Raw genomic sequence first — 109,326 nt, 5'->3', positions numbered from 1 at the left:
AGATGTGTATAAGAGACAGATGCTCGACTGGCTGTGGAGCAGTCGAGCATGGCTCGACTCTACAACGCAACCGCCCGTTGCGGCATGGCTCCGTCACCGTGATGGCGCGACAATACCCCCATGACCGACCGTATCCCCCTGTTGCTGCTGCCCGGCCTGCTCAACGACGCCGAGTTGTGGCGCTCACAGTTGGCTGACCTGGCCGACATCGCCGATTGCACGGTGGGCGACCAGACTCGCGGCGAAACCCTGCAGGGCGTAGCCGAGGACGTGCTGGCTCAGGCGCCGGAGCGCTTTGCGCTGGCAGGTTTCTCGCTCGGCGGCTTCGTCGCTCAGCAGATCCTGCGCATCGCGCCCGAGCGTGTGCTGCAGCTGGCGTTGATCGATACCTCGATCCATGCCGATTCGCCGGAACGTGCCGAGCAGCGCCGTAGCCAACGTGCCAGCGTGCGCCTGCCGGGAAAATTCCACGGCTTCGGTGACGCGCTGATGCGAAGCTACATCGATGCCTCGCGGCTGGATGACTACGTGCTGGTGCAGCGTGTGCGCGACATGACCGCTCGCCTGGGGGCGGAAGTGTTCCTGCGCCAGAGCGCGCTGGAACGCCGTGATGGCCATGATGTGCTGGCTGGCTACCGCGATCCATTGCTGATCGTGTGCGGTGCGAACGACCGCATCACGCCGCTGGCGGTGAGCGAGGAGGTGCACGCCCTGGTGCCGCATTCGCAGCTGGTGGTGGTGCCCGATTGCGGACACCTGGCACCGATGGAAAAGCCGGACGAGGTCAGTGCGGCGATGCGCGAGTGGTTGCTGCAAGGCGAGGGATAGCTCTGCCTTTGGTAGGTGCCGACCCTGGTCGGCACGATGTGTCATCGACTGACCAGAGGTAGGTGCCGACCAAGGTCGGCACCTACCGATTCCGATCCGTAACCGCGGTTGGGATCAATCCCAGGCCGGGGCAATACCTTCCGGGTTCGCCAAACGATGGCCGCGATCCAGCTTGGCGATCTGCGCCATGTCTTCGTCGGTCAGGCGTACGGCCGCTGCTTCAAGGTTGGCTGCCAGGTTTTCGCGCTTGGTCGACGACGGAATGACCGAGAAGCCCTGCTGCAGCGCCCAGGCCAGCGCAACCTGCGCCGGGGTGGCCTGGTGACGGCCGGCAATGGCCTGGATCACCGGGTCCTTCAGCACTTCGCCATAAGCCAGACTCATGTAGGCGGTGATGTGGATGCCGTTGTCCTGCAGGAACTTCACCAGCAGGCGGTTCTGCAGGTACGGGTGGATCTCGATCTGGTTGGTGGCGATGGCTTCGGCACCGAGGATCTCGATCGCCTTGCGGGTCTGCGCGATGGTGAAATTGGAGATGCCGATCTCGCGGGTCAGCCCCTGCGCCTTGGCTTCGGCCAGTGCTGGCAGGTATTCCTCCATCGGCACATCGATCTTGTCATTCGGTGACGGCCAGTGGATCAGCGCCAGGTCGACGCGGTCGGTGCGCAGCTTCTCGAGGCTGGTACGCAGGCTGGCCAGCAGCGCATCGCGCTTGAACTCGGTGATCCACACCTTGGTGGTCAGGTACAGATCATCACGCGGCACGCCGGACTCGGCGATGGCCTGGCCGACTTCGGCTTCGTTGCCGTAGATCTGCGCGGTATCAATGGCGCGGTAACCGACCTCCAGCGCATTGCGCACCGAGTCGATCACGGTCTGGTCTTTGAGGCGGAAGGTGCCGAGACCGAAAGCGGGGACAGTCATGGGAAGCTCCAACGGGGGGAAGGGAGTAGCAGAGGGAAGAGGTTAGGACAGGCACCGTATGCATGCCGGCAACGGTGCATTGCATGGATCAATGCGCGGTGGCGGCAATGCCGTCGGCGCGGTGGTCGACGCCATCGCGGCGGTCGAGGCGGCCACTGAGCACGGTCAGCGCGTAGGCCAGCACGACCACCAGCGCGCCCAGCCATGGGGTATGCATCAGGCCGATGTGCTCCACCACCAGGCCGCCCAGCGAGGCGCCCATGGCGATGCCGACGTTGAACGCGGCAATGTTCAGGCCTGAGGCCACGTCGGTGGCCTGCGGTGCATAGCGCTGCGCCTGCTTGACCACGTAGACCTGCAGGCCGGGCACGTTGCCGAACGCTACCGCACCCAGCGCCAGCACCGTCAGCAGCATCAACCAGGTGTTGTAGGCAGTGAACGTGAGCACGAACAGCACCAATGCCAGCAGTCCGAAGATGCGCTTCAGCGCGGGCACCGGGCCCATGCGGTCGGCCATGCGCCCGCCCCACAGGTTGCCGATCGCCACCGACACGCCGTACACCAGCAGCACCAGGCTCACGGCATTGGCCGGCAGGCCGGTGACGTCCTGCAGGATCGGCGCCAGATAGGTGAAGGCCAGGAAGGTGCCACCATAGCCCAGCGCGGTCATCGCATAGACCAGCAGCAGGCGTGGCTGGCCGAGCACGGCCAGCTGTTGGCGGAGGCTGGCCGGCGCACTCTGTGGCAGGTTGCGCGGAACGAACAACAGCGCGCCGATCAGGGCGACCACGCCGAGGCCGGCCACCGCCAGGAAGGTCGCGCGCCAGCCCAGATGCTGGCCGATGAAGGTGCCCAGCGGCACGCCGGTCACCAGCGCCACGGTCAGGCCGGTGAACATGATGGCGATCGCGCTGGCCGCCTTCTCCTTCGGCACCACGGCGGTGGCGATGATCGCGCCGATCGAGAAGAACACGCCGTGCGCCAGGCCGGTGAGGATGCGGGCGATGATCAGCGAGGTATACCCGGGTGCCATCCAGGCGACGACATTGCCGAGCGTGAACAACACCATCAGCGCCACCAGCAGTTGCTTGCGCGGTACGCGTCCGGTCAGCGCGGTCAGCACCGGCGCACCGATGGCCACGCCCAGCGCGTACAGCGAGACCAGAAGGCCGGCCGAGGGCAGGCTGACCTGCAGGTCGCCGGCGATGGTCGGGATCAGGCCGACGATGACGAATTCGGTGGTGCCGATGGCGAAGGCGCCGAGGGTCAACGCCAGCAGGGCGAGGGGAATGCCACGGGTCATGACAGGGTCCAGCAGGAGGAAGAGGCTGCGCAGTCTGCGCCGCCGACCTTTGCCGAAAAACCGGCCTTCACGCCAATCACTATTGCCGTGCAGTCAATAATAGGGACATGAAGACCACTCTCGATGAAATGCAGGCGTTCCTTTCGGTGATCGACAGCGGCTCGATCAGTGCCGCCGCCGAGCAGCTGGGGCAGACGCCCTCGGGCGTGAGCCGCGCCCTGGGGCGGCTGGAGGACAAGTTGGGGATCACCCTGCTGACCCGTACCACCCGCCGCCTGCACCTGACCGCCGAGGGCGAGGCGTTCCTGCGCCATGCGCGCGCGATCATCGATGCGGTGGAATCGGCCGAGGAACAGATGGCGGCGCGCCGCGAGCGCCCGGCGGGGCGCCTGCGCGTGGATGCGGCGATGCCGTTCGTGCTGCACGTGATCGCGCCGCTGGTGGCCGGCTATCGCGCGCGTTACCCGGAAGTGCAGCTGGAGTTGAACAGTTCCGACCGCTACATCGACCTGCTCGAACGGCGCACCGATCTGGCGATCCGGATCGGCCCGCTGGCCGACTCCACCCTGCATGCGCGGCTGCTGGGCCGCTGCCAGCTGCGGCTGGTGGCCAGCCCGGCCTACCTGGCCAGGCACGGCGAACCGGCCAGCGTCGCCGCACTGGGCCAGCACACGCTGCTCAGCTTCAACGAGCCGGAATCACTCAACCGTTGGCCGCTGCCCGGAGAGTCGGATGGGCTGCTGCTGGTGCGCCCGGATATTGCCGTATCCAGTGGCGAGACGTTGCGCCGGCTGGCGGTGGAAGGTGTGGGCATCACCTGCCTGTCTGACTTCGTCACCGATCGCGACCGCAGCGCCGGCACCCTGGTGCAGGTGCTGGCGGCGCAGACGCTGGATGTGTACCAGCCGATCCATGCGGTGTACTACCGCAACACCGCCGTATCGTCGCGGATCAGCTCGTTCGTGGATTACCTGGCCGACGCGATGGCGCAGAGCGACTACGTGCGCTGAGGTTGCCGGCCAGCGGCCGGCACTACCGCACGCGCCGGTGGGCGCGGCTGCGCTGGTGGGTGCGGACCGTTGGTCCGCACTGATCCTGCCGTCGCCCGACCAATGGTCGGGCGCTACCCATGCTGGGGCGGAGGTTGCCGGCCAGCGGCCGGCACTACCGCACGCGCCGGTGGGTGCGGCCGCTCTGGTGGGTGCGGACCGTTGGTCCGCACTGATCCCGCCGTCGCCCGACCAATGGTCGGGCGCTACCCATGTGGCGGCGGACGCTGCCGGCCAGCGGCCGGCACATCGCACGGGTAGTGCCGGCCGCTGGCCGGCAACCGGATCACTCAGGCTGCGCGCGCCAACGCGTCCTTCGCTGCCGCCGTGGTCGACAGATCGAACACATCCACCGCATCGATCAACCGGTTCGCCTGTTGTTCCAGGCTGCGTGCGGCGGCACTGGCTTCCTCCACCAGCGCGGCGTTCTGCTGGGTGGTGCCATCCATCTGGATCACGGTCTGGCTGACCTGCTCGATACCCGCGCTCTGCTCCTGCGAGGCCGCGGAAATCTCCGCCATGATGTCGGTCACGCGTTGCACCGATGCCACAATCTCGGCCATGGTGTCACCGGCCTCGCGCACGCGCTGCGCACCGTGCCCGACCTGCTCAACCGAGGCTTCGATCAACGCCTTGATCTCCTTCGCGGCCGCCGCCGAGCGCTGCGCCAGCGTGCGTACTTCACTGGCGACCACCGCGAAGCCGCGGCCCTGCTCGCCGGCACGCGCGGCTTCCACTGCCGCGTTCAGCGCCAGGATGTTGGTCTGGAACGCGATGCCATCGATCACGCTGATGATCTCGGCGATCTGCCGCGACGAGGTTTCGATCGCGCTCATCGTCGTCACCACCTGGCCGACCACGTTGCCGCCCTGCGAGGCGACCGTGTGCGCGCCGATCGCCAGCTGGTTGGCCTGGCGTGCGTGCTCGGCGTTCTGGCGCACGGTGGAGGTCAGTTCTTCCATCGACGCGGCGGTTTCTTCCAGATTGGCCGCCTGCTGCTCGGTACGGCGCGACAGATCATTGTTGCCGGCGGCGATCTCTGCAGCCGCAGTGTGGATGTTGCCGGAGGCGTGCTTGATGTCGGTGACGATGGTCGCCAGCTGCGCGGCAGTGGTGTTGGCATCGCCGGCGATGCGCGCGAACACGCCCTGGAAATCGCCGTGCATGCGCGCGCCGAGGCGACCATCGGCGATCGCACGCAGCATGCTGGAGACCTCGCCGAGGTTCTGCTCGGTGGTCTGCATCAACCGGTTCAAGCCATCGACCATCGCGCGGAAGTCATGCTCGAAGCGCGCGCTGTCGCCACGCTGGCTGAAGTCACCGGCGGCAGCGGCTTCGGCCAGGCGGCGGATCTCGCCATTGATCATGCCTAGATTGACCTTGGCGGTATCCAGTGCGTCGGTGATCACTGCCTTCTCGCCGGGCAGGCGTTCCATGTCCTGGCTGAGGTCACCGATGGCGTAACGACCCATGATCGCAATCGCACGCAGCTTTACCTGGATGTGCGCATCGACCAGTGCGTTGCTGTCGGCGACCATTTCGCCGAATGCGCCGGAGAAGGCACTGGCGTCCATGCGGTGGCTGATGGTGCCGGCTTCATGCGCCTGTGCCATCGTGGCCTGTGCATCGAGCACACCGCGCAGCGTAGACTGCACGGCCTGCATGGCCTGCGCGAGGCGACCGATCTCATCGCGGCTGCGCACCTGCACAACATGCTGCAGATCACCGGCGGCCACTGCACGCGCAGCGGCTTCCACCGCCAGCACCGGCTGCACCACCGCACGCCGCAGCCACCAGCCCAGGCCCATCAGCAGCAGCACGGCGGCCAGCACGGTCAGCGCCGCGCACAGCAGCAGCGTCTGCCGCGCCTGCTGCGAACGGGCCGCTACCGCCGCTTCGGCCACCTGCGTGGCGTGCGTACTCAACGCATCCAGCGCGGTTGTCACCGGGCGGTCCTTGCCGCGCACGAGGTTGTCGCCGGCGGCGGGATCGTAGCTGGCCTCGGCGAACGCCTGCAGCGCCGCGTGATAGTCCTGCTGCAGCTGCGCATGCAGGCCGATGAACGCCTGCGCCAGTTCGCGCGTGCGTGCATCCGGGCTGCTGACCAGGCCCTTGGCCAGCTGCTCGACCAGACGACCCTCGCTGTCGAAGGCGTCCAGGTGGCGTTGGCGCAACGCGTCGTCGTGGCCGCGCAGCAGCACGTTCTTCCATTCCTGCACCTGGCCGCGGAACTCGCGCTGCAGGCGTTCGGCATCGCGGCTGTGCGCGACTTCGGGTGGAACCTCGGTGGACAACTTCAACCAGGCGGAGGCCAGGCCGGCCAGAGCGCACAGCAGGACCACGGCCAGACCAACGGAAACCGCGCCGAGCAGCTTGGACTGCAGGCGCGGAGCACGGACAGACGCATTCATGGGGAAGAACTCTCGGGAAGGGGCACTGCGGTATCGACCCGCTGCGCACGCCCTGAAGTGGGATGTTGATCACATTCGCGTTTCGTTTAGTGATGTGAAGGAGATGTTTCATAGGACAGATGTGTCCATATGGAACGAAAGCAGACCCTCGACAGAGGAATTAAATGTAACTAATGTTGTTACATGAAATCCGCGAACCCCCTCTCCGACGCCCTGCACGTGATGGCGCATCTGGTCGGCCATGCCGCCCCGCGCACGTCCGAACAGCTGGCGTCGTGCCTGCCGACCCATCCGGTGGTGATCCGTCGTCTGCTGGCACAGCTGCACAAGGCCGGCCTGGTGCGCAGCACCCGTGGTCACGGCGGCGGCAGCCTGCTGGCACGCGATGCCGCGGCGATCACCCTGCATGACATCTATCTGGCGGTGGGAGCACCGCCGCTGGTCCAGGTCGGCGCTCGCGATTCCGGCGGTGGCTGCCCGATCCAGCAGCTGGTCAACAGCGCCCTGCTCGAAGGCGCGCGCGAGGCGCAGCGGCTGCTTGAGCAGCGCCTGCAGGCGACCACGCTGGACCAGCTCGGCGCCGACTTCGCCCGCCATCTTGCCCATCACCGTTCCCTGGAAGGTCACCATGAATCCTGATGTGCTCATCGTCGGCGGCAGCTATGCCGGCATTGCCGCCGGCCTGATCCTGGCCCGTGCCCGTCGCCCGGTCACCGTCATCGACGCCGGTTCACCGCGCAATCGTTTTGCCAGTCATTCGCACGGGGTGCTGGGGCTGGATGGCATCAGCGGCGCCGAGCTGCTGAAAACCGCGCGTCAGCAGCTGCTGGACTACCCCACGGTGCGTTGGGTGCATGCCGAAGTGGAGCACGCCCGCACCACCGCCGAAGGTGTGGAAGTGCGTACCGCCGATGGCCAGGTGCTGGCCGCGCGCAAGCTGCTGCTGGCCAGCGGCATCGCCGACCAGCTGCCGGAACTGCCCGGACTGGCCGAGCGCTGGGGCAGCACTGTGCTGCACTGCCCCTACTGCCACGGCTATGAAGTCGGTGGTGGTGCCATCGGCCTGCTCGGCGGCCATCCGATGTCCGCCAGCAAGGCGCCGCTGTTCGCCGACTGGGGCAATGTCACGTTCTTCAGCATGGGTCTGGAGATCACCGATGAGGAACGCGCCGCCATGCAGCAGCGTGGCGTGCACATCGAGACGTCACCCGTGCTGGGTGTGCAGGGCGACCAGCCGACCTGGCTGGAAGTGGAGCTGGCCGACGGCCGCCGCATCGCACAGCGTGCGCTGTTCGTGCCGGCCACCCAGGCGATGGCCACGCCGCTGGTGCAGCAGCTTGGTTGCACATTGGTCGAGAGCCCGCTGGGTGTGCTGATCGAGGTCGACATGATGAAGCAGACCTCGGTGCCGAACGTATACGCCGCAGGCGATGCGACCACGGTCGGCAACATCACCCTGGCCACCGCCGAGGGCGTGCGCGCGGGGATCGGCGTGCATCATGCGCTGGTGGCCGAGGACAGCGTGCCGCGCTGACACCCGACGCGACGTGCTGCTCTGGTAGATGCCGACCTTGGTCGGCGCCGTTTCATCCACGCATGGCGTGGATCTACTGCAGGGTGGTCGGGCACCATTGAGGCACGGTGGGTGCCGGCCGAGGCCGGCACCGTTCCATCATCCCTTCACGCACAGCACCTGGCGCAGCGTGTGCACCACGTCGACCAGGTCGAGCTGCGCCGCCATCACGTCGTCGATCGACTTGTACGCGGCCGGCGATTCATCCAGCACGCCGTTGTCCTTGCGGCATTCCACATGCGCGGTGGCCTCGCGGTGCTGGGCCAGCGTGATCTGCTGCCGCGCAGTACCACGGCTCATCACCCGGCCGGCACCGTGGCTGCAGCTGTGGAAGCTGTCCGCGTTGCCCTTGCCACGCACGATGTAGCTGCGCGTGCCCATGCTGCCGGGAATGATGCCCAGCTCGCCTTCGCGGGCACTCACTGCACCCTTGCGCGTAACGAGCAGTTCCTGGCCGAGGTGCGTCTCCTTCTGCACGTAGTTGTGGTGGCAGTTCACCGCCATCGCCGCCAGCTGGAACTTCGGCAGCCGGTGGCGCATCTCGGCCAGCACCCGCGACATCATTGCCTCGCGGTTCTGCCGGGCGTAGTCCTGCGCCCACGACACTGCTTCGACGTAGTCATCGAACAGCGGCTCGCCTTCCATGAAGAACGCCAGGTCCTTGTCCGGCAGGTGGAAGCCGAGCACGCGCCGGGCCAGTTCCTCGCGCGCCTTCTCGATGAAGTAGGTGCCGATCAGGTTGCCGGTGCCGCGTGATCCGCTGTGCAGCATCACCCACACCGTGTCCGTCTCGTCCAGGCACAGTTCGATGAAGTGGTTGCCGCCGCCCAGCGTACCCAGCTGGCGGTCCAGCTTGTCGGTGCGGATTCTGCGGTGCTTGTCCTTGATGTTCTCCAGACCGGCGGCCAGCCCGGACTGCACCAGCCGCGTGTGGATGCTGTCGGGCATGCGGTGGTGCTCGCCGCCGCGTCCGTTGCCGACCGGGATGCTGCGCTCGATGCTGTTGCGCAGCTGCCGCAGGTCATCGGGCAGGTCGTTGGCACGCAGCGTGGTGCGCACGGCGGCCATGCCGCAGCCGATGTCGACGCCGACCGCCGCCGGGATGATCGCACCGCGGGTCGGGATCACCGAGCCCACGGTCGCGCCCTTGCCCAGGTGCACGTCCGGCATCACGGCCACCCATGGCCCGACGAACGGGATCGCGGCGATGTTGCGCAGCTGCTCATGCGCCTGCGCTTCCAGCGGTACACCGTTGACCCAGCCCTTGATCGGCGTGGTGCCCTCGGCGTGCAGCCATTGATAGTTGTGTTGAGTGTCCATGTTTTCGTGTTTGTCCTTGATGGGCCGGCGGCGCGTCCCTGCGCCGCCGCGACCCCCTACCTGATCGTCACCAGCTGCTTCAGCACGCCATCCAGGCCGCCGAACACGGTGAGCTTGTCGATCTTCTCGGTGACCTTCTCCAGCGCCTCCAGCTCCTTCAAGCGCATCAGCACCGGGTTGTCCTCGATCAGCTTTGCGGTGTTGAGCTGCGAACGCGTGGCATTGGCCTCCTCGCGGCGACGGATCACGCTGGCCTGGGCCTGCTTCTCGGCCAGCACCACGCCGTTGAGGATCTCCTTCATCTCACCCGGCAGGATCACGTCCTTGATGCCCACGCCGAGCAACCGCACGCCGTGGCCCTCGATCGCCGCCTGCACATGGGCGGCGATCTCGCCGTCCAGTGCCGCCTTGTCACCCAGCAGCTCGTCCAGGCTGCGCGCGGCAATCGCCTGGCGCAGGCCGAACTGCAGCTGCCGGTAGACGAACTCGTCGGCATTGCTGAGCGTGCGGTGTGCACGCACCGGGTCGACCACCTGCACGGTCGCGGCCAGGTTCACCCGCAAGGTCACCTTGTCGCGGCTGAGCAGTTCCTGGCCGGACACGTCCAGCGAACGCGCACGCAGCTCCACACGCTCCACCGACACGTTGCCGTTGAAGTTCCAGAACGCGTGCAGGCCGGCGTCCAGCGTCTGTCGCAGCGTGCCAGCGATGAACAGCAGGCCGACCGACTCGCTCGGCACGGTGCTGATCACTGCCACACGCGGCAGCACGCCCAACTGGCCCAGGCGCTGCTGCACGTCCGCCGGAATGCGCGGCTCGTCACCCAGCGCCATCACGCGCACCTGGGTGTCGACCGAACCCCGCCAGTACAGACGGCGGCTGCCCGGCGGCAGCACTTCATCGATGCGGCCGTTGCGCAGCAACAGGCCGACCTCGCTGGCGCCGACGTTGGCCAGCACGAAGTGCGTGTCCAGCTCGGTGCCCAGCGCTTCGATCAGGCTGTCCTGGTCGCTGCCGGTATAGGCCGCGCCCTTCGATGCGGTGTGGATGTCCACGTGCGGGCGGCCGCCGAACGGCGACAGGCGGTGCACGCCCGGCAGCAGGATCTGCTGGAAACGACGGTTGCGATACACCAGGCCGCGCTCGCCGTCGCCGATCACGACCTTGATGGTCCAGAACATGGGAGTCTCTCCTTGTATGGCTCTGGTGGTTCGACCCGATGGGAATGAATCGCCATGACCCGGGTCGATCAGGTCGTGGCGAGGCCGCCTGCACACCACGTGCAGGCAGCGGAAGAGGGCGGCCATCGGCGGACGGTCCGCGCGCGGAGCCTTCGGTGCACCGGCACGGCTGCCATCGTCGTTCCCGGCAGGCAGCACCGGTGCGGAACGTGGCTGGCAGTGGCGGCGGGCCGGGGCCCGGCGTGCGGTCCGTTGCCTTCCACGTTCCTGCCCGAAGGCGTTGTCCGTGGACGGCGACGATGGCCGCTGGGGCTTGCGCCCCGGGTGTTGCTTCAAGTCATGACGTGACAGGTCATGTGGTTTGGAGTGGGAATCGAACCCACGACAGACGGATTACGGATCCGTTGCTCTGACCAAGCTGAGCTATCCAGTTGGGGACCGCGCGGAATCGAACCGCGTACCGGCGAACCGATGCCTGCTTCCAGCAGGCGATCCAGGCGATGGCATGTCCGAGACCTCCGGCATACGCCACGGCAATGCCGCGCGCACCAGCCCGTGGTGGAAACGGGACCGTTGGAGAATCGAGGGTGCAGGCCATCGACATTATCGCGAGCGATAATGTTTTGATGCGATGCAGATAATGTCCAGGCGCTGCCACTCGCGCGAAGTAAATCCTTCGGCGGGGCGGAAAAACCTGGGTCAGTGAGCGGCGGGTTGCCGCGCGGGGTGCAGTTCTGGCATCGCGGGTCCTTGTGCCGACGCAAACGAAAACGCCCCCGGGACTTGCGTTCCGAGGGCGTCGTCAGGCCTCGGAGATCGGGGTGGCCGATCTCCGCAGGGCGGGTATCAGGCCGTTGTCAGCTGGTTTTCCTTGCCGAACGCGCGCGCCAGCACGTCCATGCGCAGGCATGGCAGCAGTTTGGCGATGGCGACGGAATGCGCGTTCAAGGGAAGTTTCCAGTGGTTGTTGAAACGAGGTGCGCACGATAAACCACGATTTACTCGCACGCAACCATTTTGTTCAATTATTTTCTTCTTTACCGCGCAATGCCGGCCAGCGGCCGGCACTACCGGACTGTGCAATGCCGGCCAGCGGCCGGCACTACCGGGTCTCAGGCTTCCGCGCTGGCGGCATCCAGCTGCGCGACATCCTGCACGCTCAGCGACACGTTGGCTGCGGCCAGCAGGTCGTGCAGCTGCTCGACGCTGGTGGCGCTGACGATCGGCGCGGTGATTGACGGCCGTGCGATCTGCCATGCCAGTGCGATCTGCGCGGCACTGGCGTTGTGCTTGCTGGCCACGTCATCCAGTGCCTGCAGGATGCGCAGGCCACGCGGATTCAGATAGCGCTTCACCACGTTCTCGCCACGCGCCGGGCTCTTGGCCGCATCGGCCGGCGTGCGGTATTTTCCGCTGAGGAAGCCACTGGCCAGCGCGTAGTAGCCGATCACGCCGATCTGTTCGCGCTGCACCAGCGGTTCCAGCTCCTTCTCGTAGCCGGCGCGGTCGTACAGGTTGTACTCGGGCTGCAGGGTTTCGTAACGCGGCAGCTTGTAGTCGGTGGATACCTTCAGCGCATCGGCCAGGCGCGTGGCGCTGTAGTTGGACGCACCGATCGCACGCACCTTGCCGGCTTCGATCAGGCGCCCGAACGCGGCCAGCGTCGCTTCCAGCGGCGTGGATTCATCGTCTTCATGGGCCTGGTACAGATCGATCACGTCGGTCTGCAGGCGGCGCAGCGAATCTTCCACCGCGGCATTGATGTTGTCCGGGGTCAGGCCAGGGCGTTCGGCCCACTTGGCCACCTTGGTTGCCAGCACCACCTTGTCGCGCTTGCCGCTGCGGGCGAACCACTTGCCGATCAGCGTTTCCGATTCGCCGCCGGCATTGCCCGGCACCCAGGCCGAATACACATCGGCGGTGTCGACCAGGTTGAAGCCGGCATCGACGAAGGCATCGAGCAGGGCGAAGCTGGCCTTCTCATCGGCGCTCCAGCCGAACACGTTGCCACCGAAGGCGAGCGGACGTACATGCAGGCCGGAACGGCCCAGTTCGCGGGTTGCCGTCATGGGCACGGACTCCTTGGGGGAAGTACTCCAGAATAAAACGCGTTGTGTGACCGTGCTGCGGCGGTGACCACAAAACAGTGTTCCGCGATACGCACGCAGCTAACGTTTTGTGAACACCTGGGACGCCGCGGCTGCTAGTCTCGCCGCATCTTCCGCTGGAGTCGCTCCGATGATGCCTGCTTCGTCCTTGCGTGGTTGCCGCCTGCTGCTTGCTTCGGCCCTGCTTGCCGCTGTTCCCGCGTTCGCCGCACCGGCCACGGTGGCACCGGCGAAGATCCAGGTGTCACCGGCCATCGATGCGGCGGTGAAGGCGTCGACCCGTGATGCCAACAACGTCAAGCGCGATGGCTTCCGTCATCCGGCGCAGACGCTGTCGTTCTTCAAGGTGACGCCGGAAAAGACCGTCATCGAGATCACCCCCGGCAACGGCTGGTACTCGGAGATCCTGGCGCCGCTGCTGCAGGACAAGGGCCACTATGTTGCCGCCGTGGTCGACCCGATGGCGGTGCCCGAGGGCCGCGGCCGTGACTACCAGCAGCGCAGCCGCGACAGCCTGGAAAAGAAGTACGCCGGTGCACCGGCACAGTTCGGCAAGACCGCCGTGGTCGCCTACGATCCGGCCAAGCCGGTGTTCGGCCCGGCCAGTTCAGCCGACGTGGTGCTGACCTTCCGCAACGTGCACAACTGGCGCAAGGCCGGCCAGGCGCAGGGCATGTTCCAGGGCTTCTTCAACGTGCTCAAGCCGGGCGGCGTGCTGGGCGTGGTCGAGCATCGCGCCAAGGCCGACGTGGCCGACGACGATGACACCGGCTATGTCGGCCAGCAGCAGATGATTGCGATGGCCGAAGCCGCCGGCTTCAAGTTGGACGCGCGCAGCGAGGTCAATGCCAACCCGCGTGACACCAAGGACCACCCGAACGGCGTGTGGACGCTGCCACCGACCAACCAGCACGACAAGGCCGATGATGCGAAGTACCAGGCGATCGGCGAAAGTGACCGCATGACCCTGCGCTTCATCAAGCCGTAAGGGGTGGTGCCGGGCTGGCGCATGTTGTCTCTGTAGAGCCGAAGGCAGCGGCAGGAGCCGCTGCCAACGTCGCGTGCGACGGCCCGAAGGGTGCCGGTCAGGACGGCCGGCATCGTCCCTGCTCGGCTCATCCCGCGTAGCGCGGCGAATGGCTGGTCCCAAGACCGGCCGTGCGCCGGAATTCGATCGTATGCAAGGACATGAATTGTTGAAGAAGGTCTTTTACATCGCTGTCGCGGTGCTGGTGCTGGGGCGGTTGATCGATTTTGTGTTCTACGGTGGTCATGCCCACGATCTGATGGCGACGGTAGGGTTTGCCGTGCTGTTCGCGGGTGCCCTTCTGGAGGAACGTTCGCGCAAGGCCGACCCGCCGGCTGCAGGCCTGCGGCGCCGGGCCAATGTCATCGCCGCGTGCGGCATCGCACTGGTGCTGGGCTCGTTCCTGCTGGAATGGAAGGTTTTCGGCTGAGCCGGCCGAGATTGGGGCGGCAGGAAAGCGCAGCCGCAACCACGCTCACCGCGCGCAGCGCAACGTATGGCTGGCCCCAGGTCCGGCCATGCGCCGGAGTCCAATCGAATTCAAGGACATGGACCGTTGAAGAAGGTGCTGTATATCGTCATCGCGGTGCTGGTGCTGCCGAGGCTGTATGACTTTGTGTACCACGGTGGGCATGCTTACGACCTGCTGGGAGCGACGGGTTTTGCAGTGCTGTTCTTTGGCGGGGTGCTGGACGAACGCGCCCGCATGACCTGTCCGCCACCCGCGGCGCTGCGTCGCCGGGCCAATGTCGTCACGGCATGCGGTTTCGTGTTGGTGCTGGGGTCGTTCCTGCTGCAGTGGAAGGTATTCGGCTGAGCCCTTCGTGTTCGTGGTCGCAGGAAAGCGCAGCCGGGCATGGGCTATGCCAGCCGACTTGACCGGCACCTTTCGAGCCGCCGCACGCGGCATGGGACAATGCCCCACCCGCCGCCTGCCGTGCCCGCAATGCTGATCGCCTTCAACAAGCCCTTCAACGTGCTCTGCCAGTTCACCGACCGCAGCGTGCCGCCGCGGCCGACCCTGGCCGGGTTCGGCCTGCCGCCGCGCGTGTATGCCGCCGGTCGCCTGGACCATGACAGCGAAGGCCTGCTGCTGCTGACCGACAACGGTACGCTGGCGCACAAGCTGACCGACCCGAAGCACAAGGCTGACAAGACCTACTGGGTGCAGGTGGAAGGCATGCCCAGCGACGAACAGCTGCAACAGCTGCGCGACGGCGTGGTGCTCAATGACGGGCCGACCCTGCCGGCGAAGATCGAGCGCCTCGATCCGGCGCCGCCGCTGTGGACACGCGATCCGCCGGTGCGCTTCCGCAAGACCGTGCCTGACAGCTGGTTGGCGATCACGATCCGGGAAGGCCGCAACCGGCAGGTGCGGCGGATGACCGCGGCGGTGAACCTGCCGACGCTGCGGCTGGTCCGCGTGTCGATGGGGCCTTACCGGCTGGACGACCTGCAGCCGGGGCAGTGGCTGCAGATCGGTTGATGCAGAAAGGGCCGGATACCTTCCGGTGTCCGGCCCTCATGTAGTGCCTTGGGGTCAGCGCCCTTCCTGTGGAAGGGATCCGACCCCGGCAGGCTCAGGCGTCGCTGCCGATATCGCTGTGCTCGTCCACCACGGTGTCGTTGCGGCGGTCACGCGCGTTGATGCGCTGCGCCTGGCCATTCACCACGTGGCCATTGGCGGCCTTCTTCTTCTGCTGCTTGCGGTACAGCGCGTAGCCGAGCAGGCCTACACCGACCGCAGCGGCGGCCACGGCCACTGCCGGATTGCGGCGCACGAACTTGGTTGCGGCCTTGCCGCCGGTCTTCACTGCGCCGATGGCGGCGCCGGTCTTGATCCAGTCCGCATTGCGCAGGCTGCCACCGGCGCTCTTCAGGCCATCGCCGGCGGTGTGGGCCAGCTCCAGGGCGCGCTCCAGAGCGCGGTCGGTGATTACGGTCAGCTTGCTCATGCGGGGGTCCTTTGCCTCGGGTCGAAGTCCAGTGTCGCGTGTTGCCCGTAAACGGTATGTCAGTCGAGGTCACACGTGGCGTGACTTTACCGCAGCCATTCAGGATCAGGCAGGGTCCACAGCCGGCCCCACTGGTCAGGTCCCGCGCGGCTTGGCTCGATGGGTGGCCGTCGCCGTCCACGGGTCATCCGGCCACGGATGGCGCGGGTAGCGGCCCTTCATTTCTTTTTTCACTTCCGCGTAAGTGTTTTCCCAGAAATTGCGCAGGTCCTGGGTGACCTGCAGTGGGCGGCCACCGGGCGAGAGCAGGTGCAGGGTCAGGGGCACGCGGCCGTCGGCGATGCGCGGGGTGTCAGCCAGGCCGAACAGTTCCTGCAGCTTCACCGCCAGCACCGGCGGCAGCGGTTCGCCGCTCTCGCTGTCCAGCGCGTAGGTGATCGGCCGCTCGAGCCCGGAGGGCACGGTGATGCGGGTGGGTGCATGGCGTTCGACGAGCTGCCGTTGTGACCACTCCAGGGGCGACTTCAGCGCTTCGCCGAAGCTGGACTCGTCCAGCGCATCCAGGCGGCTCTTGCCGGCGAACGCGGGCTGCAGCCATTGCGCACGCGTGGCCAGCAGGGCGTCGTCGCTGCAGTCGGGCAGGCCGAGTTCGGGCATCCAGCGCCGCAGCGATTCCACCCGTGCCTGCCATTGGCGCAGGCCTTCGGTCCACGGCAGCGCCTGCAGGCCGAGTTCGGCCACCGCGTCGGTCAGCGCCTGTGCGGCGTGCTGCGGATCAACCCGGCCGGCCGAGCGGCTGTCCAGCACGATGCGGTCGAAACGGGTCTCGCGCAGTGCCACCAGGGCGCGGCGCTCGCTGTCCCAGCGCACCACGTCTTCTGTGACGAAGCGCTCCGGCCAGGCCTTGCGCAGCTGGCCTTCATCCACCGGTGCGGCACGCAGCAGCAGCGCATCGCGTGCCTCAAAGCGAAGCTCGCTGGCCACCAGCCACGGTTCGCCGCGCAGGTCACTCAATTCGTGCAGGCGCGTGCTGCGGCCATTGGCCAGCAGGTAGCGCAGTGGGTCGCTGGGGTGCTGGACACCGATGCGGTCGGGGAAGGCGTGCGCGAGCAGGTCACCGAGTTCATGGGCTTCGATGCTGGCCGGCGGTGCGGCATCGCAGCGCAGGCGGCGACGCCACTGCTTGGCGGCGGCATCGATCGCGGCCAGGCCGCTGCGGTTGGCGTCGCCCGGTGCGCGGCCATTGCGGAACGCCGCCAGCGCACGCCAACGCGCGGCCAGCGCATCACCGCCCTGGCGCAACGGATCGCGCGCCTCCAGCAGGGCGGCCAGATCGGCGGCCAGCGCCTGTGCGCGGGCATCGGGCGCGGCCAGCAGCATCGCCGCCATCCGCGGATGCGTGCCCAGCGCCAGCACACGGCGGCCAAGTGCGGTGATCGCACCGCTGCTGGACAGCGCGCCGAGCCGCTGCAGCAGTTCGCGGGCGGCACCCATCGGGCCGGCCGGTGGCGGATCGAGGAAGCGCAGGTCGCTGCTGCCCCAGGCGGCCAGTTCCAGCGCCAGTCCGGCCAGCTCGACCTGATCGATTTCGGCGCGGCGCTGCGGCTCCAGCCGCTGCGACTGCGGCCACAGCCGCCACGCCACGCCCTCGGCGACACGGCCGGCGCGGCCCGCGCGCTGGTCGGCCGATGCCTGCGCGATGGCCACTACGTCCAGCCGGGTGAAGCCGCTGTTGGGGTCGTAGCGCGGCTCGCGTGCCTGGCCGCTGTCGATCACCACGCGCACGCCCGGCAGCGTCACCGAGGACTCGGCCACGTTGGTGGCCAGCACCACACGCCGACGACCATCACTGGCCGCCTGCAGGACCCGCGCCTGCTGCTCCACCGGAAGTTCACCGTGCAGGGCCAGCACTTCGACGCCGGCATCCAGCGATTCCCGCAGCCCGGCCTGCACCCGCGCGATCTCGCGTTGGCCGGGCAGGAACACCAGCAGGTCACCAGGATATTCAGCCAGGGCCTGCTGCACCGCGCGGCGCACCTGCAGTTCCAGCGCCTCATCGCGGCGCGCCGGGAAATGGCTGATCGCCACCGGGTAGCTGCGGCCTTCGCTGCTCAGCCGCGGTGCATCGAGGAAGCGGGCCAGGCGCTCACCATCCAGCGTCGCCGACATCACCACCAGGCGCAGGTCATCGCGCAGCTGTGCCTGCACGTCCAACGCCAGCGCCAGGCCCAGATCGCCACTGAGGTGGCGTTCGTGGAATTCGTCGAACAGGATCGCGCCGACCTCTTCCAGCATCGGGTCGTCCTGCAGCATGCGGGTCAGGATGCCTTCGGTGACCACCTCGATGCGGGTGCGCGCGGAGACCTTGTTCTCGAAGCGGATGCGGTAGCCGACCGTGCCGCCGACCTCCTCACCCAGCTGCCGTGCCATGAACAGCGCCGCGCTGCGCGCGGCGACGCGGCGCGGTTCCAGCAGGATGATCTTCCGCCCCTGCAGCCACGGTGCATCGAGCAGCGTCAGCGGCACCTGGGTGGTCTTGCCGGCGCCGGGCGGTGCCTCCAGCACCAGTCGTGGCTGCGTGGCGAGGTGCTGCTGGATCTGCGGCAGCAGCGGGGAAATCGGGAAGAGCGGGGCGTTCATGTGCAAAGGATAAAGGGCCATGGCAGCCGCAGGTACAATGCGCGGGCACTTTTCCCCCGCGATGACCATGCACCTGATCGATATCGGCGCCAACCTGACCCACGACTCCTTCGACCGCGACCGCGATGCCGTGCTGGACCGCGCGCGCCAGGCCGGCGTGGTGCAGATGGTCATTACCGGCGCCAGCCGCGAGCACTCGCCGCTGGCCGTGCAGCTGGCGCAGCAGCATCCTGGTTTCCTGTATGCGACCGCCGGCGTGCACCCGCACCATGCGGTGGAATACACCGAGGAATGCGACGCCGAGATGCGCGCGCTGCATGCCCACCCGGAAGTGGTGGCGGTGGGCGAGTGCGGGCTGGACTACTTCCGTGACTTCTCGCCGCGCCCGGCCCAGCACCGCGCGTTCGAGCGCCAGCTGCAGCTGGCCGCAGACAATGGCAAGCCGCTGTTCCTGCACCAGCGCGACGCGCATGCCGATTTCATGGCACAGATGAAGAACTTCGAAGGCCGTGTCGGCCCGGCGGTGGTGCATTGCTTCACCGGTGAGCGTGACGAGCTGTTCGATTACCTGGACCAGGACTGGTACATCGGCATCACCGGCTGGCTGTGCGACGAGCGCCGTGGCGCGCACCTGCGCGAACTGGTGAAGAACATCCCGGCCAACCGCTTGATGATCGAGACCGACGCGCCGTACCTGCTGCCGCGCACGCTGAAGCCGATGCCGAAGGACCGCCGCAACGAACCGATGTTCCTCTCGCACATCGTGGAAGAACTGGCGCGTGACCGTGGCGAAGACGTGGCGGTGACCGCCGCGAATGCAACTGCCGCGACGCGTGCGTTCTTCCGTCTGCCGGACGCGGGTTGATCAGGTAGTGCCGGCCGCTGGCCGGCAGCAGCATGAACGCCGCAAACATCGCGCGGTTGCCGGCCAGCGGCCGGCACTACCGGAGCAGGTCGCGCAGGCCCTCACGGTAGCTGGGGAAGCGCGGCTCCCAGCCCAGCGCCTCGCGCGTACCGATGCTGTCGATGCGCTTGCTGCTCTCGTAGAAGCGCCGCAGTGTCGGGCTCAGCGCCGGATCGTCCCAGGGCATGGCAGGTGGCATCGCAAACCCGCCCAGCTGCGCGGCGAAGGCCAGTACCTGCTGCGGCGGTGCCGGCTCGTCGTCGGCCGGCAGATACAGCCCATCCACACACGGCCGCTGCATCGATGCGGTAACGACCGTTGCCAGGTCATCCACGTGCAGTCGGTTGAACACCAGCCCAGGACGCACTACGTGGCGTGCGCGGCCCTGTGACAACTGCAGCAGCGCATTGCGTCCCGGCCCGTACAGGCCGGGCAGGCGGAACACCGCCGAGGCGATACCGCGCTGCTCCGCCAGCGCACGCCACTGGTCCTCGGCGCGTCTGCGTTGCATGCCGGTCGTTTCAGTAGCATCGGCCACGCTGGTTTCGTTGATACAGCCGCCGGTCCGATCGGCATAGACCGACGTGGATGACAGATAGCCCACCCAGTGAAGTGCTGGACTTTCCTGCAGTGCCGGCAGCAGCAGACGCAGTGCCGGGTCACCCTCGGCATCGGGCGGCACGCTGCACAGCACGGCCTCGGCCTGCGCGATCTCATCGAGCAGGGCGGGGGAAGGTGGCGTGTCAGCTCGCAGCTGATGGCGCGGCAGGCCATCGTGCGGTGCCGACGCCGGGTCGCGCACCGTGCCGGCCACGTGTACGCCCAACGCCCGCAGATACGTGGCCAGCACGCACCCGCTCCAGCCCATGCCGAGGATCAACACCCGCGCGGGCAGGGCGTTGGCCTGCGTCGTATCGCTCACGCGCTGCGCAGCGCCTGGTAGGCCTGCAGGCTGCTGTAGGCGACCTGCAGCAGCAAAGCTTCCTGGTCGGCCTTCCGAGCGCGCGCCAGCATGTCGCCGACGATCTGCTCGGCCTCCACCTGCTGGCCGGCTTCCAGGTCTCGCAGCATCGATGCCTTCAACGCAGAGCCCGCCTGGGTGAGGGTGCCGCGTGTTGTGTCCTGCGCGGCATCAGGAATCGGTTCACCGGCAGCCTCGGCCACGGCCAGGCACTCGTCGTACAGGCCACGCACGATCGCCTCGCCATCATCGGTGGCGACGATGCTGCCGATATCCGCGCGCAGCAGGCAGGTCGCGGCGGCCAGCGCGGTCAGGAAGGTGTACTTGATCCACTGTTCCTGGCCGATGTGCTCGCTGGCCAAGTGATCGAGGTTGGCCTGCGCGCAGGCGGCGGCGAAGGCACGCACGCGCGTGGAGATCGCACCGCCATCGCGTTCGCCGAAGGTGAGCTTGGCCGGCTTGCCCAGGTGCAGCACGGCGCCGTCGGGGGCCTTGGTGGCGCTGATGAAGCATAGGCCACCGAGCACAGCGTCGCGGCCGAAGCGCAGGTCCAGCGCGTTGTAGTGATGCAGGCCGTTGAGGATCGGCAGCACGGTGGTGTTTGCGCCCACGGCCGGAGCGATGGCATCGATTGAGCTGTCCAGGTCGTAGGCCTTGCAGCTGAGGATGACCAGGTCGAACGGCTTCTGCGCGGCCAATGCCGGGAGCGCATCGGCGGTGACGTGCTGCACCGGGAAGCTGGCGTCGCCGAGCGGGCTGCGGATGACCAGGCCATCACGGTCCAGCTGGGCGGCGCGTGCGGGGCGCACCAGGAAGGTCACGTCCACGCCGGCCTGGGCCAGGCGACCGCCGAAGTAACCGCCGGTACCGCCGGCGCCGAGGATCAGGATGCGCATTGCACGTTTACCGTTTTCTGGGGAATCAGGAGTGCGATTGTGCCGGAGATTGCGGCCAGCGGCGGAGCCCCTCGTGGTGGTTCGCGGAATGCACTGTTCATTGGGGTTGGCCGGGCGGGTAGGCCGCGCAGGGGACGCTGCAAGTACGTCCCTGTAAGCTCGGTCGCCGCATCCATGCGGCTCACGCCCCTGCGCAACCTACCCGCCCGGCCACGGACATGTTCCGGGCGCGGCCACCACGGAAAGCAGATCAGAAGCGAAGGCGGAAGCGGGTCGCTCGCTGCGCGAGCTCGTGTAGAGCGGTGCTCAGGGTAGTTGTTCGCTGAAGTCTTCGGTGTAGCCCAATAGCAGTGTGGTGCGGGTGGCCAGCGTTGCAGCCAGTTGTGACCAGGTGTCGTGCGTTCCGGCCGCGTAGATGCGCTGCAGGTCCGCGGCCAACGCGCTCGCCTCTGCAGGCGACGGTGCGCGGTCGCGCTGGAAACCGAGCCACGATGCGCCGAGTCCGAACAGACGGTAGTCGTAGCGCTCCTGCAGATGCCGGATCAGGGCGTGGTTCTGGAAGAGGTCCCAGTCCGCGCTGAAGTAGCCGTTGGGCAGGGCGGCAATCAGCAGGTCATCACGGGTCACGGGCACCTGCTGCACGCAGACTACGTCGTCGACGATGAGATCCGGTGTCGCATTGGCAGCGACCAGCGCCTCGATGTCCTCGTCGCTGCACATCAACGTGCCCGCCAGAGCGGTCCACTCCAGCCGATGCGAGGAATGCTCGAGCTGCGCGACCACATGCGCCAGCAACCGCCCGCGTGCCGCCAACGCATCTTCAGGCGTCGCCGGGTCTTCGTCCTCGTACAGCGCGATGCGCTCGTCGTCGGACGCGTGCATGCTGGTGTAGCGGCACTGGCCGACATCGTCGAGCGTGCATAGATAACGATGAAGGGGATCAGCCGCCTGCAGCGAGGCCAGGCAACCGAGCACCTCATCCAGCGTAGGCGAATCGCTCAGCAGGACGTGGCTGAACGCATCGATCGGACCATCCGACACGGCCTTGTCCAACGGAATGGAAGTGATCTTCATCGCCACAGCCTAGCCGTAATCCGAAACGAAAATAGCCAAGCATCGGCTTGGCTCTACAGGGAACGCTTCATCCACGCATGGCATGTATCCATCGTGTCGACCAAGGTCGACACCTACCAACAGCGACCGGAAACTGTCAGGGGTGGGGCGGTGTGGGGGTGCAGGACCGTTGGCGCCATGGATGGCGCCATCGAGCCCCCACGGACGGGTTTACGGCGTGTCCTGCACCCTCACACCGCCCCGCCCAACTCGTGATGCTTCCGCCTTGGCTGTTGCTGTTGCCGGCCAGCGGCCGGCACTACCACTGCAGGTGCAGGTGCAGGGCCGCAGGCCCTGCAGGCACCCCTCAGCTGCGCATGCCCACGCCACGGCGCAGCAGCCACAGCGCCAGCGCCGTCAGCACCACCACGAATCCGATCATCAGCCCGTAGGCCACCGGCAGCGGCACATCGCTGCTGCCCAGCAGGCCATAGCGGAATGCATTGACCATGTAGAAGATCGGGTTCGCGTGCGTGGCGGCCTCGGCCCAGCCCGGCAGCAGCTTCACCGAATAGAACACGCCACCCAGGTAGGTCAGCGGGGTCAGGATGAAGGTCGGCACGATCGCCACGTCATCGAATTTCTTCGCATACACCGCATTGATGAAACCGGCCAGCGAGAAGATCGTCGCACCCAGGATCACCGTGGTCAGCATCACCAGCGGGTGCGGGATGCGCACCGGGGTGAAGAACATCGCGATGATCAGCACGATCACGCCCACCATCAGGCCGCGCAGCACGGCACCGGCCACGTAGCCCCACAGGATCACCCAGTTCGGCATCGGGCTGACCAGCAGCTCTTCCACGTGGCGGCCGAACTTGGCGCCGAAGAACGAGGAGCTGATGTTGCCGTAGCTGTTCTGGATCACGCTCATCATCACCAGGCCCGGCACGATGAACTGCATGTAGGTGTAGCCGCCCATGTCCCCCACGCGCGACCCGATCAGGTTGCCGAAGATCAGGAAGTACAGGGTCATGGTGATCGCCGGCGGCACCAGGGTCTGGCCCCAGATGCGCATGATGCGGGCGACTTCGCGGCGCACGATGGTCATCAGTGCGACGCGGTTGCGCTGGCCGTCGGTCAGCTCGGTGGTGCTCATGCAGGCTTCTCCAGGTTGCCGGTGAGGCGCACGAACAGCTCCTCCAGGCGGTTGCTCTTGGTACGCATCGAACGCACACGGATACCGGACTCGTTGAGCGTGGCAAACACGCGGTTGAGGTCCATTGCGCGCGGCATGTCGATGTCCAGCGTGTGCGGGTCCGGTGCGGTCAGCGTCGCGCCTTCGATCACCGGCAGCTGCGCCGGCAGGTCACCGTCGATGTCCAGCAGGAAGCCTTCCACGTCCAGCTTGGCCAGCAGGGTGCGCATCGGCCCCTGCTCGACGATCTGGCCATGATTGATGATCGCCAGGTGGCGGCACAGGTACTCGGCTTCTTCCAGGTAGTGCGTGGTGAGGATGATCGTGGTGCCGGCGGCGTTGATCTCCTTCAGCACGCGCCACATGTCGCGGCGGATCTCGATGTCCACGCCCGCGGTCGGCTCGTCCAGGATCAGCAGGCGCGGGCGGGTCATCATCGCGCGGGCGATCATCAGTCGGCGCTTCATGCCGCCGGACAGCGTACGGCTCATCACCTGTGCCTTTTCCCACAGGTGCGCCCGCTTCAGTTCCTCTTCGGCACGCTGCTCGGCTTCCTTGCGCGGCACGCCGTAGAAACCGGCGTAGTTCACCAGGATGTCGAAGGGCTTTTCGAACAGGTTGAAGTTGATCTCCTGCGGCACCAGCCCGATCAGGCGCATGGTGGCGCTGCGGTTGCGCACCAGGTCGCTGCCGAACACTTCCACCTGGCCCTCGCTGAGGTTGACCAGGGAGCTGATGATGCCGATCAGGGTGGACTTGCCGGCACCGTTGGGGCCGAGCAGGGCGAAGAAGTCGCCCGGGGCCACTTCCAGGGAAACGCCCTTCAGGGCCTGGGTGCCGTTGTCATAGGTCTTGCGCAGGTCGCGCACGCGCAGGGCGGGCGCCGTATCGTTCTGGGATGCCAAGCTCGAAGCCTTCGCGCCCATGGGCTGGCGCTGGAGAGGGGCGGGGAGGGGCTATTATAGAAGACCCCGAGGGCTTGCCCCGGCTACACACTGTCCCGAAAAGTCGTGCCTGTTCAATTCCCCCTCAAGCTGGTCGGCTGCCGCATGCTGGCCCCGACCGTCGGCCACTACCAGTTCGTGCGTGACGATGGGCAGCCGCTGGATTTCCAGCCCGGCCAGTTCATCCAGGTCCATTTCAGCTACGCCGACGGCACCGAAACCAAGCGCAGCTACTCGCTGGCGACCATCCACGACCACGCGCTGGGCCCGGGCGAGGCGGTGGATATCGCGGTCAGTTTCGTCCCCGGTGGCGCCGCCACGGCCCTGTTCGAGGCGCTGGAGCAGGGCGGCCAGATCAGTGCGTCCGGCCCCTATGGCCGGTTCTGCCTGAACCCCGGTGATCACAACGCCCGCTACCTGCTGATCGCCACCGGCACCGGCGTTACCCCGTACCGCTCGATGCTGCCGCTGCTGGAAACGGCCATGACCGAGCGCGGCGTGCAGATCGTGCTGCTGCAGGGCGCGCGCAGCCCGGGCGAGCTGCTGTATAGCGAAGATTTCTACAGCTTCGCCGAAAAACACCCGAACTTCCGCTATGTTCCATGCCTGTCGCGCGAACTGCCGGCTGATCCGCACCCGGACGTGCAGCACGGCTACGTCCAGCAGGCGCTGGCCGGCTTCACCCCGGACCCGGCCACCGACATCGCCTACCTGTGCGGCAACCCGGACATGGTCGATGCCTGTGCCGAACTGCTGAAGGCCGCTGGCCTGGGCAACCCGCAGATCCGCCGCGAGAAGTACGTCAGCAGCAAGTAAGCCTGCGTAGTGCCGGCCGTTGGCCGGCAACCGCGTGGACCCTGGTAGTGCCGGCCGCTGGCCGGCAACCCCATGAAACGGAGGCGGCATCACGCCGCCCCCGGTGTCCTGCCTCAGTACGCGATCCAGGCGTCGCGCCAGGCAAAGCCGGTACCCGGGCGGTAGGCATCGGCGTTGATGTTGCACCATGCACCTTCCGGGAACGGGCGGCAGGCATACAGCTTGCCATCAGTGCCCTTCACCACGGTCTCGCCCGGCTTGTAGCTGCCGAGGCCGGCCGGGTACACGAAGTCGAAGTCGCCGCCCGGCGGATCGACCGGATCGATCGGGCCCGGCCCCGGCACCTGGGTTTCCAGCTGGAAGCGGTTGCCCGGCTTCAGGTACACGCGGTTGTCGGTGGCCGAGGCGACCGGCGTGATCACGCCGTTCTTCATCACGCCCACGCGCGCGTGCTGTGCGCTGGCGTTGACCTTGCGGGCCAGGGCCAGCGGCCACTGCGTCGGGCTGGTCTGGCCAGCGGCCAGTTTGGTTTCCACGCGCTCCAGGTCGTTGCCGTTGGCATTGAACACACGCAGGGTCACGGTGCTGTCCACGTCCAGTGCGCCATTGGCGGTCACCGCGCCGGCATCCTGCCACTGCGGCGGCGGAACCACGCCACCGCCACCTTCGAAGCGCACGTCCATGCAGGTGTAGAAGGCTTCCTGCGAATCCGAGCGCTGCCAGGTGTTGTAGATGATGTGCTGGCCAGTGCGCTTGGGCAGCGGGCAGTCCAGCTTGTAGACACCGCCTTCGGACAGCGGCACGTTGCCCAGGGTGCAGAATTCCTGCAGGTCGGCCCAGCGCAGCGGGCTGCCCGGCTGCCAACCGTCACGGGTGACGTAGAACTTCCACTCGCGGGTGGCGTGCGGCGCCGGCGCCAGGAATTCGAAGGTGTAGCGGCCACGCGAATCGGCGCGCACCGGCGTGGTCGGCCAGTCGCTGCGATTCAGATCGAGGCCGCGGTACTTGGGGATGCTGGCGCTGCACAGCTCGCCATCGCGCACCAGGTCGCGGTGGTTGCCATTGGCGTTGCCGTGGGCGATCGCGCTCCAGTCATAGAACGGCTGCGCGCCGCCGATGGCCTTGGCCGCGGCACAGGCCGGGTTGGTCGGGTTTTCCGGATTGCCTTCGTGGCACTGCTTCACGCGGCTGAGCGGCTTGGACATGGTGCCGTGGGCGAGGGCGCTGCCGGACAGGGCCAGGCCGGCAACGACGGACAGAGCGAGGACTGCCCGGTGGGACAGGTGCATGCAGGAACTCCTTTGCGAAGTATGGGAAACCTCGCGCAGTCTTCACATGCAGGGCCGTCGGCAACATCGGACAAGTTTGAAATCGATGGCGGCTGTGTTCGATCTGCAACACGGTGCTCACTGTGCCGCCATCCGGGCGAAAGGCGGTGCACTGTGCACCGCCTCCCGCATCACTGCCTCAGTAGGCGATCCACGCATCACGCCAAGCCGCGCCTGCACCCGGCCGATAGGCTTCGGCGTTGACGTTGCACCATGCACCTTCCGGGAACGGGCGGCAGGCATAAAGCTTGCCGTCGCCGCCCTTCACCACGGTCTGGCCCGGCACGTAGCTGCCGATACCGGCGGGATACACGTGGTCAAAATCACCGCCCGGTGATGGCGTGCCGGGGTCGGGCACCTGGGTATCGAGCTGGAAGCGGTTGCCATCCTTCAGGTACACGCGGTTGGCGGTGGCCGAGGCCGTCGGTGTGATCACGCCATTGCTGAGCACGCCCACGCGTGCGTGCTGGGCGCTGGTATTGACCTTGCGGGCCAGCGCCAACGGCCACTGCGCGGCCGCAGTCTGGCCACTGGCCAGGGTCGCTTCCACGCGTTCGACATCATTGCCGTTGGCGTTGAACACGCGCAACGCCAGGGTGGTGCCGACCGGCAGCTCGCCGCGCGCGGTGACCGGGCCGGCATCCTGCCACTGCGCTGCGGGCGGGGTGATGCCACCGCCTCCTTCAAAGCGCACGTCCATGCAGGTGTAGAACGCTTCGGTCGAATCCGAGCGCTGCCAGGTGTTGTAGATCACATGCTGGCCGCTGCGCTGTGGCAGCGTGCACTGCAGCTTGTAGGTGCCATCGGCCGACAGCGGCGTGTTGCCCAGCGTGCAGAACTCCTGCAGATCGGCCCAGCGCAGCGGGCTGCCCGGTTGCCAGCCGTCGCGGGTGACGAAGAAGCGCCAGTCACGCGTGGCGTGCGGCGCGGTCGCCTTGAACACGAAGGTGAACTTGCCGTTGGCATCTGGCTGGATCGGCGTGGTCTGCCAGTCGCTGCGGTTTACATCCAGCCCGCGGAAGGTCGGGTTGTTGCCGCTGCACAGCTTGCCGTCGGGCACCACGGCCTGGTGGTTGCCGTTGGCATTGGCCTGGTTGATGCCATTCCAGTCGTAGAACGCCTGCGAACCGCCCACCGCTTTCGCGGCGGCGCAGGCCGGGTTGGTCGGGTTCTCCGGATTGCCCTGGAAACAGGCATAGACGCGGCTGACCGGCGTGGTCATGGTGCCGTGGGCGAACGCGTTGCCGGCCAGGCACAGGCCCGCAGCGGCGAACGAGGTGGCCAGCAACAGCGGTGTGGATCGGAATGACATGGCGCTTCCTTGTGGTCGTCGAAAGAGAAAGGTGACCGCACGAGCTGCGCTGCACGGCGGACTTTCGGCGGCACCACGGCGAGTATCGAGTCGCGATGCAGGGTGCGGAACCACCGAAGCGCCGATCCGTGACTGGGGGTGTGAAGCCCTTCCCGCAGGCTTCACGCGGGGCTGAACGGATGCGTTGGCGATCACGTCTTCGGCGTGGCATCGATCACGTCGTGGAGATCCTGCTACGTCGCCGGCATACCCATCCGATCTGCCTGGCACGAGAAGCAGCCGTGGGCCGCGTTGTGCAGCTGCACGAAGGCCACGGCAGGGTCGGCAAACAGCGCGTCCAGCCGGGCGGCAACATCAGTGCCCGCGCTGATCTCTGCGGCCAGCATCAATGCAGCCTGGTCATAGGCGCGCAACGAGATCGTACGGCGCTGTACATAGGCGGGTACCTCGCCCGGCGGCAGCACGCAGCGCGTTACGCCACGCTGCACGAAGATCGGGCCCGAGGCGTGATAGGGCGAGTGCAGCGGCAGGTGCACATGGGACAACAGCAGCAGCTCGCTGCCACTGGGCGGATCGCTCAGGCCGATCCGGCAGGGGTGTCCTCCTGTTTCGCCGGCCCAGCGACGCTGGATGCCCAGCGCAGCCAGCGCGGTGTCACTCTTCTCGAACAGGTGCTGGAAGGGGCGGTGGTCGAGGCCACCGAGGTACCACGCATGCATGGGCGTCTCCTTGGTTTTCCCCGGATTCTGCGCACGCACCGGCCGTCATGCTCGCCGTTTTCAGACCCGGCATCGCCATCGGGCCAGGCAGTGCCACGGGGATCGCACCGCAAGGCGCTAAGATGCGCGCGCCGCCCCGGCCGATGAGCGCCGCATGTCCCTGGATTTCCCCACCATCACCGTGCTTGGCTTCCTGCTCTGCATCGGCATTGCGGTGGGGTTCTCATTGCTGCTGGTGGTGCTGCGCGGGCAACCGGTGCTGCGCCTGTGGACCGCCAGCCTGTGGCTGCTGACCCTGGGCGTGACCCTGCTGGCGCTGCGCCCCTACCTACCGTTGGCGCCGGCCATACTGGCCGGGAATGCGGCGATGGCCGGTTGCGCGGTGCTGATGCTGCGCGGCGTGGCGCTGCATCTGGAACAGCCGCTGCCGCTGTGGCGGCCGTTGTTGATGGCAGCCGCGTTCATGGCCTGCATCTTCGCCTTCCTGGTGCTCTGGCCGGACCTGGGCGTGCGCCTGCAGGTGTTCAGTGTGTTCACGCTGCTGGTTGATGGCTGGATCGCATGGCTGCTGCTGCGGCATGCACCCGTGCAGCAGCGCACCAGCTGCCGTCTGGCGGCGGCGGTGTTCCTGGCCGAGGCAGCACTGTACGCGGTGCGCCTGTTCCTGCCGGTGGCGCCCGATGCCGGTGAGGACATCATGCGCACCGGCACGCCGATGTTCGTCACCTACATTGCCGGGGTGATGCTGGAGCTGGCGCGATGTTTCGCGATGGTGCTGCTGCTGGTCGAGCGCATGCTGGTCGATCTGCGGCGTGCGGCACGCACCGATGGCCTGACCGGGCTGCTCAACCGCAGCGCGGTGCTGGCCGATGGCCAGGCGCAGTTGCAGCGGCTGCGTCGGCAGGGCCGGCCGCTGGCCCTGTTGCTGGTCGACGTCGATCACTTCAAGCAGATCAACGACCGCTGGGGCCACCTGGCCGGTGACCAGGTACTGCGTCACTTCGCTGCGCTGCTGCAGCATGGTTTGCAGGGCCACGACACGCTGCTGGGCCGCTACGGTGGCGAGGAGTTCGTGCTGGTGCTGGCCGGCAGCACACAGGGTGAAGCGATGGCGTGGGCCGCCGCGATCCGTACCGCTCTGCAGCAGAAGCCGGCGCGGCTGGGCACCGGGCCGGTGACGGTCACCGCCAGCATCGGCCTGGCCATGGACGACGGCCATGGCGACCTGTCCACGCTGCTGGCAGCGGCGGATGCGGCGCTGTACCGGGCCAAGGCCGCAGGCCGCGACCGCCTGGCCTGCGCCACGCCGGCGGAGATTTCGCGTCTGCCCATCGCCGACGACGCCGTGCCCGTGTAAGTTGAGTCACATCTTCCGCGGCAGCCCGTCGTGGTTGCCAGGAACGTCCTCCAGGGGAAACGAGCACGATGCAAAGACACCACCTCGCGTTGGCCGCAGCGTTGGCCAGCCTGATGCTTGCCGGTTGCAGCCAGTCACCATCACCCGGCGCCGAAAGCGCCAGCGATGCACCCAGCCGCCGTTTCGGCACGATCGACTTCCAGCCCTGCACGTTGTCCACCGAAGGCGCCAGCGCCAACGTGGAAGCGCAGTGCGCCACCCTGCAGGTGCCGGAGGACCGGGCCCAGCCCGATGGCCGACGCATTGGCCTGCGCATCGCCTGGCTGGAATCGGGCAGCAGCGGCTCCAGCCAGCCCGACCCGGTGTTCTTCCTGGCCGGTGGCCCCGGCCAGGCGGCCAGCGAAGTGGCGGTCATCGTCGATACCGCGCTGCGCCAAGTGCGCAAGCAGCGCGACATCTTCCTTGTCGACCAGCGGGGTACCGGCGGCTCCAACCCGCTCAGCTGCCTCGGCGCGGACGGCAAGGACCTGCAGATGGACGAGGACGCCGCTCCCACCGAGGCGTCGCTGCGCGACTACGCGCAGCGCTGCGCGGCCTCGCTGCAGGGGCGTGCCGATGCCCGCTTCTACACGACCACCGAAGCCATCGCCGACCTGGATGCGGTACGCCAGGCCTTGGGCGTGGACCGGATCAACCTGGTCGGCGGCTCCTACGGTACCCGCGTGGCCCAGCGCTATGCCGGTGCCTATCCGCAGCACACCCGCAGCATCGTCATCGATGGCGTAGTGCCCAATGAACTGGTGGTGGGCGGCGACTTCGCCACGACGTTCGAGGATGCGATCGCCCTGCAGTCGGCGCAGTGCCGCAAGGATGCCGCCTGCAGCAAACGCTTCCCGACCGATACCCGCGCGCAGCTGCGCAGCGTGGTCGAGACCCTGCGCCGTGCGCCGGTCTCGGTGGAGTATCGCGACCCCGGCACCAACCAGACCCGGCAGGATGTGCTGAGTCCGGACAGCGTGATCGGCCTGGCGTTCGCCTTCTCCTATGTGCCGCAGTATTCCTCGCTGCTGCCGCTGGTGCTCGATGAAGCCGCGCATGGCCGCTATGCACCGCTGGCGTCGCTGGCACGCGGTGCGAGCCGCAGCATGGATTTCCAGATCAACCGAGGCATGCAGTGGTCGGTGATCTGCAGCGAGGATGCGCCGCGTTACAAGGCGCCGGCCGAGGACCCGGAGCGACTGTTCGGCAACGACGTGGCCAGTGCCTTCTTCGCGGCCTGCCCGGTATGGCCGCACCAGCCGGCGCCAGCGGCCAATGCCGTGCCGCTGCGCAGTGACGTACCGGCGCTGCTGCTGTCCGGTGAACTCGACCCGGTGACACCCCCGCGCTATGCCGAGCAGGTCCTCAAGGGCCTGCCCAATGGCCGCGCGCTGGTCGCCCGCGGCCAGGGCCACGGCACGCTGAGTGCCGGCTGCATGCCGCGCCTGCTCGGCCAGTTCATCGACAAGACCGATGCCAAGGCGCTGGATGCCGGCTGCCTGGACACGCTGAGCTACGTGCCGGCGTTCACCTCGTTCAACGGATGGGAACCATGATCGTCGCCGACAACCTGCACAAGGCTTTCGACACCCGCACCGGCCGCATCCAGGCGGTCTCCAACGTCGGCTTCCGCGCCGAGGACGGCCGCATCACCGGCCTGCTGGGCCCCAATGGTGCCGGCAAGACCACCACCATGCGCATGCTGTACACGCTGATGACCCCGGACCAGGGCAGCATCAGCGTCGATGGTGTCGATGCCGCACGCAATCCGGTGGAAGTACGCCGCCACCTTGGCGTGCTGCCCGATGCGCGTGGCGTCTACAAGCGCCTGACCGCGCGCGAGAACATCGCCTACTTCGGCGAGCTGCATGGCCTGTCGGCCGAGCGCATCCGCGAACGCATCGAAGTGCTGTCGCATGCCCTGGACATGGGTGACATCCTCGACCGCCAGACCGATGGCTTCTCGCAGGGCCAGCGCACCAAGACCGCGATCGCCCGCGCGCTGGTGCACGACCCGCGCAACGTCATTCTGGATGAGCCGACCAACGGCCTGGACGTGATGACCACGCGCGCACTGCGCCGCTTCCTGCTGGGCCTGCGCGAAGAGGGCCGCTGCGTGATCCTGTCCAGCCACATCATGCAGGAGGTGGCCGCGCTGTGCGATCACATCGTGATCATCGCCAAGGGCACGGTGATGGCTGCCGGCAGCGCCGATGAACTGCGTGCGCAAGCCAGCGAATCCAACCTGGAAGACGCGTTCGTGAAATTGATCGGCAGCGAAGAGGGCCTGCACGCATGAGCATGATGTCGACCCTGATGACGGTGATGCGCAAGGAACTGCGCGACCTTTCCCGTGATCGCCGCACGCTGCTGCTGACCCTGCTGTTCGGGCCGCTGCTGTACCCGGTGCTGCTGCTGGGCATGGGCAAGCTGGCCGAGAGCCGGGTACGCACCCAGATCGAGCAGCCGCTGCAGATTCCGACCATAGGTGCGGAGAACGCCCCCAACCTGGTGCGTTTCCTCGCCGCGCAGGGGCTGAACACCGCACCTGCACCGAAGGACCTGGCCGAGGCCATCCGCAGCCAGGAGATCGACGTGGCGCTGCGCATCAGCGATGACTTCGGCAAGGACTGGGCCGATGGCAAGCCGGCGCTGGTGGAGGTGATCAAGGACAGTACCCGTCGTGCCGCCGAAGTGCCCAGCGCACGTCTGGAGGCGGCACTGGCCACCTACAACGGCCAGGTGGGGGCACTGCGATTGATGGCGCGCGGCATCGACGCACAGGTGGCGCGGCCGCTGGATGTGGCGCGCCAGGACCTGGCCAGTGCCGAGGCCAAGCGCGGCATGATCCTGTCGATGCTGCTGCCGGTGCTGCTCACGCTGACCTCGTTCATCGGCGGCGCCTATCTGGTGATGGATGCCACCGCCGGCGAGCGTGAGCGGCAGTCGCTGGAGCCGCTGCTGGCCACGCCGGGCTCGCGCAGCGCCATTGTCAGCGGCAAGATCGCCGCCGCCTGCGTGGTCGGGTTCGTATCGCTGCTGCTGACCCTGGTGGCGTTCAAGGTGAGCGCACAGATCGCGCCCGGCAACATCGGCCGCCAGTTCAACATGAATGTCGGTTCGATGCTGCAGATGCTGCTGGTGATGTTGCCGATGCTGATGATCGGCACCTCGCTGCTGACTTTCCTGTCGGCCGCAGCCAAGAGCATGAAGGAAGCGCAGAGCCACATGACCTGGCTGATGCTGCTGCCGATGATGCCCGGTTACGCGCTGGTGGCCTATCCGCTGAAGAGCGAGCTGTGGCAGTACGCCGTGCCGTTCCTGTCGCAGAACCAGATGCTGTTGAAGGTGATCCGCCACGAGACCATCACGCCGTCGGTCTGGGCCATCTATCTCGGTGCCAGCCTCGGCCTGGCCGCACTGCTGTGGTTCGCCGCCGTGCGCCGTTACCACAACGAGCGCCTGGCGATCTCGGGCTGACTGCAAAAAGGGGACGGAGGGGATTAAGTCGTTTTTAACCCTCCGCCCCCTTCTTCTGAGGGCGCCCCCGCTTGCGCAGCACCACGGGGCGGCCCAGTGTCTGTTCCACCATCCGCAGGTAAGCTGCATTTCCCAACGGATGCTGCCCGGCACTGTGCGCGCGTATTGCCGGCAGGTCGGCGGACGCGTTCACGTCCCGCAGGAACTGCGCATAGAGCGTCGTCCGCTGTCGCTTGGTCGAGGCCAGTGCCTGAAAGGCGGGGTGTTCTGTCAGCATCGGATCATCGCGGCGTTGCAGGTTTCCATGCACGCTCGACCATGGGTGATCTTCCGGGGCGCCTGTCATGCCTGCGCGAACCGGATTGAGTTCGATGTAGCGACAAACGCTGAGCAGATAGGCGTCGCTGTCCACCATCGAAGAATGGAAGCGGCCCTGCCAGAGTGGTCCGCTGCGCTCATGCCGCTGATTGAACGCCTGGACATAGTTGTTACCCTGCATCCGCATCGCGTTGGCCAAGCCGGCCTGAGTGGAGGGTGTGGCCAATAGATGGACGTGATTGCCCATCAATACGTAGGCATGCAGCGCGACCTGATGCTTCAGGAAGGCGCTGTGCAAAAGGTGCAGAAACAGCTGGCGGTCGATATCGTCAACGAAGATCGCCCCCTTGTTCACACCGCGCTGGGTTACGTGATACGGCTGTTCGGCCAACATCAGGCGTGCTTGTCGAGGCATGGCAGTTCAGGGGGTTCAAGGAATCATCAGCCTGCCGCCTCCGTGACCGCGAAGGGCATCAGGCGATGCCGCGAGTTGATGTGGGGGAGGGCAGAAGCGACTTAATCCCCTCCGTCCCCTTTTCCATACCGCGCAGGCGTCACCCCCATCTCGCGCTTGAACACGGCGATGAAGGCACTGGGTGTGTCGTAGCCCATCGACAGCGCGACGCTGATCACCGGCTCGCCGGACAGCAGGCGTGGCAGTGCCAGCAGCACCCGCAGGCGTTGCCGCCACTGGCTTGGCGACAGGCCGGTCTCGGCCAGCCAATGGCGGGCGAGGCTGCGGCTGGACAGACCGCTGCTGGCGGCCCAGTCCTCGATGCTGCGGTTGTCGTGCGGTGCGCGCGCCAGTGCGGCGGCAAGCTTCTGCAGTCGCCGGTCACGCGGTTGTGGCAGGGCAAGCGGCAGAGGCTTGCTGGCGGCAATCTCATCGGCGATCACACCGGCCAGTCGTGCCTGTGTGGCATCCAGTGGAACATGCGGCCACTGCAGCGCCCGAATCACCGCGGCCTGCAGCAGCGGCCCCGGCTGGAAGATGCGAGGGGCTGCAGGCAGGTCGGTGCAGGCCTGCGCGCTGAAGTACAGGCTCCAGCCGTCGAACGCACTGGTACTGGCCAGTGCGTGGGGCAGCGAAGGTGGTATCCAGGCGACATGACCCGCCGGCAGCAGCCAGTGCAGGTCGCCCACCTCGATCCGCAGCAGGCCCTGATGTGCACCCAGCAGCTGCCCGCGGGCGTGCTGGTGGCGTGCCGTGCGGCGCGGACCCGGCAGGCGCAGCTGCGCCCCCAGCAACGCAGGCCCGTCAGCGGCATTGGCCAGTGCCGGGTCAATCAATGCGGTGGTTGTCTGATCTGCCATATCGATTGGCAGTTATACGGCAGAAACGTCGCGTCCGGGCCCCGACACTGGAGCCCACTTCAACGGAGCGCTTCCCCATGCAGCCACAGGACATTCTTCCGGACCATCAGAACGAGGTGCAGGTAAATGGCCTCACCGTGCGCAAGGGCAGCGTCGGTGCCTTCCTGGCCAGCGTCCGTGCCTGGCAGGATCCCACCAGCGATGATGCCACCCGCGCCACTGCCGAAGCCGACCTGCGTGCGTTGCTGCCCGGCCTGCATGCGCTGGGCCTGTTCCAGGTGCTGGCCGCGCGCGATCCGGCCCTGCAGCGCCTGATTGATGGCGCGGCCTGAAACGGACAAGGCCCGGACGGACCGGGCCTTGGCGTCATGGAGGTGGCAGAAACGACTTAATCCCCTCCGTCCCCTTTTTTGCGGTCAGCCGCCCGGTGCGAACACCAGGGTACGGCGGGTGGTGACCGGCGCGTTGACCGGCTCGAAGCGCCAGCGCTTGACCGCGTTCAGGGCTTCGCGGTCGAAGGTCCGTCCCGACGTCGCGCGCAGCACGCGGGCGCTGACCACTGAGCCGTCGGTACCGACGGTGATCTCCACCAGCACTTCGCCCGACGTTCCCGAACGCAGTGCCTCGGCCGGATAGCGCGGCGCCGGCGTGCTGACCGGGCGGAGGGTGGGAGCTGCCGCGGCGGCTGCCTGGCGTGCGGCGCTGGCCTGTTGGGCGGCGGCCTGCTGCTGTTTCTGTTCGGCATCGCGACGGGCCTCGGCCTGGCGCTCCGCCTCCTGGCGCTCGTTGTCGCGGCGTGCGGCATCCTGCTGCGCGGCAATCTGCTTGGCCGCATCGGCTTCCTTGGCGCGCTGCTCGGTCAGGCGCTGCTGTTCGGCCTGCTGCTTGGTCCGGTCTTCGGCGTCCTTCTTGGCCTTCTCGGCTTCGGTCTCGCTGCGCTTGGCCGCATTTTCCACGCCCTTGGCCAGGCCTTCCTTCAGGCGCGGCAGGGCGGGAGCGGAGGCGTCCACCTTCTCGATCAGTGCCACCAGGCGCTGCGCCTCGGTGTAGTCCTCTCGGCCCAGGTGCTGCTCGGCGGCGATCAGGGTGTAGGGCAGCAGGTCGGTCAGCGCGCTCTTCACCGACGCGTCGTCCGGTGTCTTGTCGCGCAGGGCGAGGTAGTACTCGATGGCGTTGTCGCCGGCCGGCGCGTACATGCGGTTCTCGCGTAGTGCCTGGCTGGCCGATTCACGCAGCTGTTCGGTGCCCATGGACTGCACCTTGGCGGCGACCACCGGTGCGGCCGGTGCAGCGGTGGCGGGTGCGGTGGCCGGGGCCGGTGCTGCAGATTCTTCCTTTCCCGAGCAGGCGGCCAGCGCCAGTGCCAAAGCAACCGGCAGCCACCGGCGCGCGGCGGTGATCGTTGAGACGTGCGACATCCTGCTCCCCTCTAGAAGACGACGTGACGTAAATCATTGATACGCATGGCCGGGACCTGTGGTCCGGGCGCGGAACGATGACGTTTCCCGACGCCACCGCCGGCAACGGCGAGGGTGCAATCTAGCATCCCGGCCACCGCCGCGTACAAGGGGCAGGGGCCGGGATGGGGCAGCGGCGAAGGACCGCTGCCGGTTGCCGCATCAGTGGTCGTGCGACTTGCTGTGGCTGTTGGACATCAGCTTGTCGGTCCAGGCAATACCGATCGCCGACAGGATGAACACGCAGTGGATGATGGTCTGCCACAGCACGCCGTCCTGGGTCAGCATCGAGCAGCGGGCGACACCGATGTTGGCGGCGGCCACGCTCATCTGCTCCGGCGTGCACAGTGGGATGCCACCCAGCGCGCCACTGGCGATGAAGGTCTTCAGCAGGTGGATCGAGGAGATGCCGATGATCGCCATTGCCAGCTTCACTTTCAGCACGCTGGCATTGACGTGGCTCAGCCATTCCGGCTGGTCCGGATGGCCTTCCAGGCGCAGGCGCGAGACGAAGGTCTCGTAGCCACCGACGATCACCATCACCAGCAGGTTGGAGATCATCACCACGTCGATCAGGCCCAGCACGATCAGCATGATCTGCTGTTCGCCCATCGAGGCCGAATGCGAGATCAGGTGCCACAGTTCCTTGCCGAACAGGAACACATAGACGCACTGCGCCACGATCAGGCCCAGGTACAGCGGCAGCTGCAGCCAGCGCGAGGCGAAGATCAGCGTGGACAGCGGGGAGAGCGGCGGGCGGTTTGCACTCATGCGGAGGATGCTGCGTTGCGGGGGAGAGGCGAGGTTACCGGCCCGTCGTGACGGTGCCAACCCAACTCTCGCACTAGACTTCAGGTTCCTTTCCGCACCCCGAGCCGCCGCCATGATCGACCTGTATTACTGGCCCACCCCGAACGGCCACAAAGTGACCCTGCTGCTGGAAGAAGCCGGCCTGGAGTACCGCATCCATCCGGTCAACATCGGCTCGGGCGACCAGTTCAAGCCGGAATTCCTTGCGATCTCGCCCAACAACAAGATGCCTGCGATTGTCGACCACGCCCCGGCCGATGGCGGCGCCCCGCAGAGCGTGTTCGAGTCCGGCGCGATCCTGCTGTATCTGGCCGAGAAAACCGGCCAGTTCCTGCCCAGCGACCCGCGCGGCCGCGTCACCACCCTGGAGTGGCTGTTCTGGCAGATGGCCGGCCTGGGTCCGATGAGCGGCCAGATGGGCCACTTCAATGTGTATGCGCCGGAGAAGATCCCGTATGCGATCGAGCGCTATGACAACGAAGTGCGCCGCCTGCACGGGGTGATGGACAAGCGCCTGGCCCAGCACGCCTTCCTGGCCGGGGACGAGTACACCATCGCCGACATGGCCAGCTACCCGTGGATCGGTGCCTACGACAAGCTGCCGGTGGATTTCGCCGCGTTCCCGAACCTCAAGCGCTGGCACGAAGCGATTGCTGCACGCCCGGCCACCCAGCGCGCCTATGCCCTGCGCCAGCAGGTGAACCCCAACGCCGGCAAGCCGCTCAGCGACGAAGAGCGCAAGCACCTGTTCGGCCAGCGTTGACCCGGAACGGTGGGTGCCGACCGTTGATCGGCACGCCTCATGGGCAGAAGGTCATGCTGCCTTCCCGCACCGGCTTGGTTAGGATGGAGGCTGACCGCCCCGCGTCCATCGCGGTGGCGGACCTGCCGTTTGCCGGGATCCTCCATGCGCCACCTGTTCGCTTCGCTCGCCCTCATGCTCGCCACCAGTACCGCCGCCCACGCTGAAAAGCTGACCCTGGAAGCCATCACCGGCCCGCTGCCGCTTTCCGGCCCGACCCTGATGAAGCCGAAGGTCGCCCCCGATGGTTCGCAGGTCAGCTTCCTGCGCGGCAAGGACAGCGACCGCAACCAGCTGGACCTGTGGACCTATGACATCGGCAGCGGCCAGACCCGCCTGCTGGTGGATTCCAAGGTGGTGCTGCCCGGCACCGAGACCCTCAGCGATGAGGAAAAGGCCCGCCGCGAGCGCCAGCGCATCGCCGCGATGACCGGTATCGTCGATTACCAGTGGTCGCCGGACGCGCAGCGCCTGCTGTTCCCGTTGGGCGGCGAACTCTACCTGTACGACCTCAAGCAGCAGGGGGCGGCGGCCGTGCGCCAGCTGACCCACGGTGAAGGATTCGCCACCGACGCCAAGCTGTCGCCCAAGGGCGGTTTCGTCAGCTTCATCCGCGGCCGCAACCTGTGGGTGATCGACCTGGCCAGCGGCAAGCAGCTGCAGCTCACCCGCGACGGCAGCACCACCATCGGCAACGGCGTGGCCGAGTTCGTCGCCGACGAGGAAATGGACCGCCACACCGGCTACTGGTGGGCGCCGGATGATTCGGCCATCGCCTTCGCGCGCATCGATGAAGCACCGGTGCCGGTGCAGAAGCGCTACGAGGTCTACGCCGACCGCACTGACGTGATCGAGCAGCGTTACCCGGCCGCGGGCGACGCCAACGTGCGCGTGCAGCTGGGCGTGATCGCACCGGCCGCCGATGCGCAGCCGCGCTGGGTCGACCTCGGCAAGGAACAGGACATCTATCTGGCCCGCGTCGATTGGCGCGATGCGCAGCACCTGAGCTTCCAGCGCCAGTCGCGCGACCAGAAGCAGCTGGACCTGGTGGAAGTGGCGCTCGATTCCAATCGCCAGCGCGTGCTCGCCCACGAGACCAGCCCGACCTGGGTGCCGCTGCACAACAGCCTGCGTTTCCTGGATGACGGGAGCGTGCTGTGGTCGTCCGAGCGCACCGGTTTCCAGCACCTGTACCGCATCGACAGCAAGGGCAAGGCCACCGCGCTGACCCACGGCAACTGGCCGGTGGACGAACTGCTGGCGGTCGACGAGAAGGCCGGCAAGGCCTACTTCCGCGCCGGTATCGAGACCTCGCGCGAAAGCCAGATCTATGCGGTATCGCTGCAGGGCGGTGAGCCGCAGCGCCTGTCCAAGGCACCGGGCATGCACAGCGCCAGCTTCGCCCGCAATGCCAGCGTCTATGTCGACAGCTGGTCCAACAGCACCACGCCGCCGCAGATCGAGCTGTTCCGCGCCAACGGCGAGAAGATCGCCACCCTGCTCGAGAACGACCTGGCCGATCCCAAGCATCCGTATGCGCGTTACCGCGATGCGCAGCGCCCGATCGAGTTCGGCACGTTGATGGCTGCCGACGGCAAGACCCCGCTCAACTACAGCCTGATCAAGCCGGCCGGCTTCGATCCGTCCAAGCGCTACCCGGTGGCCGTGTACGTCTACGGCGGCCCGGCCAGCCAGACCGTCACCGACAGCTGGCCCGGCCGCGGTGATCACCTGTTCAACCAGTACCTGGCCCAGCAGGGCTATGTGGTGTTCTCGCTGGACAACCGCGGTACCCCGCGCCGTGGCCGTGACTTCGGTGGCGCGCTGTATGGCAAGCAGGGCACGGTGGAAGTGACCGACCAGCTGCGTGGCGTGACCTGGCTCAAGCAGCAGCCGTGGGTGGACCCGGCGCGCATCGGCGTGCAGGGCTGGTCCAACGGCGGCTACATGACCCTGATGCTGCTGGCCAAGGCCTCGAACCAGTACGCCTGTGGCGTGGCCGGTGCGCCGGTGACCGACTGGGGCCTGTACGACAGCCACTACACCGAACGCTACATGGACCTGCCGGCGCGCAACGAAGCGGGCTACCGCGAAGCGCGCGTGCTGACCCATATCGACGGCCTGCGCTCGCCGCTGCTGCTGATCCACGGCATGGCAGACGACAACGTCTTGTTCACCAATTCGACCAGCCTGATGAGCGCGTTGCAGAAGCGTGCACAGCCGTTCGAGCTGATGACCTACCCGGGTGCCAAGCATGGCCTGTCCGGCGCCGATGCCCTGCATCGCTACCGCGTGGCCGAAGCCTTCCTGGGACGCTGCCTGAAACCCTGATCCACAGCCGGGAAGGAGCCCGCCGATGACCCTGCCACCACCGATCCCTGCCCATCGACAGACGTCCGCCGGTTGGTGGTGCCGTCATTGGCGCTGGGCGATGCCGTTGACGGTGGTGCTGGTGCTGGGCGGCGCCGGTGGCGTGGTGACCTGGAGCGTGCTGCGCTGGAGCGAGGCGGCACGCGAGAGCCCGCCGATGCGCGAAGCGTTGCGCCGCGCGGGCTGCAGCATCGAACTGGTGGAAGCCTTTGGCGAGCCGCTGCATATCGAATCGATGCCGCTGGGCAGCATGCAGACCGCGATGAACGGCCAGCGCGACGTCGGCCTGACCGTTGCGCTGGAAGGACCGCATGCGCACGGCCGGCTGTTCGTGCAGGGCAGCCGTCGCGATGAAGTCTGGGATTACCCGGTGATGTATGTACTGGCCGAAGACAAGCAGACCTTCGACCTGACTGCACTGGATGACGACGAGGCTGCGGGGGAGTGCGAGCTGCAGGCCTGCCGTGAGCGTGGCGAATGCCCGCTGACCGCCGCGCTGTGACCGCAGGTCGCGCGGCCGGGTAAGGGCGGCCATGTAGAGTCGACTGCTCTCCACAAGACGCCTGAAAACCCCGCGCTGCGCGCGATAGTCGACTGACAGTCGACTCTACCCATCAGCCGCGCCGTGACCTCCAGCCGATTGTCGCCATCGCCGTGAGCGCGTAAGTTGCGGGCAACCCTTTGCTGGAGTGTCCCATGAAGCCGATTGCGCTCGCTGTTGCCCTGGCCCTGACTGCCGCCCCGTTGCTGTCCGCACCGCCGGCGCTGGCTGCACCCGCCGCCAAGGCCGCCACTCCTGCCAGCCCTGCCTGGGTCGCCCGCAGCAATGCGCTGGCGCAGATCCTGCTTGATGCGCAGGGACCGTTCCAGCCGGAGGAAACCGGCTTCTTCGGCGTGCCCGGCTACGACGACAAGGTGGCCGACCTCGGCCCGGACAACGGCAAGCGCTACCGCGCCGCGATGGCCAAGGCCCGCGACGAACTGAAGGCGAAGCTGGCCACCGAGAAGGATCCCAATGTCCGCCAGGACCTGGAGATCATGATCCACGCCGCCAGCCAGAACATCGAAGGCAGCGAGCTCAACGAGAAGTACCTGCTGCCCTGGAGCGATGCGCCGCAGACGGTGTTCAGCGGCCTCAACCTGCTGCTGTCCGACCAGGTGCCGGCGGAGCGTCGGGCCAAGGCGCTCGACCGCCTCAAGGCCTACGCCGGCCTGCAGCCGGGCGGCACCGCTTTCACCACGCTGGCGCGCCAGCGCTATGAAGAGCGCTTGAAGGACAGCAGCCTGCTGCAGCCGACGAAGATCGAAGTGCAGCAGTCGCTGGACAACGTCGAGACCTACATCACCGGTATCGAGTCGCTGCTGAAGAAGTACCAGATCGCCGGTGCCGATGAAGCAATGAAGGCGCTGGCCGGGCAGATGAAGGACTACGCCAGCTGGACGCGCACCACCGTGCTGCCGAAGGCTCGCACCGACGCACGCCTGCCGGCACCGTTGTACGCGTACCAGCTCAAGCAGGTCGGCATCGACATCGACCCGAAGCTGTTGATGCAGCGCGCGCAGCTGGAGTTCATGGAAACCCGATCGGCGATGCAGCAGCTGGCGCCGCTGGTGGCGAAGGACAAGGGCCTGAAGGTGGCCGACCCGAGCGACCCGGTGGCGGTGATCCGCGCGCTGAAGGCCGACAAGATCGCCGACGATCATCTGGAAGGCCACTACCGCAAGGTGATCGACGCGATCGATCCGCTGATCCGCGAGCACGCCATCGTCGACGTGCCCAAGCGTGCCATGCAGATGCGACTGGGTTCGGCCGCCGAGAGCGCCGCCAGCCCGGCGCCGCACTTCCTGCCGGCGCCGCTGGTCAACAACACCGGGCAGCAGGGCACCTTCGTGCTGCCGCTGGGCAATCCGGCCGCCGGTCCGGGTGCGCAGTACGACGACTTCAACTTCGGCGCGGCGGCGTGGACGCTGAGCGCGCATGAAGGCCGCCCCGGCCACGAGCTGCAGTTCACCGCCATGGTCGAGCGCGGCGTCTCGCTGGCACGCACGATGTTCGCGTTCAATTCGGTGAACGTGGAGGGCTGGGCGTTGTATGCCGAGGCCGAGATGGTGCCGTACGAGCCGCTGGACGGGCAGATGATCGCCCTGCAGTTCCGCCTGCTGCGGGCTGCGCGCGCGATGCTGGACCCGATGCTCAACCTTGGCCTGACCGATCGCGCCAACGGCGAGCGTGTGCTGATCGAGCAGGTCGGCCTGTCCAAGGCGATGGCCACCCAGGAACTGGATCGCTACATGGTGCGCATGCCGGGCCAGGCCGGCAGCTACTTCTACGGCTACACCCGCATTCTGGAACTGCGCATGCAGACCGAGCTGGCACTGGGCGCGAAGTTCGACCGCCTGGCGTTCAACAATTTCCTGCTCGACCAGGGCCTGCTGCCGCCGGACCAGCTGGCCGATGCGGTGAACAAGGTGTTCGTGCCGAAGTACAAGCGCTGAGCATCACCGGTAGTGTCGGCCACTGGCCGGCAAGCGCCGTTGGTAGATGCCGACCTTGGTCGGCGCTGTGGGTTTCGTGCCAACCAAGGTTGGCACCTACCAGAGCGATGCGTCGGTTATTGCAGGGGTAGTGCCGGCCGCTGGCCGGCATTTCCCTTGGGCGAAGAGGATTTCTGAGGTTGCCGGCCAGCGGCCGGCACTACCGGCGGTGACGCTGCCGCGTCACCGCTGCGGCTGCGGTGTGATCACCTGTGTCGGCAACCGCGCGGGCGGTGCCGGATTCGGCACCCAGATCGCGACGCCGGCGGCGCGCTTCTGCGTGGTCGGAATACCGATGCCGACGCCGCCACCGACGTGCGAGCCGAACGTGCCGGCGCCGACCGACATGCCCACCGGCGAGCCACTGCTGCCCACGCCCATCAACACCACGCCATTGGCGCCGAGCGCGGCGGCCTCACGCTTCAGGCGTGCCACGGCGGCATCGGTCTGGCCCTGGGTGCCGAAGCCGACGGCGGACGCCGATTCCAGCTGGGCGATTTCCTGTGAACCGGCCGGTGGCGTCGAATAGATCTGCACCAGCGCCGGATCGATCGGTGCGCGGGCGCGGCCCAGCATCACCTTGGAGGTACTGGCACAGCCAGCGGCGACCAGCAGGATGGCCGCCAACGCGGCCCAACGGATGTTCATGGCACGACCCCTGTAGGACTGGTTGCGATCATCGGCGGGCCACTCTGAATCGGCGCCAACACCCGGGCCAGGGCACGCACGGCAGCACGCTAGCACGGCGGGGGTGACAGCCCCGCCAATGGCAGTAGGCGGCGGCAGCGGGAACGTCTATGGTTGGGGCAGGAACCAACTGCGGGAGAGCGGCATGGGTGTGATCAGTCTGTTGTGGGGCGTACTGGCGCTGTTGTGGATGATCCTGGCGCTGATTCCACTGCTGGGCTGGGGCAACTGGTTCCTGATCCCGTTCGCTGCGGTGGGCGCGGTCATCGCAGCGCTCGGCATCCTGTTCACCCACCCGAGCAAGCGTGGCCGGGCCTGGGCCGGGCTGGTCCTGAACGGCATCGTGGTGGTGGTGGGCATCCTCCGCCTCGGCCTGGGGGGCGGCGTGATCTGAGCCCGCAGCCGGGTGCGACAGGGCGTCGCAGGCGCACGGTCCATGGCCGGGCAGGGGCGTACAATGAATGCCTGCGCGAGCCCCCCGCGTGCCTGTGAATCCGCGCCCGGCGCGGCTGCCCCATGATCATCCGACCCCGTCCCCACGGCTGGCAACTGCTTTACATCCTGCGCGGTTCGATCGTCAAAGCGATCGCGCCCAAGGTGCTGGCCATCCTGATCCTGTCCATTGCCGTGGCTGCGGTGGTGGAACTGGCGCCGCCCACCGGCATCGAGCGCGTTTCCGTCACGCCGTTCACCCTGCTCGGCCTGGTGCTGTCGATCTTCCTCAGCTTCCGCAACAGCGCCTGCTACGAGCGCTGGTGGGAAGGCCGCAAGCTGTGGGGCCAGCTGGTCTACGAATCGCGCTCGCTGGCCCGCCAGGTGAACCTGCTGCTGGCCGATGACACCGGCCGCCGCCGCCGCATCGCCTACCTCACCACCGCCTTCGCTCATGCACTGGCCGGTCGCCTGCGCGGGCGCATCGTGGCGCTGATGGCCCTGCCGTGGCTGGACAAGCGCCAGCGCGAACAACTCGGGCAGCGCGAGAACGTGCCCGACGCGCTGCTCTCGATGATCGCTGCGGAACTGGCGCAGGCCCTGCGCGCCGGTGACCTCGACCCGATCCTCTACACCCAGCTGGAAGAGCGCCTGCATGCGATGTCGTCGATCCAGGCCGGCTGCGAGCGCATCCTCACCACACCGCTGCCGTTCGCCTACACCCTGCTGCTGCACCGCTGCGCGTGGATGTTCTGCGTGCTGCTGCCGTTCGGCCTGGCCAGTTCGCTGGGCTGGGGCACGCCGGTGCTGTCGGCGGTGCTGGCCTATGCCTTCTTCGGCCTGGACCAGCTGGGCGAAGAAATGGAAGACCCGTTCGGCCTGGAGCCGAATGACCTGCCGCTGGACGCGCTGGTGCGCACGATCGAGATCGACCAGCTCGACGCGCTCGGCGAACGCCCCTTGCCCGAACCCCTGCTGCCGCAGGGTTACCTGTTGCAATAGCCACTCCTCGGAGCCTGCCATGTCCCACCCGCTTTACCGCCCGCGCCGCATGCGCCATGACGAGTTCTCGCGCCGCCTGATGCGCGAGGCCACGCTGACCACCGACGACCTGATCTACCCGGTGTTCGTGCACGAACTGGCCGGCCGCACCGCAGTACCGTCGATGCCGGGCGTGGAGCGGCTGTCGATCGAAGAACTGCTGAAGGTGGCCGAAGAAGCGCTGGAGCTGGGTATTCCGGTGATCGACCTGTTCCCGGTGATCGACCCCTCGCTGAAGTCGCTGGACGCGTCGGCGGCGTGGGCCGAAGACGGCCTGGCGCAGCGTGCGATCCGCGCGCTGAAGTCGCGATTCCCGGAACTGGGGGTGATGACCGACGTGGCGCTGGACCCGTACACCACGCACGGCCAGGACGGCATCATCGACGACAAGGGCTATGTGCTGAACGACATCACCGTCGAGGCGCTGGTCAAGCAGTCGGTATCGCACGCCGAGGCCGGTGTGGACATCGTCTCGCCGTCGGACATGATGGACGGCCGCATCGGCGCGATCCGTCGTGCGCTGGATGCCGACAACCACATCAACGTGCGCATCATGGCCTACTCGGCCAAGTACGCCTCGGCGTTCTACGGTCCGTTCCGCGATGCGGTGGGCAGCGCCGCCAGCCTCGGCAAGGCCGACAAGAAGACCTACCAGATGGACCCTGCCAACGGCGACGAGGCCCTGCGCGAGATCGCGCTGGACCTGGAAGAGGGCGCCGACATGGTGATGGTCAAGCCGGGCATGCCGTACCTGGACCTGGTGCGCCGGGTGAAGGAAAAATTCGGCGTGCCGACCTTCGCCTACCAGGTGAGTGGCGAGTACGCGATGATGAAGGCCGCCTTCGCCAACGGCTGGCTGGACGAGCGCGCCTGCGTGCTGGAGTCGCTGCTGGGCTTCAAGCGGGCCGGCGCCGATGGCGTGCTGACCTATTTCGCGCCGCAGGTGGCGCGATGGCTGCGCGAGCGCTGACAATAGCGCCACGATAGACGGAGGATTACGCGATGGGACCCGAACTGGGATGGATGCAATGGCTGATCTGGGGCATCGGTACGCTGGTGTTCGGCGCCATCATCGTCGGTGTCTTCATCGCTGCCTGGCGGGCCGGCAAGCGCCCGCCGGAGCAGCTCTCCGCCGCCCGCCATGTCGCCCGTGAGCAGGCCCTGCCGGACAGCGTGCAGGCCGAACTGGCCGCGTTGAACCAGCGCAAGGACAATGGCCAGCTGAGCGAAGTGGAGTACGAGCAGTTGCGCGCCAAGGTGTTGTCGCGCTGACGGGTGGGTGCCAACCTTGGTTGGCACTTTCCCGCATGCCAACCAAGGTTGGCATCTACCAAGCGGCCATCCACGCACGGCGTGGATCTACCGCACGCACCTGGCGCCTCCATCGCCCGGGTAGCCGCCAACCTTGGTTGGCGTTTGCCGTCACCGTGCGCCCGGCACGCACCCCGCAACCGCCGCCACCTTCGGCACGGCCAACCGGTACACATCCAGGCCACCGGCACGCGGTGCCTTCGCCGCACTGCTGGCGACCATCATCTCGCCGGGCTTGGCGTTGTCGATCACCGGCGCGCCGGTCCAGCCGCTGGCCTGGTTGAACGACAGCCCCAATGGCTGCAGCGCCGCACCGGTCCACGCACAGCCGCTGCTCCACACCTGCGTGGTCGTGCCGTTGCCGCGGCTGAACACCACGGCGCCGTCATGCCCCAGCCAGTCGCCGTCGGTCTCGTCGTCGGCACTGTTCAACGCGCTCAGTGCGCTGGCCGGGCCACGCAGTCCCTGCGCATCCAGCGTCGCCACGAACAGGTCCCAGCCGGCGCCACGGCCCTGCTGGCGGGCAAACAACAGCTGCCTGCCATCCGCGCTCAGGGCCGGCCCGCGCTCTTCCCGGCGGCCCGCGTCGCCCGCCAGCAGCTGCGCGGTACCCAGTTGGCCATCGGTGGCGAGAGCGGCCCGATACAGCGCCAGCTTGCCCTCGCGGCCGGCCGCGAACAGCAGCCAGCGGCCGTCGCGGCTGAAGTAGGGATCATGGGCCTCACCGGCCACGCCTACCGGCAAGGCCTGCGCCTGCTGCCAGCGGCCGTCCACCACGCGCGCCTCCCACAGGCCCCAACCGGCCTCGCCACGGCGGGCGAAAACGATGCGCTGGCCATCGGCGCTGATCGTGGCGCGGCCCTCGTCGGCACGGGTCGAGACCACGCCCATGCCTTCGATGCCGTACTCGTTCAACGCCATCGCCACGGGGGCAGAGAGTAGACTGGCGGCAAGCACCAGCAGGGGCGGGGTGATGCGCATCATCCGGGTCCGTGCACGAAAGAGCATCAGTCTAGCCAGCTTGAGGATTCCATGACCGACCGTTACGCCGTCTTCGGACACCCCGTTGCCCACTCGAAGTCGCCGCAGATCCACGCGACGTTCGGTCTCCAGGAAGGCATCGCGGTGGATTACCGCGCGATCGACCTGGCCCCGGATGCGTTCCTGGCCGGCCTGGAAGCCTTCGCCGCCGACGGCGGTGTCGGTGCCAACGTCACCTCGCCGCACAAGGAAGCCGCGTTCTCGGTGTGCACCACGCTGACTGCGCGTGCGCGCCGCGCCGGCTCGGTCAACACGCTGCTGCGCAAGGGCGACCGCTGGCATGGCGACACCACCGACGGCATCGGCCTGGTGCGTGATCTGACCGACCGCCATGGCCTGGACCTGCGTGGCCGCCGCATGCTGCTGATCGGTGCCGGCGGCTCCGCGCGCAGCGTCGCTCCGGCCTTCCTCGATGCCGGCATCACCGAGCTGGTGGTGGTCAACCGCACGCCGGAACGCGCCGATGAACTGATCGACGCGATGGGCGAACCGGGCCGCGCGATCAGCCGCTACTGGGAAGACCTGCGCGAGCTGGGCGACTTCGAATTGATCGTCAATGCCACCTCGGCCGGCCGCGACCGCGACGTTGAGTTCAAGCTGCCGCTGTCGCTGGTCAACTCGATGACCACCGCCGTCGACCTGAACTACGGCGAGGCCGCCATCGCCTTCCTGGCCTGGGCGCGCGCAGCGAACTGCCGCAATACCGTGGATGGCCTGGGCATGCTGGTCGAGCAGGCCGCCGAGAGCTTCCTGCAGTGGCACGGTGTGCGTCCGCAGACCGACGAGGTCTACCAGACGCTGCGGCAGGGGTCGGCCGTGCTGGCCGGCGAGGACTGATCGATGGACAACACGACCCTGATGGTGACGGTGCTGAGCATCGTGGGCGTGCGCCTGCCGGTGCTGATCGCACTGTGCGTGGGCCTGGTCTGGGTGGTCGGCGCACCGCGCGATGCCACCCGCACCGGCGCCCTGGTCAGCCTGGTGCTGTTGCTGCTGTCCAGCCTCGGCGGCATGGCCGCCGGCATCCTGCCGATGTGGTTGATCAACAGCGGCAACTTCGACGCCATCTCGGGCATGAGTGCCATCCTTGGCGTGCTGCACTTCGCGCTGGCGATGGTCGAGGCCATCGGCGTGGTGCTGCTGGTGTGGGCGCTGGTGCGCCTGCTGCGTACCCGCACGATCCCGGCATCCTGACCGGTAGCGCCGGGCCATGCCCGGCGTATCTGGCCCTTGAGCGGTCCGCCCATCGGACCGTGACCGCCGCCGGGCGTCGTCGCTGGCCCGTTCAGGGTGCCAGCGACGGTGAACGCGGCCGGCCATGCGACAATGACCGGCCTGATCCAGCCACGGTACTTCCCGGCGTGACCGAAACCGTCGCCGCTCCGCGCACGCTCGATGACACCTTGAAGGACGCGATCCGCAAGGCGTACACGACGCTGCAGGCCAATACCCCCGGCTTCTCCACCCGTCGCTCGCAGAGCCAGATGATCGGCGTGGTGTCGCGTGCGCTGTCGAAAAGCGGTGGCGTCGGCGTGGTCGAAGCGCCCACCGGCGTCGGCAAGAGCCTGGGCTACCTCACTGCAGGCGTGCCGATTGCGCTGGCCAGCAAGAAGAAGCTGGTGATCAGCACCGGCACCGTGGCGCTGCAGTCGCAGCTGGTCGAGCGCGATATCCCGAACTTCCTCAAGGCCACCGGCCTGGAAGCAACCGTGGCGCTGGCCAAGGGCCGTACCCGTTACCTCTGCACGCGCAATGCCGCCGAGGCGCAGGGCGAGGGCTCGCAGGGCGGCATGTTCGAGGATGACGCGCCGCTGTTCGACCGGCCGCTGGCGCCGATCGAGATGGACATCGCCAAGCGCCTGACCGATGCCTTCACCGGCGGCAGCTGGGATGGCGATATCGACAACGCGCCGGAGACCATCAGCCCCGGCCTGCGCAGCCGCATCACCACACCGGCTTCGGGCTGCGCGGGGCGTCGTTGTGCCTATTCGGCGCAGTGTGCGGTGCTGCGTTCGCGCAATACGGTGCGCGATGCGCAGATCGTGGTGACCAACCACGCGCTGCTGCTGTCGGCGCTGTCGATCGGTGACAGCGACAACGGCCAGCCGTTGATCGCGCCGCCGTCGGACATGCTGCTGGTGCTGGACGAAGGCCATCACATCGGCAACGTGGCGATCGACCAGGGCGCGGCCAGCCTGGCGCTGGACGAGATGGCCAAGCGTACCGGCCGCCTGCAGATCCTGATCGCCGGCGCCTACCGCGCGGTCGACAAGGACCGCCTCGGCAACCTGCTGCCCAACGAAGCGATCGACGTCGCCAGCAACGTGGCCAAGCAGCTGCGTGCGTTCCGCGACCACATCGAACGGGTATGGATGCCGGCACCGGCCGACGAAGAGCCGATGTGGCGCGCGGCCAACGGGCGCCTGCCCGAGGCCTGGCGCGAGCCGATCGAGGCCCTGGCCGACGATACCCGCAGCCTCTACAACTGGGCGCATGCCGCCACCGCGCAGGTGGCCAAGGGCAAACAGGACGATGCCGCGCGCGAGCGCCTGCAGCGCAACCTGGGCATGGCGCTGGAAATGATCGAGCAGCAGTACAACCTGTGGCAGGCGTGGCGCCGCGAAGACAAGGACGGCGCACCGCCGATGGCACGCTGGGTCACCGCCACCCGCGACGGCGATCTGGTGCTGCATGGCTCGCCGGTATCGGCCGCGCACGTGCTGCGCAAGCTGCTGTGGGATGAAGTGGATTCGGTGGTGATGACCTCGGCGACGTTGACCGGCGGTGGCGATTTCCAGTCGCTGGCGATCGACAACGGCATTCCCGAAGAGGCCGAGATGGTCTCGCTGTCATCGCCGTTCGACCTGCCCAACCAGGCCGAGCTGATCGTGCCGAAGTTCCCGGTCACGCCGGACGACCGCGAAGGCCATCCGCGCGAAGTGGCGCGCTACCTCGACACCGAGCTCGACTGGGCCAAGGGCTCGATGGTGCTGTTCACCTCGCGCTGGAAGATGGAGAAGGTGGCCGGGCTGATGTCGGCCGCGCGCCGCAAGCAGGTGCTGGTGCAGGGCGAGATGTCCAAGACCCGGCTGATCGACGAGCATCTGCGGCGCGTGGCCGCAGGCGAAGGCTCGGTGCTGTTCGGGCTGAATTCGTTCGGCGAAGGCCTCGACCTGCCGGGTGAAGCCTGCACCACGGTGGTGATCACCCAGGTGCCGTTCGCGGTGCCGACCGATCCGCAGACCGCCACGCTCAGTGAGTGGTTCGAGGGGCGTGGCCTCAATGCCTTCAACCTGATCGCCATTCCGCACGCGCTGCGCACGCTGACCCAGTTCGCCGGCCGCCTGATCCGCACCTCCACCGACACCGGCCGCGTGGTCATTCTTGATTCGCGACTGCTGACCCGCCGCTACGGCAAGCGCATCATCGACGCGCTGCCACCGTTCAAGCGCGTGATCGGCTGACCGGTAGCAAAAAGGGGACGGAGGGAATTAAGTCGTTTATGGCAAAAACGACTTAATTCCCTCCGTCCCCTTTTTTGCGAGCACTGTACAGATGCCGGCCAGCAGCCGGCACTACCGCACGGGCTGACGATCGGACAGCGGCGCTTGGTGGTTACCGGGTGCCTGTTTCAGGCGTCCGGCAGCCTGGCCCATAGGCCTCCATGTAGGGTTTGCCGAAGCAGCGCAGTAGCCCATCAAGCACATCCAGGTTGGGCGGCCACGGCATCTGCACCTGCTGCCCGCCTTCGGTGGTGAACTGGTAGCGACCGTCCTTGATGTTCTCCGCCATCGCGGTGGGCGTCGGTATCGCGACCAGCCTCGCACGAGCCTTCTCCAGGGCGCTGCGGTCCTGGCGCAGGAACGCGACCATGCCGTCCACGTAGGCATTCCAGTAACCCGGGTCGCCCGCGTTCACGGGTTTGTGGCTGCGTTCCATCAGCGTGATCGCCTGCGCGGTCTGCCCCAGCTCCGCGCGCAGCTGGCCCTCGTGCCAGGTGATGATGACGTTGCCTTCTGCCTTGGGCAGAGCGCCGTAGGCGGACAGCAGGTCGGCCGCTTCGCGGGTACAGCCACGGTCGGCCAGCGGGCGCCAGCCACCTGCCAGGTCCTGATCGAATCGACCAGGTTCCATCGCCAGCATCGCTGCACGGTCGTAGCTGCAGTCGGGGGCTTTGGGCGGCTCCGCAGACGCGCCCATGGCAGCGGCCAGCGCAAAGGAAAGCAACATCATCTCAACCTCCGTGTTGGTGACTCCCTGGACCACCATAACGGATCAGGAGGGGTAGCGCCGGCCGCTGGCCGGCAACCTCATTGATGTGGGGCGTCGCAGTACAGATGCCGGCCAGCGGCCGGCACTACCGTATGGCGGTCAATCGCCCAGAAGCGCGGTGTTGCGTACGGCGCCCTTGTCGGCGCTGGTGGCCAGCAGGGCGTAGGCCTTCAGCGCGCTGGTGACCTTGCGTGGGCGCGGTGCGCGCGGCTTCCAACCACGCGCATCGACGTCGCTGCGGCGCTGGGCCAGCGTGGTCTCATCCAGCAGCAGGTCGATGCGGCGGGCCGGAATGTCGATGCGGATGCGGTCGCCATCTTCCACCAGGCCGATGACACCGCCGCTGGCGGCTTCCGGCGAGACGTGGCCGATCGACAGGCCCGAAGTGCCGCCGGAGAAGCGGCCGTCCGTGAGCAGTGCGCACTGCTTGCCCAGGCCCTTCGACTTCAGATAGCTGGTCGGGTACAGCATTTCCTGCATGCCGGGGCCGCCCTTCGGGCCTTCGTAGCGGATGACCACCACCTCGCCCGGCTGCACCTCGTCAGCGAGGATGCCGGCGACGGCGGCGTCCTGGCTTTCGTAGACGCGCGCGGGGCCTTCGAACACATGGATAGACTCGTCGACGCCGGCGGTCTTCACCACGCAGCCATCGATGGCCAGGTTGCCGCGCAGCACGGCCAGCCCGCCTTCCAGCGAATACGCGTGCTGCAGCGAACGGATGCAGCCCTCGGCGCGGTCCACATCCAGCGTCGGCCAGCGCGTGGCCTGGCTGAAGGCTTCCTGGGTGGGGATGCCGGCCGGGCCAGCCTTGAAGAAGGTATGCAGGGTGTCGTTGTCACTGCGCACCACGTCCCAGCGTTCCAGTGCTTCGGCCAGGCTGGCGCTGTGCACGGTCGGCACCGTGGTTTCGAGCAGGCCGGCGCGGTCCAGTTCACCGAGGATGCCGAACACGCCGCCGGCGCGGTGCACGTCCTCGATGTGGTACTTCGGCGTGTTCGGCGCCACCTTGCACAGCTGCGGTACGCGCCGCGACAGCGCGTCGATGTGGGTCAGGTCGAAGTCGACCTCCGCTTCCTGCGCCGCGGCCAGCAGATGCAGGATGGTGTTGGTGGAACCGCCCATGGCGATGTCCAGGGTCATCGCGTTGGCGAACGCGGCCTGGGTGGCGATGCCGCGCGGCAGCGCGCTCGGGTCTTCGCCGCCATACCAGCGGTGGCAGAGTTCGACGATCAGGCGGCCGGCGCGGCGGAACAGCGCCTCGCGGTCGGCATGGGTGGCCAGCGTGGTGCCATTGCCCGGCAGCGACAGGCCCAGCGCTTCGGTCAGGCAGTTCATCGAGTTGGCGGTGAACATGCCCGAGCAGGAGCCGCAGGTGGGGCAGGCGCTGCGCTCGAACGCGGCGACCTTCTCGTCGGAGGCGCTGTCATCGGCGGCCACCACCATCGCATCGACCAGGTCCAGCTTGTGCTCGGACAGCTTGGTCTTGCCCGCTTCCATCGGCCCGCCGGAGACGAACACCACCGGGATGTTGAGGCGCAGCGCGGCCATCAGCATGCCGGGGGTGATCTTGTCGCAGTTGCTGATGCACACCAGCGCGTCGGCGCAGTGCGCGTTGACCATGTACTCCACGGCATCGGCGATGATCTCGCGGCTGGGCAGCGAATACAGCATGCCGTCGTGGCCCATCGCGATGCCGTCGTCCACGGCGATGGTGTTGAATTCCTTGGCGACGCCGCCGACCTGTTCGATCTCGCGCGCGACCAGCTGGCCGAGGTCCTTCAGGTGCACGTGGCCGGGCACGAACTGGGTGAAGGAGTTGGCGATGGCGATGATCGGCTTGTGGAAGTCGCCGTCCTTCATGCCGGTGGCACGCCACAGGGCGCGGGCGCCGGCCATGTTGCGGCCGGCGGTGGAGGTACGGGAGCGGTATTCAGGCATGGCTGGCGGAACGGGCGGGCCGTACAACGTGGGGGTCAGCCGATCATGGCCAATTTTTTCGGTTGCTGCTGCAACCACCCGTTTTCGGTAGATGCCGACCTTGGTCGGCGCCGTGCCGTGTGTGCCAGCCAAGGATGGCACCTGCCAGAGTGGTGCGCCGCGCGGGGTCGGATCCCATCGCGGCGCGATGGGCTCTGACCCCAATGCCCGACGAAAATGAAAGTCCGTTCATCTTTCGGACTTTGCCGATTCCGGTTGCTGGTCCGGATTTGGCATCATTGGGGCATTGATCCGTCGACAGGGCATGAGGCCATGAAACGTTCCCGCACCACCGCGCTGCTGCTGATGAGCGCTGCGCCGCTGCTGTTCACCGCCTGCCAGAAGGAGCCGGAGGTGAAGGTGCAGGAAGGCCTGTACACCTCGGTGGAGGCCTGCACCGAGGCCACCGGCGATCCCTCGTCGTGCCGCAATGCCTTCGCCGAAGCGCAGAAGCAGGCCGCCGATGCGGCGCCGAAGTACGCCAGCAAGGAAGCCTGCGAGAAGGACTACAAGCCGGAACAGTGCGTGCAGCAGCACACCTCGGCCGGTACCTCGTTCATCGGCCCGATGATGATGGGCTTCTTCATGTCGCAGATGCTGAGCAACCGCGGCGGCCTCGCGCCGCAGGCGCCGGCGGCGGCGCCGGCCTACCAGGACAAGAGCGCTGGATGGGCGCGTCCGGCACCGGGCGGTACCGGTGGCCTGAACACCGCCAGCGGCATCGGCGCGGGCAAGGCCGGCCTGGCCCCGGTCACCAGCGAGCCGAACCGTGCGGTCACCGCCAGCCGTGGTGGCTTCGGCAACACCAGCGCACGCCGCAGCACCAGCGGCAGCTACGGCGGCTGATCGACCCATGCAGCGCATCCGGATTGCCGAGCGTGCCCAGTGGCGGGCACGTGCGGATGAAGCGGGTTTCCGCTTCCACACCATCGACGGCCAGCCGTATTGGGATGAAAGCGCGTACTACGCCTTCACCCTGCGCCAGATCGAACAGGACATCGAAGACCCCAGCGCCGAGCTGCACCAGATGGCGCTGGACCTGGTCGGTGATGTCATCGGCAGCGAACGCCTGATGGACCAGCTGGCGATTCCGTCGCATTACCGCGACTGGATCGCCGACAGCTGGCGCCAGCGCCAGCCGCATCTGTACGGTCGCCTGGACCTGGCCTACGACGGTACCGGCCCGGCCAAGCTGTACGAGTTGAACTACGACACGCCGACCTCGCTGTTCGAGGCCAGCTTCTTCCAGTGGCAGTGGCTGGAGGACCAGCGCAACGCCGGTCGCCTGCCGCAGCATGCCGACCAGTTCAACGCGATCCATGAGGCGCTGGTCGAACGCTTCGGCGAACTGGCCACGCAGCTGCCGCCGCCGCTGTATTTCAGCGCCGTGGGCAGTTCGGAAGAAGACCGCGGCACCGTCGACTACCTGCGCGACTGTGCGTCGCAGGCCGGCCTGCACGGCCAGGCCATCGCCATCGAGGATATCGGCCTGTCCGAGGACGGACGCTTCACCGCGCTGGACGATTCGGTGATCGGCACGCTGTTCAAGCTGTACCCACTGGAAGACCTGATGGCCGAGGAGTTCGGCCGCGCGCTGCCCGGCTCGGGCGTGCAGCTGCTGGAGCCGGCGTGGAAGGCGGTGCTGAGCAACAAGGGCATCCTGCCGCTGCTGTGGCAGCGCAACGTGGGCCATCCGAACCTGCTGGAAGCGCATTTCGATGACGGCAGCACGCTGGCCTCGGGCTGGGTGCGCAAGCCGCTGTTCTCGCGCGAAGGCGCGAACATCGAGATGCACCTGGCCGATGGCAGCACCCAACGCAGCGACGGTCCCTACGACGGCCCGGCGATCATCCAGCGTGCGCATCCGCTGACCCGCTTCGAAGGCGGCTACCCGCTGATCGGCAGCTGGGTGGTGGGTGACCACGCCTGCGGCATCGGCATCCGCGAGGACGACAGCGCGATCACCCGCGACAGCGCGCGCTTCGTGCCGCACGCGATCGTTGACGAGGCGCCGACGCGGATCTACGTCTGATGACAGTGCGGCGCCCACGGGCCGGCGTGGGCAACCATAGCCCGTCGTAGAACAACCGCTGTGGGTAGAGGCCGACCCTGGTCGGCGCTGTGGGTTCGTGCCAACCAAGGTTGGCACCTACCAGAGCGATACGTTGGTTGTTGCAGGGGTAGTGCCGGCCGCTGGCCGGCAACCGTTGTTGGTAGATGCCGACCCTGGTCGGCGCTGTGGGTTTCGTGCCAACCAAGGTTGGCACCTACCAGAGCGGTGCGTCGGTTGTTGCAGGGGTAGTGCCGGCCGCTGGCCGGCAACCGGTGTTGGTAGAGGCCGACCCTGGTCGGCGCTGTGGGTTCGTGCCAACCAAGGTTGGCACCTACCAGAGCGGTGCGTTGGTTGTTGCAGGGGTAGTGCCGGCCGCTGGCCGGCAACCGTTGTTGGCCCCCACCAGAGCGATCGCTGGTATCAGAGCAGCCCTTCGCGCTTCACCGCCAGGTAGCGTTCCACCAGCGCACCGGGCAGGGCATCGGCGGTGACGTCCAGCACCATCACCTTCTCGCTGCGCAGCGCCTCATGCGCCTTCGCGCGCTGCTGCAGGTACAGCGCCGCTGCACCGGCCTGGGTGGCGTCTTCCAGTGTCTGCACTTCGCTGTCCAGCACACCGTCCAGCTCACGCTCGCGCAGGCTGGCCACGCATACCAGATGGCGCTGCTGCAGCAGGCGCACCGCCGCCAGCAGGTCTTCGATGTCTTCGTCGCGCACGTTGCTGACCAGCATCACCAGCGCGCGCCGGCGCTGGCGCAGCGACACCTCGGTGGCGGCGGCCAGGTAGTCGGTGGCGACCGCGCGCGGCTGCAGGTCGTAGCTGGCGCGCAGCAGGTGCTCGACCGTGCCCATGCCACGCTGCGGCGCCACCCAACGGCGCTCGCCACCGGTGGCGAACAGGCCGGCGGCGTCGCCCTGGCGCAACGCCAGGTAAGCCACCACCAGCGAGGCGTTCAAGGCATGGTCGAAGTGCGAGAGCCCGCCTTCGCTGGCCAGCATGCGCCGACCGCTGTCGAGCATCAGCAGCAGCTGCTGGTTCTTCTCGTCCTGGTATTCGCGCGAGATCAGCTTGCGCGCACGCGCGGTGGCCTTCCAGTCGAGCTGGCGCAGGCTGTCGCCGATGCGGTACTCGCGCATCTGGTGGAAGTCGGTGCCTTCGCCGCGGCGGCGCTTCACGTGTGCACCGACCAGCCGCGAGGCCTGGTCGGCACTGAACAGGGCAAAGCGGGTGAGCGGCACGAAGTTCGGATAGACCCGCACGTCCAGTGCGGGCGGCAGCGTGCGTTGCTGCCACCACAGCCGCCACGGTGAACGCATGCGCAGGTGCACGCCTTCGAAGCGGAAATGCCCACGCTGCAGCGGCTGCAGGTGGTAGTGGAGGGTGGAAGCACTGCCCGCCTGCAGGCGCACGCGCTGCGGCAGTGATTCCAGCGGCCAGCCGCCGGGGACCAGGTCGAACACCTGCACCGTCATCGGTGCGTCCGCCTGCAGCCGCAGTGCAGCCTCGCGGCGCACGCCCAGTGCCAGCGCTTCGGGCAGTTCGCGCTGCACCTGCGGCGACGGACGCCGCCACTGGCGCCACAGATCCATCAGCGCCGGCACGGCAATCGCCAGCGCCGCCAGCGCCCAGCTCCAGCGCGGCAGCAGACCGCCCAGCACCAGACCGCCCTGGGCAGCCCAGGCCAGCAGTAGTGCCAGCAGCAGCGGGGCCGGCCTCATCGGCGCGGCGCTTCCACCTTGGCCAGCAGCGCGCCCAGCACGTCGTCGGCGTCCTGGCCTTCGATCTGCAGTTCCGGGGCCAGCGCGATGCGGTGGCGCAGCGCCGGGCGTGCGATGTCGCGCACATCATCCGGAGTGACGAAATCACGACCGGCCAGCACCGCCTGCGCGCGCGAGGCACGCACCAGCGCGATGCTGCCACGCGGGCCAGCGCCGACCGCGATACCCAGCCACTGCCTCGTCGCCGCCACGATCCGCACCGCGTAGTCGACCACTTCGTCGTCAACCGTGATCGCGGCGGTGGCACGCTGCAGTTCCAGCAGCTCACCAGCATCGAGCACGCGCGGCACCTGGCTCAGGTCGAAATCGCTGGCGGCACGGCCACTGGTGATCGCAGTCACCATGCGCTTCTCGTCCTCCAGCTGCGGATAGTCGATCAGCACCTTCAGCAGGAAGCGGTCCAGCTGTGCTTCCGGCAGCGGGTAGGTGCCTTCCTGCTCCAGCGGATTCTGCGTGGCCAGTGCCATGAACGGCGGCGCCAGGGTGAAGGCCTTGCCTTCGATGGTCACCTGGCCTTCCTGCATCACTTCCAGCAGCGCCGACTGGGTCTTGGCCGGTGCACGGTTGATCTCGTCGGCCAGCAGCAGGTTGGTGAACACCGGACCGCGACGGATCTTGAAGCTCTCGCTCTTCGGGTCGTACACCGCGTGGCCGCTGACGTCGCTGGGCATCAGGTCGGGGGTGAACTGCACGCGGCCGTAGTCCAGTTCCAGGGCCTGTGCCAGTGCGCGCACCAGCAGGGTCTTGCCCAGCCCGGGTACGCCCTCGATCAGCACGTGACCACCGGCAAGCAGGGCCACCAGGATCTGGTCCAGCACCTCGGCCTGGCCGATGAAAGCGTGGCCGATGGCGTCGCGGATGGCATCGACGCGTTCGATCAGGCGGGCGTTGGCGGCCGCCGGCAGCTCGGGGACTTCGGTCATAGCAGGGATCTCATCTGGAGCAGCAAGCGGATGCGCTCGCGCAGGGCGGAGGAATCGTGCGGCGGTGGGGGCGTGAGCGCGCTGGCGACGCGGCCCTGCGGCCACTTCAGCAGCTCGGCGATGGCCTGATCGCGCGGCGCACCATCCAGTGCGGCGGCAATCGGTGCGCGCAGGCGCAGGCGGTGCAGGAACAGGGCGAGCACGGCCTCGTACAGGCGTATGCCGTGACCGAAGCGCAGCAGCAGTTCACCACTGGCACGCACGTGCTCCAGCAGTGAACGACGTTCCAGCACCGGCGACGGCAGCAGGCTGCCGAAGCGCTGTGAACGGCCCCACAGCCAGCCCAGCAAGGCCAGCAGCAACGGCACCCACAACGGCCAGCCCTGATAGAACATGCGCGACCACAGCGACGGCGGGCGGCTGGCATAGACCAGCCAGACCGCACCCTTGCCATAGTTCGGATCGAGCAGGTAGCGGGTCAGGTCGCGATGCGACGCGTCGTGCAGGCCGTCGCTGGCCCCGCCACCTGCCGACGCCAGGCGCGCTGCCGGTGAGTCCACTTCGCTGCGCATGAACTCCATGTCGGCCAGCACGCTCACTCTGCCCTGGCCGTGGCGCAGGCGCGCGAACACCAGGTCGCGATCAGTGCCCCAGCGGCGTTCGGCCTGCGCACTGGCCGCAAACCCCAGGGTGAAGCGGCGGCCACCACAGAATTCGACGTGGCCAGGATCGTCGTCGACATGGAAGGCCTGGCAGTCGCTGCGCTGGAACAGGCTGTCCACGCCCAGCCGGTCCAGCAGGGGGCCCTGTGTGCTGCCGGCATCGTCCTCGGCCGGCGGCGGTGTACGTACCAGCAGGTGACCGCCACCGTCGACCCAGTCCAGAAGTGCGCTGGCGACGGGCGGCGGCAGTTCGCTGCTGTCCTGCAGCAGCACCACCGTGTCGTGGCGCCCCAGCGTCATCTGCTGCAACTCCAGCCGCGGTCGCGAATGCACGTCGATGCCATCGGCGCGCAGGGCCTGGCCGAGCACGTACAGCGGGTTGTAGGCGGCCTCGCCCTGTGGCGGCAGCCGGATCGTCTCGGTCACCCGCTCGTGCGTGCGCAGGTAGAGGATGGTCAGCGGTACGCCGAACAGCACCAGCGCACCGAGCAGCAGCGACCAGAACAGGCGCGGACTCATGCCTGCCACCCGTACTGCTGGCGCAGGGTATCGGCCAATGCATCGAAATCGGCGCGGCTGGGCAGGCGGCCACCGTAGGCGGCGTACTGCCACATGCGCACGATGCGCGCGAACAGGTCACGGTCGCTGGCCTGGGGCATGCGTCGCGATGCGCGCAGGCATTGCGCTTCGGTGGCACCGGGTGGAAGCGCGATACCGCTGCGCTCGCCCACCGTGCGCACGCTGGCGCGGTACAGCAGGGCCAGCGCCTGCCGCGGCCGGCCCTGGTCCCAGAGCAGGCCGGCCTGGGTGGCCACGTCCGGCGGCAGCACCACCGGCAACTCCACCTGCTCCTCCAGCACCTTCGGTGCAGCGTCGGCCTTGCGCCGGCCACTGCCACGCAGCCACGGCAGCCACAGCCGCGCGGTCAGCAGCAGCACCAGCAGCAGGATGCCGAGCAGGCCCCACAGGCCCCATTCGGCCAGCCGTGCCAGCCAGGCGATGCCGTCCTTGCGCGCCTTGCGTTCACCTTTGCTGTTGGTGTCACGCTGCAGCTGCTTGTCTTCCTTCTTTTTTTCCTCGGCCTGCTCGATCGGCTTCCAGCGGGTGACCTGGCGGGTCGGGCGCTGCAGCGGGTCTTCATAGGCGCGGTTCACTGCCTGACGGAAACCGGCGGTGTCCACCGGCGCTGTACCGAAGATCATTGCCGGCGTATTGGCGGGGTCGTTGGCCGCGGTGGCCGGTTCTTCCGCACTGTCTTCGTCCTCTTCGGCATCGCCTGCCTGCTCCGCGACCGTCTGCGCGTCCTGCGCATGCACCGGTGCGGACACCAGCGGCAGTGCCAGCCACAGAAGCAGCGCCAGCGTCGATGCTGCCGGCAGCAGCCGCTCGCGCAGGCGGCGCAGGGCGATTTCGACATCCCAGGCTTCCATCTGCGTTCGACGGTTCAGGTACAGGCCAAAGCCCGCACCGACGAAGAACGGGCCGATCAGCACCGAGGCCAGCCAGCACGCCAGGTTGAAGCCCAGCCGTGCCCATGCCGGCGTGTCCTTGCCAATCATGTCCCACGCCGCACGCCACGATTCGGACATCAGCTCCAGTGGCATGAACATGAACACCGCACCGATCGCGCCGGATACCAACACGGCTTCGAACGCCAGGCAGGTCACCGTCAGTACCAGTGCCGCGCCCGCTGCGCCGGCTGCCACCGCACGACGGCGTGGGCCGCGCTGGCCCGGTGTGTTGCCTTCCAGCAGGTTCACCGGCAGGCACAGGCTGCGCAGCACGCTGAAGCGGCGCCAGCCCAGGTAGCCCCAGAAGCCGCTGTTGCCCCAGCTTCGCTGCGCGCGCAGCGCGGCCAGCGTGCCGACCGGCTCACCGAAAATGCCGCGCGACAGCACGTACAGCGGCGCGCGTTCGAACAGCGGCTTGCACCACCACATCGCCAGCCAGGCCCAGCCGAAGGCATCCAGCCACCAGCCCAGCGCGTTGAAGATCACGAACAGCGGTGCACTGGCCAGCAGCCAGCTGCCCCACAGCGCACGCGCGTGACGGCGGGACAGGGCGGTGCCCAGCTCCATCGCTTCCCAGCCACTGCGGGCGCGCAGCGCCACGTCCAGGCGGTCAATGCGCATGGCCGCCCCCACGTCCGCCGCGCCACAGCCACAGCAGCACGCCGGCCCACAACACACCGGCCACGCTGAACTTGCCCCACGCCGGTACTTCGGCAAGCGAGGACCAGAAGGCTTCGATGAAGGCGGCCACCAGCAGCATGAAGGCGACACCGAGGCACAGCCGTGCGCCGATGCGGCCGCCTTCGACCAGTGCATCCAGGCGGCTGCGCCGGCCCGGTGCCAGCAGCTTCATGCCCAGCTGCAGACCGGCACCGCCGGCGATCACGATCGCGGTCAGCTCGAAGGCACCGTGGCCGACCACGAAGCGCCAGAACGGGTCGCCATGGCCGATGTGCTGCAGGTGACCGGCCACCGAACCGATGATCACGCCGTTGAACAACAGCACCAGCAGCGTGCCCAGCCCAGCCAGCAGTCCGCTGGCGAAGGTGCGCAGGGCGATGCTGATGTTGTTCATGATGTAGTGGCCGAACATCATCCAGTCGGTGCCGCTGTCACGCCCCAGGCGCTCGGCGGCGGGATCGTACATGCGCTCCATCTCGGCGATCTGGCGGTTGTCCATCAGCATGTGGATCAGGTCCGGATAGACCTGCACCAGCACGAAGCAGGCCACCGCCGGCAGCGCGAACATCGCCAGCGCCACCCACATGCTGCGCGCCTGGCTGCGCACCAGCAGCGGGAAATCGGCCACCAGGAACTCCAGGGCACCCCGCCAGCGCGTCGGCGGCGTGCGGTACAGCACGCTGTGGCCCTGCTGCATGAGCTGCTGCAGGCGCTGCACCAGCTGCGGGCTGTAGCCGCGTTCGCGGGCCAGCGCCAGTTGCTGGCACAGCCGCCGGTAGCGCTGCGGGAAGGTGGTGTCGTCCAGTGCCAGGCCGCTGGCCTTGCGGCGCGTGCGGCGTGAGGCACCAGCACGCAGCAGCAGCCACTGCTCCAGGTCCTGCCATTCCTGCTGGTAGCGGGCGACGAACTGTTCCTGCTTCATCGCCGCCCCAGCAGCCAGTTGGCCATCGCATACAGGCGCAGCACGCCGACCTGGCCATGGGTGCCGGTCAGTGGCTCGGCAATACCGGCCAGCTCCTGCTGGCGTGCCGCCGACAACCGTGGCGCGCGCTCGGCGAAGGCCATCAGCGCAGCCTGTTCCTCTGGTCGCAGCGGCTGCGGCGGAGCCAGCACGCTGTCGATGGTCGGCGGCGGTGGCAGGTACAGCGCGGGTGCGTGCACCACCACGGTGCCCGCCACCAGGTCGCCAAGGCGGCGGCCATGCGGATCGAACAGACTGCTGATCAGGCCCAGCGCATAGCCGAACGGCAGCATGTCCACCGTGCGCAGCAGGTTGCGGGTGATCGCCGCCATCCAGCCTACCGGCGCGCCATCGCGGGACAGCACGCGCAGCCCCAGCGCACGCTTGCCCAGTGTGCGCCCCCACAACGCTTCGCAGACGATCGGGTAGGCCCAGTAGACCAGGAACATCAGCACCAGGTAGAGGCCGGAGCCGAACTTGTCCAGCAGCGCCAGCGGAATGGACACCAGCACCAGTGCCGCGATGCGCACGCCAAGATCGACCAGCCAGGCCATCGCCCGCGGTACCGGGCCGGCGGCAGGCAACTGCAGCGGCACACCCTCCGGCGTCACCACCTCGCGGTAGGTATCGAGCATCGGTGCGGCCATCAGCGCGATGGCCTTCGTTGTGGGCGCCGGAGTCCTCTCCGGCGGGCAGCCACAGGCATGGGGGGTCTCGACAGGTCCTGGTCGGGCCAAGACTTTAGCAGAGCCGCATGGCAGCGTCGGGGGCTCAGTCCCGGTATTCGTCCTTCAGCCGCACGTAGTGGTCGGCCGAGTAATGCAGCGCCTCGATCTCCTTGTCGCTGAGCGTGCGTGCCGGTCGTGCAGGGTTGCCGACCCACAGCTCGCCTTCGCCCACCACCTTGCCGGGGCCGATCACCGCACCGGCGCCGACGAAGCCATGGCGCTCCACGCGGGCGCCATCGAGGATGCAGGCGCCCATGCCGATCAGGCTGTAATCGCCGATCGTGCAGGCATGGATGATGCAGCCGTGGCCAACGGTCACGCCTTCGCCGATCAGGGTCGGGTAGCCGGCCTTGTTGTACGGGCTGTGGTGGCTGACGTGGATGATGGTGCCGTCCTGCACGTTGGTGCGTGCACCGATGCGCACATGGTTGACGTCGCCGCGGATGACCGTGCCCGGCCATACCGACACGTCATCGGCCAGCTCCACGTCGCCGATGATGGTGCAGGCCGGATCGATGTACACGCGTTCGCCGAGGACGGGCATCTTGTCGCGGAAGGGGCGCAGCGGGTTCATCGAAGTCTCCGGAAATCAGGGCGTTCACGACGATGATACCTGCGTGGTCTGCACGCCGCGCGCGCACCGCAGGGTAGTGCCGGCCGCTGGCCGGCAACCTCAAGGTCATGTCTGGAGTTCTGCGATTGCCGGCCAGCGGCCGGCACTACCCGCTACGGTTCGTAGCTGTAGCCGATGCTGTATGCGGAACAGCGGATCGCGCGCAGCATTGCAGTGGATCCACGCCATGCGTGGATGGCATCTACCGCGCTCGTGTTATGCCACGCGTCCCCGGCGTGCGCGCTCCAGGTGCACCAGCAGCAGCGAGATCGCTGCCGGGGTCATGCCCGGAATGCGCTGTGCCTGGCCGATGGTCTGCGGGCGTACGCGCTCCAGCTTCTGCAGCGCTTCGGCCGACAGCCCGCGCACCGTCGCGTAATCGAAGGCTTCAGCGATCGGCGTGGCTTCATGCCGCTGCTGGCGCTCGATCTCCTCGCGCTGGCGGTCCAGGTAGCCGGCGTACTTCACGCCGATCTCCACCTGCTCGGCAACCTTGCCATCGGCCACCGCCGGGCCCAGCGAGGGCACCTGCATCAGCTTGGCGTAATCCAGCTCGGGGCGCTTGATCAGGTCCAGCACGTTGGTCTCGCGACTGACCGCCACGCCCAGCGTCTCGTTCACTTCGCGGCCCAGTGCATTGGCCGGGGTTGCCCACAGCGCACCCAGGCGTGCGCGCTCGGCAGCGACGGCGGCCTGCTTGGTCTCGAACGCGCTCCAGCGGCGATCATCCACCAAGCCCATTTCGCGGCCGGTCGGGGTCAGGCGCTGGTCGGCATTGTCCTCGCGCAGCTGCAGGCGGTACTCGGCGCGGCTGGTGAACATGCGGTAGGGCTCGTTGGTGCCGTGGGTGATCAGGTCATCCACCAGCACGCCCAGGTAGGCTTCGTCGCGACGCGGGCACCAGCCGTCCAGCCCACGCACCTGGCGTGCGGCGTTGAGGCCGGCCAGCAGGCCCTGCGCGGCGGCTTCTTCATAGCCGGTGGTGCCGTTGATCTGGCCGGCGAAGAACAGGCCGTTGACCAGCTTGGTCTCCAGCGAGGCCTTCAGCCCGCGCGGGTCGAAGAAGTCGTACTCGATCGCGTAGCCGGGGCGGGTGATGTGTGCGTTCTCGAAGCCACGGATGCTGCGCACCATCTCCAGCTGCACGTCGAACGGCAGCGAGGTGGAGATGCCGTTGGGATAGATCTCGACGATGCCCAGGCCTTCGGGTTCGACGAAGATCTGGTGGCTGGCCTTCTCGGCGAAGCGCACCACCTTGTCCTCGATGGACGGGCAGTAGCGCGGGCCGATGCCTTCGATCTGGCCGCTGTACAGCGGCGAACGGTGCAGCGCGTCGCGGATGATCTGGTGGGTCTGTTCGGTGGTGTGGGTGATCCAGCAGCTGACCTGCTGCGGATGCTCGTCCACCGAGCCGAGGAAGGACATCACCGGCCGCGGCGAATCGCCGGGCTGCTCGTCCATCACGCTGTAGTCCAGCGAGCGGCCATCGATGCGCGCCGGCGTGCCGGTCTTCAGGCGGTCCACCTGGAACGGGCGCTCGCGCAGCCGCGCGGCCAGTGTGGTGGCCGGCGGGTCGCCCATGCGGCCGGCGGCGTACTGGGTCGGGCCGACATGGATCTTGCCGGCCAGGAAGGTGCCGGCGGTCAGCACCACCGCTTCGGCGTCGAAACGCAGGCCGGTCTGGGTGATGACCCCGCGCACGGCGTCGCCTTCAATGACCAGGTCATCGACGGCGGCCTGGAACACGGTCAGATTGACCTGGCCTTCGACGATGGCGCGGATCGCCATGCGGTACAGGTTGCGGTCGGCCTGGCAGCGGGTGGCACGCACGGCCGGACCCTTGGAGGCGTTGAGCGTGCGCCACTGGATGCCGGCGCGGTCGGCGGCATGCGCCATCGCACCACCCAGGGCGTCGATTTCCTTGACCAGGTGGCCCTTGCCGATGCCGCCGATGGCCGGGTTGCAGCTCATCGCGCCCACCGTTTCGATGTTGTGGGTCAGCAGCAGGGTGCGCACGCCGGTGCGGGCCGCGGCCAGCGCGGCTTCGGTGCCGGCGTGGCCACCGCCGATGACGATGACGTCGTAACGATGGAAGGACGGGTTCATGGGGGGCTGTTCAGCTGGGGGCGGGCGCGGACCGGGGGCGGCGCCGGGGTGGCGATTTTAGCGCCATTCGGGGCCGGGACGTCGGTGCCGGCCGGCCGGCGTCGAAATCAGCCCTAAAGTTGGCAGGATTTTTGCAGATAACCCAATAGCACCCACCGTGGCTGGCGCCGTAGGCGCCCGTGACCGGAATTGGAACAGGGGCCGGTACAGGCGCACGGTGGGGGAGCAGAGGGCCGGCAGTCGGGGGACTGTCCGGCCCTGTTTTTTTGTGGCTGTCGGGAAGGCGCCATCCACGCATGGCGTGGAGCTACTGACGCTGGGGCCCGCGCCGGTTGGCGACCCAACAAAACAAACGGCCCCGCATTGCGGGGCCGTTTGTCTTCAGAGGTGCCGACATCCGACAGGGCCGGAACAGGGGGGATCCAGATGTTCCTGTCGGATATCGACGTAGAGCTTTTTGCGGCGGCCCGTGTCGTTTTTGTCACTTTGTGACGCGGGCCGTCACTGTCCGCGTAGATTGCGGCTTAGACCGTGTGAAATGCAAGACGGTTCAGCGCTCAACTGTGCGCTGCGTCGCACGATCCATGTTGCGCCAGGGGGAACCGTTCATCCTCGGCGCACTCGGTGCCGGTGCCGGACGGGCCTGCGGCGGGGGCGCCGACGGCTGGGCGTTCGATTGCGGCGGGCGGCGCATGGAGTCCATGTTCCGCCACGGCGAACCCCCGTTGTACGACGGTCGCGACGGCGGCGGCGGACGGTGCTCGCCGCCATTGCCCGGACGCGGCGGCGGGCGGTGGTTGTGCGGCGGGCGGTAGATCGGGCGCGAGTAATACGGGTTGCCGTAGCCGCCGTAGTAGCCGCCATAGCCACCGTAGTAGGGGCCGTAGTTGTAGGGATAGCCGGCCGGGTAGCGGTATTCCACCGACGGCGCACCGTGGTAGTAGCTGCCGCTGCGGCCGCCGCCGACATAGTCGTAGGTGGTGCAGCCGGTCAGGGCCAGCAACAGGCCACCGGCAAGCATCAGGCGCATTTTCATGGTGGGTCCCCCCAGAGGACGGGTGTGCAGTCAGCTTCGGGCGCCAGCGTTGAATCGGCCCTTAATTCCGCCGGCCAGGATGAATGGAGGCGTAGGGCTGCATGCTGGCATGACCTGTGTCCCGGTCGCCAGCGCGGGGGCATACGTTAATCTTGCGTCATGAGCGATTCACTGTTGCCCCGCGCCGACGACGTCCTGCTTGCTGCCGCGAGGATCGCCCCGCATGCCAGCGTGACCCCGGTGCTGCGCTCGCACACGCTCGATGCGCTCGCCGGGGCACAGCTGGCGTTCAAGGCCGAGCACCTGCAGCGTGGTGGTGCGTTCAAGTTCCGCGGTGCCTGCAACGCGGTGTGGTCGCTGGAGTCTGATTCCGCCAGTGCCGGCGTGGTCACCCACTCCTCCGGCAATCACGGCGCCGCCCTGGCGCTGGCCGCACGTACCCGGGGCATTCCCTGCCATGTGGTGGTGCCGGAAGGTGCGGTGGCGGCCAAGCTGGCCAATATTGCGCGCCATGGCGCCACGCTCTGGCACTGCCCGCCGACCATTGCCGACCGTGAGGCCACCTGCGCCAAGGTGCAGGCCGACACCGGCGCGACCCTGGTGCATCCCTATACGAATCCGGCGGTGATGGCCGGGCAGGGCACCGCCGCCCTGGAACTGCTGCACAGCGACGGCCCGTTCGACGTGCTGGTGGTACCGGTGGGCGGCGGCGGCCTCGCCAGCGGCACTGCGCTGGCGCTGCAGCACGCCAGCCCGCAGACCCGTCTGGTGCTGGCCGAGCCGGCCGGTGCCGACGATACCGCGCGCTCGCTGGCCGCTGGCGAGCGCCAGGACGCGTTCACCCCGGACACGATCTGCGATGGCCTGCGTACCCTGATCGGCGCGCCCAATTTCGAACTGCTGCGCGCGGCCGGTGCCGAGGTGATCGTGGTCGATGACGCGGCGACGATGGCCGCGATGCGCCTGCTGTGGGAGGTGCTCAAGCAGGTGGTCGAGCCGTCCTCGGCCACCGTGCTGGCTGCGGTGCTGGCGCAGCCGCAACGTTTCGCCGGACTGCGCGTGGGCCTGGTGCTGTCCGGCGGCAACGTCGACCTGCCAGCGCTGCGCTGGGGCGCGCAGTGAGCCGCGACCGGCAGCGGCCTCGCACCGGCCTGCTGGGCTGGCTGTGGCGGCTGTTTGTCCTGCTGGTGATCTGGCTGCTGGGCGTGACTGCCTGGATCGTCTGGGTCGGCGAGCGTGACCAGGCCGCCAAGGCCGACGCCATCATCGTGCTGGGTGCGGCCGCCTATGACGCCAAACCTTCACCGGTGTTCGAAGAGCGTATCCGGCATGGGCTGGACCTGTACGAGGCCCAGTACGCGCCGCTGCTGATCTTCACCGGCGGCTACGGTGGCACCGGTGCGCGTTTTTCCGAATCGCAGGTGGCGCGGCGTTATGCGCTGAAGCACGGTGTGCCGGACGATGCGATCCTGATCGAAACCGCCTCGCGCAATACCGTGCAGAACCTGGTTGAAGCCAAGCGGCTGATGGACCAGCGCGACCTGCACCGGGTGATCATCGTCAGCGATCCGCTGCACATGGCGCGCGCGCTGCGCCTGAGCAAGGCGCTGGGCATCGATGCGCTGGCCTCGTCCACGCCCAGCACGCGCTTCCGCAGCTTCCACACCAGCTGGCGCTTCCTGGTGCAGGAAATCTATTTCTTCCACCGCGACCTGGTGCGCCCGCCGCTGAGTTCGCCGGCCAATACCTGAGGGTGCCGCTGCGCTCGCCGGGCATGGCCCGGCGCTACCCGGTTCACGTGCCGGCCCATACCCGCCTTTGGTAGGTGCCGACCTTGGTCGGCACACTGCTGGCGGCACCGCGATCTGATGGGGTGTGCCAACCAAGGTTGGCACCTACCAGAGCGATTCGCGTACGGCGTGGCATGCGGTAGTGCCGGCCGCTGGCCGGCAGATGCCCAGCATGGAATCGTGAGGTTGCCAGCCAGCGGCCGGCACTACCGGACGATCAGCTCTGCTTGCGCCGGATCGGAATTGCCGACACCGGCACCGAGGCCACGTCATGCCCGCCTTCGCGGATCGGTGCGCCCGGGTCCGGTGCCCAGGCGTGCGCATAGATCACTTCCCAGCTGCTGGGCAGCTTGCCGTCGGCACGACGCATCGGTTCATACGCCGCTGCCGCAGCGGCGAAACGGCCACGCCCGGTCAGCGTGTGGCGACGGTCGACGCGGGCATTGGTCGCGCCCATCGCACGCAGTTCGCGCATCAGTGACGGCAGGTCGTCGTAGGTCAGGGTGAACAGGTCGCGGTCCAGCACCGGGTCGCGGAAGCCGGCCATCATCAGCGCATCGCCGAACTGGGCGATCTGCGCGAAGCGGCTCACGTGCGGGCGGTCATCGGCGGCGGCGAATGCTTCGTTGAGCTCGACCAGCGTTTCCGGGCCAAAGGTGGAACACACCAGCAGGCCGCCCGGCTTGAGTACGCGACGGAACCCGGCGAACACCGCCGGCAGGTCGTCCACCCACTGCAGGCACAGGTTGCTGAAGATCACGTCCACGCTGTTGTCGGCCAGCGGCAGCGCGGCGGCGTCACCGCACAGGCGCTGGAACGGCTTCCACCAGCCGGCCTGGCGCTTGGCCTGGTCCAGCATCGGCAGCGCCACGTCCAGCGCGATCACCTGCGCCTTCGGCCAGCGCTTCTTCATCAGCGCGCTGGCGTGTCCGGTACCGGCACCGATGTCCAGCACCACCTCGGGCTTGCGCGCCTCCAGGTAGTCCAGCGATTCGATCAGCCGCGACTGCACCTCGCGCTGCAGGGCGGCGGCGGCGTCATAGCTGTTGGCGGCGCGGGCGAACGCGCGGCGGACATGGCGGGCATCGAAGTGGGACGGCATTGCGAAAGTCTCTTAGAACGTACCGGGGTAGGCGCCGCCATCGATCAGCAGGTTCTGCCCGGTGAGGTAACCGGCCTGTGCGCTGCAAAGGAACGCGCAGGCGGCGCCGAATTCATCCGGCGTGCCGAAGCGGCCGGCGGGGATCTGCTGGCGGCGGCGTTCGGCCACTTCGCCAGCATCGCCGTCCTTGCCGGCACTGTGGGCGAAGTTGGCACGCAGGCGGTCGGTGTCGAACTGGCCGGGCAGCAGGTTGTTGATGGTGACGTTGTGGGCCACGGTGCGGCGCGACAGGCCGGCGACGAAGCCGGTCAGGCCACTGCGCGCGCCATTGGACAGCGCCAGAATGGCGATCGGGGCTTTCACCGCCGATGAGGTGATGTTGACGATGCGGCCGAAGCCGCGTTCGATCATCGCGTCGACGGTGGCGCGGATCAGCGCGATCGGCGCCAGCATGTTGGCGTCCAGCGCGGCAATCCAGTCGTCACGCTCGAAGGTGCGGAAATCACCGGGCGGCGGGCCACCGGCGTTGTTGACCAGGATGTCCACCTGCGGGCACGCGGCCAGCGCTGCGGTACGGCCGGCCTCGGTGGTGACGTCGGCGACGACCGCGCGTACCTCGGCGGCGCCGGCCAGCGCGCGCAGCTCTTCAGCGGCGACCTGCAGCGCAGCTTCACCACGAGCCACGATCACCACGTTGACGCCCTCGCGCACCAGCGCACGCGCGCAGCCCAGGCCCAGCCCCTTGCTTGCGCCGCAGACCAGTGCCCAGCGGCCATTGATACCCAGATCCATGCGTCAGTCCTGCGGAATTCGGAAGGCGCTCATTGTCCGCCATCGACCGGTGACAGGCCGGCAACGAAGTGTTGCAGGGCGGCGGCCACTTCGTCGGCATGGCCGAGGAAGGGCGCATGGCCGCCGTGGGCGATGGTCAGCGCCTGCGCACCCGGGGCCAGTGCCGCGGCGGCCTGCATTGCCGCCGGTGAGACCAGCCGGTCGCGTTGGCCGGCGATCCACAGACTGGGTTTGCCCAGCGTCGGCAGCGCGCCACGCAGGTCGGTGCTTTCCAGCAGGCGCAGGCCTTCCAGCAGCGCGCGTTCGGTGGGTGCACCGCGCTCGACCAGGCGCTGGCGCAATGTGCGCAGCTCCTCGCGGGCGTGCGCCGAGCCCATCACGTCCAGCGCCAGGAAGCGCTCCAGGGTGCCACCGAAGTCGCTGGCCAGCTCGCGCCCGAACTGTTCGAACACCGCCGGTTCCACCGCGTGCGGCCAGTCTTCGCCACGCACGAAGCGCGGCGTGGCGGCGATCATCGCCAGCCCGCGCACCTTCGGCAGGGTGGCCGCCGCATGCAGCGCGAACAGGCCGCCCAGCGACCAGCCACACCACACCGCCGGCGGCGTGGCCGCGGCAATGGCATTGACCACGAACGGCAGGCGCAACGGCGTGGTGTCCTCGCGGCTGTGGCCATGGCCCGGCAGATCAACCAGATGCAGGGTGAAGCGATCGGCCAGGCGTTGCACCAGCGGCGCGAACACGCCGCCCTGCAGGGCCCAGCCATGGATCAGTACCAGGTCCGGCCCCTGGCCGGTGACGTCGATATGCATGGGAAAACGGCAGCAGGCTCAGGCAAAGACAGGCAGCGGCGGTGGCGCGGCCTCACGCACGGCCAGGGTCACGCGATCGCGCGCGCTGGCGATGGCCTCCACCAGGCCACGCACCTGTTCCGGCGTATGCAGCGCGGACAGGGTGACGCGCAGGCGTGCCTTGCCTTCCGGCACCGTCGGTGGGCGGATCGCGCCGACCAGCCAGCCGGCCTGCTCCAGCGCCGTGGACATCGCCACGGCGGTATGGTCATCACCACATAGCAGCGGCTGGATCGGCGTTTCCGAAGCCATCAGGTCCAGGCCGTGGCGACGCGCTTCACTGCGGAACAGCGCGATCAGGTCGGTCAGTTTGGTGCGGCGCCAGTGGTCGCGGCGCGCCAGGCGCACTGCTTCAAGCGCCGCAGCGGCCATCGCCGGTGGCACGGCGGTGGTGTAGATGTACGGGCGCGCGGTTTCGGCCAGATGCTCGATCAGGTCGTCACGGCCCAGCACCAGTGCACCGGAACCGCCCAGTGCCTTGCCCAGCGTGACCAGTTGCAGCGGTACGTCGTCCACGCCCAGCCCGGCGGCGGCCACGGCACCACGGCCATCACCGACCACGCCCACGCCGTGCGCGTCATCGACGTAGAACAGCGCCTGCTGCAGGCGTGCCACAAGCGACAAAGCGCGCAGCGGTGCGATGTCGCCATCCATGCTGAAGACACCATCGGTGGCCAGCATCGCCGCGCCATCGGGCGCGTGCTTGAGTTGACGCATCGCGCCTTCCGCATCCAGATGCGGATAGCGGCGCAGGCGTGCACCGGCCAACCGCGTCGCATCGAGCAGGCTGGCGTGGTTGAGCTTGTCCTGTACGCAGACATCGTTCTCTTCGCTCAGCAATGCCTGCTGCACCGCCAGGTTGGCGGCGAAGCCACTGCCGAACAGCAGCGCACGCGGATAGCCCAGCCACTCGGCCACTTCGCGTTCAAGTGCCTCGTGCAGGGCGTGGTGGCCGCAGACCAGGTGCGAGGCACCGGCGCCAGCGCCTTCGCGTGCGGCGGCGTCCTGCAACGCGTTGACCACGCTGAACTGCTGGGCCAGGCCCAGGTAGTCGTTGCTGCAGAAGCCGGTCAGCCACTGGCCGTCCACTTCCAGGCGTACGCCATCACGACGGGTGACCGTGCGCCGCGTGCGGCGACGGCCTTGGGCATCGCGCAGGGCGCGTTGGGCGTGGAGGCGGGCGGTCAGGTCGGGGCGGGCCATGGTGGCTGAATGCGACGACGGGGCGGCTAGGGTAGCGCGTTGCCGCGACGCCTGCTTGCGGCCCGTCTCAGGCCGCGTGAGCGCAGCCACAGCCGGGTGCATCGGCGCTGATATCGGCGTGCACGGTGCCGCCGTGGTCGTGGCCCTCGGCATCCACCTGCACCGCCATCGGCTGCAGTCCCAGCCGCGCGAACAAGGCCAGGTCGCGTTCGCTTTCCGGGTTGCCGGTGGTCAGCAGCTTGTCGCCATAGAAGATCGAATTGGCACCGGCCAGGAAGCACAGCGCCTGCAGCTCATCGTTCATCGCCTCGCGCCCGGCCGACAGCCGCACCATCGAGCGCGGCATGGCGATGCGAGCCACCGCGATCATGCGCACGAACTCGAACGGATCCAGCTCGGCACTGCCATGCAGCGGCGTGCCGGCCACCTGCACCAGCTTGTTGATCGGCACCGAATCGGGATGCGCCGGCAACGTGGCCAGTGCCAGCAGCAGGCCGACACGCTGCGCGCGCGTCTCGCCCATGCCGACAATGCCGCCGCAGCAGGTCTTCAGACCGGCATCGCGCACGTGCTCCAGCGTATCCAGGCGGTCCTGGTACTGGCGCGTGTGGATGATCGAATCGTAGTAGTCCGGCGCGGTGTCGAGGTTGTGGTTGTAGTAGTCCAGGCCGGCGTCCTTCAGCGCACGTGCCTGTTCGCCACTGAGCATGCCCAGCGTGGCGCAGGTCTCCAGGCCCAGTGCCTTCACCCCGGCGATCATTGCCGCCACCTTCGGAATGTCGCGGTCCTTCGGCGAACGCCACGCGGCACCCATGCAGAAGCGCGACGCACCGGCGGCCTTGGCCTGGCGTGCCTTGGCCAGCACCGCATCGGTCTCCATCAGCTTCTGCGCGTTCACCCCGGTGCTGTAGCGCTGCGCCTGCGGGCAGTACGCGCAGTCTTCCGGGCAGCCGCCGGTCTTCACCGACAGCAACGTGGAGACCTGCACCTGCGATGGGTCGAAGTGCTCGCGGTGGACCGCTGCGGCGCGGAACAGCAGCTCGGGGAACGGCAGATCGAACAGCGCCTGCAGTTCGTCGTGTTGCCAGTCGTGGCGGATGGCAGCAGCCATGGCGGGACCTTGGGTACGAGTGGAGCGAGGGCGGCAGTGTGGGTGGGCGTGCGCAGGCTGTCAACAATACGCGTGTTCACATGGTTTACAGTGTTTGCACTCCGGGCGATCCCGCCCGGAGCGTTGCTTCTGTCGTCGAGCGCGAAAAGTGATCGGCATCAAGGCGTGTGCGGTGTTTCGCTGATCAGCGCGGTCACCTTGCCGAGGATGAAGGGACCGTCATCGAAGTAGCCGTGGCCCCAACCTTCGCGCTGGTCGGCATTGAGGTCATCAAGGGTCCACCAGCTCACCGCGCCTTTTCCCTTCCGGGCGAAGAACGCCTGGCAGGCCGAGATGTCTGCCCACGCCGCAGAGTTGCGATAGACGTTCTCCCGGGTGAAGAAGCGCTCCATGCCGAGCAGAGGCTCATCGGCAGCATCTTCGAAGATGTTGGACACGATGTAGAGCAGCGAACCGGGAAAGAACAGTGAGCGCTCGTTGGCTTCGTCGGCATCCTTCATCGCCAATTGCCGGAACCTCCCGATTCGGTCCTCGTGCTTCGAGATGGCACGCGCGAACCGACGACACGTCACCGCAGGCGCTTCGAGAATAAGGTCGAACTTCAGATCCGGAAGGATCTGCGCCGCCTGGTCCAACAGCTCACACAGGAAGATGCTGCCGGCGCTGTGGCCGACGAGCGTGATGCGGGGAACAGAGGCTTCGGACTGCAACTGCCTGTGCAGCTCGCGCAGGAATCTGACGCCACCCGATGCCGGGCCGTCGAATGAATCCTGTGCATCCTTCTTCATGGGATTCCACCAGCCGATGCGCCCCACGTCATCGAGATAGAACTCTCGCAGTACTTCTTCCACGATCACGGCGGAGACGGCACCTGGACGCCCCAGGCCATTGTGCTGGCGTTGCCATACGCGTATCACCAGTCTGGCCACCTTGATGGCCAGCGCGATCCAGTTCAATGCCATGGCCTTGTTGGGTGACGGAGTGCCAAACAGTTCCCTGGCCGTGCGCTCGTTGACGATGGCCGCGTGTTCGGCTGGCGGTTCGGGTGCCAGCATCTTGTTGGCGGGCGCCAGCGTCGCCTCCCTGTAATCCTCACGGGCCTCGGCAATGGCCTGGTTCACCTCGGGATCATCAGCGAATTCCTGCGCGAGATCTGCCGAAAGGCTCTCCTCGTCGGGTGGCGCGGCATTGAGGATCTTCATGCCGGGCGTGAGAACCTGCCCGTCTCCTAGCTTTTCCAGGATCTTGTCGTGGACTTTCCTGAAGAGAAGTTTGGCGAGTACTGCACCCAGGATTTCGCCCAGGTTGTTCAACGGAGCTTCGATGTCACCCGTTTCCCAGACGAAGAACAAGGGGTAGGCCTGTGCCCGCACATAGGGGCCATGCAGGGCTTCTGCGATGCGCCGTCCTCGCTTCTGCGAAACGCGGCCGCCATGTACATGGATGACGATTCCGGAAGGTGACCTGGCCTGCAGCGCGCGACCGACAATCCGGCGAAGGTCTGATTCCTGCAGCGTGCCATCACGAAGATGGATGATGTGATCCAGCGGGTCGTAGGCATTCATCTCACACTCCATTGTCATTGAGGATGTCGAGAACGAAGCAATTCACGCAGATGTCGGCACGCAGGTGCTGGCAAGCGCTACCGCGATGACGAGCGGTGGCGGCCTTTCGTTGCCGGCGGAGCTGCACCCCTCCCCAGAGGGCAGCGGCTGCAATGCTACCTCCACGAGGCGCGTTGGACGAACCCGGCAGGAATCGGCCGGCCTTCACGCATGTGGGGCGGCGTGCCATTGCTGCCAAAGCATGCGGTTCCCGGTGCGTGAGCGTATTCACCACATCCTGCAAGGCCTTCGGCCACAGTGGCCGCTGCCCAACCAAAGCGCCGGCGCGCAGACTTTGCCCCATGACCGATCTCCATCGCCTCCGCGGCCGCATCACCGCGCTGGTTCTCAGCGAGGCCTGGCGTCGCCGTGCCGCGCTCTGGGGCGGCGCCGTGGCCGTGGCGCTGGTGGCCATCCTGTTCGCCAAGGCCAGTGACGCGGCCTTCCATCTGTTCCAGCGCATCACCTCGCACTCGCCGTGGTGGGCCCTGCTGCTCACGCCGGGCATCTTCGCGCTGCTGGCCTGGCTCACTTCCGGTGTGCTGAAACCCACGCGGGGCAGCGGCATTCCGCAGGTCATCGCTGCGTTGGACAAGCCCGATGAGCCGTTCCGGAAGGTCAATCTTTCGCCTGCGGTCTCGGCGGGCAAGCTGCTGCTGACCTCGTTGTCGCTGCTTGGCGGCGCGTCGGTCGGGCGCGAGGGCCCGACGGTGCATGTGGGCGCCAGCCTGATGTACCTGTTCGGCCGCTGGTTCGGCTTCAAGGACCCGCGCGAGCTCTCGCACTTCCTGCTGGCCGGTGGTGCTGCCGGCATTGCGGCGGCGTTCAACACACCGCTGGCGGGTATCGTCTTCGCCATCGAAGAGCTCAGCGGCCGCTTCGAACATCGTTTCTCAGGCACCTTGCTGACCGCGGTGATCGTCGGCGGCGTGGTATCGCTGGGCCTGCTGGGCAACTACACCTACTTCGGTCATGTGAGCGCGCGGCTGCCGCTCGGCCAGGGCTGGCTGGCGATCCTGCTGTGCGGCGTAGTGGCCGGGTTGCTGGGTGGATTGTTCGCGCGCGCGGTGCTGGCCAGTGCGGCGGGCCGCCCGCGTTGGCTGGGCCAGCTGCGGCAGCGGCATCCCGTGCTGCTGGCTGCAGGCTGCGGCCTGGTGGTGGTGGCGCTGGCGTTGACGTTCGGCGAAGGCGCGTTCGGCACCGGCTACGAGCAGGCGCGCAGCCTGGTGCAGGGGCAGGCGATGGTGGGCCATGAATTCGGTCTGATGAAGCTGCTGGCGAATCTGGCGTCCTACGTGGCGGGCATCCCCGGCGGCCTGTTCTCGCCGGCGCTGGCGGTCGGTGCCGGCCTCGGCCACAACCTGGCGGTGCTGATGCCGGGTGTGGATCCGCGTGCGTTCGTGCTGCTGGGCATGTGTGCCTATCTGACCGGCGTCACCCAGGCACCGCTGACCTCCGCGGTGATCTCGCTGGAGCTGACCGACAGCGGCGATCTGCTGCTGCCGATCCTGGCCACGGTGCTGATCGCACGTGGCGTGTCCGGGCTGGTGTGCCGGGTGCCCATCTATCGCGGGCTGGCGGAGGTGTTGATGATGCCCGCCGTCGTGCCACACTCGCCTTCCAGCGGAAAGGATTTCACGAAGTGAGTTACACCATCGCCCCTGAACAGGTCATCGATTACCCGCCCGAGCGCTTGCGCGAGTTCCATGGCAGCGTGGTCGAGTACATCGACAACCGGGTGTTCATGCTGGATCCGGGGCAACTGGTCGGCGAACCTGCCGCGCAGGCCTACCGGGAGATCGCAGCCGGGATGTTCACCGCGCTGGGCTGGCAGGGAGATGGCCGCATCGAGCTGTTGTGGCTGCCCGCCTTCGTTTTCCCGCTGTCCGAGCACATGGCGGATGTCGGTGTTGGCGTCTGGCATGTCAAGCAGGACGAAGACGGCATCTCCTACCTGTTGTCGCCGGTGCCGATGCCGTTCGAGGCACTGCACAACACGCCACACTGGAAGGAGGTCCGCCAGGCGGCACACCGCAGGCGCGGTGCACTGGGCCGAGCGGTGGATGAAGTCCTGCACTATGTATGGGATCCAATAGGCATCCAGGCCAATCCGGACTGCCGTGGCGAGTACGCCGCCTACGCAGATCGCATCGAGTCCCAGCTGCTGCGCGGTGCAGGCGAACAGGAACTGTGTGCGGCCCTTGCCGGCATGGCGCGCAATGAGATGGGCGTCAATCCGGATGAGCGCAGGACCCAGCGCGCCGCCGCCGCCCTGGTGGCCTGGCGGGCATCCCTGCGTGACTGACCCGATGAGACGGCCGACAGCACTGCGTCCGCTTTCCTGACCGTCCGGCGTGGTTGCCGGTGATGGTTCCGGCATCGCTGCGCGGGCAGGTTGGGGTATGCCTCTTGCCTACCTCCCTCTACCGGCGGATTGGCCCGCAGTGCTGCTTCGCGTGCTCCTGCCACTGCGGTGTCTGGTCTGCGGCGACCCGGGCCACGATGATCTTGACCTGTGCCGCGCCTGCCTTGCCGACCTGCCGTGGGCCGGCCGCGCCTGCCTGCGCTGTGCATTGCCGCTGCCCGACAACGCCCTGATCGTCTGCGGCAGCTGCCGCGAGGAAGCGCCACCGCAGGCCGCTACCCATGCCAGCCTGCTGTACCTGCCACCGGTCGACCAGCTGCTGGTGCGCTACAAGTTCCATCAGGATCTCGCCGCCGGTCGCCTGCTCGCGCAGTTGATGCAGCGCGCGCCGCCGCCCTGGTGGTGTCCGCCACTGGTGCCGGTTCCGCTGCACAATCGCCGGTTGCGCCAGCGCGGCTACAACCAGGCGGGCGAGCTATGCCGGTTGCTGCCGATGCCGGTCTGGCAAGGGCTGTACCGGCGGCGGCATACCGCGCCGCAGTCCGAGCGTACGGCCGAACAGCGCAGGGAAAACCTGTTCGATGCGTTCGATGTACGTGGTCCGGTGCCGCCGCGACTGACCGTGGTGGACGATGTGATGACCACCGGCAGCACGGTGATGGAGGTTGCGGAGACGCTGCGGTGGGTGGGAGCGGACGAGGTGCGGGTATGGGTCTGCGCGCGGGCGCCGTGATCGCCCTCTTCATCACCAGGGGCTAGGATGAGCCCGGTTCCGGATCGAAGGAGTGGCCATGAATTCCCCCTTGTCTCCCTTGTTGTCGGCGGTTGGGCGCAGCTGGTGGATCCTCCTGCTGTATGGGCTGGTTGCGCTGGGCTTTGGCATCGTCGCCATCGGCTGGCCGCTGTCTGCAGCCATGGCATTGGCATGGACGCTGGGTGTGATGGCCATCGTTGAAGGTGTCATCAGCCTGTTCGCACTGGTCAGCGGCGGCAGCGGTGCCTCGCGTGGCTGGCTGGCGCTGTATGCCATCGCCTCGCTGGGTTTCGGCATCCTGGCGGTGATCAATCCGCTGGCCACCGCCAGCGTGCTGGTGCTGTTCCTGGCAGCGTGGCTGCTGGTGGCCGGCATCTATCGCATCGTGTTCGCGATCCGCGTGCGCAAGCAGATCCAGGGCGAGTGGCTGCTGATCCTCAGTGGCGTGCTGGCGGTGGTGCTGGGCGTGCTGTTCGCGGCCAACCCGTATGCCGGGGTTGCGGTGACCACGCTGTGGATCGGCATCGGCAGCCTGCTGTACGGGCTGTTGCAGGTGCTGGTGGCGTTCAAGCTGCGGAAGCTGAAGTGAGGGCTGCGCTTCCCCTATTGCTGGGCATGGTATTGAGCTTGGCCGGATGCATGCCGGGCGCCATGCCCGGTGCGTTGGCAGGCAAGAATCATGCACCACGCCCCGGCGTGGATGTGCGCCTGAGCGCGGTCGATGCAACCGGCAAGGGCACGCCCGTGCAGTGGCAGGGCGAGACCCTGGCGCTGCGCGAGCCGCCGATTGCCGGCAGCGCGGATATTGCCGATGTGCGCTATGTGCTGGATGAAGGCAAGCAGCCGGGCCTGCAGATCCGCTATCGGCCGGAGGCACATCAACGCATCCACGATGGCACCGCGGCCCTGGTGGGCCAGCGCGCGGCGCTCAGCGTGGATGGCCGCGTGCTGATGGTGGCGACGGTGCAGGGGCCGTTCGGCGAATCAATGATGCTGAGCGGGTTGTCCAGCGTTGCCGAAGCGCGGGAGCTGGCGAAGCACATCACTGGCGAATGACGGGCGCGCCATGAACCCGCGCTGCGCGCGGAGGTCGACCCAGGTCGACCGCTACCGGGCGAACCGTGCTTCGATTTCTTCCAGCGACTTGCCCTTGGTCTCGGGCAGCCAGAACGCGGCTACCAGGAAGAACACGAAGGTGCACGCCGCCCAGAACACGAACATGCTGGCGTAGCCGTAGTGGCCCACGGTGGGCAGGAAGATCGCGGCGATGGTGGTCGACACGAATTGGTTGATCAGCAGCGCGATGCTCATGCCATTGGAGCGGATGCGGTTCGGCATCAGCTCCGACAGCGCCAGCCACACGCATACGCCGGGGCCGACCGCGAAGAACGCGACGAACACCAGGATGCAGGCGGCCACTGCCCAGCCGTGTGCCGGTGGCGGCACCGGGCCGATGCGTGCCTGCTCGATGCGCAGCGGTGCCTGCGCGGCCTTGGCCGGATCGGCGAACGGGTTCAGGTGCAGTTTGCGGAAGAACGCGCCGATCACGCTGTCCGGCTGCACGGTGCCGGCACGCTCGATGCGCAGCTCGCGGTCGGTCAGGTTGTCGCTGCGCAGGGCGCGCACATTGGTGAAGTCGCCGTAGGCATACGACACGGTCAGCTGCAGCGGCCGGCCTTCGCTGTCGATGCCAGCGCCCAAGCGCTGCCACTGCGCATCATCCAGTACCAGCTGCAGGCCATCGCCGCTGACCGCCGCCTGCAGCTGCGGCTGCACGTCGGTGCGACCGCGTTCGGCCTGGAAGAACAGCGTGGCCGCCGCCAGCAGGGCCACGCAGATGCCACCACTGCCGAGCATCAGCAGGAACTTGCGGCCCTTGCGGTCAACCAGCAGCAGCGCGACCACGGTCATTACCGCATTGAGCAGCTTGATCGCCACATCGGCACCATTGGCTACCGAGCCGGACAGGCCGGCCTGGTTGAGAATGTTCACCGCGTAGGCCAGCACCGAGTTGATGCCGGTGGCCTGGGTGCAGGCCAGCACCACGCAGGCGAGCAGGAACGGCACCACGTAGCGGCGGCTGAGCAGCGGGTCGCGCTTGCCGCTGCCGCTGCTCGATTCCGGTGCCTGGATCTGTGCAAGCGTCGGCTCCACCTCCGAAGCGGGCAGCACGCGCTGCAGGCTGCGGCGCGCGACATCGATGCGGCCGCGACGCACCAGCCAGCGCGGCGATTCGGACAACCAGAAGATGCCGGCGCAGAACAGCAGGCCCGGCGCCAGGCAGGTCCAGAAGATGGTGCGCCAGGCGTGGTCCTTCACCGCAAACAGCTCCTGCGCCTGCTGCGCCACCGGCAGTGAGCGCACGGCTTCGGCGGCGGCATCCACGGCGTGGGCGTGGTAGAGGCCGATCAGGGCAGCCAGCACCAGGCCAACGGTCAGCAGCAGCTGGAACATGGCCGCGCCGCGCCCGCGTCGCTCGGGGCTGAGCACTTCGGCCAGGTACAGCGGAATCACCACGCCGATCAGGCCGCCACTGATGCCCTGCAGCAGCCGGCCGAGCAGCAGGGGCGTGTAGCCGGAGGCCAGTGCCATGATCGGGATTGAGGCGGTGAACAGCAGCCCTGCCAGCAGCATCGCACCGCGGCGGCCGATCAGGTCGGCGACCATGCCGGCGAACAGCGAGGACAACACGCTGCCGAGCAGCACCGCAGCCACGACAAAACCGAGTTGCTGGCTGCTGAGCTGCCAGGCGTGACTGGCGGTCGCTTCAAGATAGGGCAGGGCACCGGCGATGATGCCGATGTCGATGCCGTACAGCAGGCCACCGAGGCCGCCGATGAAGAGCAGGTAGCGTACGGGCCAACGCGGGGCGGTGGAAACGGGTACGGCAGGTGCGGCGGCTGCGGTCATCGGCGTATTCCTGGAATAACGGGGATGGTGCGTGGCTGAGGCATTGCGCTTGCGCGCTTCATGTAGAGCCGAGCCATGCTCGGCTGCTCTGCCGCGTCATACGCGGTCAGTCGAGCAGCGCTCGACTCTACAAAGGCGCGGTGCGTCAGGCTGGTGTTGCGTTCAAATCGACCACGCGCCCACCAACCACCACCTGCTGCAGGCGCAGTTCGGCGTCCAGCACCACCAGGTCGGCGCGGGCGTCGGGCGCGATGCGGCCGCGATCGTCCAGGCCCAGGTAGTCCGCCGGGAAGGTGGAAACACGTTGCGAGGCATCGGCCAGCTCCAGGCCGACGCGCACCAGATTGCGCAGTGCCTGGTCCATGGTCAGTGCGCTGCCCGCCAGCGAACCGGTAGCGAGGCGCACGCAGCCGCCACACTTGTGCACGCGCTGCTCGCCCAACGCGTACTCGCCGTCGGGCATGCCGGTGGCGGCAGTGGCGTCGGTCACCGCGTACAGGCGCGGAATCGCGCGCGCGGCCAGCCGGATCACGCCGGGGTGGATGTGCTGCAGGTCGGGAATGATCTCGGCGTACTGCGCATGTGCCAACGCCGCCGCTGCAATGCCCGGGCGATAGTGATCGACGCCGGTCATGCCGTTGAACAGGTGGGTGAAGCCGGAGGCGCCGGCCTGCAGCGCGGCCACGCCTTCCTCGTAGGTACCGGCGCTGTGACCTAGCTGCACGCGGATGCCCATCGCCGAGAGCGCGGGAATCAGCGCGGTGTGCTCACCGATTTCCGGGGCCAGCGTCATTACCCGGATCGGTGCCAGCGCATGCAGCTGCTGCACCAGGGCCAGCGTCGCCTCGATCGTGCGGTTGGGCTGCGCACCCAGACGCTGCGGGCTGATGAACGGTCCTTCCAGATGCACACCGACGATGCTGGCGGCGTCGGCATCGGGTGCCGCCATGGTGGCGGCCACGCCCTGCAGCGCGTGCTCGATCTCGTCCAGCCCGGCGGTCATGGTGGTCGCCAGCAACGTGGTGGTACCGAAGCGCAGATGGGTGCGGGCGATGGTTCGCGCCACGTCGCCGCCCTGCATCAGGTCCACGCCGGCCGCGCCATGCACATGCAGGTCGATGAAGCCGGGCAGGATCACCGGCAGCTGCAGGTCGTCAGCGCCGCTGTGGTCGTCCACCAGCAGCTGGCGTACGTGTGAATTGAAGTGGACGTGGCCACGCCGCCAACCCAGCGGGGTGAGGATGCGGCCATGCAGGGCGCGGGTGTCGGTCATGCGGTGGGCTCGGCGATGATCACTTCGATGCCCAGCCGCTGCAGCCCCTCACGGGTTGCGTCGTCAATACCGGCGTCGGTGATGATGGCGTGGATCTGATCCAGCAGGGCGATGCGGTGCAGGCTGACGCGGCCGAACTTGGAGGCGTCGGTCAGCACCACGATGCGGCGCGCACGCTCGACCATGCGGTGGTTGAGGCGGGCTTCGGCCTCGTCGTGGGTGGTCAGGCCGAACTGCAGGTCCAGGCCGTCCACACCCAGGAACAGGGTGTCGAAGCTGTACGAATTGAGGCTGGCCTCGGCCTGGCTGCCCTGCAGCGACAGCGACTGCTGGCGCAGCAGCCCACCGGTCAGCAGTACGGTGATGCCTGCGGCATTGGCCAGTTCCCAGGCGATGTTCAGGCCGTTGGTCATCACCGTCACGTCTCGATGCGCGCGCAGGTGGCGGGCCAGGGTCATCGTGGTCGAGCCGGAGTCGATGATGATGTTGTCGCCGGGCTGCACCAGGCGCGCAGCGCGCGCACCGATCGATTCCTTCAGCGGCAGGTTCAGCGCGTCTTTCTCGTGGATGTCCTGTTCCTGCGGCGGCGTACGAACGAGCGTGGCGCCGCCATGGGTACGGTTGGCCAGGCCCTGCGACTCGAAGTGGGTCAGGTCGGCACGGATGGTCACCGCCGACACGCCGAAGCGCTCGACCAGATCGGCCACCTGCACCGAGCCGTGCTCGATCAGCAGCTGCAGGATCTGTTGCCGGCGGGAGCGGGTGTTGCGCATGGCCATTCTCGGTTTCGCGGGAAAAGGTAGAGATTAGCCGTTCGCAGCAACGCCGGCAGCCGAGCCCGCGTTCTGCGTGCGGGGGCCGGCCTGGTTGGCGCTGCAGGCGCGGGCGTATTCGCCCAGGCACAGGCCGATACGGTGCTGCACCAGTGCGGTGGGCGTGTTGGCCAGGCGGCCCTCGCGCACGGCGCGGTACTGCTCCGGCAGGTACTGGCTGAGCAGCACCAGCGGCGGCGCATGCTGCTCCAGGTTGGCGAACAGAGTCTGCACCGCCTGCACCAGCGCCGGCTCGCCCCAGTAGTAGCGGCAGCGGTCGCTGAAGGAGTAACTGCGCAGCAGGCGCAGCGCCGCCTCATCGCCCTGGTAATAGGACTGCCAGTACTTCGGCTGCGCCACCATCACCTCGTCCAGCACCTGCGGCAGGCGCGAGCACTGTGCGGCCGGCAGCAGCTCGGCCTCGATCGCGGCCAGCGCGAACAGCGCTTCGCGATAGGCGAAAGTCGCCGCCGGGCCGACCTTCAGGATGGCGAAGTGATCGCGCACCAGTGCATGTAGGCCGCTTTCGCGCTGGTAGTCGGTGGAATGCGCTTCGAACACGATGCGCGGCTGCTGTTCGAGGAAGCCGGCCAGCGTGCTGGCGGCTGCGGCATCGTACTCGTGCACGCTGCTGTGGTCGAAGTCCACGCCCGGCTGCACCACCATCGCGATCACGCGCTGCCACGCGTCGCGCAGCTGCGGCGTGTCGAACGCCTGCTGGTGGATGGCCAGGGTCTGCGCGGCGGCGGCCGGCGTGGTTACCTGCAGGCCTTCGGCCAGCGAGGCTTCGCCACCGGGAATCGGCACTTCGGTACCGATCACGTAGACCGGCGGCGGCAGGCCGTGCTCGGCGGCGGTGCGCTCGGCGATCTCGGCCAGCTCGGCCGAACGCGCGGCGACGATGGCATCGGGCAGCGGCACCGGGTCATCGGCGCAGGACATGCTGCAGTCCAGGTGGATCTTGTGGAAGCCGGCGGCGACGTAGGCCTCGATCAGCACGCGCGCGTGGGTCATCGCTTCGGCGGCCGGGCGCTTCTGCCAGGCATTCGGGCCGAGGTGGTCACCGCCCAGGATCAGCCGTTCTCGTGGGAAGCCTTCCTCATCGGCCAGCGTGCCCACGTAATCGCGGTACTGCGGCGGGGTCATGCCGGTGTAGCCGCCGAACTGGTCGACCTGGTTGGAGGTGGCCTCGATCAGCAGCACGGTGCCGTGTGCCAGCGCCACGTGCATGGCCGCGCGCAGCACCTGCTCGTTGCTGCAGCAGACGCTGTACAGGCCGACGTTGGCACCGGCGCGGTGGGAGGCAAGCAGGGTCTGCAACGGGGACATGGTCAGGCTCCGGACATCAGGAAAACGAGGGTTGGCAGGCGAGCAGGGCAGCACCACGTGCGCCACCGGCATCGCCGAAGCGTGGCGGCACGATCGGTGGCACCTGCACACCCTTGAACAGATGGGCGGCGATGGCGGCGGGCAGGTGCTCGTACAGCGGCGCGTACTGCGAAAGGCCGCCGCCGAGCACGATCACGTGCGGGTCCAGCGCCAGCACCAGCGCCGCCAGGCTGTGGCCGAGCAGGTCGCGATGGATGTCCAGCGCCTTGCGCGCGCGCGCATCGCCGGCTTCGGCCAGCGCGATCACCGCGCTGGCGTCGGCGGCGCTGCCACCGAGGTGACGCTCGATCATCGCCACGCCACTGCCGGACACATAGCGCTCCACGCAGCCCTGCAGGCCGCAGGCGCAGTCGATCAGCGACAGGCCGTGGCGCTGCAGCAGATGACCGGGCACGCTCCAGTGGCCCCATTCGCCGGCCAGCCCGTTGAAACCGGACAGCAGGCGGCCGTGCAGGCAGAAGCCACCACCCGCGCCTGTGCCGAGGATGGCGCCGAACATGCTGGGATAGCCGTCGGCGGCACCGCCGTGTGCTTCCGACAGGGCAAAACACTGCAGGTCGTTACCGAAATGCAGCGGCCGCTGCAGGCGCGCCTGCAGGTCGGCCGCCACGCTGTGGCCGGTCAACGCCGGCACGTTCGCGCTGAGCTGGCGGCCGCTGCGGCGGTCGCGCACGCCGGGCAGGGCGATGCCGATCGCCGCATCACTGCGGCCCAGCGCGGCATCGGCCTCGGCGACCAGGGTCACCACCGCCTGCAGGAAACCGTCGTAGTCGCCCTGCGGCGTGGCCACGCGGCGGCGCCAGGTGACCTGCATCGCCGCATCGCACGCCACCAGCTCGATCTTGGTGCCGCCGATGTCGATGCCGTAGCAGGCGTGGGCGATCAGCTCAGCCATGGTGGATGGTGACGCCCTTGACCACGCGGTTGACGGTGCCGTCCGGGAACGGGTTGTCCGGGGTCAGGCCCAGCGCAGCCGAGCGCTGCAGCGCGAACAGCTGCGCGAAGCCCAGCCACACCGGTGCCAGCCAGGGATCATCCAGTGCCGGTACGGTGAGGGTGTACTCGTCGTCGGCGCCGATGTCCGAATGCGGGCCGATCGCCAGTACCTGGCCGGCCACGCCATCGCGGCGCAGTTCTTCCAGCAGGTCCTGTTCGTAGCGGCGCGCCAACGGCTGCACGCTGCGCAGCACCACCACCAGGGTGTTGCCGTCCAGCGTCGACTTCGGGCCGTGGCGGAAGCCCAGCGGCGTATTGGCCAGCGCCAGCACGCGGCCGGCGGTCAGTTCCAGCACCTTCAGCGCACACTCGCGTGCCAGCGCTTCCAGCGGGCCGCTGCCGAGGTAGATGATGCGGTTGAACGGGCGCTGTGCCAGCGCGGCCACCGGTGCATCCCACTGTGCCTGGCCTTCGCGGGCCAGCGCGGCGATCTGCTTCAGGCGCGCCACGCGCGCATCCCACGGCGAACGATCGAACACGGTCAGTGCGGCCAGCAGCATGCAGGTCAGGCTGCTGGTCATGGCGAAGGCACGGTCGCAGCTGGCCGACGGCATCAGCAGGGTGCAGGTATCGGCCCGGCCGGCGCCACGACGGGCCAGTTCGCCATCGGCATTGCAGGTGATGTCGAGGAAGCGCGCGTCATCCACGTCGCTGCGCACGCGGTCCACCGCTGCCACGCTTTCCGGGCTGGAGCCGCTGCGGCCGAACGAGACCAGCAGGGTCGGGCGGTCGCGCTGCAGGTACAGCGCCGGGTGGGTCAGCAGGCTGGTGGTGTGCACCACGCGCACATCGGCCTGCCATTGCGCGTTGATGGCATCGGCCACCATTTCGGCGATGAAGCCGGAGCTGCCGGCGCCGGTGAACAGCACGCGCTGGTTGGGATCGTTGAGGCTGTCGCCAAGGAAGGCCTGCAGGCGGTCGCGGGCACGCGACAGGTCCTGCGCGAGGGCTTCCCACAGCGCAGGCTGCTGGGCGATTTCGGTAGCGGTATCGGCTCCGCCAAGGCGCTGCCAGGCGGACACATCGGAAAGCAGGGTGACGTCCATTCGGAGGTTCCAGTTGGGCCAGCGCACCATCTGTGTTTTCTTTCGAAATGTCAAATAGCGAAAGTAAAAAGAAAGAAAATAGGGGGGTGACTTTTCCCGCCGTGGAGTGCTCCGAAAAACGAAAGAACGAGCCGAATGCCGTATCGCACAATACTTAACAGGCGCCTGCAAGCGCTTACACAAAGTGTTGCGGCGCAACAACTTTCGTTTCAATGGAATATATCTTCCTTTTTCCTTTCAATTTGTTGACATCTTTCGAATCGCTGCCCTAGAGTCGGCCCAATCGCTTTCGAAACGCCCGGTGAACGGGTTGGGAGTCCGCGTGGAAATCTGCGTTCGTCGCTCGCCGCTGATGCTGGCCCTGTTGCCGGCATTGATGCTGGCGTCCATGCCGGCCCGGGCCGAGCCCGTCGGCAACCTGCGTTCGGTCAGCGCCAGCGCCAGCCGCGACGGCGTGCAGGGCTGGGATCTGCAGACCGACAAGGGCGCGCGCATCCGCATCGAACTGCCGGCCACCGACATCATCCGCGTGCAGGCCGGCCGCAACGGCAAGCTCACCGGTGCAGGCGACAAGGCCGCGCCGATCGTGCTGCCGCAGCCCAAGGCGAACGTGCAGGCGCAGCTGGAAGAAGACGCGCAGGAAATCCGCGTACGCACCGATGCGCTGGTGCTGCATGTGCAGCGGCAACCGCTGCGCCTGCGCCTGGAGCGCTTGGACAACGGTCAGCCCACCACGCTGTGGCAGGAACTGCAGCCGCTGGACCTGGATGCCACGCAGAGCGTGCAGGTGCTGTCCTCGCAGGCCGATGAAGGCTACTACGGTGGTGGCCAGCAGAATGGCCGTTACCAGTTCAAGGGCCGCGAGCTGGAAGTGTCCTATTCCGGCGGCTGGGAAGAGGGCGACCGCCCCAGCCCGGCACCGATGCTGCTGAGCAGCCGCGGCTGGGGCATGCTGCGCAACACGTGGAGCGATGGCAGCTACGACCTGCGCGAGGCTGACCAGGCCACGCTGCTGCACCGCGAAGACCGCTTCGATGCGTACTACTTCGTCGGCGCCGACCTGCCGAAACTGATCGAGCGCTATACCCAGCTGACCGGCCGCCCGAACATGGTGGCGCGCTGGGCGCTGTCCTACGGCGATGCCGATTGCTACAACGACGGCGACAACAGCAAGAAGCCCGGCACCGTGCCCGAAGGCTGGAGCGACGGCCCTACCGGCACCACCCCGGATGTGATCGACAGCGTGGCCAAGCAGTACCGCGCCCACGACATGCCCGGTGGCTGGATCCTGCCCAATGATGGTTACGGCTGCGGTTACAAGCAGTTGCCGGAAACGGTGAAGGGCTTGGCCAAGTACGGTTTCCGCACCGGTCTGTGGACCGAGAACGGCGTCGACAAGATCGCCTGGGAAGTGGGCAAGGCCGGCAGCCGCGTGCAGAAGCTGGATGTGGCCTGGACCGGCAAGGGCTACCAGTTCGCGATGGACGCCAACCGCCAGGCATTCAACGGCATCCTCGACAATTCCGATTCGCGCCCGTTCCTGTGGACGGTGATGGGCTGGGCCGGCATCCAGCGCTATGCCGTGGCATGGACCGGCGACCAGAGCAGCAGCTGGGATTACATCCGCTGGCACGTACCGACGCTGGTCGGTTCGGGCCTGTCCGGCATGGCCTACGCCAGCGGCGACGTCGATGCGATCTTCGGCGGCAGCGCCGAGACCTTCACCCGCGACCTGCAGTGGAAGGCCTTCACCCCGGTGCTGATGGGCATGAGCGGCTGGTCGTCGAACGCGCGCAAGCACCCGTGGTGGTACGACGAGCCCTACCGCAGCATCAACCGCGATTACCTGAAGTTGAAGATGCGCCTGACCCCCTACATGTACGGGCTGGTGCACGAGGCCGCGCAGACCGGTGCACCGCCGGTGCGTGGCCTGATGTGGGACAACCCGCGCGACCCGCATGCGCAGGATGAAACCTACAAGTACCAGTTCCTGCTCGGCCGCGACCTGCTGGTGGCGCCGGTGTACCGCAGCCAGGCCGCCAGCCGTGGCTGGCGCCGCGACATCCATCTGCCGGCCGGCGGCTGGATCGACTACTGGGACGGCCGCCGCGTGCAGGCCGCCGCCGATGGCCGCCAGCTCGACCGCCAGGTGGACCTGGCCACGCTGCCGGTGTTCGTGCGTGCCGGTGCGATCCTGCCGATGTACCCGTCGATGCTGTTCGATGGCGAGAAGCCGCTGGATGAAGTGACGTTCGACCTGTACCCGCAGGGCGATTCGCAGTACACGCTGTACGAAGACGACGGCAACACCCGCCGCTACCAGCAGGGCGAATCGAGCACGCAGCAGATCCGCGTGCAGGCGCCGGCGCAGGGCAGTGGCCCGGTGCAGGTGCAGATTGATGCCGTGCAGGGCCAGTACAACGGCCAGCTGGCGCAGCGTCGCTATGGCCTGCGCGTGCTCAGCCGCCAGGCGCCGCGCGCGGTGCAGGCCGGTGGTCGCGCGCTGCCGGCGCTGGCCGATGCCGCTGCGTTCAACAACGCCAGTGAAGGCTGGTACTTCGATGCCAAGGAGCGTCGTGGCACCGTGCATGTGCGCACCGCCGCCCAGGACATCCGCCAGCCGTTGCAGTTGCAGCTGGACTTCGCGGTGGCTGCCGCGGCCGCCGACGATGCCTATCCGGCCGCGCCGGTGCTGGGCCGCGAACTGCCGGCTGACAGCCTGCTGGTGGTCAACCGCCCGGCCGAAGAGCCCGGCCACGCGCTGGAGAACGCCTTTGATGACGATCCGGCCACCTGGTTCCGCAGCGTGCGCAACCAGGCCGTGCGCACCGGTGCGCACGAGTGGGTGATCGGCTTCGGCGAGCGCAGGATGATCGACGGCATCGACATCGCGCCGCGCAACGATAAGAACTGGAAGCACGGCCAGGTACGCGACTACGAGGTCTACCTCGGCGACAGCAATGGCGAGTGGGGCGAGCCGATCGCCCGCGGCCGCCTGCAGCTGAAGGAAGGCGTGCAGCGCATCGACTTCCCGGCCCACGCGGGTCGCCTGCTGCGTTTCCGCGTGCTGAGCGTGCAGAACCCCGAAGGCGACGGCGCCAGCAGCACCGACCCGATGGTGACCGCCGCACAGGGCACCGCCCGCGCCTTCGATGCATTGCAGCCGCGCGATGTCGGCCCGATCGCCTTGTCCACCTTCCACATTCTTGAACACCAGGAACCGGAGCGACCGGCCCGGCAGCGCTATCTCTCCGAGCTGCCGGTGCCGGCCGCGCTGGCCAGCCAGGTGCGCACCGACCAGTCGTTCCGTGGCGACGCCGGCATGCGCATGAACGGCCTGCAGTTCCGTCGTGGCCTGGGCGTCGGCGCCAACAGCCGCATCGACCTGCGCCTGCGGGGAGGCTGGCACCTGCTGCGCGCCGACCTCGGCATCGACGACGCCTGCCGCACTGCCGGTGGCCTGCAGTTCCAGGTCTGGGGTGACAACCGCCTGCTGTACGACAGCGGCCTGGTGAAGGCGCCCGGCGTGGTCAAGCCGGAGCTGGACATCCGTGGCCTTTCCACCCTGAGCCTGCGCACGCTGGGTGCGCAGGGCAGCCAACCCGCCCAGGTCTGTGCCAACTGGGCCAACGCCGTGCTGATCGGCCAGGAGGGCGACTCCGCCAGCATCGTCGCCCCATGACCCCTACGTAACACCGCTCCTCCCCCCGCCCATTCCGACTACGGCCCTCATGGCCGTGGCCCGGGAGCGTTTTGCCCGCCGAACGCCCACGCGCTCACTTTTTGCGCCGCACCCCTGCCAGGAGAGAACCCCGATGTTGCCCGCACGCCACCACCGCCCCCCCTGTCGTTCGATCGCTCCGCTGTCGCTGGCCATTGCCGGCGTGCTGTTGTCGGTCGCCGTTCCTGCCTTCGCCCAGGAGAGCAAGGACAAGGCCACCGACCTGGCCCGCATCGAGGTCACCGGCTCCAACATCCGCCGCACCGACGTTGAAACCGCGTCGCCGGTGCAGGTGATCAGCAAGCAGGACATCCAGAACATGGGTGCGCGCACGCTGCTGCAGGTGCTCGACAACCTGCCGGCCGCTCGCCCGGCGCAGCAGGACGCTCGTTCGCTGTTCACCGGCTCCGATGGTGCCTCGCAGGCCAACCTGCGTGGCCTCGGCGCACAGGGCACGCTGGTGCTGCTGAACGGTCGTCGCCTGTCGTACTACGGTGCGCCGGCCGGTTTCCAGACCCAGTTCGTCAACATCGATGCGATCCCGGCTGCGGCCATCGAGCGCATGGAAGTGCTGACCGACGGCGCCTCGGCGGTGTACGGCACCGACGCAGTGGCCGGCGTGATCAACGTGATCACCAAGCGCAACTTCCAGGGTGCCGAAGTCAGCTTCACCAACGACACCTCCTCGCGCATCGACTCCTACGGCGAGCGCCAGGCCAGCATCACCGCCGGCTTCGGTGACCTGACCGAGAACCGTTTCAACATCTACGGCGCGGTGAACATGTACCGCCGCGACGCGATCCCGCTGAGCGACTTCTACGACAAGCGGCCCGACCAGTACTACGTCAACAAGCCGAACTACCTCAACGACCTGCGCCTGGGCGTGGGCAGCAAGCCGGGCGAGTTCAACCCGGGCAGCTACTTCGCCTTCGATCCGGTCACCGGCCGCCGCGTGCAGGAGGCGGCACCGGGCTGCAAGAACGTGCTGACCAGTGAAGCGGCCGGTCCGCGTTGCGTCTGGGAAACCTGGATGAACAACGAGATCGATGCCGGCGCCAAGTCCGAGCGCAACACCGCCTACCTCAACGGCACGTTCCTGGTGGGTGACAGCACCGAGATCTTCGCCGAGGCGACCTACACCGACATCGACCTGCGCGCCAACGGCGGTACGCCGCGCACCTACGGCACCACCACCGGCAACCCGACCAGCTGGTTCTCGCGCAACACCGGCAACAACGTCAATCAGTTCCTGTACCCGTTCCTGGGCCCGAACAACGAGTACAACCACGCCAGCCCGCAGATGAAGGCGATGATGGGCGGTGTGGTCGGCCTGAACTACCTGCTGCAGGATGCCGGCGCCAACTACTTCGGCCAGCGCAACACCGACAAGAGCTACCGCGTGCTGGCCGGTGCACGCGGTAGCAGGGGTGACTGGAACTGGGAGACCGCGTTCGCCAGTGCGGGTACCCACTCCACCACCTATCAGACGATCAACGTCAACACCAAGGGCTTCGAGAAGGCCTTCGGTCCGTACACGATCGATCCGGGTACCGGCCGCGTGATCATCTCCGACCACCCGGCGTACAAGTTCGGCGAGATCAGTGAAGCCAACGCTGCCTTGATCCGTGAAGCGTTCCCGACCTTCGATATCCAGTCGTGGACCCGCCTGCACACCCTGGACGGCAAGATCGAAGGCCCGTTGTTCCAGCTGCCGGCTGGTGAGATGCGTGCCGCGTTCGGCTTCAATGCCAGCCGTGAGACCTTCTATACCCCGGGCAACGCCGATGCGGCCAACGGCCTGATCACCCAGCAGGGCGGCTCCTGGTTCGACGGCAAGCGCAACACCTACGCGCTGTTCGCCGAGACCGTGGCGCCGATCACCGACAAGCTGGAACTGGACGCGGCGGTACGCGTGGACAAGTACCCGAACTTCAGCGCCAACGTCGCGCCGAAGATCGGCTTCAAGTACCAGGCGTTCGATCAGCTGATGCTGCGCGGTACCTACTCGACCGGTTTCCGTGCACCGAGCCTGGCCGAATCCGGCAACGGCGGCGTGTTCGCGCAGCTCGGCGGCTACCGTGACGAGCTGCGCTGCAACGAGACCAACGCCATTGCCAACCTGCTGCTGAAGTCGCAGCGGCCGGGCGATGTCGATCTGGGCAAGACCATGCTGAACGTCGATTGCAGTCGCACCGTGGCACGCATGACCCAGCCGAACAAGGACCTGAAGCCGGAGAAGGCGAAGATCGCCACCCTCGGCTTCGTCTACGAGCCGGCAACCTGGCTGTCGGTGTCGGCCGACTACTGGTTCATCTACCGCGACAATGAAATCGTCGCGCCGGACTACCGCCGCATGGAAGACATCATCTCCTCGTCGCGTTCGCCGATCACCGACAGCGACCGGGCCAACCTGGCGCAGCTGGCGGCGATGTGTGCCGATCCGGCCAGCGGTGTGAACTGCCCGTCGGCACTGCCGGGCTACTCCGCCGGCAACGTGGCCAGCGTGGTGGGTCAGTACAAGAACCGCGGCAAGACCCTGATCGACGGCTTCGACATCGATGCGCGCAGCCGCTTCTCGCTGGGTGACTGGGGCAACCTGAACATCGGTCTGGCTGCCACCATCGCCAACCGCAACCGCTTCTACATGGACGAAGCGAGCGGCTGGTACTACGGCGACGTGGTGGGCTACTACAACAACCCGCGCCTGCGTGCCACGCTCAACGCCGACTGGACCTACAAGCAGGTGACCACCAGCATGTTCGTCAACTACGTGGGCGGCACCAAGTGGGCCACCGACCAGGTCGACGAAAAGAGCAACAACAAGGAAACCTGCACCGGCGGCTACCTGGCCCTGCAGAAGAGCAAGTGTGATGGTGCACCGTCGTGGTGGACCGCCAACATGAGCGTCACCTGGCGCCCGGATGATGCGTGGAACCTGAGCTTCACCGTCAAGAACCTGTTCAACCGCCTGCCGTTCTACGACCCGAACAGCTTCCTGGGTGACTCCAGTGACTACGCAACGATCTTCGGTCGTGGTTACAGTGTGACCATCGGCTACCGGTTCAAGTAATTCCGTTTGCGTGACCTGGCGTGCCGGCTTCGGTCGGCACGCTGCCAAGAGGAGAGATGTTTGCCATGAAGCGTAGGGAATTCATCGCGGCCAGTGCCGCTGTTGCCGCCAGCAGCCTGCTGCCGCAGACCCCGGCCTGGGCACGCGGGCGCAAGGTGCGCCTGGCCATGATCGGTACCGGCATGCGTGGCCTGGTGCTGCTGAAGGAACTGGTGCGCCGCGACGACGTCGAGGTCGTTGCCCTGTGTGATATCGAGCCGATCATGCTCGGCCGCGCCGTGGAGATGGTCAGCAAGGCGGGCAAGCCCGCGCCGAAGACCTACGGCCAGGACCGCGACATCAACGCATGGAAACGCCTGCTGGAGCAGAAGGGCATTGATGGCGTGATCATCGCCACGCCGTGGGAGTACCACGCACCGATGGCGATTGCCGCGATGCAGGCCGGCGTGGCCGTGGGCTGCGAAGTGGTGGCCGGCATCACCCTGCAGGACCACTGGGATGTGCTGAAGACTCAGCTGAGCACCGGCACCCCGTACATGCTGCTGGAGAACGTCTGTTACCGCCGTGACGTGATGGCGGCCCTGCAGATGGTGCGGCAGGGCCTGTTCGGCGAACTGGTACACCTGCAGGCCGGCTACCAGCACGACCTGCGCGGCGTGAAATTCAATTCCGGCGACCCGAACCAGCCCTACGACAGCGGCGTGGAGTTCGGTCCCAAGGGCTGGAGCGAAGCCCGCTGGCGCACCGAGCATTCGGTGGAGCGCAATGGTGAGCTCTACCCCAGCCACGGCATCGGCCCGTGCGCGATGTACACCGGCATCAACCGCGGTAATCGCTTCACCCACATCAATGCATTCGCGACCAAGGCGCGCGGCCTGCACGAATACACCGTGGCAAAGAGTGGCGGCACCACCCATCCCAGCACCAAGGTGAAGTTCAAGCTGGGCGACATCGTGACCACCACGCTGGCCTGCGAGAACGGCGAGACCATCCTGCTGCAGCACGACACCTCGCTGCCGCGTCCATATTCCATGGGCTTCCGCGTGCAGGGCACCAAGGGCCTGTGGATGGATGTGAACCATTCGATCCACATCGAAGGCCGCAGCCCGCCGCACCAGTGGGAAGAGTTCAAGAAGTACCAGGACGAGTACGAGCACCCGCTGTGGAAGCAGAATGCCGACACCGCCGCCAGCGCCGGCCACGGCGGCATGGACTGGTTCGTCATCCACGCCTTCGTGGAAGCATTGAAGGCCAAGGCGCCGATGCCGATCGATATCTACGACGCAGTGACCTGGAGTGCGATCACGCCGCTGAGCGAGCAGTCGATCGCCAACAGCTTCCAGACGCTCGAGTTCCCGGACTTCACCGCTGGTGCGTGGAAGCAGCGCAAGCCGATCTTCGCGTTCGACGGTAAATACTGATCCGCTCTTGTAGAGCCGAGCCCACGCTCGGCTGCCTCTCCTACTGCCTACACTATGGCCCCAACACCGGCGGAGGCCCAACCCATGCCATGGCAGAAGATCAGTAACCTGCCGGACCAGCGTTTCATCGGTCCGTATGGCATCGAATTCTGGCGTATCCACGAGGGCCAGGTGTTCCACCAGGGCCGGCTGCTGCGCAAGGCCGATGCAGCGAGCTTCGAGTTCATTCCGGCGCACTACTTCATCGGTCGCGACGTGCACGCGGTCTACCATGCTTGGACCCGGCAGACCTCCATCGACCGCGACAGCTTTCGTCAATGTGGCGCGTACTGGCTGGATAACCATGCCGTCTACTTCGAGCACGAGACCTCGCTGAAGGCGATGGCCGAGGCAGATTGCACGACATTCCGCGATCTTGGCGGCGGCTACGGGGCCGACGACCATGGCGGCTGGTACTGCGGCCGGCGGATGAAGCATTGTCGGCGTGGCGACCTGCTGCAGGGGGTGCCGCAGGACCCGCTGTACGCCGTTGACGGCAGCAACGTCTACTGCGACGGGAAGCCACTGCCCGGGGTGGATCGCGCGCGCTGGCAGCTGCTGGATGGACACTTCTCAGGCGATGGAAGCCGTATCTACTATCTGGAACGGAAACTGCCGCGCGTGGACGTGACGTCGTGGCGTCTGTTGCAGGGGAGCTGGTCGCGGGACCATGAACACCTGTTCCATATGTTCATGATCGAGACCGACCCAACGCTGCGTGCGCAGCATGGTTTCAGGGCTGATGAGGGTTGACGCTCGAGGCGGTTACCGCGAAACCTTGATCTGCGTCAGCCTTCCCCCGGACGCCCTGGCATGCGGTACGCGGAACATTGCACCAGGTTGCACGAGGTCGGCCTGCTGCATCATCTTGGGCCACCACTCCAGAAGCCGCGCTGCGCGCTCGTAGTGGTTGAACGTGCTCCAACCCTTGGCCAGAACGAATACGGTCAGGCCGAGGCGTGCGATCGCCTCGCGCTCTGCGGGCTTGCGATGATGATGATCCTGGGTAACGTGTACACGGATGCCACGCTGGGTGGCCGCGTCGAAGAGCTCCAGGTCAGTAGTGCCAGGCTTCACGAACTCCCTTACGTGGAAGACTTCGTGTTCGTCCGTTCCTGCAATGGCATCGATGGCCCGGGCCAGCGCGGGCGGAAGATTCTCATCGATCTGCGCCTTCAAGGCGTGGCTCGATTCTCGAACTGCAGTGCTTTCTTCACTGCGGTCAGAGGCAGGTCATACAGCCTGGCCACGCGACGCTCGTCGCCGCCTTCGGCGCGCAGCGCCTCGACAATGGCGATGGTAGGAACGCCGGATTCGGAAAGGATGGGCTGACCAAAACTGCGCTGTGGATCAAATACCACGGCGCGGGAGCCTTTCAGTGGGAACCATCGTTCGGCACGATCATCGATGCCCAGTTCGATGCCGTCACGCAGTGAAGGTGCGATGACCTTGCGCATCACGTCCTGGCGCTTCACCACATCCACCAGTGCGGCATCGCCGCTGTCGCCCACGAGCTCCATGAAAATGCGGCGCCCATCGGTCTTGAAGCTGGTGCTGGTGAAGGGATACTCCTTACCGAGCCGCTCGTTCAGCTCGACAATGGTTCGCCGCACCAGGTTGAGTGGCACACCACATGCGACGAATGTGCGGACGAAGCGCAGCTCGATCAGATCGCGAAAGCCAATGCCGTCGATCTCTGAATCGGCCCATTGCGACTTCCACAGGGGAGGATGGGCTTCCGGATTCCCGTGCTTCCGGCCCTGGTAGCCCTTCAGCCACCGGCGCAGTTCCGACGAGCTGCCGCCGATGAAGCGCGCGGCATCGGCGTAGGAATAGAGACCGACGCCGAGGCTGTCCTGTGCTGGCAAGGCGATACCCATGGCAGCGAGTCTACTCAATCCAAATGGATCTGGAGTGCAGACCCACATTCTGCGCCCTGCGGGACTCATAAGCTGAGAACGGGGACATGCGCGGGTGAATCTGCCCGGTGATTGGCAGGTCGAAGCCGACAAGGAGATGGCGCGCCCGGAGGGATTCGAACCCCCGACCAATGGCTTCGGAAGCCACTACTCTATCCGGCTGAGCTACGGGCGCGTTGTAGAACCGCCGCGCCACCGACCAGTGCCGGAGCGGGCATCGCAGCGCCATGAAGCGGTGCGGGACCGGCATTCTATCCAGTTTCGCCGAACAAATCTCCCCCCGGGGGGCAAAGCCCTGCCGGAAGGGCAGGAGTATCCTATCGCCATGGCTGATACCCCCCTCACTTCGCCGCAGTCGCCGGCGACGCCGCGTTGGCGGCATTACTGGAGTCTGATGCGCGCTGATCGCCCGATCGGCACGCTGCTGCTGCTGTGGCCCACCTGGTGGGCGCTGTGGCTGGCCGCCGGCGGCCTGCCGCCGCTTTGGACGTTGTTGGTGTTCACCGCGGGCGTGTGGCTGACCCGCTCGGCCGGTTGCGTCATCAACGACTATGCCGACCGCTGGCTCGACCCGCATGTGGAGCGCACCAAAGCGCGCCCGCTGGCCACCGGTGCGATCAGTGGCCGCGCTGCGCTGGCGTTGTTCGCCGTGCTGATGCTGGTGGCGTTCGGCCTGGTGCTGACCCTGAACGGGCTGACCATTGGCCTCAGCTTCATCGGTGTGTTCCTGGCCGCCAGCTACCCGTACCTGAAGCGCTACACCCATCTGCCGCAGGTCTACCTGGGCATGTCGTTCGGCTGGGGCATCCCGATGGCGTTCGCCGCCGTGCAGGGCGAGGTGCCGCTGCTGGGCTGGCTGCTGTATGCCGGCAACATCCTGTGGTCCACCGCCTACGACACCTGGTACGCCATGGTCGACCGCGAGGACGACCTGAAGATGGGCTCGCACTCCACCGCGATCCTGTTTGGTGACCTCGACCTGGTCATCCAGGGCGTGTTGTACGCGCTGTTCCTGGCCACCATGGCGCTGGTCGGCGTGCGTGGTGGGCTGGGTGGGTACTACCTGGCCGGCGTGGCCGTCGCCACCGCGCTGGTGGTGTACGAGTTCTGGATCTGCCGCAACCGCGAGCGCGGCCCGTGCTTCAAGGCGTTCCTGCACAACAACTGGGTGGGTGCCGCGCTGTTCGCCGGCATCGCCGTGGATCTGGCGCTGCGCTGAGCCCAAGGTGAGGTAGAGCCGGCCGCTGGCCGGCTGCACCCGTGCGCGATCCCGAGGTTGCCGGCCAGCGGCCGGCACTACCGCCTTACACCACCTGGGATGATGCTTGGATCTGGTAGAGCCGGCCGCTGGCCGGCTGCACCCGCATGCGATCCCGCGGTTGCCGGCCAGCAGCCGGCACTACCAGCCTCCGCCACCTACGACGATCCTTGGATCTGGTAGAGCCGGCCGCTGGCCGGCTGCAGCCGCATGCGGTCCCGAGGTTGCCGGCCAGCGGCCGGCACTACCATTCCGCCACCTACGACCAATAGGTGGCTGACAGCCTGCACCTCACCGCCCAGAATCGATCCATCGAACCTGGGAGGGTAGGCGATGGCCTCGACGGCAGCAGTACAGGACGGCTGGATGGCGCGCGCTGCGCTGCGCTCGGCCGCCTGGGCGGAAAAGTGGTTCCCCGATGCGTACGTGTTTGCGGTGCTGGGCGTGGTCATCGTCGCGCTGGCGGCGATGGGCTTCGGCTCGACCCCACGGGCCACCGCCAGCGCCTTCGGTGATGGCTTCTGGAGCCTGATTCCCTTCACCATGCAGATGGCCTTCGTGGTCATCGGCGGCTACGCCGTGGCCACCGCGCCGGTGGTCGCACGTTTCATCGACTTCCTCGCCCGTGTACCGCGCACCGGTCGTGGCGCGGTGGTGTACGTGGGGCTGGTCAGCATGCTCGCCTCGCTGCTCAGCTGGGGCTTCTCGCTGGTGTTCGGCGGCCTGCTGGTGCGCGCGCTGGCGCGCCGTACCGAACTGCGCATGGATTACCGCGCGGCCGGTGCTTCGGCCTATCTCGGTCTGGGTGCGGTGTGGGCGATGGGGCTGAGTTCCTCGGCCGCGCAGCTGCAGGCCAACCCGGCCAGCATGCCGCCGGGGCTGGTCGAGATCACCGGCGTCCTGCCGTTCACCGAAACCATTTTCCTGTGGCAGTCGATCGCACTGACCGCGGCGCTGATCCTGGTTTCGCTGCTGATTGCCTGGTTGACCGCACCGGCCGCCGGCAGCGCCCGCACCGCCGAGGAGTTCCCGGGCGCCGCGCAGGCCGAGCCGGAACCGCTGCAGCGGCGCACGCGCCCGGGCGAGTGGCTGGAATACAGCCCGCTGCTGACCGTGCTGCTCTCGTTGCTGGCGTTCGGCTGGCTGTTCAACGAGTTCGCCCACAAGCCGGTTGTCACCGCCATCGCCAACCTCAATACCTACAACTTCATGTTCATTTCGCTGGGCCTGCTGCTGCACTGGCGGCCGCGCAGCTTCCTCAACGCGGTCGCCAAGGCGGTACCGAGCACCACCGGCGTGCTGATCCAGTTCCCGCTGTACGGGGGTATCGCGATGATCCTCACCCACGCTGCCGGCGGCGATGGACAGACGCTGGCGCACCGGCTGTCGAGCCTGTTCGTGCACGTAGCCAGCACCGATACGTTCGCGCTGGTGATGGGCGTCTATTCGGCGGTGCTGGGCTTCTTCGTGCCCTCCGGTGGCGGCAAGTGGATCATCGAGGCGCCGTACGTGATGCAGGCCGCCAATGAACTGAAGGCACACCTGGGCTGGGCGGTGCAGGTCTACAACGCGGCCGAAGCGCTGCCGAACCTGATCAACCCGTTCTGGATGCTGCCGCTGCTGGGTGTGCTGGGCCTGAAGGCACGCGACATCGTCGGCTTCACCTTCATCCAGCTGCTGGTGCACATTCCGCTGGTGCTGGGCCTGCTGTGGCTGCTGGGCATGACCCTGGCGTATGTGCCGCCGGTGATGCCCTGAATGCAGGGTTGGCTTCCCTGCGTGAGCCGGGAAGCCAGCCTCGTTCAGCGCGTGTTTCCGGCGGCGAACGCCATGAATGCGTGCACCGTTGACGAAGGCATGAGCACATGTCGAACCCGCATGAATCCTTCAGCCGCTTGTGCCACAAGGGCTTCTGCGCGTTCATTCACAGGCGTACACACAGATGTAGCCGCCCCCCCACGCGTGATTAACCATTCGCTGCAGACGATGGCCACGTCCACCGCATTCCGCGAGTGGCTTTGGAGATCGGACATGGCACAGCAGAACCAGAACCCGAACCAGAAGCAACAGGGCCAGCAGAACCAGCAGGATCAGCAGCAGGGTCGTGGCCGTGACCAGCAGCAGCAACAGCAGCAGGAACAGCAGAAGCGCAACCAGAACCAGCAGCAGGGCGGCAACGACGAAGAAGAATGACCGCGCCGTGCATGCGGAGTGACCGGTGAAGCCCCGCCTCGTGCGGGGCTTTGCTTATTCCAGCATGCCGATGCGCTGCAACACCGGTGCCGCCGACATGTCGTTCGGATTGCTGCCGGGCTGATCCTGCGGCACGTCCATGCCCATGCCGCGGTACAGATCAATCCAGTGCTGGGCGATCTGCCCGGTCTGCGGATTGCGGAAGTTCATCGGCTGCAACGCAAATACATGGTGCGCACGGAACGCACGTTCGATGAAGTCCGAGCAGTAGTAGCTGTCCTCGTTCAACACATACGACGTGTTGTACGGCTTGCCCAGCATCGTGCGCGCGGTGGCGACCGCATCCCTGATCGCTGCCTGCTGCGGCGCGCGCAGGCGATAGACCACGATCTGCCGCTGCTTGGCGCGCGCCTCCTGGCGGAATTCGACCAGCGATTGCCGGCGCGATCCTTTCTCGTCTGCATGCAATACCTCCCAGCCCTTCGGCGCGGAAGCGACCAGCGCGACGTGATCGAAGCTGGGCGCGCCCTGCTTGCCGGTGGCATCGTCGATGGCTGCACTGAGACCGCTGCGGCCGGCGGTGACGAACAGCAGGTCGCCTTCGTGGACATCGACGGCCCTCGCCACGGCCGGCCACAGGGCGGGCAGCAGCAGGCCGATCAGGAGCAGGAGGCGATGCATGAGGACTCTCGGACAGGCGGAATGCCGGAATTGTAGGGTGCGCGGTAGCATGGAGCGACCGGACCGGATTCAGGATGAGCCCATGTGTCGATACCGTTCTGCCGCACCGCTGATGCTTGCCTGTGGCGCGGTGCTGGCAGCCTGCGCGCCAGTGCCGCAGGCACCGCAGACCGCGACCGAAGCCTCACCTGCCGCAGCGGCGCCGGCGACCACCCCCGCCGAGCCCACAGCTGTGGCTGCACGCGGTGAATGCCTCTACCCGGACTTCGATGCGTTCCTGAAGCATTTCGGCAACGAGATCGCGTTGCAGGAAAAGGCCACCGCCGATCCGCTGCTGGACAGCTACATCGATGCCGAGGCCGAGCCGGAACCACGCAAGGTGGAAAGCCGGCTGGCGCGGGCCGATGTCGAGTGGCCGGTGATGCCTGATCCCGCCGCACTGGCCGGGCAGGGCCGCGAAATGCAGGTCAGCCTCCTGGCCGATGGACAGCGGCAGGTGCAGATCCGTACGCCGGACAGCAGCGACCAGCAGACCTATACCTTTGCGCAGGCGCCGTGCTGGACGCTGGTCAAGCGTGAGGATGAGTCGATCTGATGGCTGATCCGGCACAGGCGCGGCGGGCCAGCGGCTGCTAGGCTCGATCCCTGGTCCAGGCAGGGAGACGCCGATGCAGGCTTTCAGGAAGCGCACCACCACCGCCGCCATTGCCGCCGTATTGGCGATAGCCCCCTTCAGCGGCGCGCAGGCACAGTCGGTGCATGCCGATGACCGCACCTACTTCGCCAGCGCCGCGTCCGAACAGACCGCGCGCGACGCGCTGGGCAAGCGCGTCGAGGCCCTGCAGCAGGCGTCCACCCTCGCACCGGTGGAACGCTTCCAGCAGGCCGAGGCACTGGAGGCGCAGTGCCTGCGGCATCTCGGCTACCTGCATCTGCAGTCCGCCCGCAACGCGCGCGATCTTCGCCCGGCACAGGCGATGGAGCAGGCAGCGGGGCTGTGCAGCCGCATCGCTCGCAGTGGTCGCGCCGCACTGCGCGAGGCGCCCGCAGATGCGGCGTGGGCAGCACCGTATGGCTTCCTGCGCACTCGGGCGCTGAAGGAGGCTGCCACCCCGGCCAACGCCGCGCTGGATGAGGCCGTGGAGGCACTGGCCGATCCGGCGCTGGACAGCTTCGCGCGCCTGCGCGGGCAGATCCTGCGCAGCGCCGAGTATCCGCAGATCGAGCACGGCGGTCGTCACTGGGACACCGGACGCGACAAGCAGCTGCTGGCCCAGCAGCCCGACCGCGCCCTGCGCGAGGCCGGCTGGAAGGGCTACTGGCAGGGGCTGCACTCGCGCCGTGAGCCGATGGCCTCGGTGCTGCTGGGGCTGGTGCAGGTGAATGACGCCGCCGCACGCCTGCAGGGTGACGGCTCGGCGCCGGCATATGGCTACCAGCGCATGGGCCTGGATACTGCCGCAGTGGATGCAACGCTGGTGGCGATCGAACGGCACGCCGGGGACCGCCGTGCCTACCAGGACATGCTGCTGCGCCACGCTGCGCGATCCGGCATCGACGCGCCGCAGATCTGGGATACCACCGTGCCCGATGCCGGCTATACGCCACCAGTGCTGACATTGACGCAGCTGCGTGACAATGCCGCCGATTCCATGCAGCACCTGGGGCCGGCGTACGTCGCCGAACTGCGCGCGCTGCTCGATCCGGCCAACCAGCGCATGGATCTGGCCACCGAACGTGGTGACCGCAGCCAGGACGCGTTCCCGGTGAGCGCTCCCGGTGTGCCGGCAATGCTGTTCGTTGGCCTGCGCCGTGGTGATCTGGAAAGCGACGTCGAGATCGCCCATGAAGCCGGTCATGCCGTGCACGGCGAGTGGATGCAGCGCGGTCATGCGTCGCCGCTGCAGCGCAATGGCAGCCAGTGGCTGACCGAGGCGTTCGCGATCTACAACGAGCTGCGCTTCCGCGACCAGCTGTACCAGCAGGCAGAGGATCCGCGCGCCAAAGCCTATTACCTGAAATCGCTGCTGGACGACATGGTGCTGCAGCTGTTCACCTCTTCCGAGGAAGCGCAGCTGGAGCAGTCGATCTATCGGGGTGTGGCCGCAGGCACCTTGGGCACCGCCGATGATCTGGATGCGCTGACCGGGCAGGTGCTGGCGCGCTTCGGCCAGCAACCGGAGCGCTACCCGCAGCTGCGCAACACCTGGATCGGCAAGCGCCTGATGTATGAAGACCCGAACTATCTGGTGAACTACCTGTATGCGGGGCTGCTGGCCGTGCAGCTGTATGTGCAGGACCAGCGCGACCCCGAAGGGTTCCGTGAGCGCTATCTTGCCGTGCTTGGCGAGGGCTTCGACCGCGCGCCGAACGAGCAGGTGGCGCAACTGCTGGGGCACGCGCCTGACTGGGCGGCCCTGGTGGATGCCGATCTGCAGGTGTTCAACCAGACGGCGGCGCAGCTGCAGGCGCTGCATGCGCAGATCGAGGCAGGGCAGGGTACGTGAACCCGGCGCGCCCCTTGCAGCAGGCGGCCGCCACCGTGTGGCTGCTGTTGCTGCTGTGCCTGCTGCCGATGGCAGCGCTGGCGGCAATCCCGGTCCCGGCGCTGGACGATCCCGTGGTGGACACTGCCAACGCGCTGTCCGCTGAAACCCGCGCCACCCTGCGCAGGCAGGCGCTGCAGCTGCAGGCACGGAAAGGTGCACAGCTGCAGGTGCTGGTGGTACCCAGCGTGGGCAGCGAAGGCATCGAGGCCTATGCACAGCGGGTGTTCGATCAGTGGCAGCTGGGTCGCGCCGGTGTCGACGACGGTGTGCTGTTGCTGGTGGCGGTGCAGGACCGCCGCGTACGCATCCAGACCGGCTATGGCCTGGAAGGAGCGCTACCGGACGCGTACGCCGCTCGCATCATCGACAACGCGATCGTGCCGCGCTTCCGTGAGGGCGATGTCGACCAGGGCGTGCTCGATGGCACGAAGATCATGGTGGCGCTGATCGATGGCGAGGACCTGCCGGCATGGGAAGAACCGTCGGCCAGCAATGTGCTGCCTGCGGACTGGCGACGCGCAGACTCGGTGGTGGCGTTGACCCTGCTGGCCGGTTTCCTGGCCGGGCTGTGGCGCTCGCCGCCGCCCCTCCCGCCGGCGAAGACCGAGGACGATTTCAGCGGCAGCCGTCGGGAGCGGCGGCGCAAGGCACTGGCCGCCAATGCATCGGCACCAAAACCAACCTGGCCGACCTTGCCGGCCTGGGGCCGCCCGATGCTGGTGACCGCTGTTGTGGGTGCGGGTGTGTTCTCCGTGGCGCTGCTGCTGCCACGCCATGTGCTGCCGGGCCTGTGCTTCGTGCTGGCGCTGGGTGTGCCGGTGGCTGCCCTGCTGGGCTGGTGCTGGCGCCGCAGCCGAGGTGTGCGCATCGTGCTGTGCGGCATGCTGATGCTCAGCGTGCTCTTCCTGGTGCAGGCGCTGCTGCGTGGCCAGCTGCCACCGAGCCTGGCCCGGCACCTGTTGCTGCAGGTCGCCGCGGGCGTTGTCACCCTGATGGTGTTCCTGCTGGTGCAGGCCTGCCGCACACGCTGGAAGAAGAACCGCAGCAGCTTCATCGTGCGCATGACGGTGCTGGTGCTGCTGACGCTCGGCTATGCCGCGGGCGCGTTGCTGGCGATCCATCGTGCCGAAGGTGACGATCCCCGATTGCTGGCGATGATCGTGTCCGGGGTGTGTGGCGTACTGCTGTACTTCGTGTGGTTGTTCACCATGCTGCCGGGCGAGCGCGCACGCGGCCGGGCTTCATCATCTCGCGAACGCACGTCGTCCCGTTCGTCATCCTCGTCGAGTTCGTCGTCGAGCAGCTCCAGCAGCTGGTCTGGAGGCGGCGGCCGCAGCGGCGGCGGCGGCGCGTCCGGCAGCTGGTAGTTCAGGTCGCCTGTACCCGCCAGCCGAGCGCGGCGTCCTCCACAACACCCGGGCCGGCCACGTCGCCGACCTGCAGCTGCAAGCCGCGCGCGTTCGGCAGGTCCTTCTGCTCGGGGAACCAGCGACGATCCGCCGCAACCACGATCAGCAGGCCCTCATCGTCGCCCATCGGCGCGAACTGCGGCGACGGCGGGCTGATCGGTTGCAGGCCGAACTGCAGGCTGGACTGTTCGCGCACAGCGTCGACATCGTGGCTGGGCAGGCCGACTTCGCTCAGGCAGGTCAGTTCGCTGCCGTGGAACGCACCTTCGCGCGCGCTGGCCGGCAAACGGCGGCGGCCGATCAGTTCCAGGATCAGGCCGTCAGGGCCAGTGAAGTACACCGACTGCGACTGCCAGCTGCTCTCCAGCGCGAAGTAGTCCAGTCCCGCCGGATTGCGTTGCAGCGGCGTGCGCTCACGCAACCAGGTCATCGCCTCGCTGAAGCGGTTGTCCGGTACGTTGAAGGCCAGGTGCACGCCACCGACCGGACGTCCTTCAGTGGGCTGCAACTCGATCGTGCTCCAGCCGATGTGCACATGATTGCCGACCACGCGCTGCTGCAGCACATCGTGGAAATACGCGGCGACGGTGGTGACGTCGGAGACTGGCAGGGTGAGGTGAAGCAGGCGCATGGCCGATCCTCCGTGGATGCGCCCACTGTAGCGCCGGGCCATGCCCGGCGGCCACTACCGCAGTGCTTCGGCGAAGAATCGCACCGCGGCATCCACTGCCTGCGCGTGGGTGTCCGCCTTCGGAACCGAACTGCTGCAGAGCTCGGGCAGCCTCTGCACACCAACCGCTGTACAGGCCGCCAGGAAGTCGTAGTGACCGACATCCGGCAGACGCTGCAGCACAGCGCCCGGAATCAGTGTCTGTGCAGCCTCGCCATTGCTCTGCGGTTGCGCAACCGTGTCAGCCTCGCCCAGCACGATCGACACTGGCTGCCTCAGCGAGGACAGCTGCTCGGGCGCGAACGCCTGCACGATCGCGGGTGCCAGCAGGAATGCCGCACGCACGCCGGGGATCGCGCGCGAGTCGTTGGCGTGGGAGATCCAGGGAGACATCGCGGGTGAGCCCGCAGCGGCAACACGCGCGTCCATCGTGTGCGTGGCGGTTTCCTGTTGTGGCCGGCAGACGCCGTCATCCGGGTGCGCGCGGCAGAAGGCCAACAGCCGCTGCAGGTCGGGGCGTGCGCCGGCGGCCAGCAGCGCGGTGTAGCCTCCGGCCGAGAACCCGGCCACACCCAGTCGCTCAGGGTCGACATGCGGACCCAGCAGCGGATCGGCCTGTATTGCAGCGAGTGCCGCGCGCAGGTCATCCGCACGCAACCAGCTCAGTACGCTGCCGGGCAGGGTCATCTCGTCCACGCCGTTGTTGCCGGGATGATCGACCGCGATTACCAGATAGCCGGCGCGCGCCAATGCCGTGCCCAACCAGCCCATCATGCGCGCGCTGCCGCCGTTGCCGTGGGAGAGCAGCAGGGTCGGCAGGCGCTTGCCCGCGATCGGGGCATCCATGGCTGAGCGGCCGACGTCGAACAGCGGCGCATCGGGCGGACCGATGGTCAGGGCGGTTTCCGTGCTGCCAGCGGGCGCGGGATACCAGACCGTGTAGCGCAGGGCGTCGCGGTGTTGCGCATCGCGCACCGCGGCGCTGGCCACCGTGGTGGTGCCGTGGCGTTCGCCTGCTTTCCAAGGCTCGCCAGCGCTGGCGGCCCCCGCGGAGGCCATCAGCATCATTCCCATCACAGTGGCTGTCATGCGCATCCTCAACTCCTTGTCAGCGTGGGCGTTCGTCTACCGGCAGCCAGATTTCCACGCCGCCGTTGCCGGTGTGCTCATCGAAGCGCGTGTCGTAGCGTTCCAGGTCCGGTGCATCGGCCAGGCTGAGCCCGGAGCCGGGCAGGTAGTGATCCAGCAGCCAGAACCAGGTCGAGCGGATGGTCGAGATGTGCCCGCCGTGCCAGGCCACCAGGTAGCGACGCGGCGGAATGTCCACGCGTTGCCAGTGCGCAGGTACGCTCGGCACCGCGCTGGCCGGCAGTGCGGCGATGTAGTCGAAGCCGCCATCGTCATCACTGTTGCAGCACACGCCGAAGCTGATCGGTGCCGGCGTCGGCCATTCCCGGTTGAGCTGCGCCCATTGCCCGGGAATCGCACCGCCGCTGTCGCGGGTATGCCGCATGCCGATACCCGCGACCTGGAAGGCAGTGGTATCGAGCAGGCGCGGCGCTTCGCCGCAGGCAGTCGGCGCATCGTCCACGCGGATCGCCTGCACCAGCGCCAGCCCATCGGTGCCCTGTTCGCGTACCCGCTCCGGGGTCTGCCCGAACTGCTCGCTGAAGGCGCGGGTGAACGCAGCATGGGTGGTGTAGCCCGCGCCCAGTGCCACCTGCAGGATGTCGCCCGCCCCGTTGGCCAGCCGCTGCGCGGCAGCGGTCAGGCGCCGTCCCCGCAGATAACGCACCACCGAGGTGCCGGTGCGGGCCTGGAACAGGCGTGACAGATGGAACGGCGAAAGCCCCGCTGCGGCGGCAATATCGGCCAGTGCCAATGGCTGGTCCGCATGGGTTTCGATGTACCACAACGCCTTGCCTGCCGCGCTCATCCTGCCATTCCCCGAATCCAATGTCGGGCACAGTAGCGGATCGCGTGGCGCTTCGTTTAGCAGTTCTTGCGCTCCAGCGGCATCAAGCTGTCGCACTGACGTCATGGCTCCTTCACAGATCGCGCCGAGACTGCGCGCCTTGTCCACGCCTGTTGTGTCCGAGCAGGTGCTGGCCCTGTCGCGTCCTCCCGGAGCCCTGCCGTGCATCGTTCGAAGCTTTCGCGTTCCATCCTCCTCGCCCTTTCCATGGCCAGCGCAGGCGGCGCGATCGCAGCGGAGGCCGATGCGGTCGATGCCCCGGCGGGCAGCCGTACGGCGCCCACCCAGCTCGAAGCGATGCTGGTCACCGGCACCCGCGCCTCCAACCGCACCCAGTTCGAAACGTTGGCGCCGGTGGACGTGTTCACCAAGGAAGACATCAAGTCCGTTGAATCCACCGACCTGAAGGACGTGCTGGCGCAGCTGGTGCCGTCGTTCGTGGTGCAGCGCCTGCCGATGGCGGACGGTCAGGTGTTCGTGCGCCCGGCCACGCTGCGTGGCCTGTCGCCGGATCAGACGTTGGTGCTGGTCAACGGTCGTCGCTTCCACCGCAGCGCGCTGCTCGGCAACCGTGGCGCGCAGGCGGCCGATCTGGCACAGATTCCGACCAGTGCGATCAAGCGCATCGAAGTGCTGCGCGATGGTGCCTCGGCGCAGTACGGCTCGGACGCCATCGCCGGCGTCATCAACATCATTCTCGAGGATGGCCCCGGTACCGAGATCACCGCCGGCTACTCGCAGTACGCGCAGGGCGATGGCGCCTCGCGCGATTTCAGCGCACGCACCGGCTGGTCGCTGGGTGACTACGGCAGCCTGGTGCTGTTCGCCGAATCGTCCAACTCCGACGCCACCTCGCGCACCCGCCAGCGCCCCGATGCCATCGCCTTCCAGGCTGCACATCCGGAGCTGGACGTGCCCAACCCGGTACAGCGCTGGGGCCAGCCGGAGCTGGAAAGCCGCCGCGTCGGCTTCAACGTGAAGGCCAACGCCAGCGACACGCTGGAGCTGTATGCGTTCGGCCTGTACAGCCACAGCGATGGCGTCAGCGATTTCAACTGGCGCAATCCGGATACCACCACCGGTGCCTACCGCACCGCGGCGATCTTCCCCGGCTGGAACCTGCGTTCGATCTATCCAGTGGGCTTCAGTCCGCAGTACGGCAACGTCCAGAACGACCTGCAGCTGGTCGGTGGCCTGCGTGGCGAGATCACGCCGAAGCTGCGCTGGGATGTCAGCGCCTCGTATGGCCGCAATGCCATCGACTACAGCCTGAAGAACTCCATCAACGCCTCGCTCGGCCCGGCCAGCCCGACCGCGTTCGATCTCGGCCGCCTGACCCAGACGGAGAAGAACGCCAACGCCGACTTCAACTACGAGTGGGATGTGGCTGCGCTGTCCAAGCCGATCAACGTCGCCTTCGGTGGCGAGTTCCGCCAGGAGACCTACCAGGTGCGCGCCGGTGATGCGGCCTCGTACGCGGTGGGCCCGGGCGCGGCGGCAGGGCTGGAAGCCAATTCCAACGGCGCACCGGGCTTCTCGGTCAGCCAGGCCGGGCAGTGGAGCCAGCGCAGCAAGGCGGCCTACGTGGATATGGAAGTGCCGTTGGGCGAGCGCTGGAGCATCGGCGCGGCCAGCCGCTACGAGGATTTCTCCAGCTTCGGCAGCACGCTGGACGGGAAG

The 109,326-nt window shown here is 67.5% G+C and carries 97 protein-coding genes and 2 tRNA genes (1 of these 99 only partly in view); 46 read left to right on the top strand and 53 right to left on the bottom strand.

Going from position 1 to position 109,326, the window contains the following annotated elements; all coding sequences use genetic code 11:
* Positions 1 to 120 precede the first annotated feature (120 nt).
* Positions 121 to 828, top strand: coding sequence for an alpha/beta fold hydrolase (locus AC5O77_RS04720; protein ID WP_494506539.1), 708 nt, complete (start codon positions 121 to 123; stop codon positions 826 to 828).
* A gap of 114 nt (positions 829 to 942) precedes the next feature.
* Here AC5O77_RS04720 and dkgB read toward each other — a convergent pair whose 3' ends face one another.
* The gene (dkgB, locus tag AC5O77_RS04715) at positions 943 to 1,752 is read right to left on the bottom strand and encodes a 2,5-didehydrogluconate reductase DkgB (protein WP_494506538.1); all 810 of its coding nucleotides are present in this window, start codon (positions 1,750 to 1,752) and stop codon (positions 943 to 945) included.
* Positions 1,753 to 1,840: 88 nt separating this feature from the next.
* On the bottom strand, positions 1,841 to 3,055 hold the full coding sequence (locus AC5O77_RS04710) for an MFS transporter (RefSeq protein WP_006401536.1): 1,215 nt from the start codon (positions 3,053 to 3,055) through the stop codon (positions 1,841 to 1,843).
* 107 nt (positions 3,056 to 3,162) lie between these two features.
* Here AC5O77_RS04710 and AC5O77_RS04705 point away from each other — a divergent pair, with 107 nt between their 5' ends.
* Positions 3,163 to 4,065 (top strand): LysR family transcriptional regulator, encoded by a 903-nt coding sequence (locus tag AC5O77_RS04705; RefSeq protein ID WP_006401534.1) that lies wholly within the window; start codon positions 3,163 to 3,165, stop codon positions 4,063 to 4,065.
* Positions 4,066 to 4,394: 329 nt separating this feature from the next.
* On the opposite strand, the gene AC5O77_RS04700 is transcribed toward AC5O77_RS04705, so the two are convergent.
* Entirely contained in the window at positions 4,395 to 6,515 is a 2,121-nt protein-coding gene (locus AC5O77_RS04700; RefSeq protein WP_494506537.1) for a methyl-accepting chemotaxis protein, read from the bottom strand.
* 183 nt (positions 6,516 to 6,698) lie between these two features.
* Between AC5O77_RS04700 and AC5O77_RS04695 the strand changes: the two genes are divergently transcribed.
* On the top strand, positions 6,699 to 7,154 hold the full coding sequence (locus AC5O77_RS04695; RefSeq protein ID WP_033833804.1) for an Rrf2 family transcriptional regulator: 456 nt from the start codon (positions 6,699 to 6,701) through the stop codon (positions 7,152 to 7,154).
* A complete protein-coding gene (locus AC5O77_RS04690) occupies positions 7,144 to 8,049 on the top strand; it encodes an NAD(P)/FAD-dependent oxidoreductase (RefSeq protein ID WP_049398662.1) in 906 nt (301 codons plus the stop codon). The genes AC5O77_RS04695 and AC5O77_RS04690 overlap by 11 nt, the downstream gene beginning before the upstream one ends.
* Positions 8,050 to 8,187: 138 nt before the next feature.
* Here the strand turns inward: AC5O77_RS04690 and AC5O77_RS04685 are convergent, their stop codons facing one another.
* From AC5O77_RS04685 to AC5O77_RS04670, 4 genes are all read right to left on the bottom strand, one after another.
* A complete protein-coding gene (locus AC5O77_RS04685; protein ID WP_494506536.1) occupies positions 8,188 to 9,408 on the bottom strand; it encodes an RtcB family protein in 1,221 nt (406 codons plus the stop codon).
* 56 nt (positions 9,409 to 9,464) lie between these two features.
* Entirely contained in the window at positions 9,465 to 10,589 is a 1,125-nt protein-coding gene (locus AC5O77_RS04680; RefSeq protein ID WP_494506535.1) for a slipin family protein, read from the bottom strand.
* Between the two features lie 357 nt (positions 10,590 to 10,946).
* Positions 10,947 to 11,020, bottom strand: a tRNA-Thr gene (locus AC5O77_RS04675).
* A 681-nt stretch (positions 11,021 to 11,701) separates the two neighbouring features.
* Positions 11,702 to 12,658 (bottom strand): aldo/keto reductase, encoded by a 957-nt coding sequence (locus AC5O77_RS04670; RefSeq protein ID WP_012481579.1) that lies wholly within the window; start codon positions 12,656 to 12,658, stop codon positions 11,702 to 11,704.
* Between the two features lie 169 nt (positions 12,659 to 12,827).
* On the opposite strand from AC5O77_RS04670, the gene AC5O77_RS04665 reads away from it, so the two are divergent.
* The 4 genes from AC5O77_RS04665 to AC5O77_RS04650 all read left to right on the top strand — a co-directional run bounded on the left by AC5O77_RS04665 (position 12,828) and on the right by AC5O77_RS04650 (position 15,210).
* Positions 12,828 to 13,685: a class I SAM-dependent methyltransferase gene (locus AC5O77_RS04665; RefSeq protein ID WP_494506534.1), complete on the top strand. Its 858-nt coding sequence runs from the start codon at positions 12,828 to 12,830 to the stop codon at positions 13,683 to 13,685.
* 148 nt (positions 13,686 to 13,833) lie between these two features.
* Positions 13,834 to 14,154 carry a hypothetical protein gene (locus AC5O77_RS04660; RefSeq protein ID WP_494506533.1) on the top strand — a complete coding sequence of 107 codons (321 nt, stop codon included), beginning with the start codon at positions 13,834 to 13,836 and terminating at the stop codon, positions 14,152 to 14,154.
* Positions 14,155 to 14,289: 135 nt separating this feature from the next.
* Positions 14,290 to 14,541, top strand: coding sequence for a hypothetical protein (locus AC5O77_RS04655; RefSeq protein WP_223224685.1), 252 nt, complete (start codon positions 14,290 to 14,292; stop codon positions 14,539 to 14,541).
* A 129-nt stretch (positions 14,542 to 14,670) separates the two neighbouring features.
* Positions 14,671 to 15,210 carry a pseudouridine synthase gene (locus tag AC5O77_RS04650; RefSeq protein ID WP_494506542.1) on the top strand — a complete coding sequence of 180 codons (540 nt, stop codon included), beginning with the start codon at positions 14,671 to 14,673 and terminating at the stop codon, positions 15,208 to 15,210.
* A 94-nt stretch (positions 15,211 to 15,304) separates the two neighbouring features.
* On the opposite strand, the gene AC5O77_RS04645 is transcribed toward AC5O77_RS04650, so the two are convergent.
* Both AC5O77_RS04645 and hrpB read right to left on the bottom strand, forming a co-directional pair.
* Positions 15,305 to 15,679 carry a hypothetical protein gene (locus AC5O77_RS04645; protein WP_019336760.1) on the bottom strand — a complete coding sequence of 125 codons (375 nt, stop codon included), beginning with the start codon at positions 15,677 to 15,679 and terminating at the stop codon, positions 15,305 to 15,307.
* 135 nt (positions 15,680 to 15,814) lie between these two features.
* Positions 15,815 to 18,319 (bottom strand): ATP-dependent helicase HrpB, encoded by a 2,505-nt coding sequence (hrpB, locus tag AC5O77_RS04640; RefSeq protein ID WP_494506532.1) that lies wholly within the window; start codon positions 18,317 to 18,319, stop codon positions 15,815 to 15,817.
* A gap of 67 nt (positions 18,320 to 18,386) precedes the next feature.
* Here hrpB and AC5O77_RS04635 point away from each other — a divergent pair, with 67 nt between their 5' ends.
* Complete coding sequence (locus AC5O77_RS04635) at positions 18,387 to 19,184, top strand: TatD family hydrolase (protein WP_494506541.1); 798 nt, start codon at positions 18,387 to 18,389, stop codon at positions 19,182 to 19,184.
* 76 nt (positions 19,185 to 19,260) lie between these two features.
* On the opposite strand, the gene AC5O77_RS04630 is transcribed toward AC5O77_RS04635, so the two are convergent.
* From AC5O77_RS04630 to AC5O77_RS04610, 5 genes are all read right to left on the bottom strand, one after another.
* Positions 19,261 to 20,091 carry a Rossmann-fold NAD(P)-binding domain-containing protein gene (locus AC5O77_RS04630; protein ID WP_494506540.1) on the bottom strand — a complete coding sequence of 277 codons (831 nt, stop codon included), beginning with the start codon at positions 20,089 to 20,091 and terminating at the stop codon, positions 19,261 to 19,263.
* Between the two features lie 50 nt (positions 20,092 to 20,141).
* Entirely contained in the window at positions 20,142 to 21,080 is a 939-nt protein-coding gene (gene panE / locus AC5O77_RS04625) for a 2-dehydropantoate 2-reductase (RefSeq protein WP_494506531.1), read from the bottom strand.
* A 306-nt stretch (positions 21,081 to 21,386) separates the two neighbouring features.
* Complete coding sequence (locus tag AC5O77_RS04620; RefSeq protein ID WP_494506530.1) at positions 21,387 to 22,154, bottom strand: hypothetical protein; 768 nt, start codon at positions 22,152 to 22,154, stop codon at positions 21,387 to 21,389.
* A gap of 346 nt (positions 22,155 to 22,500) precedes the next feature.
* The gene (locus tag AC5O77_RS04615) at positions 22,501 to 23,292 is read right to left on the bottom strand and encodes an ABC transporter permease (RefSeq protein ID WP_010482250.1); all 792 of its coding nucleotides are present in this window, start codon (positions 23,290 to 23,292) and stop codon (positions 22,501 to 22,503) included.
* The gene (locus AC5O77_RS04610; RefSeq protein WP_253143688.1) at positions 23,289 to 24,257 is read right to left on the bottom strand and encodes an ABC transporter ATP-binding protein; all 969 of its coding nucleotides are present in this window, start codon (positions 24,255 to 24,257) and stop codon (positions 23,289 to 23,291) included. The genes AC5O77_RS04615 and AC5O77_RS04610 overlap by 4 nt, the downstream gene beginning before the upstream one ends.
* A gap of 84 nt (positions 24,258 to 24,341) precedes the next feature.
* Here AC5O77_RS04610 and AC5O77_RS04605 point away from each other — a divergent pair, with 84 nt between their 5' ends.
* On the top strand, positions 24,342 to 25,091 hold the full coding sequence (locus AC5O77_RS04605; protein WP_494506529.1) for a ferredoxin--NADP reductase: 750 nt from the start codon (positions 24,342 to 24,344) through the stop codon (positions 25,089 to 25,091).
* 113 nt (positions 25,092 to 25,204) lie between these two features.
* On the opposite strand, the gene AC5O77_RS04600 is transcribed toward AC5O77_RS04605, so the two are convergent.
* The 3 genes from AC5O77_RS04600 to AC5O77_RS04590 form a co-directional block, all read right to left on the bottom strand.
* A complete protein-coding gene (locus AC5O77_RS04600) occupies positions 25,205 to 26,380 on the bottom strand; it encodes a lytic polysaccharide monooxygenase (protein WP_478058573.1) in 1,176 nt (391 codons plus the stop codon).
* 178 nt (positions 26,381 to 26,558) lie between these two features.
* Complete coding sequence (locus tag AC5O77_RS04595; protein WP_494506528.1) at positions 26,559 to 27,731, bottom strand: lytic polysaccharide monooxygenase; 1,173 nt, start codon at positions 27,729 to 27,731, stop codon at positions 26,559 to 26,561.
* Between the two features lie 233 nt (positions 27,732 to 27,964).
* Positions 27,965 to 28,450: a DUF1203 domain-containing protein gene (locus tag AC5O77_RS04590; RefSeq protein WP_478058570.1), complete on the bottom strand. Its 486-nt coding sequence runs from the start codon at positions 28,448 to 28,450 to the stop codon at positions 27,965 to 27,967.
* Positions 28,451 to 28,604: 154 nt separating this feature from the next.
* On the opposite strand from AC5O77_RS04590, the gene AC5O77_RS04585 reads away from it, so the two are divergent.
* The 4 genes from AC5O77_RS04585 to AC5O77_RS04570 all read left to right on the top strand — a co-directional run bounded on the left by AC5O77_RS04585 (position 28,605) and on the right by AC5O77_RS04570 (position 33,326).
* The gene (locus AC5O77_RS04585; RefSeq protein ID WP_164080910.1) at positions 28,605 to 29,807 is read left to right on the top strand and encodes a GGDEF domain-containing protein; all 1,203 of its coding nucleotides are present in this window, start codon (positions 28,605 to 28,607) and stop codon (positions 29,805 to 29,807) included.
* Positions 29,808 to 29,875: 68 nt separating this feature from the next.
* Positions 29,876 to 31,402, top strand: coding sequence for an alpha/beta hydrolase (locus tag AC5O77_RS04580; protein ID WP_164080909.1), 1,527 nt, complete (start codon positions 29,876 to 29,878; stop codon positions 31,400 to 31,402).
* The gene (locus AC5O77_RS04575) at positions 31,399 to 32,145 is read left to right on the top strand and encodes an ABC transporter ATP-binding protein (protein ID WP_049400883.1); all 747 of its coding nucleotides are present in this window, start codon (positions 31,399 to 31,401) and stop codon (positions 32,143 to 32,145) included. The genes AC5O77_RS04580 and AC5O77_RS04575 overlap by 4 nt, the downstream gene beginning before the upstream one ends.
* Complete coding sequence (locus AC5O77_RS04570; RefSeq protein WP_107431519.1) at positions 32,142 to 33,326, top strand: ABC transporter permease; 1,185 nt, start codon at positions 32,142 to 32,144, stop codon at positions 33,324 to 33,326. Before AC5O77_RS04575 ends, AC5O77_RS04570 begins: the two co-directional genes overlap by 4 nt.
* 34 nt (positions 33,327 to 33,360) lie before the next feature.
* On the opposite strand, the gene AC5O77_RS04565 is transcribed toward AC5O77_RS04570, so the two are convergent.
* Together AC5O77_RS04565 and AC5O77_RS04560 are read right to left on the bottom strand one after the other, a co-directional pair.
* Positions 33,361 to 34,059 (bottom strand): transposase, encoded by a 699-nt coding sequence (locus tag AC5O77_RS04565; protein WP_478058562.1) that lies wholly within the window; start codon positions 34,057 to 34,059, stop codon positions 33,361 to 33,363.
* Positions 34,060 to 34,160: 101 nt separating this feature from the next.
* Positions 34,161 to 34,958, bottom strand: a complete 798-nt coding sequence (locus tag AC5O77_RS04560) for an AraC family transcriptional regulator (RefSeq protein ID WP_071228552.1) — start codon at positions 34,956 to 34,958, stop codon at positions 34,161 to 34,163.
* Positions 34,959 to 35,035: 77 nt separating this feature from the next.
* On the opposite strand from AC5O77_RS04560, the gene AC5O77_RS04555 reads away from it, so the two are divergent.
* Positions 35,036 to 35,290, top strand: a complete 255-nt coding sequence (locus AC5O77_RS04555; protein WP_049462828.1) for a hypothetical protein — start codon at positions 35,036 to 35,038, stop codon at positions 35,288 to 35,290.
* Positions 35,291 to 35,374: 84 nt separating this feature from the next.
* Here AC5O77_RS04555 and AC5O77_RS04550 read toward each other — a convergent pair whose 3' ends face one another.
* Entirely contained in the window at positions 35,375 to 36,376 is a 1,002-nt protein-coding gene (locus AC5O77_RS04550) for an energy transducer TonB (protein WP_494506527.1), read from the bottom strand.
* A gap of 201 nt (positions 36,377 to 36,577) precedes the next feature.
* A complete protein-coding gene (locus AC5O77_RS04545; RefSeq protein ID WP_071228550.1) occupies positions 36,578 to 37,186 on the bottom strand; it encodes a TIGR00645 family protein in 609 nt (202 codons plus the stop codon).
* A 112-nt stretch (positions 37,187 to 37,298) separates the two neighbouring features.
* Between AC5O77_RS04545 and AC5O77_RS04540 the strand changes: the two genes are divergently transcribed.
* The 4 genes from AC5O77_RS04540 (at position 37,299) to AC5O77_RS04525 (ending at position 42,893) form a co-directional block, all read left to right on the top strand.
* Positions 37,299 to 37,988 carry a glutathione binding-like protein gene (locus tag AC5O77_RS04540; RefSeq protein ID WP_180844648.1) on the top strand — a complete coding sequence of 230 codons (690 nt, stop codon included), beginning with the start codon at positions 37,299 to 37,301 and terminating at the stop codon, positions 37,986 to 37,988.
* 144 nt (positions 37,989 to 38,132) lie between these two features.
* The gene (locus tag AC5O77_RS04535) at positions 38,133 to 40,358 is read left to right on the top strand and encodes a S9 family peptidase (protein ID WP_494506526.1); all 2,226 of its coding nucleotides are present in this window, start codon (positions 38,133 to 38,135) and stop codon (positions 40,356 to 40,358) included.
* Positions 40,359 to 40,383: 25 nt separating this feature from the next.
* Positions 40,384 to 40,899, top strand: coding sequence for a cytochrome c oxidase assembly factor Coa1 family protein (locus AC5O77_RS04530; protein WP_032129126.1), 516 nt, complete (start codon positions 40,384 to 40,386; stop codon positions 40,897 to 40,899).
* 194 nt (positions 40,900 to 41,093) lie between these two features.
* Positions 41,094 to 42,893 (top strand): DUF885 domain-containing protein, encoded by a 1,800-nt coding sequence (locus AC5O77_RS04525; protein WP_125895408.1) that lies wholly within the window; start codon positions 41,094 to 41,096, stop codon positions 42,891 to 42,893.
* Between the two features lie 222 nt (positions 42,894 to 43,115).
* Here the strand turns inward: AC5O77_RS04525 and AC5O77_RS04520 are convergent, their stop codons facing one another.
* On the bottom strand, positions 43,116 to 43,580 hold the full coding sequence (locus AC5O77_RS04520; RefSeq protein WP_014038879.1) for a hypothetical protein: 465 nt from the start codon (positions 43,578 to 43,580) through the stop codon (positions 43,116 to 43,118).
* 184 nt (positions 43,581 to 43,764) lie between these two features.
* Between AC5O77_RS04520 and AC5O77_RS04515 the strand changes: the two genes are divergently transcribed.
* The 4 genes from AC5O77_RS04515 to AC5O77_RS04500 all read left to right on the top strand — a co-directional run bounded on the left by AC5O77_RS04515 (position 43,765) and on the right by AC5O77_RS04500 (position 46,364).
* Positions 43,765 to 44,013, top strand: a complete 249-nt coding sequence (locus AC5O77_RS04515) for a hypothetical protein (RefSeq protein WP_006475755.1) — start codon at positions 43,765 to 43,767, stop codon at positions 44,011 to 44,013.
* A gap of 122 nt (positions 44,014 to 44,135) precedes the next feature.
* Entirely contained in the window at positions 44,136 to 45,053 is a 918-nt protein-coding gene (locus AC5O77_RS04510; protein ID WP_010482217.1) for a bestrophin family protein, read from the top strand.
* Positions 45,054 to 45,072: 19 nt separating this feature from the next.
* Positions 45,073 to 46,062, top strand: a complete 990-nt coding sequence (gene hemB, locus AC5O77_RS04505; protein ID WP_478058555.1) for a porphobilinogen synthase — start codon at positions 45,073 to 45,075, stop codon at positions 46,060 to 46,062.
* Between the two features lie 32 nt (positions 46,063 to 46,094).
* Positions 46,095 to 46,364 (top strand): SHOCT domain-containing protein, encoded by a 270-nt coding sequence (locus tag AC5O77_RS04500; RefSeq protein WP_049424121.1) that lies wholly within the window; start codon positions 46,095 to 46,097, stop codon positions 46,362 to 46,364.
* A 150-nt stretch (positions 46,365 to 46,514) separates the two neighbouring features.
* On the opposite strand, the gene AC5O77_RS04495 is transcribed toward AC5O77_RS04500, so the two are convergent.
* Positions 46,515 to 47,387, bottom strand: a complete 873-nt coding sequence (locus tag AC5O77_RS04495; RefSeq protein ID WP_478058553.1) for a TolB family protein — start codon at positions 47,385 to 47,387, stop codon at positions 46,515 to 46,517.
* Positions 47,388 to 47,435: 48 nt separating this feature from the next.
* Here AC5O77_RS04495 and aroE point away from each other — a divergent pair, with 48 nt between their 5' ends.
* The 3 genes from aroE (at position 47,436) to dinG (ending at position 50,908) form a co-directional block, all read left to right on the top strand.
* Complete coding sequence (gene aroE, locus AC5O77_RS04490) at positions 47,436 to 48,281, top strand: shikimate dehydrogenase (protein WP_478058551.1); 846 nt, start codon at positions 47,436 to 47,438, stop codon at positions 48,279 to 48,281.
* Positions 48,282 to 48,284: 3 nt separating this feature from the next.
* The gene (locus AC5O77_RS04485) at positions 48,285 to 48,638 is read left to right on the top strand and encodes a hypothetical protein (protein WP_478058550.1); all 354 of its coding nucleotides are present in this window, start codon (positions 48,285 to 48,287) and stop codon (positions 48,636 to 48,638) included.
* Between the two features lie 167 nt (positions 48,639 to 48,805).
* A complete protein-coding gene (gene dinG / locus AC5O77_RS04480; protein WP_317216953.1) occupies positions 48,806 to 50,908 on the top strand; it encodes an ATP-dependent DNA helicase DinG in 2,103 nt (700 codons plus the stop codon).
* Positions 50,909 to 51,059: 151 nt separating this feature from the next.
* On the opposite strand, the gene AC5O77_RS04475 is transcribed toward dinG, so the two are convergent.
* Entirely contained in the window at positions 51,060 to 51,677 is a 618-nt protein-coding gene (locus AC5O77_RS04475; RefSeq protein ID WP_494506525.1) for a hypothetical protein, read from the bottom strand.
* 138 nt (positions 51,678 to 51,815) lie between these two features.
* Positions 51,816 to 53,654 (bottom strand): dihydroxy-acid dehydratase, encoded by a 1,839-nt coding sequence (gene ilvD / locus AC5O77_RS04470; RefSeq protein ID WP_494506524.1) that lies wholly within the window; start codon positions 53,652 to 53,654, stop codon positions 51,816 to 51,818.
* Positions 53,655 to 53,966: 312 nt separating this feature from the next.
* On the opposite strand from ilvD, the gene AC5O77_RS04465 reads away from it, so the two are divergent.
* Together AC5O77_RS04465 and AC5O77_RS04460 are read left to right on the top strand one after the other, a co-directional pair.
* Complete coding sequence (locus AC5O77_RS04465) at positions 53,967 to 54,539, top strand: DUF1190 domain-containing protein (protein WP_125895412.1); 573 nt, start codon at positions 53,967 to 53,969, stop codon at positions 54,537 to 54,539.
* 7 nt (positions 54,540 to 54,546) lie between these two features.
* Positions 54,547 to 55,725: a glutathionylspermidine synthase family protein gene (locus AC5O77_RS04460; protein WP_135967423.1), complete on the top strand. Its 1,179-nt coding sequence runs from the start codon at positions 54,547 to 54,549 to the stop codon at positions 55,723 to 55,725.
* Between the two features lie 441 nt (positions 55,726 to 56,166).
* Here AC5O77_RS04460 and AC5O77_RS04455 read toward each other — a convergent pair whose 3' ends face one another.
* The 9 genes from AC5O77_RS04455 to AC5O77_RS04415 all read right to left on the bottom strand — a co-directional run bounded on the left by AC5O77_RS04455 (position 56,167) and on the right by AC5O77_RS04415 (position 66,746).
* A complete protein-coding gene (locus AC5O77_RS04455) occupies positions 56,167 to 57,465 on the bottom strand; it encodes a DUF58 domain-containing protein (RefSeq protein WP_253144150.1) in 1,299 nt (432 codons plus the stop codon).
* Positions 57,462 to 58,448 carry an AAA family ATPase gene (locus tag AC5O77_RS04450; RefSeq protein ID WP_494506523.1) on the bottom strand — a complete coding sequence of 329 codons (987 nt, stop codon included), beginning with the start codon at positions 58,446 to 58,448 and terminating at the stop codon, positions 57,462 to 57,464. Before AC5O77_RS04450 ends, AC5O77_RS04455 begins: the two co-directional genes overlap by 4 nt.
* On the bottom strand, positions 58,445 to 59,629 hold the full coding sequence (locus AC5O77_RS04445; protein ID WP_049461684.1) for a DUF4350 domain-containing protein: 1,185 nt from the start codon (positions 59,627 to 59,629) through the stop codon (positions 58,445 to 58,447). Before AC5O77_RS04445 ends, AC5O77_RS04450 begins: the two co-directional genes overlap by 4 nt.
* A complete protein-coding gene (locus AC5O77_RS04440) occupies positions 59,626 to 61,242 on the bottom strand; it encodes a DUF4129 domain-containing protein (RefSeq protein WP_346485357.1) in 1,617 nt (538 codons plus the stop codon). The genes AC5O77_RS04445 and AC5O77_RS04440 overlap by 4 nt, the downstream gene beginning before the upstream one ends.
* Positions 61,232 to 62,224, bottom strand: coding sequence for a stage II sporulation protein M (locus AC5O77_RS04435; RefSeq protein ID WP_032129115.1), 993 nt, complete (start codon positions 62,222 to 62,224; stop codon positions 61,232 to 61,234). The genes AC5O77_RS04440 and AC5O77_RS04435 overlap by 11 nt, the downstream gene beginning before the upstream one ends.
* Complete coding sequence (locus AC5O77_RS04430; protein WP_049400866.1) at positions 62,221 to 62,910, bottom strand: RDD family protein; 690 nt, start codon at positions 62,908 to 62,910, stop codon at positions 62,221 to 62,223. The genes AC5O77_RS04435 and AC5O77_RS04430 overlap by 4 nt, the downstream gene beginning before the upstream one ends.
* Before the next feature lie 124 nt (positions 62,911 to 63,034).
* A complete protein-coding gene (locus AC5O77_RS04425; protein WP_494506522.1) occupies positions 63,035 to 63,565 on the bottom strand; it encodes a gamma carbonic anhydrase family protein in 531 nt (176 codons plus the stop codon).
* Between the two features lie 255 nt (positions 63,566 to 63,820).
* Entirely contained in the window at positions 63,821 to 65,710 is a 1,890-nt protein-coding gene (gene mnmG / locus AC5O77_RS04420) for a tRNA uridine-5-carboxymethylaminomethyl(34) synthesis enzyme MnmG (protein WP_494506521.1), read from the bottom strand.
* A gap of 550 nt (positions 65,711 to 66,260) precedes the next feature.
* Positions 66,261 to 66,746, bottom strand: coding sequence for a hypothetical protein (locus tag AC5O77_RS04415; protein ID WP_019337023.1), 486 nt, complete (start codon positions 66,744 to 66,746; stop codon positions 66,261 to 66,263).
* A gap of 159 nt (positions 66,747 to 66,905) precedes the next feature.
* Here AC5O77_RS04415 and AC5O77_RS04410 point away from each other — a divergent pair, with 159 nt between their 5' ends.
* Together AC5O77_RS04410 and AC5O77_RS04405 are read left to right on the top strand one after the other, a co-directional pair.
* Positions 66,906 to 67,868: a pyridoxal-phosphate dependent enzyme gene (locus tag AC5O77_RS04410; protein ID WP_494506520.1), complete on the top strand. Its 963-nt coding sequence runs from the start codon at positions 66,906 to 66,908 to the stop codon at positions 67,866 to 67,868.
* Complete coding sequence (locus AC5O77_RS04405; RefSeq protein WP_032127185.1) at positions 67,853 to 68,497, top strand: YdcF family protein; 645 nt, start codon at positions 67,853 to 67,855, stop codon at positions 68,495 to 68,497. Before AC5O77_RS04410 ends, AC5O77_RS04405 begins: the two co-directional genes overlap by 16 nt.
* Before the next feature lie 256 nt (positions 68,498 to 68,753).
* Here the strand turns inward: AC5O77_RS04405 and bioC are convergent, their stop codons facing one another.
* The 6 genes from bioC to AC5O77_RS04375 form a co-directional block, all read right to left on the bottom strand.
* On the bottom strand, positions 68,754 to 69,638 hold the full coding sequence (gene bioC / locus AC5O77_RS04400; RefSeq protein ID WP_049461689.1) for a malonyl-ACP O-methyltransferase BioC: 885 nt from the start codon (positions 69,636 to 69,638) through the stop codon (positions 68,754 to 68,756).
* A 12-nt stretch (positions 69,639 to 69,650) separates the two neighbouring features.
* Complete coding sequence (locus AC5O77_RS04395) at positions 69,651 to 70,430, bottom strand: SDR family oxidoreductase (RefSeq protein WP_494506519.1); 780 nt, start codon at positions 70,428 to 70,430, stop codon at positions 69,651 to 69,653.
* A 29-nt stretch (positions 70,431 to 70,459) separates the two neighbouring features.
* Positions 70,460 to 71,239, bottom strand: a complete 780-nt coding sequence (bioH, locus tag AC5O77_RS04390) for a pimeloyl-ACP methyl ester esterase BioH (RefSeq protein WP_494506518.1) — start codon at positions 71,237 to 71,239, stop codon at positions 70,460 to 70,462.
* Positions 71,240 to 71,257: 18 nt separating this feature from the next.
* Positions 71,258 to 72,481 carry an 8-amino-7-oxononanoate synthase gene (bioF, locus tag AC5O77_RS04385; RefSeq protein ID WP_478058530.1) on the bottom strand — a complete coding sequence of 408 codons (1,224 nt, stop codon included), beginning with the start codon at positions 72,479 to 72,481 and terminating at the stop codon, positions 71,258 to 71,260.
* Between the two features lie 67 nt (positions 72,482 to 72,548).
* Positions 72,549 to 73,592, bottom strand: a complete 1,044-nt coding sequence (bioB, locus tag AC5O77_RS04380; RefSeq protein WP_049400859.1) for a biotin synthase BioB — start codon at positions 73,590 to 73,592, stop codon at positions 72,549 to 72,551.
* Between the two features lie 158 nt (positions 73,593 to 73,750).
* The gene (locus AC5O77_RS04375) at positions 73,751 to 75,157 is read right to left on the bottom strand and encodes a hypothetical protein (protein WP_494506517.1); all 1,407 of its coding nucleotides are present in this window, start codon (positions 75,155 to 75,157) and stop codon (positions 73,751 to 73,753) included.
* 341 nt (positions 75,158 to 75,498) lie between these two features.
* Between AC5O77_RS04375 and AC5O77_RS04370 the strand changes: the two genes are divergently transcribed.
* From AC5O77_RS04370 to AC5O77_RS04350, 5 genes are all read left to right on the top strand, one after another.
* Entirely contained in the window at positions 75,499 to 76,842 is a 1,344-nt protein-coding gene (locus tag AC5O77_RS04370) for a chloride channel protein (RefSeq protein ID WP_478058524.1), read from the top strand.
* On the top strand, positions 76,839 to 77,501 hold the full coding sequence (locus tag AC5O77_RS04365; protein ID WP_049422587.1) for a hypothetical protein: 663 nt from the start codon (positions 76,839 to 76,841) through the stop codon (positions 77,499 to 77,501). The genes AC5O77_RS04370 and AC5O77_RS04365 overlap by 4 nt, the downstream gene beginning before the upstream one ends.
* Positions 77,502 to 77,598: 97 nt before the next feature.
* Positions 77,599 to 78,294 (top strand): ComFC family protein, encoded by a 696-nt coding sequence (locus AC5O77_RS04360; RefSeq protein WP_125895467.1) that lies wholly within the window; start codon positions 77,599 to 77,601, stop codon positions 78,292 to 78,294.
* A 58-nt stretch (positions 78,295 to 78,352) separates the two neighbouring features.
* Positions 78,353 to 78,904: an HdeD family acid-resistance protein gene (locus AC5O77_RS04355; RefSeq protein WP_049461697.1), complete on the top strand. Its 552-nt coding sequence runs from the start codon at positions 78,353 to 78,355 to the stop codon at positions 78,902 to 78,904.
* Positions 78,901 to 79,371, top strand: coding sequence for a SecDF P1 head subdomain-containing protein (locus AC5O77_RS04350; RefSeq protein ID WP_346485369.1), 471 nt, complete (start codon positions 78,901 to 78,903; stop codon positions 79,369 to 79,371). Before AC5O77_RS04355 ends, AC5O77_RS04350 begins: the two co-directional genes overlap by 4 nt.
* 51 nt (positions 79,372 to 79,422) lie before the next feature.
* Here the strand turns inward: AC5O77_RS04350 and AC5O77_RS04345 are convergent, their stop codons facing one another.
* From AC5O77_RS04345 to AC5O77_RS04320, 6 genes are all read right to left on the bottom strand, one after another.
* On the bottom strand, positions 79,423 to 81,225 hold the full coding sequence (locus AC5O77_RS04345; RefSeq protein WP_494506516.1) for an MFS transporter: 1,803 nt from the start codon (positions 81,223 to 81,225) through the stop codon (positions 79,423 to 79,425).
* Between the two features lie 145 nt (positions 81,226 to 81,370).
* Positions 81,371 to 82,498 carry an N-acetylglucosamine-6-phosphate deacetylase gene (nagA, locus tag AC5O77_RS04340; RefSeq protein ID WP_478058519.1) on the bottom strand — a complete coding sequence of 376 codons (1,128 nt, stop codon included), beginning with the start codon at positions 82,496 to 82,498 and terminating at the stop codon, positions 81,371 to 81,373.
* Positions 82,495 to 83,271, bottom strand: a complete 777-nt coding sequence (locus AC5O77_RS04335) for a DeoR family transcriptional regulator (protein ID WP_014038836.1) — start codon at positions 83,269 to 83,271, stop codon at positions 82,495 to 82,497. The genes nagA and AC5O77_RS04335 overlap by 4 nt, the downstream gene beginning before the upstream one ends.
* Positions 83,272 to 83,304: 33 nt before the next feature.
* Complete coding sequence (locus AC5O77_RS04330; RefSeq protein ID WP_478058517.1) at positions 83,305 to 84,639, bottom strand: D-tagatose-bisphosphate aldolase, class II, non-catalytic subunit; 1,335 nt, start codon at positions 84,637 to 84,639, stop codon at positions 83,305 to 83,307.
* A gap of 16 nt (positions 84,640 to 84,655) precedes the next feature.
* On the bottom strand, positions 84,656 to 85,594 hold the full coding sequence (locus AC5O77_RS04325) for an ROK family protein (RefSeq protein WP_317216971.1): 939 nt from the start codon (positions 85,592 to 85,594) through the stop codon (positions 84,656 to 84,658).
* Positions 85,587 to 86,741, bottom strand: a complete 1,155-nt coding sequence (locus AC5O77_RS04320) for an SIS domain-containing protein (RefSeq protein ID WP_329893935.1) — start codon at positions 86,739 to 86,741, stop codon at positions 85,587 to 85,589. Before AC5O77_RS04320 ends, AC5O77_RS04325 begins: the two co-directional genes overlap by 8 nt.
* Positions 86,742 to 87,063: 322 nt before the next feature.
* On the opposite strand from AC5O77_RS04320, the gene AC5O77_RS04315 reads away from it, so the two are divergent.
* The 4 genes from AC5O77_RS04315 to AC5O77_RS04300 all read left to right on the top strand — a co-directional run bounded on the left by AC5O77_RS04315 (position 87,064) and on the right by AC5O77_RS04300 (position 95,745).
* Positions 87,064 to 90,423, top strand: a complete 3,360-nt coding sequence (locus tag AC5O77_RS04315) for a TIM-barrel domain-containing protein (protein ID WP_494506515.1) — start codon at positions 87,064 to 87,066, stop codon at positions 90,421 to 90,423.
* 133 nt (positions 90,424 to 90,556) lie between these two features.
* A complete protein-coding gene (locus AC5O77_RS04310) occupies positions 90,557 to 93,532 on the top strand; it encodes a TonB-dependent receptor domain-containing protein (RefSeq protein ID WP_494506514.1) in 2,976 nt (991 codons plus the stop codon).
* Between the two features lie 65 nt (positions 93,533 to 93,597).
* Positions 93,598 to 94,953, top strand: coding sequence for a Gfo/Idh/MocA family protein (locus AC5O77_RS04305; RefSeq protein ID WP_494506513.1), 1,356 nt, complete (start codon positions 93,598 to 93,600; stop codon positions 94,951 to 94,953).
* Between the two features lie 84 nt (positions 94,954 to 95,037).
* Positions 95,038 to 95,745, top strand: a complete 708-nt coding sequence (locus AC5O77_RS04300) for a DKNYY domain-containing protein (protein WP_494506512.1) — start codon at positions 95,038 to 95,040, stop codon at positions 95,743 to 95,745.
* A gap of 12 nt (positions 95,746 to 95,757) precedes the next feature.
* On the opposite strand, the gene AC5O77_RS04295 is transcribed toward AC5O77_RS04300, so the two are convergent.
* The 3 genes from AC5O77_RS04295 to AC5O77_RS04285 form a co-directional block, all read right to left on the bottom strand.
* Positions 95,758 to 96,171, bottom strand: coding sequence for a DUF5615 family PIN-like protein (locus tag AC5O77_RS04295; RefSeq protein ID WP_032127087.1), 414 nt, complete (start codon positions 96,169 to 96,171; stop codon positions 95,758 to 95,760).
* Positions 96,168 to 96,872, bottom strand: coding sequence for a DUF433 domain-containing protein (locus AC5O77_RS04290; protein ID WP_494506511.1), 705 nt, complete (start codon positions 96,870 to 96,872; stop codon positions 96,168 to 96,170). Before AC5O77_RS04290 ends, AC5O77_RS04295 begins: the two co-directional genes overlap by 4 nt.
* 137 nt (positions 96,873 to 97,009) lie before the next feature.
* Positions 97,010 to 97,086: transfer RNA gene (locus tag AC5O77_RS04285), tRNA-Arg, on the bottom strand.
* Between the two features lie 150 nt (positions 97,087 to 97,236).
* On the opposite strand from AC5O77_RS04285, the gene ubiA reads away from it, so the two are divergent.
* The 3 genes from ubiA (at position 97,237) to AC5O77_RS04270 (ending at position 100,362) form a co-directional block, all read left to right on the top strand.
* Entirely contained in the window at positions 97,237 to 98,130 is an 894-nt protein-coding gene (gene ubiA / locus AC5O77_RS04280; RefSeq protein WP_494506510.1) for a 4-hydroxybenzoate octaprenyltransferase, read from the top strand.
* Between the two features lie 372 nt (positions 98,131 to 98,502).
* A complete protein-coding gene (locus AC5O77_RS04275; RefSeq protein ID WP_494506509.1) occupies positions 98,503 to 99,927 on the top strand; it encodes a short-chain fatty acid transporter in 1,425 nt (474 codons plus the stop codon).
* 273 nt (positions 99,928 to 100,200) lie between these two features.
* Positions 100,201 to 100,362 carry a hypothetical protein gene (locus tag AC5O77_RS04270; protein ID WP_167796845.1) on the top strand — a complete coding sequence of 54 codons (162 nt, stop codon included), beginning with the start codon at positions 100,201 to 100,203 and terminating at the stop codon, positions 100,360 to 100,362.
* 54 nt (positions 100,363 to 100,416) lie between these two features.
* On the opposite strand, the gene AC5O77_RS04265 is transcribed toward AC5O77_RS04270, so the two are convergent.
* Positions 100,417 to 101,043 carry a YiiX/YebB-like N1pC/P60 family cysteine hydrolase gene (locus AC5O77_RS04265; protein ID WP_478057537.1) on the bottom strand — a complete coding sequence of 209 codons (627 nt, stop codon included), beginning with the start codon at positions 101,041 to 101,043 and terminating at the stop codon, positions 100,417 to 100,419.
* Positions 101,044 to 101,125: 82 nt separating this feature from the next.
* On the opposite strand from AC5O77_RS04265, the gene AC5O77_RS04260 reads away from it, so the two are divergent.
* The 3 genes from AC5O77_RS04260 to AC5O77_RS04250 all read left to right on the top strand — a co-directional run bounded on the left by AC5O77_RS04260 (position 101,126) and on the right by AC5O77_RS04250 (position 104,959).
* Positions 101,126 to 101,638: a hypothetical protein gene (locus tag AC5O77_RS04260; protein WP_478057536.1), complete on the top strand. Its 513-nt coding sequence runs from the start codon at positions 101,126 to 101,128 to the stop codon at positions 101,636 to 101,638.
* 73 nt (positions 101,639 to 101,711) lie between these two features.
* The gene (locus AC5O77_RS04255; RefSeq protein WP_478057535.1) at positions 101,712 to 103,550 is read left to right on the top strand and encodes a M3 family metallopeptidase; all 1,839 of its coding nucleotides are present in this window, start codon (positions 101,712 to 101,714) and stop codon (positions 103,548 to 103,550) included.
* A gap of 68 nt (positions 103,551 to 103,618) precedes the next feature.
* On the top strand, positions 103,619 to 104,959 hold the full coding sequence (locus AC5O77_RS04250; RefSeq protein WP_478057542.1) for a TPM domain-containing protein: 1,341 nt from the start codon (positions 103,619 to 103,621) through the stop codon (positions 104,957 to 104,959).
* Position 104,960: 1 nt separating this feature from the next.
* Here AC5O77_RS04250 and AC5O77_RS04245 read toward each other — a convergent pair whose 3' ends face one another.
* From AC5O77_RS04245 to AC5O77_RS04235, 3 genes are read right to left on the bottom strand one after another with little or no spacing between them, the layout of a single operon-like run.
* Entirely contained in the window at positions 104,961 to 105,632 is a 672-nt protein-coding gene (locus AC5O77_RS04245; protein WP_478057534.1) for a VOC family protein, read from the bottom strand.
* A gap of 54 nt (positions 105,633 to 105,686) precedes the next feature.
* Positions 105,687 to 106,766, bottom strand: a complete 1,080-nt coding sequence (locus tag AC5O77_RS04240; protein ID WP_478057533.1) for an alpha/beta hydrolase family protein — start codon at positions 106,764 to 106,766, stop codon at positions 105,687 to 105,689.
* A gap of 13 nt (positions 106,767 to 106,779) precedes the next feature.
* Positions 106,780 to 107,607 (bottom strand): AraC family transcriptional regulator, encoded by an 828-nt coding sequence (locus AC5O77_RS04235; protein WP_478057532.1) that lies wholly within the window; start codon positions 107,605 to 107,607, stop codon positions 106,780 to 106,782.
* Positions 107,608 to 107,808: 201 nt separating this feature from the next.
* Between AC5O77_RS04235 and AC5O77_RS04230 the strand changes: the two genes are divergently transcribed.
* Positions 107,809 to 109,326 carry the 5' portion of a TonB-dependent receptor plug domain-containing protein gene (locus AC5O77_RS04230; RefSeq protein ID WP_478057531.1) on the top strand. 885 nt of this gene lie beyond the right edge of the window, so 1,518 of the gene's 2,403 nt are visible here — the first part of the coding sequence; its start codon is at positions 107,809 to 107,811; the stop codon falls past the right edge of the window.

The sequence above is a fragment of the Stenotrophomonas sp. INTA L402-1 genome, assembly GCF_059295135.1.
This window is presented reverse-complemented; position numbering and strand designations above follow the sequence as displayed.

Bases quoted from the DNA above. Each gene is read 5' to 3' on its own strand.
- AC5O77_RS04720 (WP_494506539.1), top strand. From the start codon at position 121: ATGACCGACCGTATCCCCCTGTTGCTGCTGCCCGGCCTGCTCAACGAC.
- dkgB (WP_494506538.1), bottom strand. From the start codon at position 1,752: ATGACTGTCCCCGCTTTCGGTCTCGGCACCTTCCGCCTCAAAGACCAG.
- AC5O77_RS04710 (WP_006401536.1), bottom strand. From the start codon at position 3,055: ATGACCCGTGGCATTCCCCTCGCCCTGCTGGCGTTGACCCTCGGCGCC.
- AC5O77_RS04705 (WP_006401534.1), top strand. From the start codon at position 3,163: ATGAAGACCACTCTCGATGAAATGCAGGCGTTCCTTTCGGTGATCGAC.
- AC5O77_RS04700 (WP_494506537.1), bottom strand. From the start codon at position 6,515: ATGAATGCGTCTGTCCGTGCTCCGCGCCTGCAGTCCAAGCTGCTCGGC.
- AC5O77_RS04695 (WP_033833804.1), top strand. From the start codon at position 6,699: ATGAAATCCGCGAACCCCCTCTCCGACGCCCTGCACGTGATGGCGCAT.
- AC5O77_RS04690 (WP_049398662.1), top strand. From the start codon at position 7,144: ATGAATCCTGATGTGCTCATCGTCGGCGGCAGCTATGCCGGCATTGCC.
- AC5O77_RS04685 (WP_494506536.1), bottom strand. From the start codon at position 9,408: ATGGACACTCAACACAACTATCAATGGCTGCACGCCGAGGGCACCACG.
- AC5O77_RS04680 (WP_494506535.1), bottom strand. From the start codon at position 10,589: ATGTTCTGGACCATCAAGGTCGTGATCGGCGACGGCGAGCGCGGCCTG.
- AC5O77_RS04670 (WP_012481579.1), bottom strand. From the start codon at position 12,658: ATGACGGCAACCCGCGAACTGGGCCGTTCCGGCCTGCATGTACGTCCG.
- AC5O77_RS04665 (WP_494506534.1), top strand. From the start codon at position 12,828: ATGATGCCTGCTTCGTCCTTGCGTGGTTGCCGCCTGCTGCTTGCTTCG.
- AC5O77_RS04660 (WP_494506533.1), top strand. From the start codon at position 13,834: ATGGCTGGTCCCAAGACCGGCCGTGCGCCGGAATTCGATCGTATGCAA.
- AC5O77_RS04650 (WP_494506542.1), top strand. From the start codon at position 14,671: ATGCTGATCGCCTTCAACAAGCCCTTCAACGTGCTCTGCCAGTTCACC.
- AC5O77_RS04645 (WP_019336760.1), bottom strand. From the start codon at position 15,679: ATGAGCAAGCTGACCGTAATCACCGACCGCGCTCTGGAGCGCGCCCTG.
- hrpB (WP_494506532.1), bottom strand. From the start codon at position 18,319: ATGAACGCCCCGCTCTTCCCGATTTCCCCGCTGCTGCCGCAGATCCAG.
- AC5O77_RS04635 (WP_494506541.1), top strand. From the start codon at position 18,387: ATGCACCTGATCGATATCGGCGCCAACCTGACCCACGACTCCTTCGAC.
- AC5O77_RS04630 (WP_494506540.1), bottom strand. From the start codon at position 20,091: ATGGGCTGGAGCGGGTGCGTGCTGGCCACGTATCTGCGGGCGTTGGGC.
- panE (WP_494506531.1), bottom strand. From the start codon at position 21,080: ATGCGCATCCTGATCCTCGGCGCCGGCGGTACCGGCGGTTACTTCGGC.
- AC5O77_RS04620 (WP_494506530.1), bottom strand. From the start codon at position 22,154: ATGAAGATCACTTCCATTCCGTTGGACAAGGCCGTGTCGGATGGTCCG.
- AC5O77_RS04615 (WP_010482250.1), bottom strand. From the start codon at position 23,292: ATGAGCACCACCGAGCTGACCGACGGCCAGCGCAACCGCGTCGCACTG.
- AC5O77_RS04610 (WP_253143688.1), bottom strand. From the start codon at position 24,257: ATGGGCGCGAAGGCTTCGAGCTTGGCATCCCAGAACGATACGGCGCCC.
- AC5O77_RS04600 (WP_478058573.1), bottom strand. From the start codon at position 26,380: ATGCACCTGTCCCACCGGGCAGTCCTCGCTCTGTCCGTCGTTGCCGGC.
- AC5O77_RS04595 (WP_494506528.1), bottom strand. From the start codon at position 27,731: ATGTCATTCCGATCCACACCGCTGTTGCTGGCCACCTCGTTCGCCGCT.
- AC5O77_RS04590 (WP_478058570.1), bottom strand. From the start codon at position 28,450: ATGCATGCGTGGTACCTCGGTGGCCTCGACCACCGCCCCTTCCAGCAC.
- AC5O77_RS04585 (WP_164080910.1), top strand. From the start codon at position 28,605: ATGTCCCTGGATTTCCCCACCATCACCGTGCTTGGCTTCCTGCTCTGC.
- AC5O77_RS04580 (WP_164080909.1), top strand. From the start codon at position 29,876: ATGCAAAGACACCACCTCGCGTTGGCCGCAGCGTTGGCCAGCCTGATG.
- AC5O77_RS04575 (WP_049400883.1), top strand. From the start codon at position 31,399: ATGATCGTCGCCGACAACCTGCACAAGGCTTTCGACACCCGCACCGGC.
- AC5O77_RS04570 (WP_107431519.1), top strand. From the start codon at position 32,142: ATGAGCATGATGTCGACCCTGATGACGGTGATGCGCAAGGAACTGCGC.
- AC5O77_RS04565 (WP_478058562.1), bottom strand. From the start codon at position 34,059: ATGCCTCGACAAGCACGCCTGATGTTGGCCGAACAGCCGTATCACGTA.
- AC5O77_RS04560 (WP_071228552.1), bottom strand. From the start codon at position 34,958: ATGGCAGATCAGACAACCACCGCATTGATTGACCCGGCACTGGCCAAT.
- AC5O77_RS04555 (WP_049462828.1), top strand. From the start codon at position 35,036: ATGCAGCCACAGGACATTCTTCCGGACCATCAGAACGAGGTGCAGGTA.
- AC5O77_RS04550 (WP_494506527.1), bottom strand. From the start codon at position 36,376: ATGTCGCACGTCTCAACGATCACCGCCGCGCGCCGGTGGCTGCCGGTT.
- AC5O77_RS04545 (WP_071228550.1), bottom strand. From the start codon at position 37,186: ATGAGTGCAAACCGCCCGCCGCTCTCCCCGCTGTCCACGCTGATCTTC.
- AC5O77_RS04540 (WP_180844648.1), top strand. From the start codon at position 37,299: ATGATCGACCTGTATTACTGGCCCACCCCGAACGGCCACAAAGTGACC.
- AC5O77_RS04535 (WP_494506526.1), top strand. From the start codon at position 38,133: ATGCGCCACCTGTTCGCTTCGCTCGCCCTCATGCTCGCCACCAGTACC.
- AC5O77_RS04530 (WP_032129126.1), top strand. From the start codon at position 40,384: ATGACCCTGCCACCACCGATCCCTGCCCATCGACAGACGTCCGCCGGT.
- AC5O77_RS04525 (WP_125895408.1), top strand. From the start codon at position 41,094: ATGAAGCCGATTGCGCTCGCTGTTGCCCTGGCCCTGACTGCCGCCCCG.
- AC5O77_RS04520 (WP_014038879.1), bottom strand. From the start codon at position 43,580: ATGAACATCCGTTGGGCCGCGTTGGCGGCCATCCTGCTGGTCGCCGCT.
- AC5O77_RS04515 (WP_006475755.1), top strand. From the start codon at position 43,765: ATGGGTGTGATCAGTCTGTTGTGGGGCGTACTGGCGCTGTTGTGGATG.
- AC5O77_RS04510 (WP_010482217.1), top strand. From the start codon at position 44,136: ATGATCATCCGACCCCGTCCCCACGGCTGGCAACTGCTTTACATCCTG.
- hemB (WP_478058555.1), top strand. From the start codon at position 45,073: ATGTCCCACCCGCTTTACCGCCCGCGCCGCATGCGCCATGACGAGTTC.
- AC5O77_RS04500 (WP_049424121.1), top strand. From the start codon at position 46,095: ATGGGACCCGAACTGGGATGGATGCAATGGCTGATCTGGGGCATCGGT.
- AC5O77_RS04495 (WP_478058553.1), bottom strand. From the start codon at position 47,387: ATGATGCGCATCACCCCGCCCCTGCTGGTGCTTGCCGCCAGTCTACTC.
- aroE (WP_478058551.1), top strand. From the start codon at position 47,436: ATGACCGACCGTTACGCCGTCTTCGGACACCCCGTTGCCCACTCGAAG.
- AC5O77_RS04485 (WP_478058550.1), top strand. From the start codon at position 48,285: ATGGACAACACGACCCTGATGGTGACGGTGCTGAGCATCGTGGGCGTG.
- AC5O77_RS04475 (WP_494506525.1), bottom strand. From the start codon at position 51,677: ATGATGTTGCTTTCCTTTGCGCTGGCCGCTGCCATGGGCGCGTCTGCG.
- ilvD (WP_494506524.1), bottom strand. From the start codon at position 53,654: ATGCCTGAATACCGCTCCCGTACCTCCACCGCCGGCCGCAACATGGCC.
- AC5O77_RS04465 (WP_125895412.1), top strand. From the start codon at position 53,967: ATGAAACGTTCCCGCACCACCGCGCTGCTGCTGATGAGCGCTGCGCCG.
- AC5O77_RS04460 (WP_135967423.1), top strand. From the start codon at position 54,547: ATGCAGCGCATCCGGATTGCCGAGCGTGCCCAGTGGCGGGCACGTGCG.
- AC5O77_RS04455 (WP_253144150.1), bottom strand. From the start codon at position 57,465: ATGAGGCCGGCCCCGCTGCTGCTGGCACTACTGCTGGCCTGGGCTGCC.
- AC5O77_RS04450 (WP_494506523.1), bottom strand. From the start codon at position 58,448: ATGACCGAAGTCCCCGAGCTGCCGGCGGCCGCCAACGCCCGCCTGATC.
- AC5O77_RS04445 (WP_049461684.1), bottom strand. From the start codon at position 59,629: ATGAGTCCGCGCCTGTTCTGGTCGCTGCTGCTCGGTGCGCTGGTGCTG.
- AC5O77_RS04440 (WP_346485357.1), bottom strand. From the start codon at position 61,242: ATGCGCATTGACCGCCTGGACGTGGCGCTGCGCGCCCGCAGTGGCTGG.
- AC5O77_RS04435 (WP_032129115.1), bottom strand. From the start codon at position 62,224: ATGAAGCAGGAACAGTTCGTCGCCCGCTACCAGCAGGAATGGCAGGAC.
- AC5O77_RS04430 (WP_049400866.1), bottom strand. From the start codon at position 62,910: ATGGCCGCACCGATGCTCGATACCTACCGCGAGGTGGTGACGCCGGAG.
- AC5O77_RS04425 (WP_494506522.1), bottom strand. From the start codon at position 63,565: ATGAACCCGCTGCGCCCCTTCCGCGACAAGATGCCCGTCCTCGGCGAA.
- mnmG (WP_494506521.1), bottom strand. From the start codon at position 65,710: ATGAACCCGTCCTTCCATCGTTACGACGTCATCGTCATCGGCGGTGGC.
- AC5O77_RS04415 (WP_019337023.1), bottom strand. From the start codon at position 66,746: ATGAAAATGCGCCTGATGCTTGCCGGTGGCCTGTTGCTGGCCCTGACC.
- AC5O77_RS04410 (WP_494506520.1), top strand. From the start codon at position 66,906: ATGAGCGATTCACTGTTGCCCCGCGCCGACGACGTCCTGCTTGCTGCC.
- bioC (WP_049461689.1), bottom strand. From the start codon at position 69,638: ATGCCGTCCCACTTCGATGCCCGCCATGTCCGCCGCGCGTTCGCCCGC.
- AC5O77_RS04395 (WP_494506519.1), bottom strand. From the start codon at position 70,430: ATGGATCTGGGTATCAATGGCCGCTGGGCACTGGTCTGCGGCGCAAGC.
- bioH (WP_494506518.1), bottom strand. From the start codon at position 71,239: ATGCATATCGACGTCACCGGCCAGGGGCCGGACCTGGTACTGATCCAT.
- bioF (WP_478058530.1), bottom strand. From the start codon at position 72,481: ATGGCCCGCCCCGACCTGACCGCCCGCCTCCACGCCCAACGCGCCCTG.
- bioB (WP_049400859.1), bottom strand. From the start codon at position 73,592: ATGGCTGCTGCCATCCGCCACGACTGGCAACACGACGAACTGCAGGCG.
- AC5O77_RS04375 (WP_494506517.1), bottom strand. From the start codon at position 75,157: ATGAATGCCTACGACCCGCTGGATCACATCATCCATCTTCGTGATGGC.
- AC5O77_RS04370 (WP_478058524.1), top strand. From the start codon at position 75,499: ATGACCGATCTCCATCGCCTCCGCGGCCGCATCACCGCGCTGGTTCTC.
- AC5O77_RS04360 (WP_125895467.1), top strand. From the start codon at position 77,599: ATGCCTCTTGCCTACCTCCCTCTACCGGCGGATTGGCCCGCAGTGCTG.
- AC5O77_RS04355 (WP_049461697.1), top strand. From the start codon at position 78,353: ATGAATTCCCCCTTGTCTCCCTTGTTGTCGGCGGTTGGGCGCAGCTGG.
- AC5O77_RS04345 (WP_494506516.1), bottom strand. From the start codon at position 81,225: ATGACCGCAGCCGCCGCACCTGCCGTACCCGTTTCCACCGCCCCGCGT.
- nagA (WP_478058519.1), bottom strand. From the start codon at position 82,498: ATGACCGACACCCGCGCCCTGCATGGCCGCATCCTCACCCCGCTGGGT.
- AC5O77_RS04335 (WP_014038836.1), bottom strand. From the start codon at position 83,271: ATGCGCAACACCCGCTCCCGCCGGCAACAGATCCTGCAGCTGCTGATC.
- AC5O77_RS04330 (WP_478058517.1), bottom strand. From the start codon at position 84,639: ATGTCCCCGTTGCAGACCCTGCTTGCCTCCCACCGCGCCGGTGCCAAC.
- AC5O77_RS04325 (WP_317216971.1), bottom strand. From the start codon at position 85,594: ATGGCTGAGCTGATCGCCCACGCCTGCTACGGCATCGACATCGGCGGC.
- AC5O77_RS04320 (WP_329893935.1), bottom strand. From the start codon at position 86,741: ATGGACGTCACCCTGCTTTCCGATGTGTCCGCCTGGCAGCGCCTTGGC.
- AC5O77_RS04310 (WP_494506514.1), top strand. From the start codon at position 90,557: ATGTTGCCCGCACGCCACCACCGCCCCCCCTGTCGTTCGATCGCTCCG.
- AC5O77_RS04305 (WP_494506513.1), top strand. From the start codon at position 93,598: ATGAAGCGTAGGGAATTCATCGCGGCCAGTGCCGCTGTTGCCGCCAGC.
- AC5O77_RS04300 (WP_494506512.1), top strand. From the start codon at position 95,038: ATGCCATGGCAGAAGATCAGTAACCTGCCGGACCAGCGTTTCATCGGT.
- AC5O77_RS04290 (WP_494506511.1), bottom strand. From the start codon at position 96,872: ATGGGTATCGCCTTGCCAGCACAGGACAGCCTCGGCGTCGGTCTCTAT.
- ubiA (WP_494506510.1), top strand. From the start codon at position 97,237: ATGGCTGATACCCCCCTCACTTCGCCGCAGTCGCCGGCGACGCCGCGT.
- AC5O77_RS04275 (WP_494506509.1), top strand. From the start codon at position 98,503: ATGGCCTCGACGGCAGCAGTACAGGACGGCTGGATGGCGCGCGCTGCG.
- AC5O77_RS04270 (WP_167796845.1), top strand. From the start codon at position 100,201: ATGGCACAGCAGAACCAGAACCCGAACCAGAAGCAACAGGGCCAGCAG.
- AC5O77_RS04265 (WP_478057537.1), bottom strand. From the start codon at position 101,043: ATGCATCGCCTCCTGCTCCTGATCGGCCTGCTGCTGCCCGCCCTGTGG.
- AC5O77_RS04260 (WP_478057536.1), top strand. From the start codon at position 101,126: ATGTGTCGATACCGTTCTGCCGCACCGCTGATGCTTGCCTGTGGCGCG.
- AC5O77_RS04255 (WP_478057535.1), top strand. From the start codon at position 101,712: ATGCAGGCTTTCAGGAAGCGCACCACCACCGCCGCCATTGCCGCCGTA.
- AC5O77_RS04250 (WP_478057542.1), top strand. From the start codon at position 103,619: ATGGCAGCGCTGGCGGCAATCCCGGTCCCGGCGCTGGACGATCCCGTG.
- AC5O77_RS04245 (WP_478057534.1), bottom strand. From the start codon at position 105,632: ATGCGCCTGCTTCACCTCACCCTGCCAGTCTCCGACGTCACCACCGTC.
- AC5O77_RS04240 (WP_478057533.1), bottom strand. From the start codon at position 106,766: ATGCGCATGACAGCCACTGTGATGGGAATGATGCTGATGGCCTCCGCG.
- AC5O77_RS04235 (WP_478057532.1), bottom strand. From the start codon at position 107,607: ATGAGCGCGGCAGGCAAGGCGTTGTGGTACATCGAAACCCATGCGGAC.